This window comes from Streptococcus oralis (assembly GCF_019929345.1).
In the GTDB taxonomy this organism is placed as follows: Bacteria; Bacillota; Bacilli; order Lactobacillales; family Streptococcaceae; genus Streptococcus.
Genome location: NZ_JAHZPJ010000006.1, coordinates 1 through 97678, shown reverse-complemented (window position 1 = coordinate 97678; position 97678 = coordinate 1). Strand labels below are relative to the sequence as shown.

Below are 97678 nucleotides of genomic sequence, written 5' to 3'. Positions count from 1 at the left end.
CGCCCCCTAAAAGAGTCGTGCCTATAGCTAAGCTCGCAGGAGCTAAGAGACCACCTGAGGCAACCGTGCCGACGATCAAGGCAACTGTACCCACCACCTTGATACCAGTATCTACCCAGCCCAGCCACTGTTCATTGTCCTTAGACCAGGTAGACTTAAGGCGCTTATACTCACCCATTTCGGTCGGGTAGAAGGTTTCTACCAGCTCCCGTTCAGTCACATCCTTGATTTTATCATACGTTTCTTTGTCTGATTTTTCAAGCTCTTTTAAACGCTCCTTGGCAACTCTCAACTTTTCGCTGTATTTAGCTGCTGCAGCTGGAATCGGACTTTTATCACTATTTAAAATATCAGATAGGGTAAAATGTTTGGTTCGTGTTGTAGTAGTCTGTACCTGTCCTGCCATCCCATTATTTATATAAGTGGTCGTTTTTTCCTGATAGGTCAGGTGGTCTGACTTGTATTGATTCTTTCCTTCATTGACCTTATTGAGAGACTCCATAGCATCTTCAAGTCCGCTAATATATTTATTCTCAATATTTTGAACGACTTCGCGGTGAATATCCTTCAAAGCGTCCATAATTTTAAGAACCTTGTGTTCAGCCTCCGTAAAGTCATTTTCTGGCATATCTTTGCCTAGTGTAGCACCACCTTGGGCAATATAAAGGGCTGATAGATCATTTTCTTGGACAATGGTTGCGGCTTTAGAAATATCATTGAGCAAGTCAACAACTTGTTGAACATTGTTCTCCAAAAAGCCTAAATTCTTGCCATTTTCAAAGTCGCTTTTATTCGTGTAATACTCTGTCATCAAGCCCCTCCTTCATTGGTACGTCCACTGTATAGGATGGCATCTTCTGACTTTGGACCCTTGTAATCCGGTTTGGACTGAGTTTCCTTGATATTATCACGCGTCAACTCAAAAGCCTTTTGTGGATCTTGCTCCAGTGCTCTACGAGTCTCAGCATCAAGTTCTTTATTTACCAAGGCAGCATTAACAATATCAGCCGCTAGGAGTTTGTCCGTATCTATCGTAGCTCGATAAGTCGTCTGGATATGATTATAAAGGAGTTCTGTCAAGGATTGAAAGGTTTGGGCTTTTGCTGTAAATCGACTTAATTGTAATTCATCTAATCGTGACTGAAGAGAACCTTCTTTACAGACAGCAGGTATTTTTTCAATCACTCCCTGTAGCTGACTTGTCAAATTGCTAGTGCTCGTAACTAACTCACGCGCTGCTAACAAGAGTTCCTCTTGCTCTGTCAAGGAAATACTAATCTTTGGCATGGTTTTACCCTCACTTTCAACTGCTTGATGATTTCTTTTTTCATTTCTTCTGTATTTAAAGAACGAATTTGTTGCTTCATCATATCATATTGATAGATACCTGAAGGAGCTTCTAAATAGAGATAAGCCGTGGACCTTTTCCTAGCAGAATATGTTAGCACATTCAGCGCAGGTTTTTCTCTATAGTAAATCAACAATCGTTCATGTGAGTACGATTCCCAAGATGAAGCCAATGGATTGGTATCCCTTACGGGATGTTGACCACTCAAAAAATCATGAAGTTGAATCGTCATCCCAAGAAATTGTAAACTATGGATTCGCTTAAGTGTAAAAGCATTGTCATCGACTTTCTCAATGACAATATGATACCAAGAATTAGAGTCCACCAGCTGAGCGCAATAATAGCGTTGATCCACTTCACAATGGGATATAGCTTTTTGATATTGCTCAAGATACAGACCTCTTGCCATACAAGCTGTCGTCGGTTCATTACTCTCATCTATCAAGTCCATAGATTTAAGGTCCTCATACCCCTTCTCTAAAACTTGTTGTAACTGTTCTAGTTTTTCTTCTTCTGCTCTTTCAGGTAATGGTAACAGAAAAAGGTCTTCGCTATAGCCATCATTTGTAATCATATACAAGGCATATAATGCTTCCAATGAAAAAATCATATACTATCTATTTCCTTAATCTTGTTCGCATCTTTTATGTGATAAAAAAGAGTTTCTAAACCGTCGACCGCTTCATGCAACTCGCCTATTGCATTCGCAAAATCAACCTGATACTGCTGGATAAAATCCTTTAATCCTAGATACTTTTCCTTTGTTTCACCAGACCAGAGAGATTCTTTTTGGGACAAAGCTCTGACTTGTGCAGGGATAGTCGAGTTAATCAGATTGTGCAGACTCTTAAGTTGTGAAATTAAGTCATTTAGTTCACTATCATCATAGAGAATTGTATCATGGGTAAAACGGTCTGTAATGCTATTAATATTCGTATCCATTTATTAAAATAATCCTCCAAATACGTCCATCCAATTTTCTTCCAATCCCAATCTGTCAAATCCTATTTTGCCTTTATTATACTCAATCCTAACTGCATCCATCTGGGATTGAAGTGAGGTTATTTGACTATTCAACTCATCAAAAAGATCTATAAAAGAAGAGTTCGAATTTTGGACAAAATCAACATACTCTTGAAGGATATTTCGATTGGTCTTTAGTTTACTTGAAGCACTTTCTATATAGGAATAACCATTTTGCTCATCAATTTTTTTAGTAATACTATCGATATAGTCAATGTAATCATCCATTTCTGATGTCGAACGCTTATAATTCAACTGATTATCAAAAATTCCTTGGGCAACCTTCTTATAACGGTCACGCTTAGCTTTGAGACTTTCATATTGGCTTCTTAATACTGCGTCACTTGTCATCTTACACCTCACATCTTCTGTTGCTTCTAGTTTAGCATAATTATAGTTTCTTTAACACTTTTAACAGATTTTTTAGTAACAATATTTTTTATTGTTCACTCACTGAATGATTGAAGTACTCCCATATTTGCTTCTGTCACTTCTGGAAAGTGTGTTTATTCCTACTCCTGAGTCTCTGAGTTCAACTTTCTCTGCACAGCTTCTGCGACTGCCCTTGGCACACCAACTTCGACAATCTCATCCACACTGGCTTCCTTGATTTTAGTTAGAGACTTAAAATGCTTCATGAGATTTTGCTTGCGTTTAGGTCCCAGACCGTCAATCCCATCCAATTGAGATGAAAAGGAATTTTTTGAGCGCAGTTGTCGGTGGAAAGTGATAGCAAAGCGGTGCACCTCATCTTGGATGCGTTGGAGGAGGAAAAATTCCTGGGAATTGCGAGACAGCTCCACCACTTCCAGTGGATCTCCAAAGAGCAGTTCATGGGTTTGGTGCTTATCATTCTTTTGCAGACCTGCAATTGGGATATCCAAACCTAGCTCTTCTTGAATGACCTGCTTGGCAATATTGACTTGACCTTGTCCCCCATCAATGACAATCAAATCTGGCGGGGTCAAGCCCTCACGCTGAACTCGGCCATAGCGTCTGCGAATGACCTCTCTCATACTAGCATAATCGTCCGGGCCAACAACCGTTTTTATCTTGTACTTTCGGTAGTCTTTTTTACTTGGTTTGCCGTTGACAAAGACCACCATGGCCGAAACAGGACTGGTTCCCATGATATTAGAGTTATCGAAGGACTCGATGCGAACCGGAGTCGGGATTTGGAGCAAGCGTCCCAGATTTTCAATAGCCCCTTGGGTCTTTTCGACAGATTTTTCTAGCAGATTGAACTTCTGCTCCAGACTAACACGAGCATTTTTTATGGCCAGATTGACCAGTTGTTTTTTCTCTCCACGTCGAGGTTTGAGAATCTTGGTATCCACCAAGGCCTTGACAGCTTCTTCGTCAATATCCTGCGGAATCAATACCTCATTGGGAACTAGATGAGATTTTTCTTGATAGAATTGTCCCACATAGGTCAAAAAGTCCTCATCTGGATCATTGTAGTAGGGGAAGAGATTAACATCCCGCTCGATGAGTTTTCCCTGACGAACAAAGAAAACCTGAACACACATCCAGCCTTTATCCACATAGTAACCAAAGACGTCCCGATTTTGGAGATCCTTCGCCATAACCCGTTGCTTGGTCCGAAGCGTTCCAATGGCCTGAATCAGGTCACGGTATTCCGCTGCACGTTCAAACTCCATACTTTGAGCTGCCTTTGCCATCTTGCCCTTGAGGTCATCGATGATTTTGTCATCCTGTCCTTTTAGGAAATCAGAAACCTCCTGAGCCATGGAATGGAAATAAGCCTCATCTTTCTTACAGATGGTGTGGGCCATACATTGGCCGATATGGTAGTAAAAACAGACCTTAGAGGGCGGGTTGGTACACTTACGAAAAGGAAAAATCCTATCTAAAAGTCGCTTGATTTCATTGGCTGCCCCCACATCTGGATAGGGACCAAAGTAGAGACCACCGTCCTTTTTGACCTGACGGGTGATAATCAATCGAGGATAGCGCTCATTGGTGATTTTGATGAAGGGATAAGACTTGTCATCCTTGAGCATGATATTGTACTTAGGCTTATTTTCCTTGATGAGGTTGATTTCTAGGAGAAGCGCCTCAATATTAGACTCAGTGACGATAAATTCAAAATCCACAATCTCAGATACCAGAGCTTCCGTTTTGGTATCATGACTGCCACGGAAATAGGACCGCACGCGATTGCGCAGATTTTTAGCCTTTCCTACATAGATAATGGTGCCATTTTTATCCTTGTGAATGTAACAACCAGGGCTGGTCGGCAAGAGCTCCAGTTTTGATTTGATTAAGTTATTCATAGTTCCATTATAGCAAAAAGGCCGTAACAGGACGAACAAAAAGCCCCACCCACCGCTTGATGGAGGAGCTTTGATTTCATTTCGGATTGCACTGACTTCATCTAGTCGCTACTGGTATAGAGTTCTTGAACAGCTGTCACATCCCGAGGCTGAATTCCATAGTAGGAGCCTGCTGGCTGCATGACAGAAATCTCGTTGGTATGATCCAATCCGATGGCATGCCCCAGCTCGTGCTCCGCCGTGTGCACGATCCGTTCATAAGAATATCCATAGTTTGGATTGGATAGATAATAGTGATTCAGGCGAACTGTTACAGATATAAATTGATTGGTTAACAAATTGGTTTGACTCTCGGCTTGACCTGCTACAGCGGTCGAGCCATCATTCATCTCACTTGCCACAATATCTGCCTGACTAGGATCCGCAACCACCTCAAAGGTAAAGGCTCCCGTTTGATTCCAGTTTTTTATAGCTTCTGCATAGGCACCTTGGAAGGTCTCATCCATTTGAGGTTCAATATAGATGCGAGCTGAGGCCTGAGCCCACTTGCCTTCTGCATGTTGGTGACTGTCTGTTTGAGATAAGACTTCCAGCGTTCCCGTCTCCTGCCACTGATTCCAGCCATCTTGACCAATCTGGCTCATTTTTTCAACCTGATTGACCGCAGAATGAAAATCACCTGTCAGATACCAAACCACTCCAAAAGCAATGAGAAGTAGAATGACCACAGTCCAAACCAGACGCCAGAAGAAACGCCAAATTCCCAAAAGAAATCGGAAGAATAATCGAATAATCCAGAACATGACGTCCCACCTTTCATAAAAATAAGAATCTATCTTGAAATCGCATTTTCCTTGATCAAAATAGATTCTCTATTTTACTGAGAAAAGCTGAAAGAAACCTAAAACTAAGATAAGCGCTCTTCCAAGATAAAGTCAATTGGTAGTGTAGCCAAAAAACGCTCCAATTGTTTTTCCCAGTAGTACCACTCGTGCTTGCCTGGACTGTGACTATAGGTCACCTCAAAACCAAGTTTTTTGAGGTTTTTCACTGTGAGATTATTGGCAGAGTAGAGATAGTCTTGCTCCCCACACCAAGCCCATAGTTTGGTCTTTTGATCGGATTTTGCAGCCATACTTTCAAGCGAATGAGGACTAGCTGTCCAGTCTTTAATTTCTCCAAACACTCCTCGCCAGTAGGCAAGTGATCCCAGATCCTGGCTTTCAGGAGAGAATTCCTGAAAACTGAGCGCACCAGAAAAACTAGCCGCATGAGAAAAACGATTTGTCGATAGAGCGAGTTTGAAGGAGCCGTAACCACCCATGGAGAGACCTGCTATGAAGGTCTTTTCTCGCTTGCTGGTCATGTTGGGGAAGAAGCGTTTCATGACTTGGGGGAGTTCTTCTGCTAGAGTAGTATAGTAGTTAAAACCGTACTGGGTATCTGTGTACCAGCCATTGCTAGTATTGGGCATAATGACAATGAGATTGGTTCCACGCAACAAGCGTTCGACATTGGTACGTTTGAGCCAGCTATTTTGGTTTCCTGACATTCCGTGCAAAAGATAAAGAACAGGAATATCTGTGCAATCTGGTTCAGTTACCCGACTAGCATCTGGATAGAGTACGGTAACGCCCCACTCCATATCCAAAACTTTTGAGTAATACTCAATATTCATAACTGCCATGGTTGTCTCCTTTTACTATTCTATAAGAAAAAGCCGAATTTCGACTTTTTCTGTAGGTATTCTGCTTATTATTTTGCTTCCATCACGACTGGCAAGATTGCTGGGCGACGCTTGGTTTGATCAAAGAGGTACTTGGTCAGATTGTCACGAACCTTGCCTTTGAGATCTGCCCAGTCAAAGTCATCACCTTGAAGATACTCTTCTACCGTTTGGTTAATCAATTCTGAGCTTTCACGGAGAATATCGCGGCTCTTCTTGAGGTAAACAAATCCACGCGTATGAACACGAGCCTTAGCCACAATTTTCTTCTCACGACGGTTGACAGTGATCGCCACGATAAAGATTCCATCCTCTGACAAGACTTTACGGTCACGAAGGACGACATTTCCAACATCTCCGATAGCATTTCCGTCAATCAAGACATCCCCTGCAGAAACTGCTCCAGATGGAACAAAGTCTCCATTTTCATAAGACATGGTCGTTCCCTTTTTAGGGATGAAAATGCGTTCTGGCAACATTCCAACTGCCATGGCAGCCTTGGCATGCGCGTCCAACTCACGATACTCTCCTTGGATAGGGAAGAGGTAGTTTGGTTGCAAAAGATTGATCATCAACTGCAAATCACGCGCATTTCCGTGTCCGGATACTCGCAAGCTTTGGGTAATGAGTTTCACTACACCACCAGCTTGGTAGATCATGTTTTCAACACGCGCCATAACGGCTTCTTTGGCGATAGATGGAGTCGTTACGATATAGACCAAGTCCCCATCTTTGATTTCCACATAACGGTGGCGTCCAATGGACATCTTGCGAAGTCCATTAATAGGCTCACCCATACGGCCCGTCTCAAGGATAATCAACTCATGGTCTTCAAAACGAGACATTTCTTTTGGTTTGATCAAGAGACTTTCATTAGCCAAAGACAACTTTTTGAGACGAATCGCTGTTCGGACGATATTTTCAACATCAAAACCAGTCAGAACAACTCGGCGACCTGTATCTGCAGCGGCATCAAAAACCTGCTGGATACGAGAAAGGTTACTGGCAACTGCTGCAACGATGATCCGACCGTCCCAGTCTGCAATGGTCTGGGTAATTTCGTCTCCAACTTCACTCTCGCTCGCCACCTGGATATTGCTGTCTGCATTCGCAGAATCACTGAGAAGCGCCAAGACACCCTCACGACCAATCTCTGCTAAACGAGCAAAATCAGTCGCATAGGATTTACTAGCCGTTTGGTCAAACTTGAAGTCACCTGTATAAACGATACTACCTTCAGTTGTTTTCAAGACGACTCCCAAACTTTCTGGGATGGAGTGAGTTGTACGGAAGAAGGAGACCACAGTCCCTCCAAAATCAATCTCTGTATCTTCATCAATCACATGGAAGTCATTGAATTTCTTAACCGTATCATTTCCTTTGACAAAGAGTTTTGCCAACTCGATGGTCAACTCAGAGCCAAATACAGGCACCTTAGCCTCTGCCAAAAGGTAAGGCAGGGCACCAATGGCATCCGCATGTCCGTGAGTCAAAAAGACCCCTGCGATACGGTCGCTATTTTCAAAAAGGTAGTCCATATTCGGAATGACGACATCAACCCCTAGTTGTTCATTTTCAGGGTATTTAAGCCCTGCATCCAAAATAAAGATAGATCCATCGATTTCAGCAATGTACATATTTTTCCCGTTTTCACGTACACCACCTAGTGTTGTTAAACTGATATTACTCATTTTCCCTCCGAAACTTAATTCATCTTGATTATAGGGTAGGTTTACCCTCTTATTCTAAAAGTTCTAAAACTTTCAGCCGAATCTTTTCCTACCATTATACCATTTTTTTGATGATTTTCAAAATGAAGATTTGTTTCCAAAAAAAGAGCCGGTTGCCCAACTCTTTCCCATCTTCTAGTTTTCTTCCATCAAAAAATCATAAATCTCTTGCACGGTACCCAGCGCCATCATTTCTTGATCTTTGACGGTTTGTTTGAGATTTTGGTAAATCTGACTTTCAGCAATTTCCCTTTTCGGCGCTTCTTTATTGACTGTCATGACACCATCTTTGATAGTTACAAAGCCAAGTTCCTCAAATACTTGGATCATCTTGACCAGCAAGATTTGTTGGATATTGAGATAAGTCACCAAATCTTTGAGCTTGTAGCGAATATCAAACTCTGGGAACTGGTAAATGGTCTTGTACAATTTTGCAAACTGTTCTCTAGTCCCATAACCTGTTAGGTAGTAGGCCTTGTCGATGTCGTTTTTGAAATAGACAGCTGAGAAATTTTGTTCCTGAAAAACGGTCTTCAGCAGAGTAATATCCTCAGGAATGGTTTTCACAACAACCGCTTCACTGGCTGCTAGATCTGGCAACTCTCCAGAGAAATCCAAGACTGGAACCCCTTCTGGCAAGGCTGCATTCTTCCCACGAATGTTAAAGAGTTGAACACCCTCCACACGCGCATCCACCATCATCAACTGGAGGGCAGTTTGGCCATTCCATTGATTGACAGACAGGGTGACTGCCAACTCTAAGTTTTTTGTTTGAGCAAATTCTGTTGCCCATCTGCCCTGCCCGAAGGCCACTACTTCAAAACTCGCTTCACCCTTAGAGATTTTCAGCTTGAGATGAGCATTACCTGCCCCCATGGTACGGGCACTTTCAACCTGAAAATCCTTGATATAAAAGACAGGTTTCTGATTGTCCATTCCAAAGGGGGCCAAGCGCTCAAAACTCTTGACTGTTTCAAGACTCAAAGTCTCCAAATCCAGCTCTTCATCTAGATTTAACTTGTTCTTACCACTAGCATCTGCACCTTTTTCACGGACATAGTCTTCCAAAATTTGAGATAAATCTGAGAGTTTCTCAACTTCCAGCGTCATTCCTGCTGCACCAGCATGGCCGCCAAAGGCGATAAAGAGGTCGCGATGGGGATCCAGAGCTTCAAAAATATCGACCGCTTCCACACTACGAGCACTGCCCTTGGCACGACCATCTTCTATATTAAGAACGATGACTGTCTGCCCCAATTCCTCTAGCAAGCGCCCAGCTACGATACCCAGAACGCCAGGATTCCAGCCTTCCTTGGCCAAAACCTGGACCTTCTTCTCGGGATCCACCATGGTCTTAGCTTCTTCATAGATTGACTGAACGATTTCCTTGCGCTCTTCGTTTTTCTGGTGAATCATGAGGGCAATCTCATGAGCTTCCTCGTCGTCAAATCCAGTCAGCAAATCAATGGCAGGATTGGGATCATCCAATCGCCCTAAGGCATTTAAACGAGGGGCAATCTGGAAACCAACCGTTTCTTCCGTCACTTCATTCGCAGCAATCCCAGCCATGTCCAGCATTTCTTGCAGACCGATGCGCTGAGTATGCCCCAGCATTTCCAGACCATACTGAACCAAGATACGGTTTTCATCTGTCAAGCTCACCATATCTGCAATAGTTCCGATGGCGACCAAATCGAGTAGCTCCACTTGTACTTCCTCTAAAAGGGCACAAGCTAGCTTAAAGGCCACTCCGCAACCAGCCAGATATTTGAAAGGATAGTCCGCATCTGGATGTTCAGGGTGAACAATCGCATAGGCATCAGGAAGGGTTTCTGGCATGGAATGGTGGTCAGTCACAATGACATCCACTCCCATAGACTGGGCCAATTCAATGGCTTCATGGCCAGCAACTCCATTGTCCACTGTCACAATCAAGGAAATTCCCTCTTGCTCGATAAAGTATTTATAGACATTGGCATTTGGTCCATAGCCATCGGTAAAACGATTGGGCAAATAAACACGGCATTCAGCGCCAAGCTGTTCCAAACTTTCCTTAACAATAGAAGCTGAAGTCATGCCATCCGCATCGTAGTCTCCATAGATGAGAATATTTTCCCCTTCTTCAATGGCCTGACGAATCCGTTCCACTGCCTTGTCCATATCATGGAGCAGATAGGGGTCATATAAGTCCTCTAAAGAAGGTTCTAAAAACTTCTTTAGACTTTCTTTATCCTGAATCCCTCTTTCAAATAATAACCGAGCCACCTCAGGACCCAGTCCAGCCTTCTTGGCTATCTTTGTAAAATCCGCATCTTCAACCTGCGGGGCAAACTGCCATTCATAAGTAGGAGTTATCAAAAAAACATCCACTCTTTCTAAGAATTCTATCGTTTCATTATAACATGATTTAGGCATTTTCTCTATCCAGATTGCTTTTTTATAACATTTTAGTGAATTTTTTTCAGATATGATTTGACAAGGCGATTCTTTCGGTGTAAAATAATGTTATAAAATCTAACACAAAGGAGATCTCTCATGGCTTTAGTAGAATTTAAAAACGTCGAAAAATATTACGGAGACTACCACGCACTCCGCGACATCAATCTCCGTTTTGAAAAAGGGCAAGTCGTTGTCCTGCTTGGACCTTCAGGTTCTGGAAAGTCAACCCTTATCCGTACGATCAATGGTTTAGAGGCTGTTGACAAAGGAAGTCTTCTAGTCAATGGACACCAAGTAGCAGGTGCCAGTCAGAAAGATTTAGTGCCTCTTCGCAAGGAAGTCGGCATGGTTTTCCAGCATTTTAACCTTTATCCACACAAAACTGTGTTAGAAAATGTGACGCTTGCACCTGTAAAAGTTCTAGGAATTGATAAAAAAGAAGCTGAAAAAACAGCCAAAAAATATCTAGAATTTGTAAATATGTGGGACAAAAAAGATTCTTACCCAGCCATGCTATCTGGTGGACAAAAACAGAGAATCGCCATCGCACGTGGTCTTGCCATGCATCCGGAGCTCCTCCTCTTTGATGAGCCAACATCTGCCCTCGACCCTGAAACCATTGGAGATGTTCTGGCAGTTATGCAAAAATTGGCTCAAGACGGGATGAACATGATCATCGTTACCCACGAAATGGGCTTTGCCCGAGAGGTTGCTGACCGCATCATCTTTATGGCTGACGGAGAAGTTTTAGTAGATACGACAGATGTCGACGACTTTTTCGACAATCCAAGCGAACCTCGTGCCCAACAATTCCTCAGCAAAATTATCAACCACGAAAGTGACAAAGTCAAATAAGGAGGCGCCTATGAAAAAGAAATTCTTTTTATCAGCGTTATTGATTAGCCTTTTCAGCCTTTCTACTGCCAAACCAGTTCAGGCTGATACTAGTGTGGCAGACATTCAAAAAAGAGGCGAGCTGGTTGTCGGTGTGAAACAAGACGTTCCCAATTTTGGCTACAAGGATCCCAGGACTGGGACTTATTCTGGTATCGAAACTGACCTTGCCAAGATGATTGCGGACGAACTCAAGGTCAAGATTCGCTATGTGCCTGTCACCGCCCAAACCCGTGGTCCCCTTCTAGACAATGGGCAGGTCGACATGGATATCGCTACCTTCACCATCACAGACGAACGTAAAAAACTCTACAACTTCACCAGTCCCTACTATACGGATGCTTCTGGTTTTTTGGTCAATAAGTCTGCCAACATCAAAAGCATTGAGGACCTAAATGGTAAAACGATCGGAGTTGCCCAAGGTTCCATTACCCAACGTTTGATTACCGAACTAGGTAAAAAGAAAGGTCTGAAATTTAAGTTTGTAGAACTGGGTTCCTATCCAGAATTGATTACTTCCCTTCACGCTCACCGTATTGATGCCTTTTCCGTGGACCGCTCTATCCTGTCTGGCTACACCAGTAAACGAACAGAGCTGCTAGATGATAGTTTCAAGCCATCTGACTACGGTATCGTCACCAAGAAATCAAATACTGAGCTCAACGACTATCTTGATAGCTTGGTTACAAAATGGAGCAAAGATGGCAGTTTGCAAAAACTTTATGACCGTTACAAGCTCAAACCCTCTAGCCATACTGCAGATTAAGGAGGATACCCCATGACAGATTTATCATCTTGGACAGCCTATTTTCAGGATTTTGGACAATTTTTCAACGGTTTCCTCTTCACTCTTGCCCTAGCAATTGGATCCTTTATCCTAGCTATGGTCTTAGGAATCATCTTTGGAGTCCTATCAACTAGCAAACATCAAATTTTAAGAATTTTGGCTCGTATCTTTGTCGAATTTTACCAAAACACTCCCCTCTTGGTGCAGTTTGTCATCGTTTTCTATGGTTTGCCTCTTATCAGTGATCACACCATCATGATTCCGATTTATTGGACAGCTGTTCTCTGCGTGGGACTCTATCACGGCGCCTATATCGCTGAGGTGATTCGTTCAGGGATTCAGTCTATTCCTAGCGGTCAGATGGAAGCTGCTCTCTCACAAGGTTTCACCTATATCAGTGCCATGCGCTTGATTATCTTGCCTCAGGCTTTCCGCATCATTCTCCCACCTTTGACCAATCAAATCGTTAACCTCATCAAGAATACCTCGACAGTTGCCATCATCTCTGGAGTAGACTTGATGTTTGTGACCAAATCTTGGTCGGCTCTCAACGGAAACTACATTCCAGCCTTTTTAGGAGCTGCCCTGCTCTACTTTGCTCTATGCTTCCCTGTTGCCCAGTTTGGTCGCAAGATGGAGCAAGCCAACAAAAAAGCCTATTCACTTTAGGAGGTTACTATGGAATCTATTTTAGAAGTTTTGACCCCAGATAACCTAGTCTTTATCTTTAAAGGATTTGGCTTGACCCTCTACATTTCTCTAATTGCTATCGTCCTCTCGACCCTTATCGGAACAGTGCTAGCCGTCATGAGAAATGGAAAAAATCCCGTCTTACGAATCATCTCCAGCATTTATATCGAGTTTGTACGTAACGTTCCTAACCTCCTCTGGATTTTCACCATCTTTTTGGTGTTTAAGATGAAGTCCACACCAGCTGGTATTACAGCCTTTACCCTCTTTACCTCAGCAGCCCTGGCTGAGATTATCCGAGGCGGTCTCAATGCCGTGGACAAGGGCCAGTACGAAGCAGGAATGTCACAAGGATTCACCTCTACGCAAATCCTCTACTACATCATTCTCCCACAAGCGATCCGTAAAATGCTGCCAGCCATCATTTCTCAGTTTGTAACTGTGATTAAGGATACCAGTCTTCTCTACTCTGTTATCGCTCTACAAGAACTCTTTGGCGCCAGCCAAATTCTCATGGGCCGTTATTTCGAACCAGAGCAGGTCTTCAGTCTTTATATCCTGATTGCCTTGATTTACTTTATCTTTAACTTTGCTATTTCCAGCCTTTCTCATAAGCTAGCAAAACGTTGGCAACAAGCTGCGGAATAAAAACGAAATGTGAACTCAAAATAAGGGTTCACATCTTTTGCTAAAAATGAAAAAGAGTAACTTAATGCTATGCAAACGTTTTACTTTTTGGTAAAATGACTTTAAAACCCTAAAGCAAGGAGAAAAATCATGATCCACGAACTTTGCAAAGAATTCTCTCAACTGGAACAAGTAGAAGCTATTGCTCTTGGTGGTTCTCGTGCAGGACAAGCCTACGATCAAAATTCTGACTATGACGTTTATGTCTATCTAAACTCTTCTATTGATGAGGCGATTCGACGAGATATCTTGAGTAAGTATTGTTCTTATATGGAAATTGGAAACCAGTTTTGGGAATTAGAAGATGACTGCGTACTAAACAACGGTATCGAAATCGAGTTGATTTATCGTTCGCTGGAGTCGTTTGAACAGGAATTGAACTCAACCGTTTTTCAGCATCAAGTCCAAAATGCTTATACAACTTGCATGTGGCATAATCTACTCCACAGCAAGATTCTATACGACCCGAATGGACACTATGCTTCTCTCCAAAGAACTTACCAGATTCCCTATCCACAGGAACTCAAAAAGCATATCATCGAAAGGCAACTCCTTTTGCTAGAACAAGCCATGCCTGCCTTCTCTCACCAAATAGAAAAAGCTATCAAACGCCAAGATCTTCTCAGTATGAATCATCGTACGAGTGAGTTTTTTGCTTCCTACTTTGACTTGTTATTTGCGCTCAATGAGCAAACCCATCCTGGTGAAAAACGAATGTTGGAGTTCGCAAAGACCAATTGTACACTCCTCCCTAAGCAATTTGAAGAAACTATTCGCAAGTATTTCCAACTACTCTACCAACAACAAGGAGAACAAGCGATCGTAACCTTGCAAACTATCCTGAAGGAACTAAAAGCCATTTTGCCATAAGCAAAATCGGACAATAATAACTACATGAATTTTACAAAAAATCTCCTAACGGAGATTTTTTCACATATTACCATAAAATACCTCTATAAGAGAAAATCAGAGCTAAAATCAACAAAACATAGAAGGCGATAAAAATCCATTTTATCTTCACACATAGGGCAATATATTCTCTGATAAAGGCCGATGGAATATAGTAGGCGGCTGTCCGACAACCAAGGCCATCTCCCTTCATCCCAATACGACGGGCATAGGTGCTAGTACGAAAAACATGATAGTCATTAGTCACAAAGAGAAAACGTGGATTTGCTACCAGTTTCTCTCCCATTTCTTTTGAAAAGAGGAGATTCTCATAGGTCGTCGTTGAGTCTTCCTCTAGGAGAATGGCTTCTCTCGGAATATCCGTCTCTTCCAGTAAATAATTACAAATTGCCTGAGCTTCAGAAATCTTCTCGTCCCCACCTTGACCACCACTGGCGATGATTTTAACGTCTGGATTGGACGATTGACGGTAAGCCTCTACAGCTTTGTCAATGCGGCTCTTGAGCAAGGGAGTTACTTTTTCTCCATTCAACAAGCCTGCTCCGTGAATGATGATAAAATCATAATGTTTTTTCTTAGGAATAAAAAGATACAGAATAGAATAAAGCAGAAATCCTGCAAAGGCAAAGCCGAAAATCAAATACGAATAAATCAGAAAGAAAAAGAAAATATTCACTAGATGATTGGTGTAGAACAAGCCATTGGTATCGCTCATTCGGATTGCCATGATCACAAAAAAGAACAGAATCACGCACCCTAGCCCCAGAGACAAATAATTCGCCTTGGATTTCCCTTCTTTCTTCAACAATACAAATCCGTTATAAATCAGGAAAAAGCCACTTAGAAAAACTAAAAAAGGGAGCAAGAGAAAAATTACTGCAAAGAAAATCATGTGCACTTCTTCCTGCCCAGCTTCATAAAAAAGATTGGCAATAGACAGGTAAGAAAAGAGCAGAGATAAAAGCAAGAGAGCTGGATTCCAGAGACTGCGATTGTCCCTAAAAAATGAAATCAGAAAAAGTAGGACGAAAAATCCTGTAATAAAGTACATAGTCTCCTCCTTTGATGACTACATTGTACCATAATTATGGTAATAGAAAAAGAGGAGCTTAGTCCTCTTATTTTGCTATTCTTGCTTCTGCATCTGCCACAACCTGGGCCAGACTCGTCTGACGGAGTTGGTTTTCCATCGCTTCTTGGATATCTAGTAGTTTTTGATCTAAGACCGCATGGATATTCGATCCAATTGGACAACTTGAGTTCGGATTTTCATGGAAACTAAAGAGTTTACCAGATTTTCCTAAACATTCGACTGCCTGATAAACATCAAAAAGGCTAATATCTTGGAGGTCTTTGATAATCTCGGTGCCACCTGTTCCACGCGCAACCGATATCAGTTCAGCATTTTTGAGTTGGGACAAGATTTTACGAATAATGACCGGATTGACCCCAACACTAGCAGCCAAAAAATCACTGGTAACTTTTGTTTCCTTCCCTTCTAGAGCGATGATAATCAACATATGCGTTGCAATCGTAAATCGACTTGAAATTTGCATCTTCTTCTCCTTTCACATCCTATCTGATACTCATTATACCCTTTTACGTTGTAATGTCAATCATTACTACAAACTTTGTTTTTTTATCGCTTGAATTGTCAAATTAAGTGCACAATTTCTTCATAGAAAACTTCATAAGGTGTTTTCCAGTTGAGACACTTCCGTGGTCTATTATTAAGTTTGTTCTCTCACAGCTGAATGGTTTGATTATCAACCAATGTTAGATCACTTCCTTTTAGAAAATAGACCTCTACCTTTAATTTGTCCGTCAAGTCTTGATGATTCATGAATTCTTTTCCTTTATCTCGAGTGACGGTTTCTTTCGACAAGGGCTCCAACATTTGTACCATAACCTCTATGACAGATTTGCTTCTTCGGGTCTTTCAGGTATGGTATAAGAAATAGAAATTTTTCCTCTGTTTTCAACATAACCTTTCGTATGACGTATTTTCCCACGATGACGGAGCTTGCGAATCGCACCACGAGCACCATGTGAAAACTTGTCGTCAAAGTGCCCACGATAGATGGCTCTATAGATTGTTTGATAACTCATAACAGCTTTTCTATGTTACCGACCTTCTATTTCTTCAGGAAACTATTGGCAATCGAGAAAAAGGTGCTTGACAGTATTGCTTAAATGATGATCTATTTTCCACCCACAGTGTGATTTAGCTTTGCGGTAAGATTCCTGTGCATGACTCGGAGAATAGTTTCCTTCTCTTAGATGTCATTTCCACTCGCGACTAATACTAGACGGATGACAATGAAGTCACTTAGCTATTTGAGAAAAGCTTAGGCCTTGCATACGGCAAATGAGAATACCTTCGCTCTCATCTATGCTAAAATGATGGTGGCTCATCAGATTTCCTTTCGTAACTAGTTCGTTCAATTCTATTTTACTAGAAAATCTTATGAGTTTTTTTTGTGCACCTATATTGTATATTCAAGACAAAAAAGTCTTGCACCTCCCTAATAACTAGAACATTAGAAAGAGTGCAAAGACTTCTGTTTTTATGCAATTTTACGAGCAATCCCTTTTGTTTTATGGCTTGACCAAACTGAACTAACCGAAACCCAAGCACCAACCAGGGTGAATACAGCTAACATACCTAAATTATAAAAATAGTTATCTGGGAAATCACCGCTAAAGATTACTTCATTGACCAATCGAAGAGCAAAGGCAAACTCAATTCCTAGTTTGGCAACTACTTCCATGGCCAAATCAACTTGATTTACTAGAAAGACGGTGATTACCATCAAAATAGAGGAAATCACAATACCCTTTCTCGTTAACTTTTTCCCGAGTATTTCATATCCTTTGATGGTGCAAATTCCCAGAACAACACCCGCTAGCATAGCTACATAACCTAGACGGGCGATAAAAAGAGCAACTGCCCCACCAACCAAGGCTCCGAGTAACGCACCAACCGTTCCAAGAAGAACATTTTCCTTCTGATTTTGATAAGAATCCATCTCAATTTGAAGATTGCTCTTCAGCAATTGATAGCTTTCCTCGTTAATAAGGAAAATTGAATCACCTAGTTGATAGAGACCAACTGGCCCCTCATGGCCACTGTGGGCACACACTTGGACGAAATGGTGGGATTCAAGGAAAGCAACGAGATCTGTTATAAGCGTCTGTAACTTTTCAATTGTCTTTGATTTGCGCATTGCGCCTTTTACGACAAAAGAAACAAGGTACTGGTTAATAGACAAGGTTGATAAGTTCGGAAGAGATTCACTCTTAAACTCATCCCAGACCAATTCATTTTCTTCTGAATCCGCAGGATTGCCATTCAAACTCACACTGACACAAAGTCGAAACTGATTTTTTACGTCAGTTTCTTGTAGGAAAAGTAAATAGCCTGACTGCGTGCCATAAATACTACGTGAATCTTCGTCAAATTGCAAGCCCAACTCCGAGGCAATGGCGTGTAACTCTTCTGGTTTCATTACATATCTCCCTTTTATTTTGAATAGTAATTACTATGGTATTCAAATTATTTAACTTCCGTTATTCTAACATAAATTTTATACACCGTCAATTCATCTCCAGTTTAATTTTTCTAGAAACAGCAGTCACTAGACTATCTTATTTCTAGCTAGAAGTACTCTTAAAACCAATCCTTCTTTTCTCTTTCCATCCAGCACTCAATATCCTCATCATAACCTTCTTGTTCACTAATCTGACCTAACAATTCATGATTATGAGTGTGGTGAATCCCATTTACCAAACTTTCATAATAGACCTGAAAATAGGGGAGCTTTACATCCTTAGCCAGCTGCAATTCAGCCTCTACATCATAATCCACTCGACGAAAATCAACATCAGACAAACCTGTCTCATCAAACTCTAAAATCATATACTGGGCACGCAGGTCCTTACGCAACTGCGCATTTAAAAAGAAGGGTTGCCCAATCGATCCTGGATTAAGAATCAACTGTCCGTCACTTCCATAACGAAGCAACTGTTGGTGGATATGCCCATATACTGCTATAGAGGCATGCGGTTCCGTCACCAGTCTATCAAAATTTTCTTGTTTTCCCATATGAATCAACTCCCTACCCCAGTTTTTATCAGGAAGATGGTGAGTGATTCCCACCGTCAAATCACCAAACTGACGATGAACTTGCATGGGGTGATTGTGGAGGTTTTCGATTTCTTCAGGATCAATCTCTTCTAAGATATACTGGCATTGGCGCAGGAGATAGCGATGGCTCGCTTTTGTAAAATCTAGCTTACGATGCAAACCACGCCAGAGACTATTTTCCCAATTACCCAGAACTCTAGCAGTGATGGGCAAGCTAGCCAAGAGATCCAAAATCCCTCTACGTCCTGTTCCCGGCATAAGAATATCTCCCAAAAGCCAGTACTCATCCACCTTTGCTGCTCTTGCATCAGCCAGTACAGCTTCCAAGGCAGTCGTGTTTCCATGTATGTCTGAAAGAACTGCTATTTTCGTCATTCTTTCTCCTCAATTTTTCTTACTTCTTATGCTAGTATTATAACAAAAAAATTCAGAAAGCTTATTATTTCTGCCTATCATAGCACCTTGTAAGAGCTTCTAAATCGTGCTATAATATGCTATAATATAGGTAGAGAGTTCCCCTTCATTTAGAATCATGTGGTCTTCAACATCTCTCTATTTTTGCAGATTGGAGGACTATTGCCATGCGGAAATATCTTAAGTATATTCCATACTACCTTGTCATATTCTTCTTTTACTGGCCCCTCTATGAGTTGCTTTTGCTGCTGATATCTGACCCTTATACGCTGAAAGGGCTTTACATTTATAACATCATCCTCTTTTCACCTTTGGCAACCTTTATCGTATCCCTTCTTTATAGCTACCGTTTCCAATTCTCACTGTGGTGGCTGCTCGGTATTGCTCTTCTCTATTGCTTTACCATCATCACTTTCAATGAATTCATTCTCGTTTATTTCCTAGCTTATGAACTCTTTGCCCTACTTGGTATGGCTTCAGGTTCAGGTATCAAATACATGCTCCAGCAAGGAAAAAATAAAAAACTTTCACAAAATCCTTGAAAATTCTCGCAATCATGCTATAATAAAGCATAGAGACAAGTCACTTAGTCCCTTTCTACTAGAGAGTGCGTGGTTGCTGGAAACGCATAGAGAGTCTAAACTGATACTACTCTACTGACTTTTATGAAAACATAAAACGGTGGCTACGTTAGAGCCAATCAGAGGTGTAGGTCTTTTCGACTTGCATAAATGAAGGTGGAACCACGTTACGACGTCCTTTTAGGATGTCGTTTTTATTTTGTCAGAAGGAGGAAGAATGATGCTTTATATGATTGGCGGATCGCCTTGCAGTGGAAAGTCAACAATTGCCTCACTTCTTGCTAGACAGTATCAACTACTTCATATCAAACTGGATGATTTGGTAGAAGAGATGATGAGTCAAGCAAGTGCAGACTCACAGCCAATTTGCCTTCTTAGGCAGGATAGAAATCCAGAACAAATCTGGATGAGAAATCCAGAAGAGATGGCAGATGAAGAATGGCGCTTTTATGAAGAGATTTTTCCTTATGTAAAATCTTACTTGGTAAAAAATCAAGATAGACCTCTCTTGGTTGAAGGAGCAGGACTTTTGCCTCACTTGGTAAAGGAACTTGAATGCCCAGCGTCTTCCTATCTATGCTTGACTCCGACAGCTGATTTTCAGAAAAAGCACTATAAACAGAGAGAATGGGTTCCTTATGTCTTAGAGGGAACTACCAACCCTGAACAAGCTTTTAAAAACTGGATGCAACGAGACATTCTTTTTGCTCAAATGGTTCGTAAGGAAGCGGTGTTATTAGGCTATCCTAGCCTCATAACAGATGGCAGTCAATCAGAGAATCAGACTGCGGAAGAAGTTGCTCGGCTCTTAAAATTGTCCAACAAAAAAAGAATAAATATTTAAGGAGAAAACACATGATTAAGATTACTTTCCCAGATGGCGCTGTTCGTGAATTCGAATCAGGCGTTACTACTTTTGAAATTGCGCAAAGCATCAGCAATTCCCTAGCTAAAAAAGCCTTGGCTGGTAAATTCAACGGCAAACTCATCGACACGACTCGTGCTATCACTGAAGATGGAAGCATCGAAATTGTGACACCAGATCACGAAGATGCCCTTCCGATTTTGCGCCACTCAGCGGCTCACTTGTTCGCCCAAGCAGCTCGTCGCCTTTTCCCAGACATTCACTTGGGAGTTGGTCCAGCTATCGAAGATGGCTTCTACTACGATACCGACAATACTGCTGGTCAAATCTCTAACGAAGACCTGCCTCGTATTGAAGAAGAAATGCAAAAAATCGTTAAAGAAAACTTCCCTTCTATTCGTGAGGAAGTAACAAAAGACGAAGCGCGTGAAATCTTCAAGAACGACCCTTATAAATTGGAATTGATCGAAGAACACTCTGAAGATGAGGGTGGTTTGACCATCTACCGTCAGGGCGAATATGTGGATCTCTGCCGTGGCCCGCACGTCCCATCAACAGGTCGTATCCAAATCTTCCACCTTCTCCATGTGGCTGGTGCTTACTGGCGTGGAAATAGCGACAACGCTATGATGCAACGGATCTACGGTACAGCTTGGTTTGACAAGAAAGACTTGAAGAACTACCTTCAAATGCGTGAAGAAGCTAAAGAACGTGACCACCGTAAACTTGGTAAAGAGCTCGACCTCTTCATGATTTCTCAAGAAGTTGGACAAGGTTTGCCATTCTGGTTGCCAAATGGTGCGACTATCCGTCGTGAATTGGAACGCTACATTGTCGATAAGGAAATAGCTGCAGGCTACCAACACGTTTACACTCCACCACTTGCCTCTGTGGAACTTTACAAGACTTCTGGTCACTGGGATCACTACCGTGAAGATATGTTCCCAACCATGGACATGGGTGACGGGGAAGAATTCGTCCTTCGTCCAATGAACTGCCCACACCACATTCAAGTCTTCAAACACCATGTTCACTCTTACCGTGAGTTGCCAATCCGTATCGCCGAGATCGGAATGATGCACCGCTATGAAAAATCGGGTGCTCTGACTGGTCTTCAACGTGTGCGTGAGATGTCACTCAACGACGGTCACCTTTTCGTTACCCCAGAACAAATCCAAGAAGAATTCCAACGCGCCCTTCAGTTGATTATCGATGTTTATGAAGACTTCAACTTGACTGAGTACCGCTTCCGTCTCTCTCTTCGTGACCCTCAAGATACTCACAAGTACTTTGATAACGATGAGATGTGGGAAAATGCCCAAACCATGCTTCGTGCTGCCCTTGATGAAATGGGTGTGGACTACTTTGAAGCCGAAGGTGAAGCAGCCTTCTACGGACCAAAATTGGATATCCAAGTTAAAACTGCCCTTGGTAAAGAAGAAACACTTTCAACTATCCAGCTTGACTTCTTGCTTCCAGAGCGCTTTGACCTCAAGTATATTGGAGCTGATGGTGAAGAACATCGTCCAGTTATGATTCACCGTGGTGTTATCTCAACCATGGAACGCTTCACAGCTATCTTGATTGAAAACTACAAGGGTGCCTTCCCAACATGGTTGGCACCACACCAAGTAACCCTCATCCCAGTTTCTAACGAAAAACACGTGGACTACGCATGGGAAGTGGCTAAGAAACTCCGTGACCGCGGTGTCCGTGCTGATGTGGATGAACGCAATGAAAAAATGCAGTTCAAGATCCGTGCTTCACAAACAAGCAAAATTCCTTACCAATTGATCGTTGGTGACAAGGAAATGGAAGACGGAACAGTCAATGTTCGTCGCTACGGCCAAAAAGAAACACAAACTGTCTCAGTTGATGAATTTGTAGAATCTATCCTAGCTGATATTGCCAACAAATCACGTGTTGAGAAATAAAAACCTAGCACAAAAGCCTCCTACCCGTATCACGCCCAAAAGGTTAGATAAATAGAAATTAAAAAGGATTTAGTTCTGTATTGCACAGGACTAAATCCTTTTCTACTATTTGTCAAGTATATCAAGATATTTGATGAAAAATAGTTTGAGTTTGGCTTTAATTCATTTATTGTTGTAATAATCAATGACCATTTATCTTGACGACATGTCACTGCATAGAGTATAGATTCAGTAGAAGCAGAGAAGCTAATATCTATTAAAAACTTCCTTTTTGCATGAACTTCCCCATCTTTCAATAAATAGAATCCCCGCTAACAAAAGGATAATCAGGCAAGGAAGTAAGACCACCCCCATGCTCCAATTCAGATTGACATTATCAATTTGCTTAGGTAATCTTCCAGATAAAACCTCCACTGAACGCAAGTAAGTAAAGGGAATCAGATGTGCAATCTTTTGGAGAGGCTGAATTGTTTGAATACCAAACAATAAGCCAACAATCCCAATGAGGGAAAGAAAGAGGACAGGCATTTTTTGCTTGAAAAAGTAAGCAATCAAGTAGACGACTTCCACAATGACGATAAAGGCTAAGAAAGCTAAGAGCAAGCTAGGAAATAACACATCTTGTATCTTCCCAATAGTTACCTCTTGATTGGTTAAGCTATAGAATGGGTAGGGATAATCTAACTGTCCAAAACCACTTATCAGACTTCCCACTAGAAAAGAAAATCCACAGATTCCGATAAACAGCACGGTTATATAACTCACCCCAACTCCAAGAGAGGATGCTGCAAATGCCACTTTTGAAAAAGGATATAACTGAGCTGTATCGAGATTATTTTGATATCTTTCTGCGAACAGTTGTGTTAGCATAAAAATAATACCAATCACAAACAAGCTTGGGATGATAGCCTCTAAAATCCAGACAATCTGATCAATCCCGTGGGTCGGAAACTCCAAAGTATGTGCTTTTATATTCAAGGGATACAGGGCTTGGTAAATCTTTCGTTGGCGGTCAACCGCCATTTTTAATTCAGAGCTAGAAGTCGGTTGATTTGACATAACTTCATAATTCTTCTCTTCAGCTTGCCACTGCAAATAATAGGCTTCTTTCCAGCGCCCTTCTTTTAGTAAAGTTAGAATTTCTTTCTCTTGCGTTAAAAGATTTTTTTGCAATTCTAAATTTCTTTTAACAGTTTGGTATTCCTCCGAGCTGGTGTCAGACATTTGGGAAAGCTTCACTTCATTTTCATTGATGATTCTCTCATGTTTTACAAGACGGGTTTCCAACTCGCTCTCCAAGCTGTGTGAGTTTGCAGTCTGACTATTTAAATAAAAGGTGACACCGAGTACAGATGCAAATAAAGCTAAGATAATCCAGTTTAAACGACTTTTGAAAACTTTCTTTAACAAAAATAGGCTAATATCTTTCATAACGGAACCTCTTCTATCTACCCCTGACGAATGGTTACGATGCTATCGCAAATCTCCACTAACTCCTCTTTGTAGTGGGAACTCAAAAGAACCAGCTGTTCTTTTCTATCGATTTGTGCTAGCCTATCAAAAAACTTCTGTCGATAATACTCATCTAAGCCATTTGTTATCTCATCCATGAGCCAGCATTTCGCCTGACTGAGGAAATACATGGCAATCACCAAGCGTTGCTTCATCCCTAAGGAATACTTGTGGATGGGAAGGCTGATATAGTCAGACATTTCCCAGTAGGCGATTTCATCCCCCAAGTTTAGGTCTGACTTCCAAATATTTTTTATAAGGCGAAGATAGTCCATCCCACTTAAGTTTCCATCCAGCCATTCAACGCTCTCATAATAAAACAAAGAAGGAGAGGCTGCGATATGTCCACTACTGAGGGGAAGCAGCTTGCTAATAGCTCGGAACAGTGTCGTCTTTCCCGAGCCATTGATAGCAAGAAGGCCATAAATCCTACCTTTTTAAAGGTGAAATCCGCATCTTGCAAGATGACTTGTCGCGTTTTTAAGATAACATGAGTAAGAGTTATCATATCCAGTCCTCCTTTTTCTCACTCTTTAAGGATTAATAGCCTCCGCTGTAGTAGTTAATGACCTCATAACGAGCGTAGTTCCAGCCTCCGCCAACTTTATACTCAGAATAGCTGCGATAATAAGACCATTCCGGAATGACCTTATATCTATATGCATGGTAATTCATTTTAGACTCATAGAAGATATTCCAGTCATAGCGATAATTTTTAAGAACGGTCTTAGCAGATACACTAGACTGAAAAAGACCAATAGATAACAAACTAGCTAATAAAACAACTTTTGCTGATTTTTTCATGGTTTTCGTTGCATTTATATCATTACTATTGGAAACACTTTCATTATATCGTTTCCCTCAGTATTATGCAACAGATTTTTTGTTTATTTTACTAATATATAACATTGTTTCTTCCTAACGAACACTTTCGATTCGCCAACTCTTCCATCCTTTAAAGCGAGTGGCTCCTTGCTGATCGGTTCGGTAAATCTTACTCTTGATGGATTCCAGTCGTGTCAAGGTTTCCTGATGGGGGAGCTTCACACGATTGTTCTTTCCAACTGAGATGAGTGTAATTTCTGGTTTGAGTTTTTCTAAAAAGACCGAACTTGATGATGTTTTAGCACCATGCTGCCCAGCTTTCAAGACATCCACCTCTAAGTCAGGGTATTGCTTTAAAAGTTCTTTCTCTCCCTTCTCTTTCAAGTTTCCAGTAAAGAGAAAGTGCTTATCCAAAAGTTTTCCATGAAGAACCAAGGAATCATCGAGATTAGCTTCTCCATTTTCCCTTGTAGATAACACTTCTAACTGACTTCCAAAAATGGATAACTTGTCCCCAACTGTCACACTGCGTACCTTGGTTTGACTTGCTTCTAGTTCCGCTACAAATTCCTTCTGTGTCAAACTTCCTTTTGATACTAAAATCTCCCCGACATGGAAAGCCTTGGTCACCTCCAGCAAATCTCCAACATGTTCTTTGTCTGTGTTGGTCAAAATAAGCTGGTCAATTTTGGCCACTCCGCGACTTTTTAGATAGGGAATCAAGGTTCGCTGGGCATTGCTGGTCGTCGCCTTTTCTTGCCATTTTTCGATTTTCTTATCAGATTCTGCCTTGCCTCCCACATCTATGAGAATGGTTTTACCAGTTACATCCCGTAGGAAAATACTTTCTCCTTGCCCCACATCCAGCATGGTGATTTCATTTTCCAGTGGATGCTTGGTCAAGAAAAAGAGACCCACGATAAAGAGACTGAACCCTGCTACTCTTTTGACATTTTTCCTCATGTCATAGACCAAGGCCAATGAAACTAAGAGAAGAAGCAAAAGCCATGCGGTGGGTTGTCCAAAGACCAATGGCCTACTTGCCATCTGCGACACCAAGCGAATGATGCCCTCCAACCATTCAAAGACAAGGTTAAGCTGAGTGACCGGATAAACAAAAGACAGAATGAATAAGATAGACAAAAGCGGTAAGAAGACTAAGTCAAACAAAAATGAAAAGACAAATGTTAAAAGAATTGACCAAGGCTGAAATTCTGCAAAATAGAAGGATAGAATGGGCAATATTCCCAAGGAAATGACCAGACTTTCTCTGGCAACAGCCTTGAGCCCCTCCCCTTCTTTGCTTGTCATGGTCAAGATAAAAGCGTAAGCACAGGACAAGACACCTCCTGCCGTCAAGAAAAAGTTTGGCATGATGATAAAGAGGACAAGGAGCGTCAAGGCAAAATTATCCAAACCCTTAACACCATGTTGGGCCAGTAACTTTTGTAAGAGACTGCGAATGACTGAGGCTGAAAATCCTGTCAACCCTGCATAGACCAAAGAGAATGGATAAGCCAACCATTTCCACTTTTCTTGAGTTAAGCCCAATCGCAAGAGGAGTTTTTTAAAGGCGTCCATAAAGAAACCTACCTGCATACCCGACAATGCAAAAAGGTGGATAATCCCTAGACTGGAATAGAGCTCGTTCATCTCTTCAAAGTCGGTATCCAAATGTCCCAGCAGAAGACCCGTCATATAATTTCGCATAGGGTCTGGAAAGTGCGTCTTGATCCAAACTACGGCCTTTCGACGTAAACTGGACAGATTTTCTCCTATATCCCAACTGCTAACCTTTTTAAGTGACTGGATTTTTTTGATATTGAGAGTCTGGTAAATCCCCTGAGTCTTCAGATAGGCTTGGTAGTCAAATCCACCAAAATTTCTCTGGCCTTCTGGCTCGGACAGTTTTCCTTCTAGTTCTATCTCATAAATATCTGTCAAGGCTTGAAATTGCTCTTTCTCCTCCTCGGACTGGAGTTTATAATAGACTTGAAAAATGCGTCCATCAGACTTGCCACGAAAGGATAGACTATCTCCATTCACCTTAATGGTATCTGGCAAAATCCTCACCTTTTCAACATAGCCAACCAAGTTCTGACTAGCTTGTAACTGTTGCCAGTTTTGAAACAGAAACCAAAAGCCAAAGACTCCACAAATCGCTAAGGCTTTGATAGCCGATTTCCAAGGAAATTGGAAAAAGAGGCAGACGAGCAGAAAAACAAAGCCCAGCAAAGCAAGATAAGATGCTGAGAAAATGGCATAGTAAAGCCAAAGTAATAGAAAACCCAGATAGATTAAGGGGATAGGAAGACTCTTAATCCACTGTAACATAGTCTTTTAACTTTTCTATGGTCTTTGTGCCAATGCCAGATACTTTCTTGAGTTCATCTACTGACTTGAACTTGCCATTTGCCTCACGATGGTCAATAATATCCTGAGCTCTTTTTCCGCCCAATCCTTTGACCTGCTTGAGTTCTTCCAGACTGGCCTTATTGAGGTTGACCTTCTTATCTTTACTTGTCGAAGGAGTCGTTCCAGAGGCAGTCTGCTGACTAGCTGCTTCTTCTCCCTTAGTTGGAACATAGACAAGAGCCTCGTCACTGACTTTCTGAGCGAGATTGAGCGACTTACTATCTGCCTCCTCTGTCAATCCACCCGCCTTCTGAACGGCATCATGAACCCTACTGCCAACTGGCAAATCATAAATCCCTGGTGATTTGACAGCGCCTTTGACATCTACTGTGATCAGGTCTTGTTCAGGAGATTCTTCCTTTTCTTCCTTCTTCATTTCTTTTTCAGACGATGAATCCTTTGAAACAGCTGCAACTTCAGCCTGCAAATTCGTTTCTGTGACGGGTGTTTGTGAAGTTGGTTTTAGTAGGAAAAATCCGCCCAAGGCCAAACCTAAAATAGCACAGATGACAATGATTTTATACTCTTTGATTTTCTCGATAATTGCTTCCATATTTTCTCCTCTCTTAGATTATTCGTAAGAGGAAGAAAAAAACAGCTGAAAAATCTTTTTAACTGCTTATTTATTTGCAAAATAGTCTTCCTTGGTCAAGACATAATGGACTCTTGTAACGATTCGGCCTTCTTCATGCTGGTCCATACAAGCATATGGTTCTGCATGTGAAAAACGCATACCTGATTTCTCCATGACCTTTCCTGATGCGGGATTGTCTTTATCGTGAAGAGCAGTCAACTTGTTCATTCCAATTTTCTCAAAAGCGAGTTCAATCACGGCACGATTGGCTTCTGTCGTCAATCCTTGACTCCAATACTTTTGGTTGATAATGTAACCAATAGCTGCTTTTTTGAGAATGGGGTCAATCTTATGCAAGTCAATGGTTCCAATAAACTGGCCATTGTTTTTTAGTTCGATTCCCCACCGTCCCAAGGGATTAGCTAAATAGAACTGAGCAATGTTGTTCTTGGTTTCCTCTAAGCTTTGATTTATTGGAAAAGTGTAGCGTGTATTTTCTCTGTCTGAGGCATACTCAAACATAGCTTCCGCATCATCCAAGGTTACAGGTCGGAGCAATAAACGCTCCGTTTCTATTGATGGATACTGAGCAAATTTCACAAATATTGATTCCATACTTTTTCCTCCATTAGAGCTTGATTCTCACTAGAATAGCATAAATGAAATTAGATAACAAGTTTTTCTTGATTTTTGAAGCGGTTTCATATAAAATAAAATCATCGCATTTTTGATTTAAACAAACAATGTGACAACTAAAACAATACCGTCAATTGAAAGGTAGATTCTCTCTATGTTAATTGGAATTCCAAAAGAAATTAAAAATAATGAAAACCGTGTTGCCCTCACTCCTGCTGGCGTCCATAGTTTAGTCAGCCGTGGACATCGTGTTCTCATCGAAAAAAATGCTGGTCTCGGTTCAGGATTTACTGATGCGAACTATCAAAAGCAAGGAGCTGAGATTGTCGCTACTGCTAGTGAAGCCTGGGCTGCCGAGTTGGTCGTGAAAGTAAAAGAACCTTTAAGTTCTGAATATGGGTACTTGCGCGACGACCTGCTCCTCTTCACCTACTTGCACATGGCTGCTGCACCAGAGTTAGCAGATGCCATGCTAGCAGCAAAAACGACAGGAATTGCCTATGAGACTGTCCGTGACAGCCAAGGACATCTACCGCTCCTCGTTCCTATGAGTGAGGTTGCTGGTCGTATGGCCGTTCAAATCGGAGCTCATTTCCTTACTAAGCAAACTGGTGGTTCTGGTGTCCTACTTGGTGGTGTACCGGGTGTTCCAAAAGGAAAAGTAACCATCATCGGTGGCGGTGTCGTTGGTACACATGCTGCCCGCATCGCCTTGGGACTCGGTGCTCAAGTGACCATTCTTGATATCAGTGCCAAACGTCTCTCAGTCCTAGAAGAGGTCTTTGGTAACCAAATACAGACTCTTATGTCCAATTCATTTAACATCGAAGCAAGTGTGAAAGACGCTGATGTGGTGATTGGAGCCGTTCTCATCCCTGGTGCCAAGGCACCGAAATTGGTGACAGACGAGATGGTCAAACAAATGCGTCCAGGATCTGTCATCGTTGACGTTGCCGTTGACCAAGGTGGTGTTATCGCAACAGCTGATCGTGTGACAACGCACGATGAGCCCGTCTATGAAAAACACGGGGTGCTACACTATGCTGTCGCCAATATCCCTGGCGCGGTTGCTCGCACTTCGACCATTGCCCTAACCAATGTCACTCTCCCTTATATCGAAGCCTTAGCTGACAAGGGATTCCAAAAAGCAGTCACTGAAGACCAAGGCTTACGTGAAGGAGTTACAACTTACCAAGGTTACTTGACTAGTCTTCCAGTGGCTCAAGGCCTAGATAAGGATCACACTTCTATTGACGAACTAGTTTAATGATAATCATTAGTTAGATAAAGTAAAGAGCAGTTTCATCTCAACTGCTCTTTTGTAATTATATAATTTCTATTATTTATAGGTAAAGTAGTTTGAATAGTGCTACTGCTGCAATACCAGCTGCGATTGGTGCTACAACTGGAACCCATGCATACCACCATTTTGAATCACCCTTGTGTTGACCAAGAACTGATTTTGGAAGGAGTTCGTGAAGAAGACGTGGTCCGAAGTCACGAGCTGGGTTCAAACCAGGTCCAGTAGGTCCACCAAGTGAAGTTACCAAGGCCATTACTAGGAAACCAAGTGCCAAGTGTCCAATTCCAAGTCCCGGTGCTAAGAATGGAGCAGCCGAATTTTTTGCTTGCTCAAGTGCTGCTGTTACTTGTTCTTGAGGGATTGTTGTCCCTTGTGCAGCTGCTTGAGCTACTTGATCATTAATCACAGCTTGAGCTTTCGCAACCAATTCAGCACCAAAGAAGTTTTTAGTCAAACCAAGTGCTGCAAAGAAAAGAACAAATGAACCTACAAACTCATTTAGGAAACCGTTAACAGTAGCTGCAAAACGTGATTCTTTTGTACCGTGGTCGATGCTTGAAATCGTTGAGAAGGTACCCAAGATATTGTTAGGATTTTCTGTTTTCAAGTAGTAAGGACGGTGAGTCGCTACAACCAAAGCTTGACCAAAGATTGCTCCCAAAACTTGTGCTAGGATGTAAAATGGAACTTGATCCCAAGAGAAAAGACCACTAACTGCAAGTCCAAGAGTGAAAGCTGGGTTGATGTGGTTTCCTGATACATTACCAAACATCAAGGCTGGGATCATAACCCCCATACCGTAACCAACCGCGATAACGAGCCAGCCACTTTGGTGACCTTTCGTACCTTTAAGTTCAACGTTAGCAACTGCACCATTACCAAGAATGATCAAAATAGCAGTTCCCAAGAATTCTGTGGCATATTTAATAGCCCATGTAAAATCCATTTGATAGATTCTCCTTAAATTTTTTTAGACAATCCTTATTCTATCAATTTTTAGGCCTTTTAGCAATATCTTTTCTAAAAGAATCTATGGAAAACGCTTTATTTAACTTATCTTTAAGAAAAGGACAAAAGGAGTCAAACTCCTTTTGTCCTAATCGTTATTCTTGACGTTGACCAAAGTCTACAATCATCTGCTCCATCTCTTGGCGACTAGGAGTGGTCAACATATAAAGGTAATCCCCTTGTAGCTCTGCAAAGGCTGCTGGCATGATTTTTTTGACCTTGAATTGCTGGCTGTACTTAGCAAGAAGGTCCTCTTCTGAATAGACATAATTTGCATTGGCACGACGTGATGTAGCTAAACAGTATTGTGGTTCAAACTCTGATGCTGGGAACTCTTCACCTGCAACAATCGCCGCATAACCTCGGTAGAGATCCAAGGAGTGAGCGAAGTTATAAACATCAATGGTAAAGCCACCTGCAGGACGGTTATTGTACTCAATGGCAATGTAGTCGTCCCCGTCACGGAAAAACTCGATATGGAAAAAGCGCTCTTTCATACCAAATTCCTTGACAATGGCCTCGCCATACTTACGCAGTTTGGGATCCATATCCTTGAGCACATAGTAGGAATTGTCCATCTTATAAATCATCAAATCAAGTGGTGTATGGGCATAATCGAAAGTCGTTGAAAAGACGATGTTGCCATCCTTGTCCACAAGTCCGTCAAAAGTACAGATTTCGCTAGAAGTGACAAATTTCTCAAAGAAATACACGGTTGAATGGTCCCATTCAGCCTTAAAGTGATTTACATCATCTTCTGTCTCAAGCTTAAAGGTTGCTGCCGCTCCCACTCCATTATCAGGTTTGGCAATCATTGGTAGACCGATTTCGTTCACTGCTTTATCCACATCTGCTTCCGTATGGATAACAGCTCCAGGTACCACAGGGACGCCTGCTTTTTTGAAAAGTTTCTTCATTTCAGACTTAAACTTGGTCTTTTTGAGATCCTCTGGTTTGGCACCAAAGACATTGAATTGTTCTCTGAGTGTTGCGTCCAGCTCAAGCCAGTATTCATTGTGAGATTCGATGCGGTCGATTGGGCCATGCTTGTAGAAAAGAAAAGCTACTGCACGTTTGACTTCGTCTATATTCTCAAGATTATCTACACGGAAATACTCGGTTAGGCTATTGCGCAAAGGTTCATCTAGTTGTTCGTAAGGCTCCTGACCAATTCCCAAAACGGTGATGCCTTTATTGGCTAGCTCGATGGTAAACTGTTGGAAATTTTGCGGATAGTAGGGAGAAATAACAAGGTAATTCATAGGCAACTCCTTTTATAGATACAGGTGTCCAAGAAAATAAGGCATTTGTTTACGCCACCATTCCCAGTCGTGGGCGACATCGTGTCCCCATTCAGCAAACCAGGCTGGAATTTGTTTCTGGTCAAAGGCTTCTTTAAGTTTGTAGAAGGATGGTAGACCGTCTTGTTCCCAGGCACCAAGTCCCGTACAGACGACGATTTCTGCCTGACGGTAACGATCGATAAACCAGCCGTCGTTTTGATTCCAGATATAATCTACTGGCGAATTTTGGTAAATAGCATCATCATTGTAATAATCGCCGACAAAGAAACGTGCATCATAAACACCACTGAGAGCAATCACTTTGGTAAAGACATCTGGATGCTGGAGGAAGAAATTGAGTGCATGGTAGGCCCCCATCGAGCAACCTGTCGTCATCATGCCATCAAACCAACCTGTCTTATGCTTGATAAAAGGAATGGCTTCCTCAATCACATAGCGTTCGTAGGCGCGATGCATCTCCGCCTGGTCATGACTATTTTTCCAAGTAGCCAGCCAGCTCTCACTGTCCACACTGGATAGCGTAAAGAACTGGACGCGCCCTTCTTCGATAAAGGAAGCACAGGCATCAATCATGCCAAAATCATAGTATTCATTGTGACTGCCACCAGATGAAGCAAAAACCACAACTGGAATCCCAGCATGTCCATAACGGTTGAGGTACATTTCACGATTAAGATTGCCACTCCAGTGGCTGAGGTTTTCAATATGCATTGGCTTTCTCCTTTCCTAACTTACCATTTCTCTGCAAAAAATCTCAGACAGTCTGGTAAATTCTCCGACCATGGAATTTCACTATGGATAGCACCAGACTGAACTTTCAAGACCAGATTATCCAAGTGTACTCCACCTGCAATCAAATCACGGTAATAACGAAGCGACGAGTCGATATAGGCTTGCTTGATATTGCCAGCCATCAGGGTCTTGTCCGTATCGTCTGCTTCTTCTGTTCCTACATAGATGAAAATGCGCTGTTCAGGCGACAATTTCTTGCGCTCGATATAGCGGTTAAAGGCTTCTTGGTGGAGCCAGTTGGCAGATGAAAAGACACCTAGACAACCAATTTGGTCTTGGTACTCTAGTCCGATAAACTGGGTAATATTGCCTCCTAATGACGAGCCAATCATAGCCGTATGCTGGCGATCAACTTTGGTTCGGTAGGTTTCATCGATAAAAGGCTTGACCACCTCCATGACAAACTCAGCATACTCCACACCCTTACCGCCAAACTGTTGGCCTGGGATAGGAGATTCTTGAAACTTCCAAGCCGCATACTCATTCATCCGCCCCAAACCATCATTGTCAATAGCAACAACAATCATGCGACTGATGTCTGGATTTCGTTTAATAGCCGGAATGATCTTCCATGAGTGTCCAATATAAGACTCCTTGCTGTAAAAGACATTTTGCCCGTCATGAAAGTAAACTACAGGATAAAAACGGTCGGTGTCCTTCTCATAGTCCTTAGGCAGAAGAACACGCACACGACGCTCTTTTCCAGTATAAGGCACCTTGAGTTTGTGTTCTTTCATTTTTAAGTAAAAGTAGGAATGATTCATTGTCAGAAAACTCTCTATATTCAAAATTTTATCTCATTATACCATAAAAATAGAAAAAAAGTCAGTAAATGTCCATTTTAAGGATAAATAACTAACTTTTTTCATTTGTTTTTCTGAATTCTTCTGGATTTTCTGATTAGAGGAGATTGTCAATCAAGTTATCGACTTCATCTTTTTTAGCTTGAGGTGTAATCTCAGTAATCATAATCCCTGCCACTGCTCGCTCAACCAAGCCTTCAACATCCATGCGTGCTTCATACTGCTCAGCATTCTTAATCTTAGGATTAGTCTTAGGACGGTCAGGCGCAAAAATAGTACAGCAGTCCTCAAACGGTTGGATAGAAATATCAAAGGTATCGATTTCCTGAGCGATGTCAATGATTTCCAACTTGTCCATAGTAACCACAGGACGGATGATGGGAGTGTTGGTCACAGCGTTGATAGCCTGCATGCTTTCCAAGGTCTGGCTAGCTACTTGACCAAGACTTTCCCCATTGATGATAACCAAACCATTTCGTACCTCACGAATACGGTCGGTAATGCGCATCATAAAACGACGGGTCAAGGTCATGAGGTAGGCTTCTGGCGCCTTGGCTTTGATTTCCTCTTGAATCTCAGTGAAAGGCACTTCGATAAAGTGGATATTGCCACCAAACTTGGTCAATTTACGAGTCAAATCTTGGGCCTTCTTGAGAGCTCCAGGGCTAGTGTATGGTGGGCTGGCAAAGTGAACGGCCTCAATATCTACTCCACGTTTAAGTGCTAGATAACCTGCTACAGGCGAGTCAATCCCCCCTGACAACATGAGCATGCCCTTACCAGAAGTCCCCACAGGCAAGCCACCTGCTCCACGAATGGTTTCATAGGAAAGATAAGCCGCCTCTTCACGAATCTCCACCTGAAGATTGATATCGGGATTTTTCATTTGAGCTTGGACATTTGGAATAGCTTCGAATACAGCTCCGCCAAGCGTTTGATTGAGTTCACGACTGTCGAGTTCAAAGTTGTGGTCGCTACGCTTACTAGAGATTTTAAAGGTCATACCTTCCTTGTAGATTTCCTTCATAATCTCTTGGACAGCAGACTTCAGAACTTCTACAGACTTTTCAACCTTATATACTGGAGAAAAATTTTGAATCCCGAAGACTTGTTTGAGAGATTCTGCAACCGCTGTATAGTCGGCTCCATTGAGGTAAGCGTGAGCACGGTCGCGATCAGCGATTACCTTAACTTGGGGATAGATGGACAAGACGTCCGAAATGTTATTGCGAAGTTTATTGATGAAACGCATGCGGTTTTTGCCCTTGGTTGACAACTCTCCGTAGCGAATCATAATTTCTGAATACTGCATGAATGCTCCTATCTTACTTTTCTAGTTTGATTGTAAATTAATTTTAGCTTGGTCAAAAACTGCTCGACCTGACTCATATCATTTTCCAGGTCCAGACTTAGACGCACAGCTGACTGGGCCTTCTCCTTGTCCACTCCCATAGCAATCAAGGTCCCTGCAGGTTTCCCTGCCTTGGATGAACAAGCCGAGGTTGTGGAAATGAAAATATCATAGTCTTCAAAGGCGTGAACGATGACTTCTCCACGAACACCCTTAATCCCAAAAGTCAGGATATGAGGGGCAAAGTCTTCCTCGTCTGAAAAGACAAAAATATCCGGATAATCCAGAAGGGCTTGGCGAATGACTGCCTTCATCTGCCCTGTCTTACTAGCAAAGATATCTAACTTTTCCATAGCCAAACGGAGAGCCTTGGCTGTCGCTGCAATTCCTGCTACATTTTCAGTTGTCGAACGATAGTCTCCCTCTTGACCGCCACCTGTTAAAAGAGGCATGATCCTCTTACCAGACTTGATATAGACAAAGCCAACACCTCGGACACCATGAAACTTATGACTCGAAAAGGTTGCGAAATCCACTCGATCTGTCAGATAGTTTTCAGTCGGAATCTTAGCGAGTGCCTGAACCGCATCAACATGGAAGGAAATGGTCGGCTTATCTGCTAACAGTTTCGAAATAGCCTCAATAGGTTGGATAGAGCCAATTTCGTTGTTAACTGCCATGATGGAGACGAGAGTCGTATCAGGTCGTATCAAATTCGCTAGAGCCTCAACATCCACAAATCCTCTGCTATCAACTGGGGCAATATCCACCTCAAAACCTTGACTTTTAAGCCAAAGGGCTGATTCCTTGACTGCTGGATGTTCAATAGCTGACACAATAATGTGCTTGCCAAACTGGGCTTTTTCAAAGGCCACACCCTTGATGACCCAGTTATCTCCTTCTGTTCCACCTGAGGTAAAGAAGATTTCATCACTTTTCTTGCCAATCAAATCTGCAATTTGCTGCCGGGAAGCATCTAAAATTCGTGTTGCCTGATCTCCCAAACGATGGAGACTAGACGGATTTCCTACAATTTTTGAAGCGACCTGCATGTAAGTTTCAAGTGCTTCAGGATAAGGCTTAGTTGTCGCCGAATTATCAAAGTAGATCATGTTTTCTCACGCTTTCTAAAATCACTCCTTCTATTGTATCACGAAAAGAGACCTGCGACAAGAAAGGGAGGTTTCTCTTTTTTTAAGATTTTTTTAAAGAAATGAGGTATAATAAATCATAATCAAAGGAGAGTATCATGTCTAACTATCGTAGAACTTCTAATAAATCAAAAACAGAACACATCAAAAAGGGATTTACTGTCTTTCAAAAAACGATTGCTACCATCGGTAGTATCCTTGGCCTAATCACCGCTAGTATCACAATCATGAACGCCATAGATAATAACAAAAACAATAAAAAAGAGCCTACAACAACCCAAACAACTGTTGTCAAGGAAATCCAAAAGGAATCTCCTACGGATACAAATAGCCCTACGCAAAAGCAAACTCCAAACCAAGACACACCGCAAAAAGAGGAAACTCAGCCTTCTACTTCTAGTAGCAAAGAGGAGAAAATAAAGGAAGACAGCTCATCCAAAATTGAACAAAAAGATACTTCCTCACCAAATACCCCAACAAGTGAGACTGGGACAACTGCAAGTAATGGCAGCTCCTAAATTCGACATCAACCAGCGCCTAGTGCTGGTTTTTTCGTATCTATGAAAAATATGAAATTCACACACTATTTAAATATTACCATAAGATAAAAAATGACATTATTCTAGATCAAACTGCTCCCTGTCAAGTGGACAATGAAATAATAAAATATTAAGCAACGACCTTGTTCCTCATTTCAAAAGGGACAAGGTTGTTATTGCGCTCTTAAAAACGTTCATTATTATAAAAGTAGATATAATCATCACTATCAGTAACATGTTCCTCAAAAGTCTTGTACTTCTTCAAATCGTAACACTCCGTTTTAAAGCGTCCAAAGAAGCTCTCAATCGGCGCATTATCAATACATTTACTAACTCTTATACATAGAGCGTATCATCTGATATTGAATAGTGACCATGCGGTATTCTCGTGAGATATACTGTTCACCACGATCACTAGGAATCAGCGGGGCCTCCCCTGGATTAATCTCCATATCCTTCTTAAGTTTTCCATGACTATGGGAGTATCGTTATGTTTACTGATATGATAGTTAATCACAGAACCATCATAAAAATCCTTGATAGCGCTCAAATAAGCCTTACATCCTAAACTGTACTGTAAGATAATCTGTTACAGCCTTTTCCTTTGACTCTGAACTATATTTCTTCAAACTCTAACTTTCCTTGGGGCTTTCTACACCATCCTTTTGATACTTACGAATCCAATATATCTGATGGTGGAGTCATTCACTCCAAACGCTTTTGTTAAAGTAGCTATTGATTTTCTTTGTTCAAGAGAAAGATGAACAACTTCTAACTTTTCTTCCACTGATTTCGGACTTCTTTTTGACATATGAAAACTCTCCCTATAGTTTCCAGTGAATTTTTATTTTTTCACTGTCCGCTATAAGGAGAGTATATTATTTCCTCTGGATTTTTTTACATGTGTTTCAAGCGTTCGATTCGTTCTGAGATAGGCGGGTGGGTATAAAAGAGTTTTTGTAGTCCGCCACCTTTCTTAGGATCATTGATATAAAGAGCGCTGCTGGCATCGTCGACGTGGTGATGCATTGGCTCGCTATTGTCCAACTTGCGCAAGGCATTAATCATCCCTTGAGGATTGCGAGTCAGCTCCACACTGGATGCATCCGCCAGAAATTCCCTCTGACGGGAAATGGCTAGTTGCACCAAGGTTGCAGCGAGAGGGGCCAGAACAATGGCTAAGAGCGAGACAACAAGCATGATAATCTCCAAACCATTTCCATCACGATCGTCATCACTTCGTCTGCGACCTGCACCACCCCACCACATCATCCGTCCTGCCATACTAGATAGCAGTGTAATGGCACTGGCAAGAGCAACAGCGATCGTCGAAATGCGGATATCATAGTTCCGGATATGACTGACCTCATGTCCCATAGCAGCTTCTAGCTCCTCACGATTCATGATTGCTAGGAGACCCGACGTTGCCGCAACTGCCGCATTCTGCGGATTAGAACCTGTTGCAAAGGCATTTAAAGAAGAATCCTCAATGATGAAAACACGTGGCATGGGAATCTGAGCGACCATGGCCATATCTTCTACTACATGGTAGAGGTCTGGTGCTGTTTGCTCATCAACCTCACGCGCCCCATTCATAGACATGACAATCTCTGTCGATTGAAAGATCATGGTCAGAGCGTAGATAAGACCAATAATCAAGGCTATAATCATGCCGCCAAGACCTGAACGCATAAAGAGATAGCCAACAGCATAACCAACCAAGGCCAAGAGTAGGAAGAAAACCAGTAACAAAATCCAGGTTCTTCGCTTATTGCTTGCAATTTGATCAAACAGCATCTTAGTCACCTAAACCGCTAAAATCAACTTTAGGGACTTGTTTTTCTTCTTCAGGGGTTTGAAGGAAGTCTGCTGCTTTAAAACCAAATAGTCCTGCAATGATATTACTTGGGAAGGTTTGCAGCTTGAGATTATAGTTGCTAACAACACTATTGTAGAGTTGGCGTGAGTAAGAAATTTTATTTTCTGTATTGGTCAACTCCTCTTGCAACTTGATAAAGTTAGTACTAGCTTTCAAGTCAGGATAATTTTCAGCAACTGCAAAAATACCTGAGACTTGACGAGTAAGAGCATCACTGGCCTTCATAGCCTCTGCCGGAGAAGCTGCTGCTGCTACTTGATTACGAAGTTGAGTCACCTTTTCCAAGGTAGAACCTTCATACTTAGCATATCCTTTGACTGTTTCAATCAAGTTTGGCAAAAGATCATTTCGACGCTTCAACTGAACATCAATCTGGCTCCAAGCCTCCTTGGTTTGCATACGATTTTTAACCAGACCGTTATAGCTAACAATCACAAAAATAACAATCAGAGCCAAAACTCCAAGAATAATCCATGTCATAATCTTATTCCTTTCTACTTTTAGATTAGTACTAGTATATCAAATTTTCTATTATTTGTGGTAAAATAAGATTAGACTAAAGAAGGAAATTACTATGAAACCAGAAACATTTTACAGCTTGCTAGCTGAGCAAAATCTTCCACTTTCTGACCAGCAAAAAGAGCAATTTAAACGGTATTTTGAACTCTTGGTCGAGTGGAATGAAAAGATTAACTTAACAGCCATTACAGAAAAGGAAGAAGTTTACCTCAAACACTTTTACGATTCGATTGCGCCTATCTTGCAGGATTTGATTCCCAATGAAGATATCAAACTTCTTGATATCGGAGCGGGGGCAGGATTTCCTAGTCTACCCATGAAAATTCTCTATCCTCAGTTAGATGTGACCATCATTGATTCGCTAAATAAGCGCATCAACTTCCTTCAACTTTTGGCTCAAGAGTTGAATTTGGATGGTGTTCACTTCTACCATGGACGGGCAGAAGACTTTGCCCAAGACAAGAACTTCCGTGCCCAGTTTGATATGGTGACGGCTCGCGCGGTTGCCCGCATGCAGGTCTTGTCTGAACTGACCATTCCCTATCTTAAAGTCGGTGGAAAACTATTGGCACTCAAGGCCAGCAATGCGCCCGAGGAATTGCTAGAAGCCAAGAATGCCCTTAACCTCCTCTTTAGTAAGGTAGAGGACAACCTCAGCTATGCCCTACCAAATGGAGATCCACGCTATATCACAGTCGTCGAAAAGAAAAAAGAAACACCCAAGAAGTACCCAAGAAAGGCTGGCATGCCCAACAAACGCCCGCTTTAAACAATAGTGCCCCCTTGTTTAAAATTCAGAAAACATTTTACAAAATCAATCTCGCTTTCTTATTTCTAGGCTCGGGATAAAATGATTTACAAAATCTGCCTCGCTTTTTTGTTTCTCAGCTCGGGAAAAATTCGTTTACAAAACGAATTTTTTCTGCTATACTATCCTAAGCAAAGGTTTTTAATGTCATCCTGTGAGGTGACGAAGGCGCAGATTTATATAAATTTTTAAAAGATAGCTATTTTTTAAAAAGTCTTACTCTGAGGGCCTATTGCTGTAAAATAATGGGCTCTTTTTTGGTGCCCAAAAGTGAGGTTTTTATGAAACAGGAATCAACTGTTGACTTATTACTAGACGTTGATCAACGTCCTTCTGCTGGTAAAGGCATTCTTCTCAGCTTCCAGCACGTATTTGCCATGTTTGGTGCAACCATTCTCGTTCCCTTAATTTTGGGAATGCCCGTATCTGTTGCCCTTTTTGCATCAGGTGTTGGGACACTTATCTACATGATTTCTACTGGCTTTAAGGTTCCAGTTTATCTAGGTTCTTCATTCGCCTTTATCACGGCTATGTCTTTAGCCATGAAAGAAATGGGAGGCGATGTATCTGCTGCTCAAACTGGGGTTATCTTGACTGGTTTGGTCTATGTCCTTGTAGCAGCAAGTGTTCGTTTTGCAGGTACGAAATGGATTGATAAACTCTTGCCACCAATCATTATCGGACCTATGATTATCGTTATCGGTCTTGGTCTTGCTAGTTCTGCTGTAACGAATGCTGGACTGGTCGCTGATGGAAACTGGAAGAACGCCCTTGTAGCAGTTGTTACGTTCTTAATTGCTGCCTTTATCAATACAAAAGGAAAAGGCTTCCTTCGCATTATTCCTTTCCTCTTTGCCATCATCGGTGGGTACATCTTCGCTATGATGCTTGGTTTGGTTGACTTTACTCCAGTCTTAGAAGCCAACTGGTTTGAAATTCCTGGCTTCTACTTGCCATTTAACACGGGTGGTGCCTTTAAAGAGTACAACCTCTACTTTGGTCCTGAAACAATTGCCATCTTGCCTATCGCTATCGTAACAATTTCAGAACACATCGGTGACCACACAGTTTTGAGCCAAATCTGTGGCCGTCAATTCCTGAAAGAACCAGGACTTCACCGTACCCTTCTCGGTGACGGTATCGCGACATCTGTATCTGCTTTTCTCGGTGGACCAGCTAATACGACTTACGGTGAAAATACAGGGGTTATCGGGATGACCCGTATCGCTTCTGTCTCAGTTATCCGTAACGCAGCCTTTATCGCAATCGCGCTTAGCTTCCTAGGTAAATTTACTGCCTTGATTTCAACTATTCCAAATGCTGTGCTTGGTGGGATGTCCATCCTTCTCTACGGAGTTATCGCCAGCAACGGTTTGAAGGTCTTGATCAAGGAACGCGTTGACTTCAGTCAAATGCGCAACCTCATCATTGCTAGTGCTATGTTGGTACTCGGACTTGGTGGTGCCATCCTCAAAGTAGGACCAGTTACGCTTTCAGGTACCGCCCTATCAGCTATGACAGGTATCATCTTAAACTTGATCTTACCACATGAAAATAAAGACTAGTCATCTATACACACAAAATCCACTCAACTGAGTGGATTTTTCTGATTCTTACCTTCCCCAAGCAATCAAGAGATACATGAGACTAGAGCCAAACATGTCTGCCAGAGCATGCATGAGGAAGAATGGGAGCAGATTCTTGATTACATACTTGTACAAGAAATAATAAAATAAACCATAAATTACACCAATAATCAGCGCCCATACTAAGCCTTGATAGGTGTGAAAAGAAATCCGAACGAGGATAGAATAAAACAAGACCCACCACTTGTGCTTTTCTTTCACTGAGGTCAACAATCCTAGAAAGAAAAACTCTTCATAGAAGCCATTTAGCAAAGCATAGGCAATTGCCATCGGACTAAGCGCTAGGAACTTCCGTATAATTTCCATGGGATTTATGTGGGCAAAAAGGGCTGGATTAAAGTAATTGTATTCACCAGTTAGTGTCGTCACCAAGTCTCCAAACAATCCCACAATGGCAAATATAAAAGGAACCCAAAAGAGAAGGGACCAGGTCCAACGAATAGGAAGTTGTTTGAAATCATAATTCCGAATCAAAAGGTAAAGCAAGGCTAAAGCCAGAAGTATCACTTGCAAGGTGAAGTTGCTGGAATAGGCTGCTCCCTCTCCGACAGTATTACTTGCCGTATCCACAGCACTTGACAAGTCTGTCGGAAATATACTTGCTAAAAAGAGCTCCGTTGAACGAATGATAAACAGGCCAAACATTAGAACTGTAATAATCAGAATGTCAAACCATCTCAAATAGCGCAGGGGCTTAGTTGGGTGAATACTTTGTAAAATTTTCATATCTCCTCCTTCTAGCAGTTAAAGATTGGTTTATTGTAAGAAAAGAGCCTTAAAATTTTATAAAATTCCACTCCCATTCCTTAGCCGTAATCAATATTTCGATAGGATATTCAAATCAACCACTTTTTACGAGTAACTAGTTTCTCATTCAACCTTCCGTTTATTTTCTATCAACAAATCTTTCAAAGAAATGATGGCTACCGCAAGTAAAATCATGGCCATACCGACAAAATCAATCGCATAGAATTGCTCTTTCACAATCAGAAAGGCAAAGAAAACAGCAGATATAGGCTCTATGGAAGCCAATAAACTGGACTTAACAGGTCCTATCAGACTAGCTCCTTTTAGAAAAGCGGTGTAGGCGAAGACAGTTCCGATAATGATAATCCCAGCAAATGCAAAGAGAAAATCCAAGCTGGTCGGTATGCTGGCTTGCAAAACTCCTGTGAAGGGAATAGCCACTACACCAGAAATAACCATGCCCACACCAATCACCAAAATACTTCCCCACTTCTTAATCAAAACGATAGGAAGGATGATATAGAGGGCGTAGGTCAAGGCAGAAAAGAGGCCCCAGAAAAGACCAACAGGGGTGACAGACAACTGGTCGAGTTTCCCGTGCGTCGCGATAAGAAAAGTTCCTCCGATTGCTAAAACAATCGAAAGAATCTCAGCCAGAGTCGGTGCCACCCTATCCTTGATACAAGTATAAACCAAGATCCCAACGGGACATACATACTGGAGAACTGTCGCCGTTCCAGCATTGGTTTCCTGAATGGCAGAAAGATAGGCAAACTGGTTTAAGAAAAGTCCAAACAAGGCAAATAGCAGTAGAGAGAGTAAGCTTTTTCTGTCTTTTAAAAAATCTAGGAGTTTATCCCTTGCAGTTACATAGGATAAGAATACCAGTGCCAATCCTGCTATGATAAGTCGCAAATTGGTCAAGACTAGAGCGGAAATCCCGTGCGCCATAAGGTATTGGCCACTGGTTCCAGACAAGCCCCAAGCAATTCCTGCCACTACTGTAAATAGCGTTCCTTTTACGGTTTTTGACATGCTTTCTCCCTACTCTTCCCTACGAATCATATCCATGACTTGATTTCGATCGATTATCCACTGGGCACGCTCATCCTTCTCATACGTTCGATTTGATAAAAAGATAGCCGCTTCTTGTTTCTCTCAATTCCACATGATAAAGGTACCTGTATAACCCGTATGGTCGAGCCAAGCTCCTTCCAGATTCCATGATAGAGACCGCTCCTTATCATCTAAGGGAGAAAAATTTCGGCTCAATTCTGCAGCAAAATCATCTTTCAAGTAATGTTCCAGAAAGATCTGCAAATCCTTAACAGTCGAAAACAAACCAGCACTTCCAGCGTGTTTCCCTAATAGACGGGCTTTAGGATCGTGAATGATTCCGGCCTCTACTCCTCTCACTGTTGGTACAGCTTGCTCAACGGGGCCAAAATTGGTTTCCGTCATTCCCCATGGTTCCAAAACTTGCTTCTGTATGATTTGATCCAAATCTTGGTCAAAGATTTTTTCCAAAAGAAAGCCTAAGAGTAAAAAGTGAACATCTGAATATAGAAAAGCAGACTGATTTCGTCTGTTGAGGTGAAACATGGCTTCTTTTAATTCAGGGGCTGTCAAGAGATTCCGATTGGGAATAAAGGGGTCTAAGTCTGTAGCATGTGTCAGAAGTTGTCGTATAGTGATATCAGGATAATCACACTCAGGTAAAAAATCCGTCACCGGTCGATCAATATCTAACTTGCCCTGCTGCCACAAGAAGGTAAGAACCGTCCCCACTCCCACGACCTTACTCACACTAGCCAGGTCATAGACCAAACCGCTCTCTGTCTTTAAGCCCCGTTCTGGGTCACTCAAGCCCAGATAAGACTCTTTCCATTCACCATCCTTATAATACGCAAAAGAGGCCCCGGGATATACCCCTGCCTCAATTTGATCTTCTATTTTTCTTTGAATTTTTTCCAACTTCATGCTTCTTCAAACCACAATTCGATGTTATTGGTATCTTTCCCAAGGAAGAACTTTTCAGATTTGGGAACAAAATAGCCTGTCTTTTCAAATTTCTGACGAAGACTAGTCAAATCTAAATCCTTCACTAAAAATTTTATCATAGATAAATCCCAAGTGACGTTGTTTTCAACAGTCAAATCTGGACCTTCCCCTTTGGTAAAGCTAATTGTATTGGCTACTACTTCGGGATCAAGTAAACTCTCCGTTCCCTCAGGCAAACGCAACTCCATAGAAATCTCAAATTGACTCAAGTATTTCATACCTATATTTGCAGAAAATTCGGGAACAGTTTCCAGTGGAACCAAATCTTCCATATGATTTTCTGCATGAACAAAAATCACATCCTGTTCAGGAGAAACAATCTCAAAAGCATAACCACGTTTTCCTCTAAATAGGCGAGGAAGGGACTCCATCCGAGAAAGAAGAGCCTCAATTTCTGAAGGATTTTCTACTTTGACCAAGAGTCTAGCTAACTTCTTAAGCCCTTCAACTCTGCGAGTTCGCATACTTGGAGCTTCTTCAAGAATCATCTTCTCAACACCTGATTGATCACCGAGCGAGAGAAAGGCAGACTCTTCTAACAAGGGTTTCATCCCAAGAGTTTTAATGTAAAATGTTTCATTTAATCTTCGGTTATTGACCTTCAAAGTCGGAATAATTTGTATCATCTGATTTCCATTCATAGCTTCCTCCAACTCTTTTATTTTAAAGGATTTTAGAATTTTTTACAAGCTATTCCACTTAAATTCTAGAACTTTTTAAAAAATTCCGATACAAACAGACTCTATAATATTTGTAGTAGGTAAATCCCCTATAGTTCTTATGGATTATATTCCTATAGAAAAATATCATACAATCTATTAAGAACTTACTTATATTTTTAAAATCAATACTCACATGGAGAAACATGCAAACTTGATTATCCTGCTTCTTTATCCCCTTATCACAAAGGAAAAATTGGTTAAATACGGTATTCAAAAACTTTCCAAAATTCCTCCCCTTGAACAAGTTGAATAATCCACATCACTTCGTCCAAGAAATATCGTTTTCAGTGAAAGAACCGTCATAAGGTTCTTGTGTCTTGTCCCTCTATATTTCAAACCTTCTTCGACAAAAAGGGGGGCTTAATCCCTTACTGAAAATCTTTTCTTAATGGGTATTGCTAGAAAACTTTGTTTTCTAATATCTGGACTCAAACTAAAACAATCCTCCAGACTATTTCGTTCGCCAATACTAAAATCATCCCTATCCGTTTCTACATTACCTAGCACCTTGGAAAATTTCTCTAAGAACCCGATTTGATAAGGGGACTTCCTTTTATTTCATTTTCAAAAGAAGAATAAGAAATTATTCTTTAAACTGGCAGAAAAAAACTTAAAACTCTGTCAATTTTCAATTTCAAACTACATTAAAAACTTTATAAAACATAAGAAGAATATTAATATTTTACAATTCGAAGCAATTAACAAGCTTATTAAAGACCTGAAATAGTGTGGATTTGGATTTAGAATCTTTATAAACTTTCACATATTTTTATGGCTCTCACTATCAAAAAAAGGACAAGCATGCCCTTTTTTGATAGCTTTTCATCACCCACTACAGTTAATGAGAAGACTTGATATCTGTTTATTCTATTGTTGCAATACTTTTCGTGGTTTGGTTCCTTCAGCTGGACCGATGACACCCGCCATTTCGAGTTCTTCCATCAGGCGGGTCGCACGGTTAAATCCAACAGACAAACGACGCTGGATCATAGAAGCACTGGCTTTCTGTGTCTCGATAACCAGAGCCTTGGCTTCTTCAAAAAGCGGATCACCACCAGCTTCACCATCAGAGAAATCTCCTTCATTTTCAGAAACTTCTCCTGGGTCAAAGCTGTCATCGTAGTCCGCATCAGCCTGAGCCTTGATGAAGTTTACGATGCGTTCGACATCATCATCCGAGATAAAGGATCCTTGCAGACGGACTGGGTGATTTTCATCAATTGGTTTAAAGAGCATGTCTCCTCGACCAAGCAGTTTTTCAGCTCCATTTTCATCCAAGATGGTTCGTGAATCTGTGCCTGATGAAACTGCAAAAGCCACACGAGATGGGACATTGGCCTTGATAAGTCCAGAGATAACATCAACCGATGGACGTTGCGTTGCGAGAATCATGTGAATCCCTGCGGCACGCGCCTTCTGTCCAAGACGGATGATGGCATCTTCCACTTCCTTGCTAGCCACCATCATGAGGTCTGCCAACTCATCCACAATAACAACAATCAAAGGCAGCGGTACTTGTTTGTACTCAGATTGGCTATTAAATTCCTCGACCTTGGCATTATAGCCAGCGATATTTCGCACACCAACCTTAGCAAAGAGTTCATAACGGTTTTCCATCTCATCCACGACTTTTTGTAAGGCCTTGCTGGCCTTGCGTGGATTGGTCACAACTGGAATCAAAAGGTGAGGAATGTCGTTGTAAACGGATAACTCGACCATCTTTGGATCCACCATCATAAACTTGACCTGATCTGGTCTTGCTTTCATAAGAATGCTAGCGATAATACCATTAACTGCGACTGACTTCCCTGATCCCGTCGAACCTGCAACGAGTAGGTGGGGCATCTTGGAAAGGTCAAAGGTGCGAGCAGTTCCATTGACAGCCTTACCTAGAGGAATTTCGAGGAGATTTTCTGGTTTAGTTTGAGACTGTTCCCAGAGTTCACGGAAGGAAACGGTCGCAATCTCAGAGTTGGGTACTTCAATTCCGACTAAGGATTTACCAGGGATCGGAGCCTCAATCCGAACATCCTTGGCCGCCAGAGCCAGCGCTAAGTCGTCTGCCAGATTGGAAATGCGGTTAACCCGTACACCGACTGCAGGCTTGACTTCATACTTGGTTACTGAAGGTCCAATTTCAGCTCGTTCAACCGTCACCTTGATACCAAAGCTAGCAAAGGTTTCTTCTAGGATTTTGATATTTTCTCGAACAATCTTCTTTTCCTTGGACTGATCTTTGGGTTTATCTGGCGCAAAGAGTTGCAAGCTTGGCAGTTTGTATTCGAGGGCTTCCTTGGCAGAAAAATCAACCTGCACCTCTTCATCCTCAAAATCTTCTTCGTCAGGAACCTCAACGTCAGCTTGAGGCAGGATAATCTCCGGTTCACTCCATTCCTCTTCAGGAATTGGTGAAAGATTGTAGTCTGGTACTTCTGATAAGATTTCTCCAGTTTCAGGATCTACAGGAGGAAGCGGTAATGCATCCTGTTCTTCTTGTTCTCTCTGAATTCTGGCTACTTCTTCAGCCTCTTGTCGAGCCTTCTCTTCTTCTCTCTTGATGAAGCGTTCCTGTTTTCTCTGTTCCTGTTTTTCCATAAACAATCTGAACTGGACTCCAATAAAGGCTGCAACATCATAAATAGACCAAGGACTGACCAAAAGTGCCCCAACTAGAATCAAAAGAACTCCAATAAAGTAGGAGCCGATATTTGAGAAAAGAAAGGCAATGGGGATATAAAGTCCAACACCAAGCAGGCCTCCACCAGCGAAGCTAGTCACCCGCATACCAGTCAGGTCTGTCATAACTTGAGCCAAGGTCCCTTTTAGAACTGACTGCTCCAAGCCATATTTCCATACCAAGTAGGCCTCAAAAATCAAGAGCAAGCCAGCGAAGATACAGAGAAATCCTGACAGAACCCCCTCCTGCTTGCGGATCCATTTAAATAGAAAAAGATAAATGAGAAGGGCACCAATGGCCACATAGGCCAAACTTCCGACTAACAGTCGAATGAGATTGTAAAGAGTAACACCTGCCGCTCCGAGTTTGAGGGCTGCAATAATCAACAATAAGACAATTCCTAAGGAAATCAACATCCTCTGGATAGCCTGCTTTCTTTCAAGTTCTGCTTTAGACGGTCTCCGTCTTGTTTTCGTAGTATTCTTGTTTGCCATTCTTCTATTATAACATATTTCAGAAACTTCTAGAGAAATCAAAAAAGACTGCCCACTTTTGTGTTCAGTCATTTGAATGTGATAACTATTGCTTTTCTTCTGCTTCATCACTATATTTAATCTGCTTCTTTCTTAATCCATAAAGCTTTAATACAGAATTTTCATGTTTTGATTTATTAGAAATCAACTTCCTTTTCTTTAAGTAGTCAAGAAGTTTTTCGTTAAATTTAGAATACGACACTTTCGCTTCCTGATTACCATTTCCACCATTATCTTCATTTTGATTTAATTTGTCCAAGGCAACTTCCCATTCAGTATAGATGTCATAATCTATTTGTTCCTTCAAGATTTGCATAATATCCGGTAATTCTAATAAATCTAAATAATCACCTAGCAAAATAAGCTTATCTACTTCTATTTGACTTTCCGAATCAGAAATTAATTTTTCAAAAAGTTCTTTCTTATGTTCAAGTAAAACATCATTTGAATTTAGGATAGATTCATACAATGGAACGCTAATTTCATTTTCATCTAATGCTATAAATTGTCTTATATATTTTTTAACTATTTTTTGTATTTTATTTTGAAGCGTCACATCTAACGAATCATATCTGTTTTGATTTATTAAATCATCAAAGTCATACTCATTAAATTTATTATCTAAAAGCAATACTAATAATTCAACTACATATTTTTCGTCTATGTCAGGTTTCTTTAACAATTCTCTCATTTCCATATCGTTTCGAACAACATTAGTAGCATTTAAATAATCTTCTATATTTTTGAATATAAATTCTTCTAGGTGTACCATTGGTCTTTTACGAATAAACTCAAGATTTTCTTTATTGAATTCAATACGATTACTATTTATTAAATTCCATAAATCTTCTTCATCAATATCAGTATTATCAATTCTTTTGAAATAGAGTCCAAGCTGACTAAGTATTCTTTTTCGAATATTATCATTTAAATCCAAAGAACTAATAATATTTTCATTAAAATCATCTTGTAAATCATTACTCAATTTTGAATAAATTTCTTTATCCAACTCAAAATTAGGATTCAGATTAATAAAATCTACCAAAAAGTTATCAACTTCCTTATTTTGACCGAAATATTCTAAAATAATTTCAGTATTTACTTCTGCCTTTTTAGTTTGAACAAAATTTTGTACTAGTATTTCTCTATTTTCATTCGAAAGAGCATTGAACTTACCTTGTGTAAAAGTGATATAAAAATCTGGGACACTAGCAATAATTTTATCTGCTAATGTACTTTTTTTGATAATTTCATCATTATCTAGGTCATCAGATTCATCACTTCCTAACTTTTCTTGAGGTAATTGATAATTAAATACAACATTATTATTCAATAATTGTTCAATATACTCAGGTTTATCACGCATCTCTCCCTCTGATAAAGTAACATACATTAAAATATACTTCAGGAATTCTTCATCAGAAGATTGACAATAATCTAGTAAAGGTTTTAATCCATTTTGACTAGTCATGATTTCATAATTTTTATGTTTTACATCTGATAGCTCTGTGCCCATATCAGAATGCTGTTCCATGAAAAATAGTACATTAGACTCACAAATTTCATATAATCTATTCTGATAGATATAATTTAGCAGATTTTTCTCATATCCTTGATAAATGAATGTAAAATCCTTGATCTTTAAATTTATATTTGAAAGATTTGCATTAAATTGTCCATAATTGTAGTCATTAGTATTAAGTAGAATTTCTTGTCTCATCTCTAGGTATTTAGCTAGCTGTTCTTTTGTTTCTTTTGTACAATCACTCAAATCAACTAAATTCATTAATGATAATATTAGTTTTCTTTTATCAACATAAACATATCCACTAGATTCTTGTTTAACATATCTAATGAAAAGTTCTGAGTTGTAATACATCCATTTTTCAAAAAATAACCTAGGATCACTTTTTGTATAAAACGATGTATTTTTTTCATCCAAAATAAATAATTCGTTATAAAAATCCAGCAAAAATTCCAAAATATTATCTTGGTGAAAGATTAATTTCAACTTCTCATTATGTTCATTTGCATATAACAGAAATCTAAATAAATCATAATTTAACACATTACTACTTTTATAATTTTTTAATTCTAAATAATTAAAGATTTCATCAAAATTTTTTAGAGAAATATTATGTTTATTCTGTCTGCCAGAAATTACATTTCTTAAATATTCTTTTTCTTCTACCGTTATCGTATTCGCATAGAAATGAGTCAAATAATCTTGATAACTCTCATCAATATAAGCATTTCTAATTAGGAAAGAAATTATTGAGGATTGAGGATTCTTTCTTATTTCTTTGGTAAAATTACTTTTAAAATCATCAATATCTGTAGCATATTGGTAAACATCTGATAATCTATAACTATCTAGTTTCTCAAGCTCATCATTTATTTTCTTAATTTCTTCTTTTAATTTTTCTATTATTTTTTTATTTTTTGTATTGTTTAAACGCACCTGAAATTCTGGAGATTTTTTTTCAGGAAATATTGAATCAAGACTTACTTCTTGACCACCATTATTATAATAAGCAGAGTAAAAATTATCAAAAACAATAATTGTATTTTCTTCATTCAATAAGTCATTAATAAACTCTAAATATGATGGAAATTGTGATTGAGACTTCCCATTTACTTTAATTACTTCTTTTCCGTTTGGGATTTTTAAAATAGATCCATATAATTCAAGCTCATCGTTTAATTGTTCTTCCTCTGCCTTCTCTATCTTTTTCTCCAATTCTTTTATCTTACTATTTAATTCCTCCCTACGATTTTTTAATATTATTTCTTTTGAGTTCAACAATTCATATAAATATCCTTGATTTCTTTGCAAAAGTGAAAAATCTTTAGGGAAAATATTCTTATAGACTACCATTGAAAAAATTTTCTCACGCTCTAACGGTAACTTACTTAATGTTTCTTTATAAGTCAGATACTCATTACAAATATTATTGATTAATCTCATATCGTCAAGATATAAAGAAATATTAAATAAAAACGTCTTGTCTAAACTATCGTATTCCCACATTTCTGTCAGCATTTTTTTTAATATGTCATGAGAATTAGAAGCGGTTACGACAGGAACTATAGGAATAATAAAATCAAAAAATTTAGTTCTTTCTTGTGATTCAAACAAATCATCCTTTACAAGATAGAAAAATACTAGTTTACGTTTGTGATTTGCCTTTCGATTTCTATTGATAATTATATTTAATTCCTTCAATTTTTCAAAAATTCTAGAGTCATTAAAACGTTCAATATCTTCAAATACTATGACATTTGCTCCTGATTGCTTGAATAGATAAAGGACATCGTCTAAGTATCGATCAAAATAGGATACTTTAGAATTATCATTTGAAAAAATTTCGATATCAGTTTCAATTTTTTCTGCTTTTAAGGATAGTTTTTTGATAAAACCAAAATCTTTTTGTAGCTTCAGTAAAAAATAAAATCCATATACAATTAAAACAAATAAAATTACTAGTATAAGAAGGGAAATAATAGGTTTCGTAGTCCAAGATAACCAAGAAAAATCCTGAATCAATCCATTCCATGAAGAAATATTTAGTGAGTATAAGGATAATAATAATACTAAACCTACATAGACCGAAATATTAAAAGGTTTAATCTGCGATTCTGCATCAAGAGTTTTAAAAATTGATTTTCTTATTTGATTAGGATTAATTTGATGAAGTAATTGATTGATTATCTTTCCTTCTATGGTATTAATTTGACGATTATTTAGCCCATTTTTTTCACTACCTATTGTTTCATCATACTGCCCTAAAGATATATGGAGGAATGTTTTATCAGTATATTTACTCTCAAAGCTCTCAACAACACTACTTTTCCCCGCTCCATAATTCCCAGTAATAGCTACGTTGGTTACTTCCGAATTTTTGTCAATCGCAAACTGAAGTGCTTCTAGTGTTACTGGCTTTATTTCAACATCTTTATTTGAAGTAAGTGCTCGAAATTGATATTCTTTTTCCATTAACTTTTCTCTCCCCCTAGTAATTCTTTAACTATTATTATATCAATTATTTATTGAGATATAAAGCTTTTAGTTACTTCTCGTCTCCTACCTAAATCAGCTATAAAATTGGTTCATTTAGAATCGGGAAAAATCTCCTCCACCATGCTGACATGGGTCGCTTGTAACTCTTCATTTAGAATATTTTGACTACGGAACTTTTCATTCTCTAGTTTCTTTTCTAGAATCATTCAAGACACTTTTCACCTCCATGGTATTTATACAAACTTTTGCATTCTATCGTTTAAATGAAGAGTGAAAATCTCTACACTCTACTTCTATATCACTTCAAAGCCCATTCTCCCTAACTCCATTATCAAAAAAATGACTACCCACTTTCGTGTTTAGTCATTTTGGTATATGAATTCTTTTTTATGCTTGTGGTTTGCGTAGGTAACCATAAACCACACCACTTACGATTGCACCAATCAAAACAAAGACTAGGTAAAGAAGGGCATTTGAAGTAAGGGCGATGACGAAGATTCCTCCGTGTGGTGCCATGAGTTTGATACCTGCAAGACCAACGAGTCCCCCTGCTACTGCTGAACCAAGGATAAAGCTTGGAATCGCACGAGCTGGGTCTGCTGCACCAAATGGGATCGCTCCTTCAGTGATGAATGACAAGCCCATGATGATGTTTGTTAAACCAGAGTTGCGTTCTTCTTTGGTAAATTTATCTTTGAAAAGAAGGGTTGCGACAAAGATAGCAAGTGGTGGAACCATTCCTCCAGCCATAACTGCTGCCATAGCTACAGAACCACCTGAAGAAACAGTCGCTGCAAGCGTACCTGTACCAAAGACATAAGCAGCTTTGTTGACTGGTCCACCCATGTCAACAGCCATCATGCCTCCAAGAACGATACCAAGAAGAACAGCTGAACCTCCTCCAAGACCGCCTAGGAAATCATTCATAGCAGTGTTGATTGCTGCCATTGGAATGTTGACAGCCAACATAACAAATCCTGTCAAGATTGTTCCGAAAAGCGGTAGGATAAGGATAGATTTAGCACCTTCAAGTGAACGAGGAACTTTTACGTATTTCTTGATAGCAAGAACCAAGGCACCTGCGATAAATCCACCAACAAGGGCACCTAGGAAACCAGATGAGACACCTGCAAGAGTTGAAGTTGCTTCACCACCTGCGGCATAAGGAATTTTACCAAAGGCAAAACCTTCTTTGGCAATAGCACCAGCCACGAAACCAGCTACCAAACCTGGTTTTTCAGCGATAGAGTAGGCAACATATCCTGCAAAGACTGGAAGCATCAAGCCAAAGGCTGCTCCACCAATTTTCATGAACATTGAAGCTAGTTCATGGTAGGATCCGAGATTGCCAAGACTATCTTGTGGCACACCAAAAGCTCCGTCGATTAAGAAGGCAAGGGCAATCATGATACCACCACCGATAACGAATGGCAACATTTGAGATACACCACTCATCAAGTGTTTGTAGAAAGCACCACCGATACTTTGTTTTTCATTAGATGCTGTTGCAGCTTTTGCTCCATTAGCAGCACGATAAACTTCAGCATCTCCTGAAAGAGCCAAGTTGATCAATTCTTCAGTCTTACGGATACCGTCTGCAACTGGACGGTTAACCAATGGTTTGCCATCGAAACGATCCATCTCAACAGCCTTATCTGCTGCGATGATAACAGCTTTAGCCTTGCGAATGTCCTCTGCAGTCAATTGGTTCCCAACACCGCTGGCACCGTTGGTTTCGACCTTGATCCCAACACCCATTTCAGCAGCTACTTTTTGAAGGGCTTCTTGGGCCATGTAAGTGTGGGCAATACCTGTCGTACAAGCTGTAACAGCTACGATAAAGTCGCCAGAGTCATTGGCAGGTGCTTGAACAGGTTCCTCAGCTTTTTCTGAAGCTTGGTCAAAGAGTTCAATAACTTGATCTGCTGATGTTACTTGACGAAGTTTGTCTGCAAAACCGTCTTTCATCAAGTATTGAGATAATTCTGCCAAGGCAGCCAAGTGAGTATCATTTGCACCTTCTGGAGCAGCAATCATGAAGAAGAGGTCTGTTGGTTGCCCATCCAAGCTTTCGTAGTCAACCCCCTTGTTTGACTTAGCAAAGAGAACCGTTGCTTCTTTGACAGCAGAGTTTTTACTGTGGGGCATAGCAATTCCGTCACCCAAACCAGTGGAAGTTAGAGCTTCACGCGCTAGGATTCCTTCTTTAAAGGTTTCAAAATCCGTCACATAACCGTGATCTACCAAGTTATGAATCATTTCTTCGATAGCTGCTGTTTTTTCAGTCGCCTGCAAATCCAGCAACATGACATCTTTTCTCAATAGGTCTTGAATTTTCATCGTTTTTCTACCTCAACTTTTTCATATGTTTCTTTAATAAATTCCGCTGTTGCCAAGTCATCCGAGAAGGTAGTTGCTGTTCCACAAGCTACTCCCCATTTGAAGGCTTCTACTGCATCTTTGGATTTGACAAATTCACCTGTAAATCCAGCAACCATTGAGTCGCCAGCTCCCACTGAATTTTTGACTGTTCCCTTGATAGGTTTGGCGAAGTAAGCTCCCTCAGATGTGACAAGAAGTGCACCGTCACCAGCCATGGAGATAATGACGTTTTGGGCACCTTTAGCTAGTAACTGACGAGCATAGTTCTCGATTTCATCTAAACTTTCGAGTTTCACTCCAAAGATAGCTCCAAGCTCGTGATTGTTTGGTTTGACCAAAAGTGGCTGATAGTCCAAACTATCAATCAAGGTCTTTCCTTCAAAATCACAAACCACTTGCGCACCAGTCTGGCGCGTCAAGGCAATCAAATCCTTATAGATAACATTACCTAGGTTCTTAGCACTTGAACCTGCAAACACCACTGTATCTTCTGCTGTTAAACTAGATAAGATAGCTTTCAATTCTTCTAACTGAGCCGGTTCCACATTTGGACCCGTTCCATTGATTTCTGTTTCTTGGTCTGCTTTAATCTTGACATTGATGCGAGTATCTTCTGCTACTTGGACAAAACGCGTTTCGATTTCCTCTTCTGCCAAAGTATCTGTGATAAATTTACCAGTAAAACCTCCGATAAATCCAGTCGCTGTATTTGGAATACCCAAGCGTTTCAAAACTCGACTGACATTGATTCCTTTCCCTCCAGCAAACTTATCATCACTGTCCATACGATTGACACTACCGACTTGAACTTGGTCCAAGCGCACGATATAGTCAATAGATGGATTGAGTGTGACTGTATAAATCATACTTCTATTACCTCCGTTTTCTTCTTAATTGCCTGCAAGAGCTCATGCCCTTGACTTGTGATGACAATAGCGCGTTTAAGCGGTGCTACCTTGGCAAAGCAAGTTTGACCAATCTTTGACGAATCAACCAAGACATAGGTTTGTTTGGCATTCTCCAAAATAGCACGTTTAACGGCTCCCTCCTCCATATCAGGAGTCGTATAATAACCATCGTCCACACCATTCATCCCGATAAAGGCACGGTCAAAGTGCAATTGATTAATTTGGTTAAGAGCAACACCACCGATACATGCATCTGTTGCCATCTTGACACTCCCTCCAACCATGACAGTTGGAATCTGTTTTTCAACCAACTGAACCGCATGGTGAATGGAGTTGGTCACAACTGTGATATTCTTATTAACCAATTCCTTGATTAAAAAAGCAGTTGTCGTTCCAGCATCAATAAAGATAACATCTTGTTCCTTGATAAGAGAGGCTGCTTTTTGAGCCAGTAGCTTCTTCTCTTGAAGGTTTTTGACAGATTTTTCTTGGATAGTTTCTTCTTCCTGCAAGGAGTGTGGCAATTCTGCTCCTCCATGCACACGGCGAAGCTTGTTTTCCGCCTCCAACTCATCCAAATCTCTTCGTACCGTTGATTCTGATGTTTCTAATAGACTAACCAATTTTTCTAAGGAAACTACATGATGTTGATTTAACTCCTCTAAAATCAGTTGCTTCCGCTCAGTTTTTAACACCAAACCACCTCCTGTTATCGTTTACACTATTCATTCTAGCACATTCTCTACCAAAGTCAAGCATTTTTTATCATTTTCTTTCAAAATCTATCATTTTTCTTATTTCCAAAATTTTTATTGCAAGATAAGTGGCTTTATGGTAGACTATTTGAGTAAGTATTGGAAGATTACTCAAGAGGCTTAAGAGGCCGTGTTGGAAACGCGGTAGGCGTGTAACAGCGTGCGTGGGTTCGAATCCCATGTCTTCCGTAGAAAAACCAAAACGATTTCTAGGATACGACATCTGTTGTATCCTTTTTTGTATTCCTTTTTTAAAAACAGTGTTCAGAAGATTTTTACCAACTGCAAAAAGGACTCCTTTTATGACTCCTTTTTCCGCAGGAATACCAAAGACAAAAATAAAAAACGTTGATTTAACAACGTTTTTCCAAGGTTGGTGAAAGAATAATGGAGCCGGTGGGAGTCGAACCCACGTCCAAACACCTGCCAACATATTTGTCTACAACCATAGGTTATGTATTGTTTTAACAGTCCCTCGACACATAACTCAAGCCTAGGAACTGCGAGTCTATTAATCTCTTATCAAACCACTAGACAAGGCTTGATCGTATCTCGCTAATGATAAGACCTGTCATTGAACACGAGCAATCCAAATCAGGTCACGCCTGCTGGTTTTTAGGCAGCTAGAGCGTAAGATGTGTTATTTTTTGCAGTTATATTTAACTGAGCGTTTACGTCGCCACACGGGTTGCAAAATATGCCTCATAATGCCTGTCGAATCCGTAACGACCCCAAAAGACAATAAAACCATTATACCTCATCTAAATCAAAAATGCAAAATTAAGCCGATTCTTTAGAAAAGATATCCTTTTAAGGCTTTTGATAAGGCTTGATAGCCTGCCACACTTAGATGAAGCCCATCCGTTGTATAGGCTGATTGAAGTTGCCCTTCTGAATCTGTCAAACTATCATAAATCGGTATAAAATCTACCTGCATATAGGCGGATGCTAGAGCCTCATAGGCTTGATTCCATTCTCTAATCTTTTCATTGGTTCGGATATAAACAGTCTGCTTGTATTTCTCTCCCTCATTGACTGGCAAAATGGAAAGGAGCTTTATTTGTGACAGCGGATAATCTCGGTTAATCGATTGAACCACACGCTCAAGATTATCCAAGGATTCATTCATAGGAACATCTTTTCCGATATCATTTGTCCCAATTAAGAGAACAATTTGATCCACAGCATCACCATAAAGATGGGCATCAAGATTCTCTAGCAAAAGTCCCGTCTGGTAACCTCGGATGCCTCGATTGACAATCGTCTTTGCAGTCCCAAACAACTCTTGCAGAGGGTAATATTCCACTATCGAATCTCCGATAAAGATGATATCTGGCTCTAGAACAGAAACTTGATTCAATTCACGATACTTGGTTTGAATCTTTTCCTGCTCCTTTAGGAGCCAATTTTCTAATAACTGTACTGCCACCTTATCCCTCTTTCTCTAACCAATTTTCTAGGACCTGATAAACGCCCGCCTGGCTGTTGGCTGGTGCTAGGGCAGTCGCAACTGCCTTGGCTTCATCATCTGCATTTTCCATAGCATAGGCAATCCCAGCCAGTTCTAGCATTTCGACATCGTTTTCACTATCACCAAAAGCCATGATTTGTTCCGATTGCAAATTCCAGTGCTTGAGTAATTCTTCCAATCCCCAAGCCTTGTGAACACCAGCCTGTAGGATATCGATACAACCATAACCGCTAGAAACAGCTCTTACACGGCCATCAAAAAGGTCATTGATTTCCTTCAAAACAGAACTGGATCGCTCTTCACCGACGACCATGCTCATCTTTAGCACTCCACCAAAGAGGTCCGATTGCAAGTCTTCCACAAAATTCATTCGTTGATAGAGTCTTTCAATCATCTCTGGAGTCATAAATTTATCAAGTTCTGTAAAAACAGTTCCTTTCTTGACAAAACCACCCTTCATACCAGTTACGACGAACTGATCTCGGCACTCTCTCCCCTTAAAATGAACTAAAGCCTTGTCAACCATGGCATCATCCCAGGTCTGCGCTTGAATCAATTTATTGTTTTCAAAAATTCGCGCCCCATTGGCAACTACTAGGACTACGCGTTCAGCCAAGTGTCCCAATAGTTCTCTCATACGATGGATTTCATTCCCCGTCGCAATGACAAAACGGATATCCCTTTGATCCAGCTGATCTAAAATCTTTTCCAAGCGGGGCAGATCCAGCTGGCCTCTCGGATCCAGCAAAGTTCCATCCATATCTGTCGCAATAATCTTAATCGTCATTTTACTTCCTCTGGATTCAAGCTAGTCCCACTTCAATCCTACATGTTCATTCATTTCTTTATAGGCTGTGTCAATTCGTTCCTTGGTCGCTTCGTCCAACTTGTCACGGTGACTGCCTCCCTCGATGAAGTCCTCTAGGATATAGGTCTGATAGAGGAAAAGCGGATAGCCTTCTGGAGAGTATGTTCCTTTGGGTGTTCGATTGACCCAAGTCGGATGCGCTTTGGCAGTTTCAATCCTTGTCTTACCATCTTTTTTCTTAATGGTCACATCCATGAGAACACCGCGCTCCGTCCACTTGGCATTTTCCTCGTCTTGCATGGTTTCAATACGTTGATTTGAGAGGAAATTCCCCATGGAATAGATGATCAGTTTTTTGTCACCATCTTTTTCAACTGTTTCAGCAGGTTCAACGACGTGAGGATGCCCTCCAAAGATAATATCAGCTCCCCAGTCAATCATCTTATGGTACAGTGTTTTCTGTTCTTCCGTTGGTTCTAGCTGGTACTCGATTCCCATCTGAGGCATGATGACAGTAATATCTGCGTCCTTCTCTGCACGCTCGATTTCCGCCTTCATCTTGTCTTCATTCATATCAGAAAGATAGCGATTATAGTCCTCTTGAGAGATATACTGCTCAATGCCATTAAAACCGTAGGAATAGGCCAAGAGAGCTACCTTGATACCATTGACTTCCTTAATAACAAGGGGAGACTTGTCACGTGGTTCCTTTGTATAAACTCCGATTGGTGTCATTCCAGCCTTTTCAATAGCTTGAGCCGTCGAAACCACTCCCTCTATCTGAGAATCTAGGATGTGATTGTGAGCCAAGTCTAGAACTTGATAGCCTGCATCCTTGATCGCATCCATGACTTCTCCTGGTGCATTAAAGAGAGGATAACCTGCCAAGTAATGGTCTTTATTCACCGTTCCTTCAAAGTCACCAATCACCAAGTCCGCTTGTTTGAGCCAGGGTTTTACATACTCAAAATTTTCATGGAAATCATAGGTCCCATCTTCTTTTAGAGCTGTTCGGTAGATAGGGATATGGTAGAGGAGGTCACCATTTGCCATGATACGCGCCGTCGTTTCACCAGATTCATTTTCCTTGGATTGACTAGATGTCGTAGTCTGACTGTTAGAACTTGTCCCCTTGCTACCTTGTACTGCTCGAACTAATAAATTCCCCCCCATGGATAAGGCAACTGCAAGTAGCAATACCGTAATAAACTGGGCATTTGTCCAAGATTTATAATTCCTAAAGAAACCAATACTACTCTTCAACAATCCAAAAATAGGACCATGAGGCCGTCGATCTTGTCGCTTTTCCATCTTTATCCCCCTTACCTTTTGGTACAAGTCTTTTCTTTTATTATACCACAGACAAAAGGGGAATACCGTTTATTATATTATTTTTTAGGAACTTCTGCGACTTTCTTTCTCGCCTATTTTGTGTTATCATGTAGAGGTAATGAAAGGAGAGAAAATGTCTGCTATAGAACGTATTACAAAAGCTGCTCATTTAATTGATATGAATGATATTATCCGCGAGGGGAATCCAACTCTTCGTGCAGTTGCTGAGGAGGTCACTTTCCCACTGTCTGATCAGGAAATCATCCTTGGCGAAAAGATGATGCAATTCCTCAAACATTCCCAAGATCCTGTTATGGCTGAGAAGATGGGGCTTCGAGGTGGGGTTGGACTTGCTGCTCCCCAACTCGATATCTCAAAACGCATTATCGCTGTTTTAGTGCCAAATATTGTGGAAGAAGGTGAAACTCCACAGGAAGCCTACGACCTGCAAGCTGTTATGTACAATCCAAAAATCGTATCTCACTCTGTTCAAGATGCTGCTCTTGGCGAAGGAGAAGGTTGCCTTTCTGTTGACCGAAACGTACCTGGCTATGTAGTCCGCCATGCCCGAGTCACTGTTGACTACTTTGACAAGGACGGCGAAAAACACCGTATCAAGCTCAAAGGTTACAACTCTATCGTTGTCCAACATGAAATTGATCATCTAAACGGAATCATGTTTTATGATCGTATCAATGAAAAAGACCCATTTGCTGTCAAAGATGGACTCCTCATCCTCGAATAAAGAAAATCCCGTTGCAAGACGGGGTTTTGTGTTATAATAGAGGCATGAAAACAAATGATATTGTCTATGGCGTCCACGCCGTTACCGAAGCCCTCCTTGCAAACACAGGAAACAAACTCTACCTCCAAGAAGATCTCCGAGGTAAGAACGTTGAGAAAGTCAAGGAACTGGCTACAGAAAAGAAGGTGTCCATCTCTTGGACTTCAAAAAAATCCCTCTCTGAAATGACCGAAGGCGCTGTCCACCAAGGTTTTGTTCTACGAGTGTCCGAATTTGCCTATAGCGAGCTGGATCACATCCTTGCAAAAACACGCCAAGAAGAAAATCCACTTCTGGTGATTCTGGATGGTCTAACTGACCCTCACAACTTAGGCTCTATCTTAAGGACTGCTGATGCGACCAATGTTTCAGGCGTCATCATTCCCAAGCACCGTGCTGTCGGTGTTACTCCTGTCGTTGCCAAAACGGCCACAGGCGCCATTGAGCACGTACCGATTGCGCGAGTGACCAACCTCAGTCAAACCCTAGATAAACTCAAGGATGAAGGATTCTGGACCTTTGGAACGGATATGAACGGTACCCCTTGCTACAAGTGGAATACAAAAGGGAAAATCGCCCTCATCATCGGAAATGAAGGAAAAGGCATCTCTAGCAACATCAAAAAACAGGTTGATGAGATGATTACCATTCCCATGAATGGGCATGTTCAAAGCCTCAATGCCAGTGTTGCTGCAGCTATTCTCATGTACGAAGTTTTCCGAAACCGACTATAAAAAAGTTTCCAATCAGTTGATTGGAAACTTTTTTTATGATTATACTCAATGAAAATCAAAGAGCAAACTAGGAAGCTAGCTGTAGACAGTACTTGAGTACGGCAAGGCGAAGCTAACGTGGTTTGAAGAGATTTTCGAAGTGTATTAACTATGTTCTGTGATAAACTTGTAGGCTTCTTGACCAGCGATAGCCCCATCTCCAACTGCCGTTGTCACTTGGCGAAGGTCTTTCTGGCGAACATCCCCAACTGCAAAGATACCGTCAACGGCAGTTTTCATGTGATTGTCTGTCACAATCCAGCCAGCCTGGTCTTGGATATTCAAATCTTTGGCAAAATCACTAACAGGATCCAAACCAACATAGATAAAGACACCACCAAAGGCTTGCTCTGTTACTTGACCTGTTTTTACATTTTCAAAAACGACAGATTCTACTCGGTTTTCACCTTTGATTTCCTTGACGACAGAGTCCCAGATAAAGTTGACTTTCTCATTAGCAAAGGCACGGTCTTGCAAAACCTTTTGGGCACGAAGTTGGTCACGGCGGTGAACAATAGTGACAGTCTTAGCAAAGCGAGTCAAGAAGAGAGCTTCTTCTACCGCTGAATCTCCACCACCGACTACGAGCAAGTCTTGGTCACGGAAGAAAGCTCCATCACAAACTGCACAGTAAGAAACACCACGACTGTTCAGTTCTTCTTCTCCGGGAACTCCTAAGAGACGGTGTTTTGACCCAGTTGCCACGATGACAGTACGGGTTTCGTAAACTTGATCATCAGTGATTACCTTCTTATAGTCACCCTGGTCTTCAATATTTTCAACGTAGCCATAAAGATGCTCCACTCCAAGGTTTTCAAGTGGTTCAAACATCTTTTCAGCCAATTCAGGTCCACTAATGTTGGCATAACCTGGATAGTTTTCAATATCAGATGTGTTATTCATTTGCCCGCCTGGCAGACCACCTTCAATCAAAGCCACTTTCAGATTGCTTCGAGCAGCATATAAGGCAGCGGTCATTCCCGCGGGTCCAGCACCGACAATAATCGTATCGTACATTTCGATTCCTTCTTTCTTGTTGTAACTATCTTTATTCTAACTCAATCTTGCTAGTCACGCAAGGATTATGCCTTGAAAACCAAGAGCAAACTCATGACGGCAAAGGATAACACCGGAACGACCAAAACTCCAATCATAATCATATCATAGAGATGAGCTTGGCGAGCTTTGGCTGTCTTGTCCACACCAGACATGGCTCTCAATCCGATCCAAATCCCCAGAAAAATCACGACAAAGATGGTCGTTAAGATCAAACTCTCGAAATATAAAGAAAATAAATGCAGTAGCATGATCTCTCTCGTTTCTATCTTTTTTAAAGAGTAAACTCAGCTAGTCCAACTAACTGAGTTTTCCTTTTTCTATTATATCAAATATAAGTCCGTTTGTAACTAGCAAAGAATTCTTTTGTCCGTTCTTCTTTCGGGTGATTGATGATTTCATCCGGTGTGCCAGACTCGATGATTTTCCCTTTATCTAGGAATAGAACCTTGTCTGCCACTTGGGCTACAAAAGACATATCGTGACTGACCAAAATCATGGTCTGACCTGACTTGGCAGCGTCTGCAATAGACTTCTCTACTTCGCCGACCAGTTCTGGGTCAAGGGCTGAAGTAGGCTCGTCCAAGAGCAAGACATCTGGTTTCATAGCAAGCGCACGCGCGAGAGCAACCCGTTGCTTTTGTCCACCTGATAAGTGGCGAGGATAATGGTTTTCACGGTCAGAAAGTCCAACCTTAGCCAACTCTTCCTTGGCGATTTTTGTTGCTTCCTCGTCCGATAATTTTTTAACGACAACCAAACCTTCCTTGACATTGTCAAGGGCTGTTCGGCGTTCAAACAAATTGAACTGTTGGAAAACCATGGACAACTTGCGACGAAGGGTTAGGATTTCTTCTTGGCTAATCTGAGAAAAATCAACTTTAAAATTGTCAATCTGAATCGTTCCACTATCTGGAGTTTCAAGGTAGTTCAAACTACGAAGAAAGGTTGATTTCCCAGCTCCAGATGAACCAATCAAAGCCACTACCTCCCCCTTTTGGATATCTAGGTTCAGATGATCCAAGACAGCTTGTCCTGAAAAGGATTTGCTTAAATTCGAAATCTTAATCATTAACGAAGGTCTCCTTTCACATCTGTAGACACTGTATCAGGTGCAGAAATAGCCATTTTTCTCTCGATGAAACGGCCGAGGCTTTCAATTCCGATATTGACTACCCAATAGACAAGGGCAACGGAGATGAAACGTTCAAAATAGCGGTAATCAGCTCCACCCAAAATCTGAGCTTGGGCAAAGACCTCCACAACACCTGCGCTAAAGGCTAGAGAAGTTCCCTTGGTCAAACCGATAAGGGAGTTAATCAAAGTTGGCGTCGCTACCACCGCTGCATTTGGAATAATCACGCGACGGTAAACTTGCGCACGAGTCATACCCAAACTACGCGCCGCCTCAATTTCACCTGGATTAACAGAAAGGATGGCTGCACGAATCGTTTCACTTGCATAAGCCGCCTCATTAAAAGCAAAGGCCACAATCGCAAAAAGTGCTGCTGGAATCGCATTGATATTGAAACCAGTTCCCCATTGTTGGTTGATAGCTTTCAGTGCCAAAGGAATTCCGTAGTAGGTCAACATAAGTTGAACTAGGATTGGGGTACCTTTTAAGAAGCTGACGAAAAAGGCCTGCAAGGGATATAAAATCTTAACACGATTGATCTTAACAATGGCAAAAATCAAGGCAAGTAGCAAACCAAAGAGTGCACCTCCAAGCGTCAACATCAAGGTTGTAGGCAGTTGTTGGACAATCCTTGGAATTCCATCAAAGACCGAACGCAAACTAAAGAGCTTACCATCCGGAATGAGTTGCATCAAACTTTGGTACCAATCTGATGCTAAAAATGTTGTAACAGTCATAAAAACATCCTCTCCTGATAATGATTCATTCTATCATACTTCTGCTCACAAGCAAATTATTTGCTACGGGCTGATCAGACTTTGTCTATCTTCTAGTTTATCACACTTTAAAACAGGGAGGCTATATATTTTACCTATCAAGGAGATAGATAAAAACTATCTCAAAACTAAGTCCTTATAGCTTTTTCTATAGCCAATTTGTTTAACAGCACCATTCTCCACCAAAATTGGACGTTTCAATAACATGCCATCACTCGCTAGAAGCTTGGCTGCTTCTTGTTTTGACAAACTTCCCACCTTATCTTTTAGGCCAAGTTCACGGTATTTGATCCCGCTGGTATTGAAAAATTGTTTCACTTCAAAACCGGATGTTTCTAACCAGTTCAAAATCACGTCTTCACTTGGTGTTTCTTCTACGATGTGGACATCTTGGTATTCCAGTCCAAGTTGATCCAATTCATTTTTTGCTTTCTTACAAGTTGAACATTTTGGGTATTCGATAAATTCTAACATCTTCTTTTCTTTCTATTTTTTATTTTCTTGAAATGCTGCACCTTCATGTTGCAAGAGCCAAGCTTTCTTTTCGACTCCAGATGCATAGCCTGTCAAGCGATTACCTGACCCCAGCACACGATGACAGGGTACGAGGATGGACCAAGGATTACGTCCCACTGCTCCCCCAATCGCTTGGGCAGAAGCTACATGCAAGTCTTTCGCTATTTGTCCGTAAGTTACTGTTTGTCCATAAGGAATGGCCTGTAAGTAATCCCAAACCCGCTTTTCAAAATCTGTTCCAATGGGAGCCAGAGGCAAGGAAGACAAATCTTGAGCACATCCATCAAAGTAAGTATCTAAATAGGAAATAGCCTGGTCTAGGACAGGATGTTTCTTAACTACTTCTATACTATCTCCAGCGATTCCCCTCTCAAAATGAGTTTGGTCCTGTACCCAAATTCCATACAGATATTGCTCGTCAGCAACTAAGGATAAGGTTCCAATTGGAGACGGGTAGAGCATTTTTGCGTACTTATTCTGATTCATTTTTTTAATTTCTGATAGGCCAAACGTTCCCCATCAACTGGAACCTTACCAACCTGTTGGAAGCCTAGCTTTTCAAAGATATGCTGCATGGCCTTGTTTTGTGCATGCGTATCTGAACGAAAATCTAGATAATCAAAACCTTCAATCAAGCCTTCTAGGAAAGTCTGAGCAACACCTTGTCCTTGGACATCTGCTGCCACAGCGATACGGTGAAAGACCAAATATTCTGATTCTTCCCCCTGCCAACTTCCTTCATAAATAGCTTCATAGGGTTCCTCTGGGCTCTTGGTCACAGCAGCATAGGCTAGCAGTTCTCCTTCTTCTAAGGCCACATAGGCTTGACCAGAGATGATATCATCAATAATGATGTCGGCATTTGGATAGCCATTTTGCCACTGGTCGCTACCAGACTTGGCTAAGCACTTTTTAGCATCCTCCATCACCTGCATAATCGCATCTACTTCGTTTGGAAAAGCTAAACGAATCTCCATCTTTTCCCCTCATTTCTAACTATTTTCTCTCATCATAGCATAATTTAAAGCTTTCTACAAGCAGTTGAAACTTGACTTTTGTTTTTTATTATTTTATAATCTAGTTATTAAAACTAGATAAAAAGGAGTTGGAAATGAATTCTAACTTTTCCTACCCAAAATGGGAAGACATTCCAAACATTGACCTCTATCTGGATCAGGTTTTGCTTTATGTCAATCAAGTTTGCGCCCCTGTCTCTCCAGATAAAGACAAGGGGTTAACAGCATCCATGGTCAATAACTATGTCAAACATGGTTACCTGACGAAACCTGACAAGAAGAAATACCAACGAAAACAGATTGCCCGTTTGATTGCCATTACCACTCTCAAGTCTGTCTTTTCAATCCAAGAAATCGCTCACACACTCAATACTCTACAAAGTCAGGCAAGTTCAGACCAGCTCTACGATGCTTTTGTGGACTATATGAACCATGGGATTGATCCAGGAAATCCTATTATCCAAACCAGCTGTCAAACGGTTAAACTCTATCATCAAACTCTAGACTTAATCCTTATCAAAGAAGAGGAGGAAATCCAATGAATACCAGTCTAAAACTCAGTAAAAAACTCAGTTTTGGAGAGGAGATTGCTAATAGCGTAACCCATGCTGTGGGTGCCGTTATCATGCTCATCTTACTCCCCATTTCATCCACCTATAGTTATGAAGCACACGGATTTTTATCATCTTTTGGCGTTTCTATCTTTGTTATCAGTCTCTTTCTCATGTTCCTCTCGTCAACCATTTACCACTCTATGGCCTATGGTTCAACCCACAAATACGTCTTGCGAATCATCGACCATTCTATGATTTATGTGGCTATCGCAGGATCTTATACACCGGTCGTCTTGACTTTGATGAATAACTGGTTTGGCTATCTAATTATTGCCATTCAGTGGGGAACGACCATCTTTGGCATCCTCTATAAAATCTTTGCTAAAAAGGTCAATGAGAAATTCAGCCTTGCCCTTTACCTGATTATGGGCTGGTTGGTTCTGGCTATCATTCCTGCCATCATTAGTCAAACAACACCAATTTTCTGGAGTCTCATGGTAACTGGTGGACTCTGTTATACAGTTGGAGCTGGATTTTACGCTAAGAAAAAACCTTATTTCCACATGATCTGGCATCTCTTTATCCTAGCAGCATCTGCACTTCAATATATCGCGATTGTTTATTACATGTAAAAAAGTTGAGAATCTTTTCTCAACTTTTTTCTTTACACATATTGATAAAATACTGGTGCAAGCCAACATCATCTGTCAATTCTGGATGAAAAGAGGTTACCAGCATATTTTTTTCTTGCGCAGCAACGATTTGATCATCAACTGTTGCTAGAATTTCTACACCCTCTCCAACACTACTGATAATCGGTCCACGGATAAAGGTCATGGGAATCTGACCGACTCCCTTACATTCTGCCTCTGTATAGAAGCTTCCTAGTTGACGTCCATAAGCATTGCGCTCAACCACTATATCCATGGTTCCAAGATGACTTTCTTCCTGAGAAGTGATTTCCTTAGCCAGCAAAATCAAGCCCGCACAGGTTCCAAAGACTGGTAATCCAGATAGAATGGCTTCTCGGATGGGAAGCAGCATGTTCTGGTCGCGCAAGAGCTTGCCCATGGTTGTAGACTCACCGCCAGGTAATATCAAACCAGCCAAATCTCTCTGATGGTGTTGAAAATCCTCTAAATTTCTGATTTCGACACTAACAACACCTAACTTTTCTAGCACTTTTGCATGTTCTGCAAAGGCACCCTGCAAGGCTAATATTCCAATTTTCATCTATTTTCCTCGCTCAGCCATGAGAATTTGGATTTCATTCTCATTGATACCAACCATGGCTTCCCCTAGGTCTTCAGAGATTTGAGCCAGAATTTGAGGATTTTGGTAGTTGGTTACGGCTTTGACAATGGCACTTGCTCGTTTAACTGGGTCGCCTGACTTGAAAATACCTGAACCTACAAAGACGCCCTCTGCCCCCAATTGCATCATCAGCGCAGCATCTGCTGGTGTTGCCACACCTCCAGCTGCGAAGTTAACAACTGGCAATTTTCCATGTTCATGAACGTATTGGACTAATTCTACAGGTACTTGCAAGTCCTTGGCAGCAACATAGAGTTCATCCTCACGGAGATTTTGAATGCGACGGATTTCTTGATTCATCATGCGCATATGACGAACGGCTTGAACGATGTCACCTGTCCCCGGTTCTCCTTTTGTCCGAATCATGGAAGCTCCTTCAGCGATACGACGCAAGGCTTCACCCAAGTCCTTAGCTCCACAGACAAAAGGAACTTGGAATTCTTTCTTGTCCACATGGAAACGGTCATCAGCTGGAGAAAGCACTTCACTCTCATCGATATAGTCAATCTCAATAGCCTCTAAAATCTGAGCTTCAACAAAATGCCCAATTCTGACCTTGGCCATCACTGGAATGCTGACCGCTTCTTGGATTTCTTTAATCATCTTTGGATCACTCATACGGGAAACCCCACCAGCTGCACGAATATCAGCTGGAATCCGCTCCAAGGCCATAACAGCTGCCGCACCAGCAGCCTCTGCGATACGAGCCTGTTCAGGGTTCTGAACGTCCATGATAACCCCACCTTTGAGCATCTGTGCCAAGTTTTTATTTAGTTCATAACGATTTTCAGTCATTTCTTCTCCCTCATCACTTGTATTAGTAGCTACCATTTCATTTTAAGCCAGATTAGAATGAAGTACAAGATAGAAAAACATTAATTGTCCGGGTACAGCAACATAAAAAACTATCTGACCTTAACTTAAGGCCAGATAGCTCGTCAATTTTTATTTTTCAGCTGTAAGTGCAGCCATAGTGATGTAGTTGTATGGTTTATTGAAGTGTGGCAGGAAGAAGAGGTCTGTCAAGGCCAATTTATCAATTGTTACATGCTCTTGGATAGCAAGTGAGAACATGTGGATTCCCATGCTGATTGCAGAGTCACGAGACACCATTTGCGCACCAAGGATTTCGCGGCTATCTTTGTCAAAGACAATCTTGATGGCAACTTCGTGGTTGTCATGTTTGATAAATTCTGGTTTTTGAAGGTCGTTAAAGCCAGTTTCAGTAGCGTTGTAGCCAGCTGCTTTTGCTTTTTCAAGAGTCAAACCAGTTGAAACCATGTGAAGACCATAGATAGAAATACCGTTTGATCCTTGAACACCGATTCCTTCCAACTCATGACCACAAGCGTTGTAAGCACCCACAATACCAGTACGTACAGCGTTAGATGCAAGAGCGATGTAGCTAGTGTCTTTACGTGCATTGTCATAAACAGTCGCACAGTCACCAACAGCGTAGACACCTGGAATAGAAGTTTCTTGTTTCTTGTCTACAAGGAAGGCACCGTTGCGGAAGAGTTCAATCTTACCATCCGCAAGAGCTGTGTTTGGACGGAAACCAACTGCAAGAACAACCATATCCACATCAAATGTTTCTTTGTCTGTTACCAAGCGTTCCACTTTACCATCACCTTGGATTGCTTTAACTGTTTGACCAAGCGCCAAGCGGATGTTGTGGTCTTCCAAGTTCTTCGCCATCATTTGAGTGAAGTCTTTGTCATAGTAGCCGTTCAAAACAGTGTCCACGATATCCACAAGCACCACTTCTTTTCCAAGACGCTCAAAGGCTTCAGCAAGTTCTACACCGATGTAACCACCACCAACAACGGCAATGCGCTCAAGGTGTTTGCTCTTATCTTCAAGTTTTTCAATAACTTCTTCAGCGTTTTGGTACAATTTAACAAATTGTACATTTTCAAGAGTTGCTTTGAATTCGCGATTTCCCTTAACGATTTCAACACCTTCGATTGGAGGCAAGATTGGAGTTGAACCAGTAGCAAAGATCAATTTATCATAAGACTCTTTGTGCTCTTTTCCTTCAACTTCTGCAGTCACAACTTTGTTATCGTAGTCAATTGAAAGAACTGGTGAGTTCATGTAAACTTTAGCACCTTTTGCTTCCAATTTTTCTTTATCAGAGTAGAAGAGACCTTCTGGGCCGTCAATTTGTTCCCCGATCCAAAGCGCCATTCCACAACCAAGGAATGAAATATTTGAGTTTTGGTCAAACACTACGATTTCGTTCTCATGTCCGAAGTTGTCCAACATGGTATTAATACAAGCTGTACCAGCGTGGTTAGCACCAACTACAACGATTTTACTCATAGAAAAATTCCTACCTTTAATTTTTGATTTACCTTTCTAGTATATCATTTACTGTTAGCGTTTACAAGGCATTTGCTCAGAATTCTCTTTTTTTCAGAAAAAAATACACTTAACATTGATAAATCTAATTTTTCTATCGTTTTCATATTAATTTTGAGCATATTTCTTGACTTTTTGTCAAAATTCATTTGTGAAAACGCTGACTTTATGGTATGCTAGATACATGGAAAGAAAATGTAAGGGGTTTAATTTCTCTAACTATCTTATGTTGAATGATTTCCTATAAGAAGAAAGGAGTTGGTAGCGTGCCTCTTCGTTCGCACTCTGAACGGCTAATGGGAACAACTATCACGATTTCATTAGTAGATGAACAGGCAGAAACCCTGCTTCAAGGAGCATTTGATTTGCTCAAGGAGCTCGAATACCGCTTCAACGCCAATAGTCAAGAATCCGAACTGATGGAAATCAACTACCAGGCTGGAATCGCACCTGTTAAGGTTCATCCTGACCTGTTTGAACTGATTACCCTTGGACTCGAGCATAGTCTAGCTCCATCTAGCCATCTCAATATCAGTATTGGTCCCTTGATTCAAACCTGGCGAATCGGTTTTGCAGATGCACGGCTTCCAAAGCCAAATGAAATAGAAGCTGTCTTGCCTCTAGTTGACCCGCATTTTATCAAGTTGGATTCGACTAGCTCTACTGTCTTTTTAGAGAAGAAAGGAATGAAGCTTGATTTAGGTTGCTTAGCCAAGGGCTATAGTGCCGATAAGGTTGCCCAGTATTTGAAAGTTCACGGTGTCACCTCTGCCTTGATCAATCTCGGAGGGAATATCCTCACCATCGGGAATAACCAAGCCAAAGAAGGGAAAGCCTGGCAGATTGGGATTCAAGATCCGCGAAATCCTCGTGGCAATCATCTCCTAACTATCCCTGCTTCTAACAAATCCGTTGTCACTTCAGGTATCTATGAACGCCACCTGACAGTAGATGGCAAAGACTATCACCATATCTTTGATAGTGAGACAGGATTTCCTGTCGAAACCGATCTTGCTAGCCTAACGATTGTCTCTGATAAATCCGTTGATGGTGAGATTTGGACAACCCGCCTTTTTGGAGAACGAAGCGCTTCTATCCTCTGGCAAGTCGAAAGTATAGATGGCATTGAAGCCATCCTCATCGACAAAGAGGGACGCCTTGCATGTTCTTCAGGCCTTCAAAATTGTATTATGTAAAAAGAGAAAGGAAATCTCATGCTAAAACTTATTGCCATTGTTGGAACGAACTCTAAACGTTCTACAAACCGCCAATTGCTCCAATACATGCAAAAACACTTTGCTGATAAAGCTGAAATTGAACTCGTTGAAATCAAGGACATCCCTGTTTTCAACAAACCAGCAGATAAACTTCTTCCCGCTGAAATTCTTGAAATTGCAGCTAAAATTGAAGCATCTGATGGTGTTATTATCGGTACTCCTGAGTACGACCACTCTATCCCTGCAGTTTTGATGAGCGCTCTTGCTTGGCTATCTTACGGTATCTACCCACTTTTGAACAAACCAATCATGATTACTGGTGCTTCATACGGCACACTTGGTTCATCTCGTGCCCAATTGCAACTTCGTCAAATCTTGAACGCTCCTGAAATCAAGGCAAATGTTCTTCCAGATGAATTCTTGCTCTCACACTCTCTTCAAGCATTTAACCCAAGTGGTGACTTGGTTGACCTTGACGTCATCAAGAAATTGGATGCCATTTTTGATGACTTCCGTATCTTTGTGAAGATTACTGAAAAATTGCGCAATGTACAAGAATTGCTTCGTAAAGATGCAGAAGAATTTGACTGGGAAAATTTGTAAGATAGGAGACCGAAAGAATGAAATTTGTTGGACTTGTTGGATCAAACTACGATCAATCATATAACCGCAAACTCTTGGAATTTATCCGTCGCAATTTTAAATTCAAATTTGAATTAGAAGTTCTTGAAATCGACGAAGTTCCAATGTTTAACCAAGACGAAAAATGGGACGAAAGCTTCCAATTGCGTTTCTTGTATAACAAGATTACGCGTGCTGATGGTGTTATTATCGCTACTCCTGAGCACAACCACACTATCTCAGCTTCACTCAAATCTGTACTCGAATGGCTTTCATACGAAGTTCATCCATTTGAAAACAAACCTGTTATGATTGTGGGAGCATCATACTATGACCAAGGAACTTCTCGTGCCCAAGTTCACCTTCGTAAGATCCTTGACGCTCCAGGTGTTAATGCCTACACGCTTCCAGGTAACGAATTCCTTCTTGGTAAAGCTAAGGAAGCTTTTGATAACAACGGAAATATCACCAACGAAGGAACTGTTAAATTCCTTGAGACTTGCTTAGATAACTTTGTAAAATACGTAGGAGTCGTTTCGAAATTGAAAAAACCAAAACCAATCGAACCAGAAGACTTGGATTGTGGAAAACCAATTGCTACAACCATTACGGAAGTTGATCCTGACGATCCAGAATGGGTAGAAAAAGTTGCTGCAATCACTGGAGCTGTTTCTGGTGATACCTATGTCAAATTGGACCACGGTATCTTGACAGTTAACCAAATCGATATGTTCTTGAAAGCTATGCCATTTGAATTGACATATGCTGACGACAACAACCAATTCCTCTACTACAACAACGCTCACCAAGATCCAGACACCATGTTTGCCAAACGTGTGCCACCTCAATCAGGTAACCGTATGTCGACTGTTCATAATTCTCTTCCACCAGCACGTATGAAGAATGTAGAGTGGGTTATCGGAACACTTCGTAACGGAAACCAAGAATACGTCCGTACTATCGTTCCAGGTTCTCCTGCAGGTGTTATCAACACTCACAACTACCAAGCTATGTACTATCCTGATGGATCATACGCTGGAATCAATGAAATCGTCTTTAACTTCCAACCATGGCTTGACTGGTACCTAAAAGAAACTGGTCAACGTTTGGTAGGTGGTAGCGGACCATTTGCTCCTGCTGCTGGAGGTCATGGAGATGCCGATGCTACTTCTGGCGCTTCTGATTCAGGGGACGCTGGAGGCCACGGTGGTGACGCAGACGCTACTTCTGGCGCAAGCAACTAAAAAACCAAAAAGGAGCCATTTGGCTCCTTCTTTTTTTATTATTACCAAAAAAGGGTTTTGTAGATGATCTACAAAACCCTTGAATTTTATGAATTTGGATCATCTAAACTACGGCCATGCAAACCTTTTTCACGTTGTACCTGACGTAGTTTTTCTGGTGTGACGTCATTTCCTTCCTCGTCCACAATTTTGATTCCCTCGACGTGGTGACGAACAGAACGACGATAGCCTTCGATATATTCCTCGCGAAGTTTAGCTTGTTCCACTTTTTCAGCAGAAGTCAAGCCTTCTGTTTTTTTCTTTTTGGCAAGCTCGTTGATACGAGCGATTTTTTTCGGATCCATTTTTTCTCCTTTGTGATAAGATACAGTCCGTTTGACTGAGTTTATTTAGTATTGATTTGGTTAAAACGAGCGAGCTTAGCTGCTTTCTTGGTTAGTTGTGACAAGATGGCCAAACGATTTTGACGGACAGCCTGATCTTCGGCCATTACCATGGTATTTTCAAAGAAAGCATCAATAACTGGACTAAGCGCAAAGAGTTGTTCTAATTGCTGGCTTGCAGTTCCTGATAAAACTAATGATTCTACTGTCTCCGCCAAAGCTTTCTCTTCTTCATTCTCAAAGAGAGCAGAATCAAACGCATCAGAGCCTTCTGCCTTCTCAGCCAAATTGAAGGCACGTGAGAGGGATTCGACAGATGATTTGAAGTCTTCTTTCTTGCTTGCTTCTACAAGAGCACTTGCTGCTTCTAGCATATCCGCCACAACAAAGTTTGAACCTGCGAGAACTGCTTCCTTGATATCTTTTGGAGTAGAGCCCATCATCTTATCAACACGAGCCTTGATAAAGTCCATAACCTCTGCTTTATTTTCATAAGTCAAACTGTCAAATTTCAAAGCATAAAGGCTATCAATCAGCTCATCCATAGCAAAATGCCAACCAAAGGCATCCAAGATACGAACCACACCTTGCGTCGCACGACGAAGGGCATAAGGGTCATTAGAACCTGATGGAATCAAGCCTACTGAGAAGAAACTCAAAATCGTATCCAATTTGTCTGCAATGGCTAGAATGGCTCCCACCTTGCTCTCTGGAAGTTCGCCTTCAGCAGCTGTCGGCATGTAGTGTTCACGAATGGCTGCTGCAACTGCTGGAGTTTCACCAGCAAGAAGGGCATATTTCTCACCCATAATACCTTGGAGTTCATCAAACTCACCAACCATACCCGTCAACAAGTCAAACTTGTAAATGGCTGCTGCACGAGCTAGGTCAACTGTTTCATCCACTGATAGGCCCGCTTTCTCTGCTAAGAGAATGGCAATCTGACCTGTACGAATCATGTGTTCACGAAGGGAACCAATCTTCTCATGGAAAGTCACATTGTTTAATTTTTCAACAAGATCTGAAATCACCAATTTTTGGTCTTCACGCCAGAAAAATTCACCGTCTTCCAAGCGAGCTACCAAGACTTTTTCATTTCCTTTAATAACATTTTCCAAATGCTCTGCGTTTCCGTTACGAACAGAAATAAAGTTTGGCAAGAGCTTGCCATCTTGATCTCGGACAACGAAGTAACGTTGATGCTCCTTCATCGAAGTCACTAAGACTTCTTCTGGAACTTCAAGGTATTTGGCATCAAAACTTCCCATAAAGGCAGTTGGGTATTCAACCAAGTTCAAGACTTCGTTCAGCAAGTCAGCATCAATTTCGATACGTACCCCATGTTCAGCTTCGATTGCCTTGATTTGGTCAACAATCATTTGCTCACGTTCACGAGGATCTGCGATTACAAACTGCTTACGAAGGTATTCTTCATAGCTCAATGCTGACTGAATCTTAGTTTCTTGTCCCAAGAAACGATGACCGCGACTCACACGACCGCCCTTGATATCAAGGAAATCCAAATCAAACTCTTGCTCGTCCAAGAGAACTGTCAAAGTGTGTACAGGGCGGATATATTCAAAAGTGTTGTTAGCCCAGTGCATACTGACAGGGAAAGTTAGTGACTTCAGGACGTCTACAACGCCAGGAACAATGGCTTCAACTGGTTGCCCCACTTCTTCCTTGGTAACATAGACATATTCTTCACCCTTGATTTCACGGAATTCAATATCTTCAACCGTTAAGCCTTTCCCACGGACAAATCCTTGAGCTGCTTTGGTGAAGTTTCCATCACTATCCAAGGCAATCTTCTTTGCTGGACCCTTGAAATCTTCTGTCAAATCAGACTGTTTGTCTGCAAGACCAGTGACACGAACAGCCAAACGACGTGGTGTTGAGAAGGTTTGAATGGCTTCAAAAGACAGGCGATTTTCCTTGAGGAAGGCTGCCATTTTTTCACCTAGTTGTTTTTCACTAGGAGTTACTACGTAGGCTGGTAACTCTTCAAGACCGAGTTCTACTAATAAGTTTTTTGTCATATTTTTTCCTTTACATCTTCTTCAATCTTTTCTTTTGATATGCACCTTAGGTACTGGGGACGTTGCTAACTAACTTTTGTGAGTCTGTAAGGAAATCTTATACCAAATAAACTAAGATTTCCAACACTCTCATCAAAGTGGATTTAGCTGACTGATTTTTGAACCCAAGGTTTCAAAAATCCCCACATAACAGTACGGCGGTGCATATCCCTTTAGCAAGTCTTCGACTTGCCTTTAACGATTTTAGAGCACAGTATTACTTACTATTCTGCATCTTCTGCTAGGAGTTTAGCTCGTGTTGCTTCATCTAAAAGTGGGTAGCCTAGGCGTTTGCGTTCTGCGACAAAAGTTTTAGCTACGACACGGGCCAAGTTACGAATACGAGCGATATAGCCTGCACGCTCGGTTACAGATACGGCACCACGCGCGTCAAGCAAGTTAAAGGTGTGTGAACATTTGAGAACATAGTCATAGGCAGGGTGAACCAGGCCTTCTTCTAATGCACGGCCAGCTTCTTTTTCAAACTTATCAAAGTTTTCAAGCAACATCTCTTGGTCAGAAATTTCAAACGAATATTTTGAATGCTCATACTCAGGCTGGATAAAAATTTCTCCGTATTTTACACCATCGGCCCACTCGATATCATAGACAGAGTCCACTTCTTGGATGTAAGAAGCCAAGCGTTCCAAACCGTAGGTAACTTCCGCAGTCACAGGACCAGTTGCCAATCCACCAACTTGTTGGAAGTAAGTGAACTGAGTGATTTCCATCCCGTCAAGCCAAACTTCCCAACCAAGACCAGCTGATCCAGTTGATGGGTTTTCCCAGTTATCTTCAACGAAACGAATATCGTGTTCCAAAGGATTGATACCCAATTTTTCCAAAGACTCAAGGTAAAGTTCCTGGATATTTGATGGAGAAGGCTTCATAACCACTTGGAATTGGTGGTGTTGGTATAGACGGTTAGGGTTTTCCCCGTAACGACCGTCAGCAGGACGACGTGATGGCTCCACATAAGCCGCATTCCATGGCTCAGGTCCGATAGCGCGAAGGAAAGTGTAAGGACTCATCGTCCCTGCACCTTTTTCATTGTCGTAAGCCTGCATGAGCATACAACCTTGGTCATTCCAAAATTGCTGCAAAGTCAAAATAATTTCTTGAAATGTTAATTTCTTAGACATTGTTTACTCCTTAATAAAAAATGTTTTCTTGCGACACGAGTCTGCCTCATCGATTATACGAGGCAAGACGAGTTAATACTGCGTCTAGCTCAGCACCCTAGTGCTGAGCGTGGGGCAGTCCGACCGTAAGGAGTTCTCTTCCACTGACGCAGTGGAAAGTCAATTTTTTAAACATTGTTTACTCCTTTAGTTTATATTATCTTTTTAAATTTATTTATCAAGCAACCAAGAAAAAGCTGGGTCCTGAAAAATATGACGTTTGGGAACAGTTTGTAAATTTTGATTGCATTCATCTACTGTACCCAATTTCAAAGCACAAACTTCTGGTACATCTTCTTGAATAGTGAAAATTTGACTGTGACAGTTCTGGCAGTAATAGCGTTGTTTCCCTGGAGATGAACTGTAGGTAATCAAATTCTCTTCTCCATACAATACTAGATTTTTGCTGCTAACTTTGGCATTAACTGTATAAGCAGACGCAGTTGCTTTCCGACAGAATGAGCAATGACAAAAAACTAATTCCGACAATTCCTCATCTAAAGTGTAGGTCACTGCTTTGCATAAACAAGATCCTTTAAGCATTATGCTCCTTTCTACTTAGGTATTAGACGAAATTCAAAAAGAACCGAATTTCAACACCCAAGCCTTGCGACTAGGGGCGTCAGAAACGCGGTTCCACCCTAATTTATTACTTCATTGTTTTTTAAAATACAACAGAAAGCGCCAGTTCCTTACCTTGTCCTACTTGGCTCCCACTATCCCAAGCTCGCTTGAAGAACGCCATAAGACTTTCTTTCTTGTTGATTATTATATCAGAAAGAGAGAAAATTTACAATTCTTTTTCTTACTTTCTAAAAATCCATCTCATCCACACGAGGTGCGCCAGAAGTCACTGAAATCGTCTTTAAGATCTCTCGCTCTTCTTTGCTAAGTTCAATCCCAAAACAGTCAAGATTGCTCTGGATGCGAGAGGCTGTTACTGACTTAGGTAACGGTAAAAACTCTTCTGCCAAACTCCAAGCCAAGGCAATTTGAGCCACTGATTTCCCATGCTTAGTAGCAATTTCTTGGACTTCCTTCTGTTCAAACAACTCCCCTTGCCCAAATGGTCCCCATGCCTCTAAGAGAATTCCTTTCTCTTTACAGTAGTCAACCACTTCCTCTTGATAAACTCCTGGTGCCAAGCGTACCTGATTAACCGCTGGAATGACTCTTGCTGTCTCAAGCAAGGCATCCAAATGCTTAGGAAGAAAATTACTAACACCAATAGCACGAATCTTGCCTTCTTTGTAAAGATCCTCCATCGCTCTCCAGACTTCAGCATTGCGAGTTTTCCATTCGTCGTTTTCTCTTAGTGGTTTTGGATTTGGCCAATGGATAAGGTACAAGTCTAGATAATCCAATCCCAGTTTTTCCATTGATTCCTCAAAAGCATGGCGAGCTTCTTCATAGCTGTGATTGGTATTCCAAAGTTTGGTCGTTACAAAGATTTCTTGACGTGGAATACCGCTATCTCGTATAGCACGACCAACGCTCTCCTCATTTTGATAGATAGCCGCAGTATCGATATGACGATATCCAGCCTTTAAAGCTTCTAAAACGGCTTGGTAGGCCACCTCTCCATTTTCAGCTTTCCATGTTCCAAATCCTAGAACAGGAATTGAAACTCCATTATTTAGCGTATAAGATTTCATATTTTTTCCTTTCTATGTGAAGAAAATCTAAAGAAACAAAGTCCTGATTATCAGCACATTTGCTCCTTTAGATTTTAAAATCATTGATCACGATCGTAATACATTTCGTGAGCTTTCAAGCGAGAATTAAGCATTTCCGGAACAGTCACAAATGTATAACCTTCCTCTTTCAGATATTCTATAATCTTTGGAAGAGCATTAACTGTAGCGCCATGAATATCATGCATAAGAACAATCGATCCATTACGAACTTGATGCTGAATCTCTGTCAAAATAGCAGATTCATTCTTGCTCTTCCAGTCCAAACTATCTACATTCCACATGATAAAACTCAAATCCAGACTATTACGAATATCATCTGTAATCGCTCCGTAAGGAGGTCGCATAAGTTTAGAACTCGAACCTAAAACCTTGGTCAAGGAATCTTCTGTATCCGTGATTTGTTTTTTAGCATCTTCAAGAGACAATTTAGAAAGAACGGGATGATCCCAGCTATGGTTTCCCACAACATGGCCTTCAGATTTCATTCGTTTCAGAAGATTTTCATTGCCAGCAATGTTTTTACCAAGTACAAAGAAAGTCGCCTTTACATTGTACTTAGCCAAGGTATCCAAAGCCTGGGTAGTTGTAGATGGATTTGGGCCATCATCAAAGGTCAAGGCTACAACTTTTTTATTTTTCTGAGCAAAGTAAGCTTGGTAAAGTTCAGCATCCTTTTCTAATAGATAAGAGAACTCCAACACATCAAAGAAACTGGATATTGGTAAAGCAATTTCCTCCAGAGCCTCCCCTAGGTCAGCAGGATAAAGGATGATTTGACTATCTTTATAATCAAAGCTCCATAACGACAAATCTTGGTCTGTAAAGGTTTTTAGCACCTGATCAATTTTTGTCTGGTCAAGTTTCTTATCTTCTAGAGTTGACTTGATTTGACTCAGCAGGAGTTCCTTAGCCTTGCTAGCATCCTTGAAAAGTTTACTAAGAGTGAAAAGTTGACCATCTTCTGTCAAGAAAATTTTTCCTAAAGAAGTCTTTTCTTTTTCCTCCACTTTTGAAGCAGACAGGTCATAGACCTGCTTACTGATATTACGAGCAACAACTCCCTTTAAGACGGGATCCAACTGCTCCGTATAATAAAATACCAGATCCTCTTTATCTTCTAGCTTTTCTTTGATATCCTGATTGATCTTTTCTCTAACAGACGCAATGATTTCCTCTCCTTGAAGAGGGTAGTAGACAATCACTTCGGCTTGACCTTTTCGGAAATGGTCTTTCTGACTACCTGCGTTGAATTGCTGGTCCTTTTCGCTTTTTAGCGCTTCAATTTTTTGTTCATAAGATTGCTTTTGTAGAATCTTGTAACCAATGACGCCACCTAGGCAGATTATAGCAAGACCTAAGATTCCAACAAAGGAAAGTAATCTACTTCTCTTTTTATCATGAGAAACACGTTTCGCTCTATTTTTTTTCATATTATAATCATATCAAATCAAGGCTATAATTTCAATGATAAACAGATGTTCTACTATTTAAAAAATGATAACAAAAAAGCCTAGACAATCTAAGCTTTTTGAATTTTAGAAGCGAATCGCTTCACGTGTTTTTTCATAAGAAGAAACAAATCGATTTGTAACTCCTGGCTCTGCAACTTCCAAGGCTTGAGAAATTTTCTCAAATGAAGTTTGATAATCAAAGTCTCTTTCAAAAATTTCAAGTGCCTCATTGAAGGCTTCTTGAATACGCTCATCAAACGAACGGTAGCGATTTGAGTATTGAAGAAGCTGCTCTGTCAAAGTTGCATATTGAACGATATTGTAGGTTTCTGTTTCCAGAGCCTCCATATCATTTGTAGCAATCTCAAGAATGCGATTGACAGATTCAATATTAACTTTTGCCTGTTCCAATTCAGCCATCAAATCTTCTACGTTGTTACTTGTCGCAAAGAAAAGTTTCAAGAAGCTTTGAGGAATACCTGGTAAGTTTCTCTTTTCCATGTATCGTTTGATAGTATGTAAACGATTGACATAGACATTAGCCTTTTGACGAGCATTCATATCATCCTTCTCAATTTGTGCTAAATGCTCACTAACAGAGATTTGTTCATCTTCAATATCTTTTAAATTGTTTTGAAGATCTTGTAACTGCTCCTCTAAGATAGAGTATGCTTCCTTAGGCTCTGCTTGTTCTTCAATCACTTCTGTGATTAGCGTATCAAACTCTGACAATTCAGCATAAAGACGGCGAACATGATTTCCATAGCTCTCTGGGAGAAGATAAGTTTTATTAAGACGCTCTATATCTTGAGCAAGAACTTGGTTATTATCTTTCAAATGATTAAGGTAGGTCGGTAGCGTTTCGAGTAAACCTTCCACTACTTTTTGAGACGCCACCTCACGTGAGAAGATAGCATAGAGAGCATTGATTTCTTCTTGGATTTGCGTGTTTTCGTACTCTGCATTATCCAACTCCAAGTGTTTGATATTTTCCTGATTTTTCTTTAGAGCTTCACGCAAAAGTTGGAAACGAGCTTCAATATCTGTTTCGATAAAATGATAATTAAGCCCCAATAACTTACGGTAACCTTCTTCAAGATCTTCCAATTGCTCTGGGAGCTCCGTTGATAAGGTTGTCACAAGGCTTGGAACACGCTCAACCATATGTGTCAATGCAAGAATATGATTTTCTGTCTCATCTAAGATACTCGCAGCTTCAACTGGATCTCCTGATGAATTTAAAGTTACAAACTGAGAAAATTCCGATTGAATTTTTTCCAATTGCTTCTCAATTTCAGGAAGCGCCTCACCATACTGTTCTGAATTTTCTGCTACTGTATGTTGTAGACTTTCAAACAAATCCAAGGCATGTGAAACACGTCCACTATTTCTAGACTCCTGTTTTTCAAGCTCTGAGAGGGCATTGCGAATCGCCGCAATATCTTCTTCAATCAAATCAATCTGGCTTTCAATTTGATCAATCTTGTGAGCGGCTTTGAAGAAACGGAAAGAATTGTTATAGTTTTCAGCCTCGAAAAGGTGGTTTTCAATATCAGCAAATGAATTAAGCGATAAATCAACCCATTTTTGATTCCATTCCCGGAAAGTGACCTGACTTTGACCAATCAAGTGCATGTTTTTAACGGCTTCAACCTCATCATTTACTGGAAGGTTGTAGAGTTTTTCTTTTCTTTCTTCGAGGGCCGCTAATCTGCCTTCATTTCGCTTGCGAAGAAACATAGCTACTCCATAAGCCAGAACCAAAATGATTGCAATTGCAACCATTAGATAAATTAGTTGTCCATTAGACATATCAAACTCCTTTTATACTAGAAACAATCGTAATGATTATATCATATTTTTTAAACCAAGGGAACTATTTCACGCATTTTTAGACGTCAAGCGTACTGTAAACGGCATTTTCTTCGATAAATTCGCGGCGAGGTTCAACACGGTCACCCATCAACATATCAAAGATTTTATCAGCTTCGGCAGCATCATCTACCGAAACACGCGCCATCAAGCGATGTTCTGGATCCATGGTGGTTTCCCACAATTGGTGGTCATCCATTTCTCCCAGACCTTTATAACGTTGGATGGTTGGTTTTGAACGCCCTTCACTATGACGTGCTAAGGCTTCTTGGAGTTTAATTTCTTGATCTGCACCAGGTTGAATGTATTCTTTGATCTCACTTCCAACTTTAACCCCATAAATCGGTGGTTGAGCAATGTAGACATATCCAGCTTCTAGAATTGGTTTCATGTAGCGGTAAATCAAGGTTAGCAGGAGTGTTCGAATGTGGGCACCATCAACATCGGCATCGGTCATCAAAACGAGTTTTTGGTAACGAGCCTTAGTGACATCAAATTCTGCACCAAATCCTGTCCCCATGGCTGTGAAGAGACTCCGAATTTCTTCGTTAGCAAGGATTTTATCCATGCTAGCTTTTTCAACGTTCAAGATCTTACCACGAATTGGCAGGATAGCCTGGAATTCACGGTTACGACCAGATTTAGCTGATCCACCAGCTGAGTCTCCTTCGACGATGAAAAGCTCTGTCTCAGCAGGATTGTTAGAAGAACAGTCTGCTAGTTTTCCTGGGAGATTAGAAATTTCCAATCCAGATTTTTTACGAGTGACTTCACGCGCACGCTTGGCAGCCACACGAGCCTTGGCAGCCAAAATCCCTTTTTCCACGATGCGCTTGGCAATCTGCGGATTTTCCATAAGAAAATCAGAGAAGGCATCACTGAAGAGGCGATTGGTAATCTTGACTACTTCACTGTTCCCCAGTTTGGTCTTGGTTTGTCCTTCAAACTGCGGGTTTGGATGTTTCACAGAGATAACAGCAGTCAAGCCTTCGCGGACATCTTCCCCTGTTAGGTTGTCTTCATTGTCTTTTAGCAGCTTATTTTTGCGGGCATAATCATTGATAACACGCGTCAGCGCTGTACGGAAACCTTGCTCATGCGTACCACCTTCATGGGTGTGAATGTTATTGGCGAAACTCATGACGTTTTCGTGGTAACCAGTTGTGTACTGCATGGCTACTTCAACTGTGATATCATCCATCTCACCGTCTGTGTAGATTGGCGTATCAAAGATCACATCCTTGTTCTCGTTGATATACTCAACGTAGCTAGCAATCCCACCCTCATAGTGGTAATGTTTGCTTTGTTCTAGACCTTCACGCTTATCTGTGATGGAGATTCGAAGACCTCGGTTCAAAAAGGCTAGTTCTTGAATACGTTTATTTAATTTATCAAAGTCAAAAGTTGTTGTTTCTGTAAAAATCTCTGGATCCGGTGTGAAGTGAACTGTTGTTCCAGTTTTATCCGTATCTCCAACCACTTCAAGATCAGCAACGACATGACCACGACGGTATTCTTGATAATGAATCTTACCGTTTTTGTGGACATGAACATCTAATTGTGTTGAAAGAGCGTTTACTACCGATGAACCTACTCCATGGAGTCCACCTGAGACCTTGTATCCGCCACCGCCGAATTTTCCTCCAGCATGAAGAACTGTAAAAACGGTCTCAACAGCGGGACGTCCTGTCTTTTCCTGAATATCAACAGGAATTCCACGACCATCATCCACAACAGTGATGGAGTTATCTGGCTCAATAAAGACTTGGATATGACTTGCAAATCCAGCTAATGCTTCGTCAATTGAGTTATCAACGATTTCCCATACTAGGTGGTGAAGGCCTTCTTTTGAGGTCGATCCAATATACATACCTGGACGCATACGAACGGCTTCCAGCCCCTCCAAAACTTGAATTTGACTGGCATCGTAATCCTGTGCCTGTTGATTTTTGATTTCTTCTGTCATTTTTTCCCTTTTCTTACATGTCTATTGCTTGTCTCAATGTAGCAACGTTTTTAAAAAGATAGGCATCTAAGCCAGCAGCTTCACCTGCTTCTACATCAATATTTCTGTCACCAATGACCAAACCAGATGTAATATGATATTTATCACGTAAATAAATCATGGACTCAGGATCTGGTTTTCGTTTGAAACCAGAACTGGCAATCACGACTTCTGTGAAGTAGTCATCTATCTGGGTCTTGGCAAGAAGTTCTAGCACTTGGTCATTTCGATGAGAAACCAAAAAATGACGACCACCCTTGTCAGAGATGTCTTTGAGTAACTCAGGAATTCCCTCAAACAAGACTGGGTGCTCTAGCTCACGCGCTTCATTTTCTTTGTAGTTTTCTAAAAAATCCTCGATGTTTGGGGCAAACTTCTCGATGGCAAAAGCTGTCGAAACCTTCAAGGCTTCGTAAACACGGTCGTGTTCTTGCTCTATTCCGTATTGGGCTAAGGTTTCTACAAAGGCTGCTGTAGAAGTCTCATAATTATCCAATAGGGTACCACCTAAATCCCATATGTAGTCGTGATATTTCATACCCTTCATTATACCATTTTTTTATGAAAAAAGCGATGATTTCCTAGATTTTTCCAAGCAAAAACGAGAGTTTAACTCTCGTTTTACTGTTGATTTTCAAAGACATCCCGATAGAGCATGCCGACTCGTAAACTTTCAGCATCTCCTCCCAACTGCTCTGCCAACTCATAGGCAAAGGCAAGAGCCGTTGACGGTCCTCGGCTGGTTGTTAGATTGCCATCCACAACTACTGTTTCCTTTCGGTAAATTCCATCACTGATGTTCTCCTGAACACCGTCATAACAGGTGAAGTACTTGTCTTTCAGGACACCTGCTTGTTGAAGAGCGATTGGGGCTGCACAGATGGCTGCAATTTTCTTTCCTGCTTGGTCAAAGGATTTAATCTGTGAAATGAGGGCTTGATTATCCCGTAGGTGAGCTGAGCCTGGCATGCCACCTGGAAGAACTACCAAGTCATAGTCGGACAAATCGCCATCAAAAACACGATCAGCTTTCACCTGAATGCCATGCGATCCTGTCACCTGCTCTTCAAATCCTACCATATCACAGGAAATGTTTGCTCGACGCAAGACATCGACTACTGTCAAGGCTTCGATTTCTTCAAAACCCTGGGCTAAAATAACTGCTACTTTTGCCATAGTGGCCTCCTTATTTGATTTGTTTTAGGACGACTTTCTTTCGTTTGAATGGAACTTTTCCACTTTTCTCTTCTGCTAGGTTGGTCTGGTAACTCATAGACAAGAGGAGACCGACACCGATGAGGTTACTAATAATTGCGGAGCCCCCTTGAGAAATGAAAGGCAGAGGAATTCCTGTCAAAGGAAGTAAGCCTGTCACGGCACCGATATTTTCAAAGATATGGAAGAGTAACATCATGATAAAACCAGTCGAAATGTAGGTGTAGAACTGGTTATTTGATCTGAGCGTAATCTTCAACATTCGATAGATGAGAAGTAAGTATAAAGCGATGACAAAGACCGAACCAATAAAGCCAAAGTCTTCAGCAATTACGGTGAAAATCATATCACTTTCACGTACTGGAATAAGGAGATTGGACACATTAAAACCTTGTCCAAACAAGCCACCACTTCCAATAGCAATTTGCCCCTGCGCCTGCTGGTAAGTCGTTGTTTGCGCAAAATCAAAGGGATTGAGCCAGGCCAAAATACGGTTAATCTGGTAAGTTGGCATCCCAATCTGATGCAAAAAGGCACGTCCATCCTTACTTATAAAGATGGCCATGAAGCCCGCAACTGCAGTCACTCCTGTTACAAAAACTGGAATGATAATCTTCCACGAAACACCTGAAAGGAGAACCATGCCTGCAAAAATAGCTACAAAAACCAAGGCAGTCCCCAAGTCACTTTGTAGGGCTAGAAGGATCAAGACTGGGATGGTAAAGGCAATCATCCAACCAATCAATAGGAAATCCAAGGGGATGGTTCGGCGCCACTCCTTGTGCTTTTGAGTGAATTGTACAATAACTCGAGCCAATATCAAGATATAGGAAATCTTCATGAATTCCGATGGCTGGAAAAGTGTCGTTCCACCAATCGATACCCAGTTCTTGGCACCTGTTGACGCTACAAGATTTGGATTGTAGAAAACAAGAGGGAGGACCATCAAGGCTAAACCTAAGCCATAAAGGTAGGGAGTCACCTTCCATAAAAACTCGGTATTAAAGAACATGACCACAAATCCAATGACAAGACCCAAGGCAATCCAAGCGATTTGCTGACCTAGTATTGGAAGTACATTATTGGGATAGTCATGACTAACTGCTATATAAATGGCCACTACTCCAATCACCAGTAAACAAAACACTGGTAGGAAGAGGCTATAATCGACTCGAGAGTCGAAGGAACGTTTCATATTTTTTACCTTTTCTCTTTCTTGGATTTTTCTTTCATTCTATTGCGACGAGATTGGAGAAAATCAGCTACAGCAGACTCTAGCTGGTCTCTAGAAAGGATCCGAACGGTCCTTTCTTTTGACAAGGCCTGAGCGATTTGTTTGCCGTAACACTTGCTAACGACACGACTGTCTAAGATTAGAGCAACCGAACCCTGGTCAGATCGTCTAACAGTACGGCCCAGAGCTTGTTTTAGCCGAATGATCGCCATCGGCAACTGATAATCATAGAAAGGATTTTTCCCTTCTTGACGCAGTTCTTGGTTTAATTTTTTGGTTAAAGGTTCTTGGGGATTTTGGAAAGGCAATCTCGGAATCACTTGGATCACGCAAGGATGGGTTGAAAAATCAACCCCTTCCCAGAAACTACCTGTTCCAAGCAAGATTTGGCGCTCGCCTTTTTCAAAACGTTTTTTCAGTTGACTTGGTTCCCCATTTTTATACTGAGCCAGATGCGGTTGGTCAAGCAGGTCTGAAACTGCCAGCAACATCTCTTTTGAAGTAAACAAAACCAATAAGGGTTCTTGAAAGGCCTGTAAGCTTCGAATGACAGAAACCACTTCACTAGCATAGTCAAAAGGCGGAACTTCTGTCACAAGAGGAAAGTCATCGACTAGAAAGACTTCTTGTTGCTCCTGTTTTGCTACATCAAGCCTAACAAGTGGAGAATCCGGAAATCCCAATAAATCTGCTAAGGAAACCCGATTGCTGATTTCAAGAGTGGCCGATACTCCTAGGAGCCTACAATCTTCTGGCAATAAGTCTGCTAGTATAAAGCGGCCTTTTTTACTTGAACAAATCAAGACATCCTTGCTCGATTTCTCTGCTGTAGCAAGCCAAAATTCACGGTCCGAGGTGAAAAAGTTTGCAATCTCTCTATACTCTGGGAGAGCTAACTCCGAAAAATGCTGGCGCAAGTGTTCGAGAGAATCCAACCACTTTCCATTCTTAAGACCTGATTGATACTGCTCCATCAAGTAACGACATTCAAAGCCAATACTTTCAAGCAAGCGTTTCTGAATCAAATCTTCTTCTGACTCTATGGACTTATCAAGCTGGGTTACAAGTTCCTCAAGGCGATAAGCCTGCTGGGCCAGATTTTCAAGAGCTAGCAACATTTTTTGAGCTTCATCCAAAATTACCAAACGGTTGTCGACAAACTCTGGATTGTCTTCCAAACGAGTGACCAGATAGGCATGATTGGTTAAGAGAACGCGACTGGTCTCGGCCTTTTCCTGCCCTCGTTTCCAAAAATCCTCTGTAGCAAATAAACTTTTCTTTGAAAGCTTGCCATCGTGGACTAGTTCTGGCAGAAAGTGTTGATAGCGATAAAGCTGCCCGATTTCGTCCAAGTCACCTCTCTCTGTCTCTGTTAGCCAGATGAGCAGTTGCATTTTAAAGCGTGTGAAGAGGCGATTGGACTCTGATCGATGGAGAACTCGGTGAAAAGCATCCAATTTCAAGTAATTTTGAGGCCCCTTGAGACTATGAATTTCCAGATGGAAGACCTCTTTTAATCGCTGACCTTCTTCTTGCATGATTTGATTTTGAAGAATTTTGGTCGGAACGCTCACTAGGATACCTGCTTGACTCTTCAAGTTCAAAGCTGGGAGGAGATAACCATAAGTCTTGCCCAGTCCCGTTTGAGCTTGGATAAAGGAAGTCTGATGTTCTTCCAGTAATTGCTCAATCTTCTCCGCAAATTCCAACTGTTGCGGACGTTCCTCCAGCCCCAATAAAGAAATGTTTTTAGCAAAGTCTTTGGATAACTTTCGTGGGACTAAGGATTTGCTTTCCTTTCTGAGGAAAAGCCCATGAAGTTCCATCAAGTCTGGCGAAGACAAGAGAGATTGTTGCTGATAGACCTCCTCAATCACCAGATAACTTTCATAGAGAAGGTTGTCTGCAAGGTTTAATAAGCTTTCTAAGAGCCCTTTAGGTAGCTCAAAAAGTTTTTGACGCATGTAAAGCAAAAGTTCAGCTGTTGCCTGAGCATCTGACAGGGCAGTATGGGCATGTTCCAGCTCAATGCCCAACTCTTGACAAAGGATACCTAAGTTATACTTTTCAAACTGAGGATACAGAACCTGGGCTAGCTCAACAGTATCCACCCGCGGTGTACGCAATTCATATCCTTCAAAAAAGAGAAATTCCGCAAGAAGGTTGGCATCAAACTGTACATTGTGCGCAACAAAAATACCGTCCTTAACCAATTCAAAAATTTTTCCAGCCACCTGAGAAAACTCTGGTGCTGCAGCCAAGCGTTGATCGGTCAGACCTGTTAATTCTTTGATATGAGAATCCAAGGGTTCGTGAGGATTGACATCGGTCGCATACTGATCGATGATGTCACCATTCTCAATCACCACAATGCCTACTTGAATAATTTTTGCCTTGCTTCCGGTGCTGGTCGCCTCTAAATCAACGACTACATACCGATCATTTCTCGCATTCATCATTAAAAATTATATCAAAAAAAGCATGATTTGACACCCCTCAACTTTGATAACAATCTCACTTTCCTTGTGAGTTTGAGTAAAAACCCAGACCTTAAAAGTGAGAATTTCTCGTAAGTTCAGCAGTTGTTTGCTGGTTCTGAGGTATTTGAAAATCTTATCAACAAAGCTACATCAACATAAAAAGACAACCAAGGTATTAGCTGCCTTTTTGAGATATTTTTTTCATTGCTTTTGGAAGTGCCTTGCTAATTTCTGTTGGCAAGACAAGGTAGTTTTCTTGAGCAAGTTCTTGCGCAATAGCTGAATGAAGGTGAGTCGCTACCACCACTCTTTCATAGAGGCTGACTTGGTCAAACTGACCTGCAAAACCTGCAATCATCCCAGCCAGAGTATCTCCCATCCCACCTGTTGCTTGATAGGGGCCTCCAACCTGTAACTGATAATATTCAGACTGACCAGCTTGCCAGATACGAGTCGCTGGACCTTTCTCAACTAAAATCGTTCCTTGAGGAAAAGCCGAAAGAGCCATAGCAGTCGCCTCTGTATTTTGATGGTCAAGAACTATACCAGACAGTCTTTCCCATTCCTTTTGGTGGGGAGTTAGGATAAGCTGACTAGATGGGAATGGTAACTGGCCTTTTGCTAAAATGCCCAAAGCACCACCATCTGCAATCAAAATCTGGTCTCTTCCAAGACTATCAAAGACCCGTTTTACGAGTTCTTCTCCGAAGGTATCCTCTCGCAAACCCGGACCAAGCAAGACAACTTCTGCCTTTTCCAACTGTTCTTCTAACAATTGCTGGTCTTGAAGAGAAAATGCCATGGCCTCAGGTAAATGACTGTGCAGAGCCGGAATATTCTCCTTATCCGTACCAACAGTCACCAACCCTGCTCCACTTTTGACAGTTGCAATGGCTGACATGATGATAGCTCCCCCATAAGGATAGGTCCCTCCCAGCAAGAGCAGACGCCCGTAATCTCCCTTATGGCTGTGACGAGAGCGTTCAATAATGACTTTTTCTAATAAAGCTTGATCAATCACTTTCATCGTTTTTTCCCTCTCACTCCATTATACTACAAAAGGAGGTTCAGTCCTCCTTCTACACTATTTTCCCTTAAATTCCGCAAAAGTCTGTAAGATTTTAGCAGCAACTGCTGGAGAAGGAGCTCCTTTAAGCTCTAACGTGTCATCTGCATATGGAGTAAGGCCAGCAAAATCTCCTATCTGAACTGAATAAAGAGATGTCTTAAACAGTTCAATATCGTTTTGGTCATTTCCAAAAGCGATGAAGTTCTCCCCGCATAACTTTTCAACAGTTGTCGCCTTATGAGTATCCAAGGGGTTGACATAAAGGCACTTTTCATGCGCATGATAAGACAGATGAGCTTGTCCTAGTCTTTCTAACTGACCAAGCAGATCATCAAGCAACTCCTCGTGGTCGCCCATATAAACGACTATCTTAATCGGAGTCCCTAAGTCCTCGAGTTTCTGATGACGAGCCACCTTTAGGGGATCCACACTGGAGAAAAATGGAATCTTCTCTACAATCTGACCGCTATAGTCAAAGCAATCATCTGCAAAAAAAGGGAGATTATAAGTCTGGCAATAATCCACTAGCGCCTGATAAACTCCAGCATCGAGATTCCTTTCGAAGATAGCCTTCCCCAGATAATAGGCTACGCCACCATTCAAACCTATAACCAAACGCTGACTGAGTTCAGAACCTAATAAACCCAAACAATCCCGATAAGAGCGAGCTGAAGCAAACACAATCTCATGCCCATAATCTTCAGCCTTTAAAAGAACCTGCTTAATCTCCTCATCAATGGTCATATAGTCAAAAGACAGCGTCCCATCCAGATCAAATACGAATTTCATCTTCCTAATCCTTGTTCAGTGTTCGAAGCGCTGCCTGATAGGTTTGCTCCATTAGCATGGTAATCGTCATAGGACCAACTCCACCCGGTACAGGTGTGATGTGGCTAGCAAGTGGTGCAACAGCATCATAATCAACATCTCCACAAAGCTTGCCATTTTCATCTCGGTTCATCCCAACGTCAATAACAACTGCACCTGGTTTGACGAAGTCAGCAGTCACAAACTTGGCGCGACCGATAGCTACGACAAGGATATCCGCCTTAGCAGCCACCTTGGCAAGATGATGGGTGCGTGAGTGGGTCAAGGTCACTGTTGCATTTTTAGCCAAAAGAAGCTGAGCCATCGGTTTTCCAACAATATTTGAACGACCGATAACAACCGCATTTTTACCTTCTAGATCAATCCCATATTCATGAAATATCTCCATAATTCCTGCAGGTGTTGAAGGAATCATAACTGGATGACCAGACCAGAGACGCCCCATGTTTAGGGGATGGAAACCATCCACATCTTTTTCGGGGTCAATAGCTAATAAAACTGCCTCTTCGTCAATATGTTTTGGCAAAGGTAATTGAACCAAAATCCCATGCCAAGCTGGATCTTGATTGTATTTGGCAATCAAGTCTAACAATTCCGCTTGGGTAATGGTCTCTGGAACTCGCACTACTTCACTACGGAAGCCAGCAGCGAGAGCTGACCGTTCCTTGTTGCGAACGTAGACTTGGCTGGCAGAATTGTCCCCCACCAAAATCACTACCAATCCTGGAACTAGACCTGTTTCTTCTTTTAGCTTAGCCGTCTTCTCAGCCAACTGTCCTTGTAACTTAGCTGCAAGAGCCTTCCCATCAATAATCTGTGCCATATCTCTTCTCTTTTCTATCAAATATCCTCTATTATATCAAAAAATACCTTGCCATTCTAACACTTCTTGCCTAATGGACCTTATAGTCTGAAACTATAAGAAAAAGCCCTTATCGAGCTTTTATGCCTATTTATACTAGGTAAGTCTATCATGCTTTCTTTTTGACCTTGGGAGCCGGTAAGACTTCATACATCTCCTTGATTAATCTGATTAGACATGACTTATCTTCAATGTCTTTTATCAAAATCATCTCCTTAGCTCCTTCATAAGGACGTTCAAGCCTAGTCTGTCCCAGTTGATCCATGACCACCTTCACAGGCTTCAGTAACAAACGATTATCATAGATTCCCCCAATAATCCTCCCACGATAATAAAGGATATACTCTCCCATCATTGGACGATAACTCATCTCCTCTAGCTCTGATAGCTGTTCGATAATAAAATCTAAATATTCTTTACTGGAAGCCATGATGCCTACTCCATTTCTTCTAAAAATGAGGTGTTACAAAACCTTACTCAAAAATTCCTTGGTCCGTTGTTCTTTTGTTTGATCGAAAATCTCCTCTGGTGTACCATCTTCGACAACAACTCCATCCGCCATAAAGATGACACGGTCTGCTACCTCACGCGCAAAGCCCATTTCATGAGTCACAATCACCATAGTCATCCCTGATTTAGCGAGGTCTTGCATAACAGCTAGAACTTCTCCAACCATCTCAGGGTCTAGAGCTGAAGTCGGCTCATCAAAAAGCAAAACATCTGGTTCCATAGCAAGTCCACGTGCAATGGCAATCCGTTGTTGCTGACCACCTGACAAACTCTGAGGATAAGCTGTCGCCTTATCTGGTAAGCCAACTTTTTCTAACAGTTCCTGTGCTCTTTTCTCCGCAACCTCCTTGCTTTCACCTTTGGTTTTAATTGGTGACAAAGTGATATTTTCCATCACTGTCATATTGGGAAAGAGGTTGAATTGTTGGAATACCATACCCATCTTTTCACGCATGGCAAAAAGGTCATTTTTCTTATCTGTGATATCAACTCCTTCAAAGATAACCTTGCCTTTACTTGCTTCTTCAAGGAGATTCATCGAACGAAGGAGAGTTGACTTCCCGCTCCCTGACGGACCGATAATAACCACAACTTCTCCTCGTTTAATCTCAAGGTTGATGCCTTTTAAAACTTCATTTTTCCCAAAAGACTTATGTAGTTCTTCAATTTTAATCAAGGTTTCTGTCATTATTTCTTGTCTCCTTGTCCAATATGTTTTTCAAATGCTTTCAACGCCACTGTCAAAACAGAGGTCATAATCAAGTAGTAAAAGGCTGCAAATAAAAGGGGAGTCAACGGTAAATAAGTTGTTGTTGCTACTGTCGTTGCACCATTCCACAACTCCATCACCCCAATCGCAGACAAGAGGGAACTATCCTTGATAATGGTGATAAATTCATTTCCTAGAGCTGGAAGAATATTCTTGATAGCTTGTGGCAAAATGACATAACGCATGGCATTTTTCGGACGAATACCAAGAGAGTAAGCAGCCTCTAACTGCCCTTTAGGAACCGCATTGATCCCCGCACGAACAGTTTCTGAAACGTAAGCACCACTGTTCATAGAAATAATCAGAATACCAGGAATCAAACGAGAAAGATCAACTCCTAAAATTCCCACTTGAATAGTCGGAGCATTGATATGCATAAGAGCAAAGGCAATCATAATCTGAACCATCATTGGAGTACCACGGAAGATCCAAACATACACATTTGCAAACCAAACGAGCGGTTTAAAGCGTGAACGTTGGGCAAAGGCCAGTAACACACCTATAATGGTCCCTAAGCAGACAACAAAGATGGAAATCAATACGGTAATCAGAGCACCATAGTTAAAATATGGTAAATACTTTGGTAAAAAAGAAAAATTCATATTTAATCAACTTTCTATGCATTGGATTGTATGATTATAACATGAATTGAATTAAAATGCAATCTTTTTTCTCTAATTTTAACAATTAACTTGATATAATGGAGAAATAGAGAGAAATCACAGTTTTTTTCTAGTCAACTACCTCTTGTTTATGGTAAAATAGAAACGATAAGAAATGGAGGAGAATCAAAATGGAATCACATTTGGTTAGAATCATTAACCGCCTAGAAGCAATGACAAAAGATGGTGGAAATCTAAAACGTAATTTTGAACGTGAAGGTGTTGTTGTCGCAGAAGTTGCATACAGCCATGACGAAGAAAACGGATCACTCTTCACCCTTCGCGATGTAGAAGCTCGTGAAACCTATACCTTTGATAGCATTGATTTGATTGCAATGGAGATTTACGAACTCCTTTACTAATATAAAAACAACGGGCAGTAAGTCCCGATGAATGAGAATCCTTTTTGTCACCGCAAATGGGATTTTTTCTTACCTTCAAGTCGCTTAATTCTCCATAAATCCCTCTTTTAAAAACGACCACTTCCCAATCTTTTTACTTGCTTTACACCTTAATCATGCTATAATGAGAGTATAAAACTTTGACTATTCTTGACCTTTTTTCTTAGGTCAAGAATAAGAATGAAATGAGGTAGATGTATGCTCTGTCAAAACTGTAAAATAAACGACTCAACAATTCATCTGTATACCAATATCAATGGACAGCAAAAGCAAATTGATCTCTGTCAAAATTGCTATAAAATTATCAAAACAGATCCAAATAATACCCTCTTTAAAGGAATGACTGACTTAAATAATCATGACTTTGATCCTTTCGGCGACTTTTTCAATGATTTGAACAATTTCAAACCTTCTTCTAATGACGTCCCTCCAACTCAATCTGGTGGGGGATATGGAGGAAACGGTGGTTATGGGCCTCAAAATCGAGGCCCACTTCAAACACCTCCTAGCCAAGAAAGAGGACTCCTAGAGGAATATGGTATCAATATTACTGAGATTGCTCGTCGGGGAGATATTGACCCTGTTATAGGTCGAGATGAGGAGATTATCCGCGTTATCGAAATCCTCAACCGTCGAACCAAGAACAATCCTGTCCTTATCGGAGAACCAGGTGTCGGTAAAACAGCCGTTGTCGAAGGTCTAGCTCAGAAGATTGTCGATGGCGATGTCCCCCATAAACTCCAAGGCAAGCAGGTCATCCGTCTGGATGTGGTCAGTCTAGTCCAGGGAACAGGGATTCGAGGCCAATTTGAAGAACGTATGCAAAAGCTCATGGAAGAAATCCGCAAACGTGAGGACATCATCCTCTTTATCGACGAAATCCATGAAATTGTTGGTGCAGGATCTGCTGGCGATGGCAATATGGATGCAGGAAATATTCTCAAACCTGCCCTTGCCCGTGGTGAATTGCAACTGGTCGGTGCCACTACTCTCAATGAATACCGTATCATTGAAAAAGATGCTGCCCTCGAACGCCGTATGCAACCTGTCAAGGTAGATGAACCAACTGTCGAAGAAACCATTACCATCCTCAAAGGGGTTCAAAAGAAATACGAAGACTACCATCACGTCAAGTATACTGATGCTGCCATCGAAGCAGCTGCTACTCTTTCCAATCGTTACATCCAAGATCGCTTCTTGCCAGACAAGGCTATTGACCTGTTGGATGAAGCTGGTTCTAAGATGAATCTGACACTGAACTTTGTTGATCCTAAAGTGATTGATCAGCGCTTGATTGAGGCTGAAAATCTCAAGGCTCAGGCTACACGAGAGGAAGACTTTGAAAAGGCTGCCTATTTCCGCGATCAGATTGCCAAGTACAAGGAAATGCAGAAAAACAAGGTGACGGACCAAGATACTCCTATCATTAGCGAGAAAACCATTGAACATATCATTGAGCAGAAAACCAATATTCCTGTCGGAGAACTCAAAGAAAAAGAACAGTCTCAGCTTATCCATCTAGCAGACGACCTCAAAGCTCATGTCATTGGTCAAGATGAAGCTGTCGATAAGATTGCCAAGGCCATCCGTCGTAATCGTGTTGGACTTGGAACTCCTAACCGCCCAATCGGAAGCTTCCTCTTTGTCGGAGCAACTGGTGTCGGTAAGACAGAACTTTCCAAACAACTAGCCATTGAACTCTTTGGTTCTGCTGACAGCATGATTCGCTTTGACATGAGCGAATACATGGAAAAACACAGTGTGGCTAAATTAGTCGGAGCCCCTCCAGGTTATGTCGGCTATGATGAAGCTGGTCAGTTAACGGAAAAAGTTCGTCGCAATCCTTACTCACTTATCCTTCTCGATGAGGTTGAGAAAGCCCATCCAGATGTGATGCACATGTTCCTTCAAGTCTTAGACGATGGTCGTTTGACAGATGGGCAGGGACGAACAGTTAGCTTTAAGGATGCTATCATTATTATGACCTCAAATGCAGGTACTGGTAAGGCCGAAGCCAGCGTTGGTTTTGGGGCTGCTCGTGAAGGTCGAACCAACTCTGTTCTCGGTGAACTCGGCAACTTCTTTAGCCCAGAGTTTATGAACCGTTTTGACGGCATTATCGAATTTAAACCTCTCAGCAAGGACAACCTCCTCCAAATCGTCGAACTAATGCTAGCGGATGTCAACAAACGCCTCTCTAGCAACAGCATCCACCTTGATGTAACAGACAAGGTCAAGGAAAAGTTAGTTGACCTAGGTTATGATCCAAAAATGGGGGCACGTCCACTCCGCCGCACCATTCAAGACCATATCGAGGATGCCATAACAGACTTCTACCTTGAAAATCCAAGTGAGAAAGCCCTCAAGGCAGTTATGACAAGCAATGGCAATATTCAAATCAAATCTGCCAAAAAAACTGAGAAAACAGAAGAGATTGCTTCTGAAATAGAAGAATAAATCTCATAAAAAGAACAGGAAACAAGATTTCCTGTTCTTTTTTTAATTCTCTTCTTGAACTTGATAGCGAAGAATTGTTTTCAATTTGCTTGGCTCCGTTCGATGAAGATTACTGAGATAGATTTCTCGGTGGATTTCCGAAGTTCTTTTTAGCTTATGAAGTTGACAAAAACGCTCCATCTCTGCAAAAGTCTCATTTTCAGTATCAAAAGGTCCTATATGAAGCATAGCAAGACTTTGGCCTTCTTCTATCATTTCAAAACGAATAGCTTCATAAAGAAGATTTGGCTTCTTGATTTTGACCTCTTCCAAAGCTTTTTCAAATAGTTCTCTCGTAATAAAATCGGGTTGCCCAATCATAATACTATAAGAAAGCTCACTTTTTACCAGCTCTCCCTCCTTCTCCTTTTTCCAGATACCTTCTAAAGGAAAGACCGTAAAATCAGTGTAAACCTCATCCAGAGGAGCTTTTTTATACTTTATCTTTATCGCATAGGCTAAGGCATATAAGGCTCCTACTCGTTCTGAAAAATCTTCTTGATTTGGATCGCCTTTACCATCAATCACGATATAGGATTGACCAGATACCTGCAATATAGTGGGCTTAGCCTTCACTTGATAAAGAGCTTTAGCTTCTTTTCTCCATTCGTATTTCATTTGGTTCTTCTCCTTTCTATCTCTAGTATAGCACCAAAACCCTGACATCTTTTGTCAAGGTTTGTAAAGTTTTTGGATTTTTTCTAATCTAGAAAGCAATTCCTTCTTCAGATGATTTGGGGCGAGTATTTCCACCCCATCTAGATAAGACAGGAGGTAAGTATACAGACTATCATGCTCTGGTAGGACTGTCTTGACATAATAACATCCATCTTTCCCCAAGCTAATCTCATCTTCTGAAAAATCTTCATAAACCCGGAAAGCAAGCTTGGGACTAAACTTCAAGGAAACTTCGATTTGATGTGCCACTTGATCTGAACTATCAACGGAATCCAGCACATTTTTCTGCTTCACAGTTTCAGTTGTTAGGTGATAATTCCTAATTCTAGACAATTTGAAAAAACGCCACTCTTCCTTCAAACAACAGTAAGCATGAAGGTACCTGTACTGACCCCAAAAAGTTGGACAAATAATTATTGAAAGGATTTAGTTCTGTACTGCACAGGACTAAGTCCTTTTAGTTTGACTTTGATTCGTTTGTTAT

90 protein-coding genes, 1 tRNA gene, 1 other RNA gene and 5 pseudogenes are annotated in these 97678 nt (G+C 41.1%); 22 read left to right on the top strand and 75 right to left on the bottom strand.

What is annotated here, in order from left to right; all coding sequences use genetic code 11:
• The 10 genes and pseudogenes from K1I97_RS05730 to recJ all read right to left on the bottom strand — a co-directional run.
• Positions 1-811: pseudogene (locus tag K1I97_RS05730) on the bottom strand (hypothetical protein); the annotation flags it as partial.
• Positions 811-1287, bottom strand: a complete 477-nt coding sequence (locus K1I97_RS05725) for a hypothetical protein (protein ID WP_129326266.1) — start codon at positions 1285-1287, stop codon at positions 811-813. The gene K1I97_RS05725 and the pseudogene K1I97_RS05730, both read right to left, overlap by 1 nt.
• Entirely contained in the window at positions 1263-1958 is a 696-nt protein-coding gene (locus K1I97_RS05720; protein ID WP_223331772.1) for a hypothetical protein, read from the bottom strand. Before K1I97_RS05720 ends, K1I97_RS05725 begins: the two co-directional genes overlap by 25 nt.
• A complete protein-coding gene (locus K1I97_RS05715; RefSeq protein ID WP_129326264.1) occupies positions 1955-2290 on the bottom strand; it encodes a hypothetical protein in 336 nt (111 codons plus the stop codon). The genes K1I97_RS05720 and K1I97_RS05715 overlap by 4 nt, the downstream gene beginning before the upstream one ends.
• A gap of 3 nt (positions 2291-2293) precedes the next feature.
• A complete protein-coding gene (locus K1I97_RS05710) occupies positions 2294-2722 on the bottom strand; it encodes a hypothetical protein (RefSeq protein ID WP_223331771.1) in 429 nt (142 codons plus the stop codon).
• Between the two features lie 161 nt (positions 2723-2883).
• Positions 2884-4668, bottom strand: a complete 1785-nt coding sequence (gene uvrC / locus K1I97_RS05705; RefSeq protein WP_223331770.1) for an excinuclease ABC subunit UvrC — start codon at positions 4666-4668, stop codon at positions 2884-2886.
• Positions 4669-4769: 101 nt separating this feature from the next.
• Positions 4770-5471, bottom strand: coding sequence for a M57 family metalloprotease (locus K1I97_RS05700; RefSeq protein WP_223331769.1), 702 nt, complete (start codon positions 5469-5471; stop codon positions 4770-4772).
• 104 nt (positions 5472-5575) lie between these two features.
• Positions 5576-6355 (bottom strand): alpha/beta hydrolase, encoded by a 780-nt coding sequence (locus K1I97_RS05695; RefSeq protein WP_223331768.1) that lies wholly within the window; start codon positions 6353-6355, stop codon positions 5576-5578.
• Between the two features lie 68 nt (positions 6356-6423).
• Positions 6424-8085, bottom strand: coding sequence for a ribonuclease J (locus K1I97_RS05690; RefSeq protein WP_223331767.1), 1662 nt, complete (start codon positions 8083-8085; stop codon positions 6424-6426).
• Positions 8086-8259: 174 nt separating this feature from the next.
• The gene (recJ, locus tag K1I97_RS05685) at positions 8260-10482 is read right to left on the bottom strand and encodes a single-stranded-DNA-specific exonuclease RecJ (protein ID WP_223331776.1); all 2223 of its coding nucleotides are present in this window, start codon (positions 10480-10482) and stop codon (positions 8260-8262) included.
• A gap of 177 nt (positions 10483-10659) precedes the next feature.
• Between recJ and K1I97_RS05680 the strand changes: the two genes are divergently transcribed.
• The 5 genes from K1I97_RS05680 (at position 10660) to K1I97_RS05660 (ending at position 14491) form a co-directional block, all read left to right on the top strand.
• Entirely contained in the window at positions 10660-11418 is a 759-nt protein-coding gene (locus tag K1I97_RS05680) for an amino acid ABC transporter ATP-binding protein (protein WP_223331766.1), read from the top strand.
• A gap of 10 nt (positions 11419-11428) precedes the next feature.
• Entirely contained in the window at positions 11429-12223 is a 795-nt protein-coding gene (locus tag K1I97_RS05675) for a transporter substrate-binding domain-containing protein (RefSeq protein WP_084971519.1), read from the top strand.
• Between the two features lie 12 nt (positions 12224-12235).
• The gene (locus tag K1I97_RS05670; protein ID WP_000131150.1) at positions 12236-12913 is read left to right on the top strand and encodes an amino acid ABC transporter permease; all 678 of its coding nucleotides are present in this window, start codon (positions 12236-12238) and stop codon (positions 12911-12913) included.
• Positions 12914-12922: 9 nt separating this feature from the next.
• A complete protein-coding gene (locus K1I97_RS05665) occupies positions 12923-13582 on the top strand; it encodes an amino acid ABC transporter permease (protein WP_049518904.1) in 660 nt (219 codons plus the stop codon).
• 129 nt (positions 13583-13711) lie between these two features.
• Entirely contained in the window at positions 13712-14491 is a 780-nt protein-coding gene (locus K1I97_RS05660; protein ID WP_223331765.1) for a DUF4037 domain-containing protein, read from the top strand.
• A gap of 67 nt (positions 14492-14558) precedes the next feature.
• On the opposite strand, the gene K1I97_RS05655 is transcribed toward K1I97_RS05660, so the two are convergent.
• From K1I97_RS05655 to K1I97_RS05630, 5 genes and pseudogenes are all read right to left on the bottom strand, one after another.
• Positions 14559-15581, bottom strand: coding sequence for a YdcF family protein (locus K1I97_RS05655; protein ID WP_223331764.1), 1023 nt, complete (start codon positions 15579-15581; stop codon positions 14559-14561).
• A gap of 67 nt (positions 15582-15648) precedes the next feature.
• Positions 15649-16086, bottom strand: a complete 438-nt coding sequence (locus tag K1I97_RS05650) for an Rrf2 family transcriptional regulator (RefSeq protein ID WP_223331763.1) — start codon at positions 16084-16086, stop codon at positions 15649-15651.
• A 98-nt stretch (positions 16087-16184) separates the two neighbouring features.
• Positions 16185-16945 (bottom strand): annotated as a pseudogene (locus K1I97_RS10295) (transposase).
• Between the two features lie 152 nt (positions 16946-17097).
• Complete coding sequence (locus tag K1I97_RS05635; RefSeq protein ID WP_223331761.1) at positions 17098-18039, bottom strand: hypothetical protein; 942 nt, start codon at positions 18037-18039, stop codon at positions 17098-17100.
• A 161-nt stretch (positions 18040-18200) separates the two neighbouring features.
• A complete protein-coding gene (locus K1I97_RS05630) occupies positions 18201-19052 on the bottom strand; it encodes a metallophosphoesterase family protein (RefSeq protein ID WP_223331760.1) in 852 nt (283 codons plus the stop codon).
• A 206-nt stretch (positions 19053-19258) separates the two neighbouring features.
• On the opposite strand from K1I97_RS05630, the gene K1I97_RS05625 reads away from it, so the two are divergent.
• The 3 genes from K1I97_RS05625 (at position 19259) to thrS (ending at position 22471) form a co-directional block, all read left to right on the top strand.
• Positions 19259-19633 (top strand): hypothetical protein, encoded by a 375-nt coding sequence (locus tag K1I97_RS05625; protein ID WP_223326176.1) that lies wholly within the window; start codon positions 19259-19261, stop codon positions 19631-19633.
• Between the two features lie 256 nt (positions 19634-19889).
• Positions 19890-20516: an AAA family ATPase gene (locus tag K1I97_RS05615; RefSeq protein ID WP_223331759.1), complete on the top strand. Its 627-nt coding sequence runs from the start codon at positions 19890-19892 to the stop codon at positions 20514-20516.
• Positions 20517-20527: 11 nt separating this feature from the next.
• Positions 20528-22471: a threonine--tRNA ligase gene (gene thrS, locus K1I97_RS05610; RefSeq protein WP_223331758.1), complete on the top strand. Its 1944-nt coding sequence runs from the start codon at positions 20528-20530 to the stop codon at positions 22469-22471.
• A gap of 246 nt (positions 22472-22717) precedes the next feature.
• On the opposite strand, the gene K1I97_RS05605 is transcribed toward thrS, so the two are convergent.
• From K1I97_RS05605 to K1I97_RS05580, 6 genes and pseudogenes are all read right to left on the bottom strand, one after another.
• The gene (locus K1I97_RS05605; protein WP_223331757.1) at positions 22718-23902 is read right to left on the bottom strand and encodes a hypothetical protein; all 1185 of its coding nucleotides are present in this window, start codon (positions 23900-23902) and stop codon (positions 22718-22720) included.
• Between the two features lie 17 nt (positions 23903-23919).
• Positions 23920-24491, bottom strand: a pseudogene (locus tag K1I97_RS05600) (ATP-binding cassette domain-containing protein).
• 32 nt (positions 24492-24523) lie between these two features.
• Complete coding sequence (locus K1I97_RS05595; protein WP_223331756.1) at positions 24524-24787, bottom strand: hypothetical protein; 264 nt, start codon at positions 24785-24787, stop codon at positions 24524-24526.
• Between the two features lie 114 nt (positions 24788-24901).
• Positions 24902-27142: a DNA internalization-related competence protein ComEC/Rec2 gene (locus tag K1I97_RS05590; protein ID WP_223331755.1), complete on the bottom strand. Its 2241-nt coding sequence runs from the start codon at positions 27140-27142 to the stop codon at positions 24902-24904.
• On the bottom strand, positions 27126-27776 hold the full coding sequence (locus tag K1I97_RS05585; RefSeq protein WP_223331754.1) for a helix-hairpin-helix domain-containing protein: 651 nt from the start codon (positions 27774-27776) through the stop codon (positions 27126-27128). The genes K1I97_RS05590 and K1I97_RS05585 overlap by 17 nt, the downstream gene beginning before the upstream one ends.
• 66 nt (positions 27777-27842) lie before the next feature.
• Positions 27843-28412 carry a GNAT family N-acetyltransferase gene (locus K1I97_RS05580; protein ID WP_223331753.1) on the bottom strand — a complete coding sequence of 190 codons (570 nt, stop codon included), beginning with the start codon at positions 28410-28412 and terminating at the stop codon, positions 27843-27845.
• 175 nt (positions 28413-28587) lie between these two features.
• Between K1I97_RS05580 and ald the strand changes: the two genes are divergently transcribed.
• Positions 28588-29700 carry an alanine dehydrogenase gene (ald, locus tag K1I97_RS05575; RefSeq protein WP_223331752.1) on the top strand — a complete coding sequence of 371 codons (1113 nt, stop codon included), beginning with the start codon at positions 28588-28590 and terminating at the stop codon, positions 29698-29700.
• A gap of 76 nt (positions 29701-29776) precedes the next feature.
• Here the strand turns inward: ald and gla are convergent, their stop codons facing one another.
• The 6 genes from gla to K1I97_RS05545 form a co-directional block, all read right to left on the bottom strand.
• Positions 29777-30682: an aquaglyceroporin Gla gene (gla, locus tag K1I97_RS05570; protein ID WP_223331751.1), complete on the bottom strand. Its 906-nt coding sequence runs from the start codon at positions 30680-30682 to the stop codon at positions 29777-29779.
• A gap of 157 nt (positions 30683-30839) precedes the next feature.
• Complete coding sequence (locus K1I97_RS05565; protein ID WP_223331750.1) at positions 30840-32006, bottom strand: ATP-grasp domain-containing protein; 1167 nt, start codon at positions 32004-32006, stop codon at positions 30840-30842.
• Positions 32007-32018: 12 nt separating this feature from the next.
• Positions 32019-32759, bottom strand: coding sequence for an esterase family protein (locus K1I97_RS05560; RefSeq protein WP_000546818.1), 741 nt, complete (start codon positions 32757-32759; stop codon positions 32019-32021).
• Between the two features lie 20 nt (positions 32760-32779).
• Positions 32780-33604 (bottom strand): alpha/beta hydrolase, encoded by an 825-nt coding sequence (locus K1I97_RS05555; RefSeq protein WP_223331749.1) that lies wholly within the window; start codon positions 33602-33604, stop codon positions 32780-32782.
• A 136-nt stretch (positions 33605-33740) separates the two neighbouring features.
• Positions 33741-34955, bottom strand: coding sequence for a tRNA uracil 4-sulfurtransferase ThiI (thiI, locus tag K1I97_RS05550; protein ID WP_223331748.1), 1215 nt, complete (start codon positions 34953-34955; stop codon positions 33741-33743).
• 8 nt (positions 34956-34963) lie between these two features.
• Positions 34964-36106, bottom strand: a complete 1143-nt coding sequence (locus K1I97_RS05545) for a cysteine desulfurase family protein (protein WP_223331747.1) — start codon at positions 36104-36106, stop codon at positions 34964-34966.
• A 137-nt stretch (positions 36107-36243) separates the two neighbouring features.
• On the opposite strand from K1I97_RS05545, the gene K1I97_RS05540 reads away from it, so the two are divergent.
• The gene (locus K1I97_RS05540) at positions 36244-36663 is read left to right on the top strand and encodes a DUF6556 family protein (RefSeq protein WP_223331746.1); all 420 of its coding nucleotides are present in this window, start codon (positions 36244-36246) and stop codon (positions 36661-36663) included.
• 205 nt (positions 36664-36868) lie between these two features.
• On the opposite strand, the pseudogene K1I97_RS05535 reads toward K1I97_RS05540, so the two are convergent.
• From K1I97_RS05535 to K1I97_RS05520, 4 genes and pseudogenes are all read right to left on the bottom strand, one after another.
• Positions 36869-37264 (bottom strand): annotated as a pseudogene (locus K1I97_RS05535) (transposase); the annotation flags it as partial.
• Between the two features lie 72 nt (positions 37265-37336).
• On the bottom strand, positions 37337-37495 hold the full coding sequence (locus K1I97_RS05530; protein ID WP_223331745.1) for a transposase: 159 nt from the start codon (positions 37493-37495) through the stop codon (positions 37337-37339).
• Between the two features lie 86 nt (positions 37496-37581).
• Complete coding sequence (gene htpX, locus K1I97_RS05525) at positions 37582-38481, bottom strand: zinc metalloprotease HtpX (RefSeq protein ID WP_223331744.1); 900 nt, start codon at positions 38479-38481, stop codon at positions 37582-37584.
• Position 38482: 1 nt separating this feature from the next.
• Entirely contained in the window at positions 38483-39043 is a 561-nt protein-coding gene (locus tag K1I97_RS05520) for a LemA family protein (RefSeq protein WP_223331743.1), read from the bottom strand.
• A 94-nt stretch (positions 39044-39137) separates the two neighbouring features.
• Here K1I97_RS05520 and rsmG point away from each other — a divergent pair, with 94 nt between their 5' ends.
• Complete coding sequence (gene rsmG, locus K1I97_RS05515; protein ID WP_223331742.1) at positions 39138-39851, top strand: 16S rRNA (guanine(527)-N(7))-methyltransferase RsmG; 714 nt, start codon at positions 39138-39140, stop codon at positions 39849-39851.
• Positions 39852-40171: 320 nt separating this feature from the next.
• A complete protein-coding gene (locus tag K1I97_RS05510) occupies positions 40172-41455 on the top strand; it encodes a uracil-xanthine permease family protein (protein ID WP_223331741.1) in 1284 nt (427 codons plus the stop codon).
• A 48-nt stretch (positions 41456-41503) separates the two neighbouring features.
• Here K1I97_RS05510 and K1I97_RS05505 read toward each other — a convergent pair whose 3' ends face one another.
• The 9 genes and pseudogenes from K1I97_RS05505 to K1I97_RS05465 all read right to left on the bottom strand — a co-directional run bounded on the left by K1I97_RS05505 (position 41504) and on the right by K1I97_RS05465 (position 56282).
• The gene (locus tag K1I97_RS05505; protein WP_223331740.1) at positions 41504-42262 is read right to left on the bottom strand and encodes a CPBP family glutamic-type intramembrane protease; all 759 of its coding nucleotides are present in this window, start codon (positions 42260-42262) and stop codon (positions 41504-41506) included.
• Between the two features lie 144 nt (positions 42263-42406).
• Positions 42407-43318 (bottom strand): DMT family transporter, encoded by a 912-nt coding sequence (locus K1I97_RS05500; protein ID WP_223331739.1) that lies wholly within the window; start codon positions 43316-43318, stop codon positions 42407-42409.
• 9 nt (positions 43319-43327) lie between these two features.
• Positions 43328-44263, bottom strand: a pseudogene (locus K1I97_RS05495) (serine hydrolase domain-containing protein).
• A complete protein-coding gene (locus tag K1I97_RS05490; protein WP_223331738.1) occupies positions 44260-44985 on the bottom strand; it encodes a CppA family protein in 726 nt (241 codons plus the stop codon). The pseudogene K1I97_RS05495 and the gene K1I97_RS05490 overlap by 4 nt, the downstream one beginning before the upstream one ends.
• A gap of 948 nt (positions 44986-45933) precedes the next feature.
• Positions 45934-48237 (bottom strand): DNA translocase FtsK, encoded by a 2304-nt coding sequence (locus K1I97_RS05485; protein WP_317628037.1) that lies wholly within the window; start codon positions 48235-48237, stop codon positions 45934-45936.
• An 85-nt stretch (positions 48238-48322) separates the two neighbouring features.
• A complete protein-coding gene (locus tag K1I97_RS05480) occupies positions 48323-52273 on the bottom strand; it encodes a YobI family P-loop NTPase (protein WP_223331737.1) in 3951 nt (1316 codons plus the stop codon).
• A gap of 411 nt (positions 52274-52684) precedes the next feature.
• Positions 52685-54637, bottom strand: a complete 1953-nt coding sequence (locus tag K1I97_RS05475; RefSeq protein WP_223331736.1) for a fructose-specific PTS transporter subunit EIIC — start codon at positions 54635-54637, stop codon at positions 52685-52687.
• Complete coding sequence (gene pfkB, locus K1I97_RS05470; protein ID WP_223331735.1) at positions 54634-55545, bottom strand: 1-phosphofructokinase; 912 nt, start codon at positions 55543-55545, stop codon at positions 54634-54636. Before pfkB ends, K1I97_RS05475 begins: the two co-directional genes overlap by 4 nt.
• Complete coding sequence (locus K1I97_RS05465; protein ID WP_000920660.1) at positions 55542-56282, bottom strand: DeoR/GlpR family DNA-binding transcription regulator; 741 nt, start codon at positions 56280-56282, stop codon at positions 55542-55544. The genes pfkB and K1I97_RS05465 overlap by 4 nt, the downstream gene beginning before the upstream one ends.
• Positions 56283-56443: 161 nt before the next feature.
• On the opposite strand from K1I97_RS05465, the gene K1I97_RS05460 reads away from it, so the two are divergent.
• Positions 56444-56531: transfer RNA gene (locus K1I97_RS05460), tRNA-Ser, on the top strand.
• A 196-nt stretch (positions 56532-56727) separates the two neighbouring features.
• On the opposite strand, the gene ssrA is transcribed toward K1I97_RS05460, so the two are convergent.
• The 4 genes from ssrA to K1I97_RS05440 all read right to left on the bottom strand — a co-directional run bounded on the left by ssrA (position 56728) and on the right by K1I97_RS05440 (position 59932).
• Positions 56728-57075, bottom strand: a transfer-messenger RNA (tmRNA) gene (ssrA, locus tag K1I97_RS05455).
• Between the two features lie 60 nt (positions 57076-57135).
• Positions 57136-57771, bottom strand: a complete 636-nt coding sequence (locus K1I97_RS05450) for an SGNH/GDSL hydrolase family protein (RefSeq protein ID WP_223331734.1) — start codon at positions 57769-57771, stop codon at positions 57136-57138.
• A 1-nt stretch (position 57772) separates the two neighbouring features.
• Positions 57773-58600, bottom strand: a complete 828-nt coding sequence (locus tag K1I97_RS05445; protein ID WP_223331733.1) for a Cof-type HAD-IIB family hydrolase — start codon at positions 58598-58600, stop codon at positions 57773-57775.
• 21 nt (positions 58601-58621) lie between these two features.
• Entirely contained in the window at positions 58622-59932 is a 1311-nt protein-coding gene (locus K1I97_RS05440; protein WP_223331732.1) for a CapA family protein, read from the bottom strand.
• A 154-nt stretch (positions 59933-60086) separates the two neighbouring features.
• On the opposite strand from K1I97_RS05440, the gene def reads away from it, so the two are divergent.
• Positions 60087-60698, top strand: a complete 612-nt coding sequence (gene def / locus K1I97_RS05435; protein WP_001272959.1) for a peptide deformylase — start codon at positions 60087-60089, stop codon at positions 60696-60698.
• 44 nt (positions 60699-60742) lie between these two features.
• Entirely contained in the window at positions 60743-61471 is a 729-nt protein-coding gene (gene rlmB, locus K1I97_RS05430; RefSeq protein ID WP_223331731.1) for a 23S rRNA (guanosine(2251)-2'-O)-methyltransferase RlmB, read from the top strand.
• 144 nt (positions 61472-61615) lie between these two features.
• Here rlmB and trxB read toward each other — a convergent pair whose 3' ends face one another.
• The 7 genes from trxB to K1I97_RS05395 all read right to left on the bottom strand — a co-directional run bounded on the left by trxB (position 61616) and on the right by K1I97_RS05395 (position 65970).
• Positions 61616-62527 (bottom strand): thioredoxin-disulfide reductase, encoded by a 912-nt coding sequence (gene trxB, locus K1I97_RS05425; RefSeq protein ID WP_223331730.1) that lies wholly within the window; start codon positions 62525-62527, stop codon positions 61616-61618.
• Between the two features lie 65 nt (positions 62528-62592).
• Positions 62593-62817, bottom strand: a complete 225-nt coding sequence (locus K1I97_RS05420) for a DUF4059 family protein (RefSeq protein WP_223331729.1) — start codon at positions 62815-62817, stop codon at positions 62593-62595.
• A gap of 77 nt (positions 62818-62894) precedes the next feature.
• Positions 62895-63638: an amino acid ABC transporter ATP-binding protein gene (locus K1I97_RS05415; protein WP_223331728.1), complete on the bottom strand. Its 744-nt coding sequence runs from the start codon at positions 63636-63638 to the stop codon at positions 62895-62897.
• Positions 63638-64438: an amino acid ABC transporter permease gene (locus tag K1I97_RS05410; RefSeq protein ID WP_000219162.1), complete on the bottom strand. Its 801-nt coding sequence runs from the start codon at positions 64436-64438 to the stop codon at positions 63638-63640. The genes K1I97_RS05415 and K1I97_RS05410 overlap by 1 nt, the downstream gene beginning before the upstream one ends.
• Positions 64439-64594: 156 nt before the next feature.
• Positions 64595-64951, bottom strand: a complete 357-nt coding sequence (locus tag K1I97_RS05405) for an arsenate reductase family protein (protein ID WP_223331727.1) — start codon at positions 64949-64951, stop codon at positions 64595-64597.
• 12 nt (positions 64952-64963) lie between these two features.
• Positions 64964-65479: a methylated-DNA--[protein]-cysteine S-methyltransferase gene (locus tag K1I97_RS05400; RefSeq protein WP_223331726.1), complete on the bottom strand. Its 516-nt coding sequence runs from the start codon at positions 65477-65479 to the stop codon at positions 64964-64966.
• Positions 65476-65970 (bottom strand): GNAT family N-acetyltransferase, encoded by a 495-nt coding sequence (locus K1I97_RS05395; RefSeq protein ID WP_223331725.1) that lies wholly within the window; start codon positions 65968-65970, stop codon positions 65476-65478. The genes K1I97_RS05400 and K1I97_RS05395 overlap by 4 nt, the downstream gene beginning before the upstream one ends.
• A gap of 134 nt (positions 65971-66104) precedes the next feature.
• Here K1I97_RS05395 and K1I97_RS05390 point away from each other — a divergent pair, with 134 nt between their 5' ends.
• Entirely contained in the window at positions 66105-66551 is a 447-nt protein-coding gene (locus tag K1I97_RS05390; RefSeq protein ID WP_223331724.1) for a DUF1836 domain-containing protein, read from the top strand.
• On the top strand, positions 66548-67195 hold the full coding sequence (gene trhA / locus K1I97_RS05385; protein ID WP_001097972.1) for a PAQR family membrane homeostasis protein TrhA: 648 nt from the start codon (positions 66548-66550) through the stop codon (positions 67193-67195). Before K1I97_RS05390 ends, trhA begins: the two co-directional genes overlap by 4 nt.
• 19 nt (positions 67196-67214) lie before the next feature.
• Here trhA and pdxT read toward each other — a convergent pair whose 3' ends face one another.
• The 3 genes from pdxT to nox all read right to left on the bottom strand — a co-directional run bounded on the left by pdxT (position 67215) and on the right by nox (position 70202).
• On the bottom strand, positions 67215-67796 hold the full coding sequence (pdxT, locus tag K1I97_RS05380; RefSeq protein WP_223331723.1) for a pyridoxal 5'-phosphate synthase glutaminase subunit PdxT: 582 nt from the start codon (positions 67794-67796) through the stop codon (positions 67215-67217).
• Positions 67797-68672 (bottom strand): pyridoxal 5'-phosphate synthase lyase subunit PdxS, encoded by an 876-nt coding sequence (gene pdxS / locus K1I97_RS05375; protein ID WP_000138520.1) that lies wholly within the window; start codon positions 68670-68672, stop codon positions 67797-67799. It abuts the gene before it with no gap.
• A 150-nt stretch (positions 68673-68822) separates the two neighbouring features.
• Positions 68823-70202: a H2O-forming NADH oxidase gene (nox, locus tag K1I97_RS05370; RefSeq protein ID WP_000036764.1), complete on the bottom strand. Its 1380-nt coding sequence runs from the start codon at positions 70200-70202 to the stop codon at positions 68823-68825.
• 305 nt (positions 70203-70507) lie between these two features.
• Here nox and K1I97_RS05365 point away from each other — a divergent pair, with 305 nt between their 5' ends.
• Genes K1I97_RS05365 through K1I97_RS05355 form a run of 3 tightly spaced genes read left to right on the top strand, consistent with a single transcriptional unit; the run spans position 70508 to position 73323 of the window.
• Positions 70508-71437, top strand: coding sequence for an FAD:protein FMN transferase (locus K1I97_RS05365; protein ID WP_223331774.1), 930 nt, complete (start codon positions 70508-70510; stop codon positions 71435-71437).
• Positions 71438-71455: 18 nt separating this feature from the next.
• Complete coding sequence (locus tag K1I97_RS05360; RefSeq protein WP_223331722.1) at positions 71456-72061, top strand: NADPH-dependent FMN reductase; 606 nt, start codon at positions 71456-71458, stop codon at positions 72059-72061.
• A 17-nt stretch (positions 72062-72078) separates the two neighbouring features.
• The gene (locus K1I97_RS05355) at positions 72079-73323 is read left to right on the top strand and encodes an NAD(P)H-dependent oxidoreductase (RefSeq protein WP_223331721.1); all 1245 of its coding nucleotides are present in this window, start codon (positions 72079-72081) and stop codon (positions 73321-73323) included.
• A gap of 86 nt (positions 73324-73409) precedes the next feature.
• Here the strand turns inward: K1I97_RS05355 and K1I97_RS05350 are convergent, their stop codons facing one another.
• The 18 genes from K1I97_RS05350 to K1I97_RS05265 all read right to left on the bottom strand — a co-directional run bounded on the left by K1I97_RS05350 (position 73410) and on the right by K1I97_RS05265 (position 93559).
• Entirely contained in the window at positions 73410-73667 is a 258-nt protein-coding gene (locus tag K1I97_RS05350; protein WP_000371292.1) for a DUF896 family protein, read from the bottom strand.
• A gap of 41 nt (positions 73668-73708) precedes the next feature.
• Positions 73709-75745 (bottom strand): glycine--tRNA ligase subunit beta, encoded by a 2037-nt coding sequence (gene glyS, locus K1I97_RS05345; RefSeq protein ID WP_223351606.1) that lies wholly within the window; start codon positions 75743-75745, stop codon positions 73709-73711.
• A gap of 263 nt (positions 75746-76008) precedes the next feature.
• Positions 76009-76926 (bottom strand): glycine--tRNA ligase subunit alpha, encoded by a 918-nt coding sequence (glyQ, locus tag K1I97_RS05340; protein WP_000038733.1) that lies wholly within the window; start codon positions 76924-76926, stop codon positions 76009-76011.
• A gap of 210 nt (positions 76927-77136) precedes the next feature.
• The gene (locus K1I97_RS05335; RefSeq protein WP_223331719.1) at positions 77137-77508 is read right to left on the bottom strand and encodes a GFA family protein; all 372 of its coding nucleotides are present in this window, start codon (positions 77506-77508) and stop codon (positions 77137-77139) included.
• Between the two features lie 269 nt (positions 77509-77777).
• Positions 77778-78620: an aldo/keto reductase gene (locus K1I97_RS05330; RefSeq protein ID WP_223331718.1), complete on the bottom strand. Its 843-nt coding sequence runs from the start codon at positions 78618-78620 to the stop codon at positions 77778-77780.
• A gap of 80 nt (positions 78621-78700) precedes the next feature.
• On the bottom strand, positions 78701-80092 hold the full coding sequence (gene pgdA, locus K1I97_RS05325) for a peptidoglycan-N-acetylglucosamine deacetylase PgdA (RefSeq protein ID WP_223331717.1): 1392 nt from the start codon (positions 80090-80092) through the stop codon (positions 78701-78703).
• A 105-nt stretch (positions 80093-80197) separates the two neighbouring features.
• A complete protein-coding gene (gene ezrA / locus K1I97_RS05320; RefSeq protein WP_223331716.1) occupies positions 80198-81925 on the bottom strand; it encodes a septation ring formation regulator EzrA in 1728 nt (575 codons plus the stop codon).
• Between the two features lie 79 nt (positions 81926-82004).
• Positions 82005-83951, bottom strand: a complete 1947-nt coding sequence (gene gyrB / locus K1I97_RS05315; protein ID WP_000134069.1) for a DNA topoisomerase (ATP-hydrolyzing) subunit B — start codon at positions 83949-83951, stop codon at positions 82005-82007.
• A 13-nt stretch (positions 83952-83964) separates the two neighbouring features.
• The gene (locus K1I97_RS05310; protein ID WP_317628036.1) at positions 83965-84528 is read right to left on the bottom strand and encodes an HAD-IA family hydrolase; all 564 of its coding nucleotides are present in this window, start codon (positions 84526-84528) and stop codon (positions 83965-83967) included.
• An 83-nt stretch (positions 84529-84611) separates the two neighbouring features.
• Entirely contained in the window at positions 84612-85166 is a 555-nt protein-coding gene (locus K1I97_RS05305) for a DJ-1 family glyoxalase III (protein WP_223331714.1), read from the bottom strand.
• 10 nt (positions 85167-85176) lie between these two features.
• Positions 85177-86400: an FtsW/RodA/SpoVE family cell cycle protein gene (locus K1I97_RS05300; protein ID WP_223331713.1), complete on the bottom strand. Its 1224-nt coding sequence runs from the start codon at positions 86398-86400 to the stop codon at positions 85177-85179.
• 5 nt (positions 86401-86405) lie between these two features.
• Entirely contained in the window at positions 86406-88895 is a 2490-nt protein-coding gene (locus K1I97_RS05295; protein WP_411575268.1) for a bifunctional DnaQ family exonuclease/ATP-dependent helicase, read from the bottom strand.
• Positions 88896-89094: 199 nt separating this feature from the next.
• Positions 89095-89946, bottom strand: coding sequence for an NAD(P)H-hydrate dehydratase (locus tag K1I97_RS05290; RefSeq protein WP_223331711.1), 852 nt, complete (start codon positions 89944-89946; stop codon positions 89095-89097).
• A 57-nt stretch (positions 89947-90003) separates the two neighbouring features.
• Positions 90004-90777, bottom strand: coding sequence for an HAD hydrolase family protein (locus K1I97_RS05285; RefSeq protein WP_223331710.1), 774 nt, complete (start codon positions 90775-90777; stop codon positions 90004-90006).
• 4 nt (positions 90778-90781) lie between these two features.
• Positions 90782-91639: a bifunctional methylenetetrahydrofolate dehydrogenase/methenyltetrahydrofolate cyclohydrolase gene (locus tag K1I97_RS05280; RefSeq protein ID WP_223331709.1), complete on the bottom strand. Its 858-nt coding sequence runs from the start codon at positions 91637-91639 to the stop codon at positions 90782-90784.
• A 148-nt stretch (positions 91640-91787) separates the two neighbouring features.
• Entirely contained in the window at positions 91788-92108 is a 321-nt protein-coding gene (locus tag K1I97_RS05275; RefSeq protein ID WP_223331708.1) for a TfoX/Sxy family protein, read from the bottom strand.
• A gap of 33 nt (positions 92109-92141) precedes the next feature.
• The gene (locus K1I97_RS05270; RefSeq protein ID WP_000140925.1) at positions 92142-92876 is read right to left on the bottom strand and encodes an amino acid ABC transporter ATP-binding protein; all 735 of its coding nucleotides are present in this window, start codon (positions 92874-92876) and stop codon (positions 92142-92144) included.
• Positions 92876-93559, bottom strand: coding sequence for an amino acid ABC transporter permease (locus K1I97_RS05265; protein ID WP_002875953.1), 684 nt, complete (start codon positions 93557-93559; stop codon positions 92876-92878). The genes K1I97_RS05270 and K1I97_RS05265 overlap by 1 nt, the downstream gene beginning before the upstream one ends.
• A gap of 191 nt (positions 93560-93750) precedes the next feature.
• Between K1I97_RS05265 and K1I97_RS05260 the strand changes: the two genes are divergently transcribed.
• Both K1I97_RS05260 and K1I97_RS05255 read left to right on the top strand, forming a co-directional pair.
• Positions 93751-93981: a DUF1797 family protein gene (locus tag K1I97_RS05260; protein WP_000443577.1), complete on the top strand. Its 231-nt coding sequence runs from the start codon at positions 93751-93753 to the stop codon at positions 93979-93981.
• Between the two features lie 237 nt (positions 93982-94218).
• Positions 94219-96477, top strand: a complete 2259-nt coding sequence (locus K1I97_RS05255) for an ATP-dependent Clp protease ATP-binding subunit (RefSeq protein WP_223331707.1) — start codon at positions 94219-94221, stop codon at positions 96475-96477.
• A 42-nt stretch (positions 96478-96519) separates the two neighbouring features.
• Here the strand turns inward: K1I97_RS05255 and K1I97_RS05250 are convergent, their stop codons facing one another.
• The 3 genes from K1I97_RS05250 to K1I97_RS10240 form a co-directional block, all read right to left on the bottom strand.
• Positions 96520-97134: a GyrI-like domain-containing protein gene (locus tag K1I97_RS05250; RefSeq protein ID WP_223331706.1), complete on the bottom strand. Its 615-nt coding sequence runs from the start codon at positions 97132-97134 to the stop codon at positions 96520-96522.
• 54 nt (positions 97135-97188) lie between these two features.
• Complete coding sequence (locus K1I97_RS05245; RefSeq protein ID WP_223331773.1) at positions 97189-97605, bottom strand: helix-turn-helix transcriptional regulator; 417 nt, start codon at positions 97603-97605, stop codon at positions 97189-97191.
• Between the two features lie 2 nt (positions 97606-97607).
• Positions 97608-97678: IS3 family transposase (locus K1I97_RS10240; protein ID WP_142390880.1), on the bottom strand; the 71-nt coding region annotated here is incomplete at its 5' end.

What these genes read in the sequence shown, in the direction of transcription:
- K1I97_RS05725 (WP_129326266.1), bottom strand. Translation starts at nt 1,287, where the DNA reads ATGCCAAAGATTAGTATTTCCTTGACAGAGCAAGAGGAACTCTTGTTA.
- K1I97_RS05720 (WP_223331772.1), bottom strand. Translation starts at nt 1,958, where the DNA reads ATGATTTTTTCATTGGAAGCATTATATGCCTTGTATATGATTACAAAT.
- K1I97_RS05715 (WP_129326264.1), bottom strand. Translation starts at nt 2,290, where the DNA reads ATGGATACGAATATTAATAGCATTACAGACCGTTTTACCCATGATACA.
- K1I97_RS05710 (WP_223331771.1), bottom strand. Translation starts at nt 2,722, where the DNA reads ATGACAAGTGACGCAGTATTAAGAAGCCAATATGAAAGTCTCAAAGCT.
- uvrC (WP_223331770.1), bottom strand. Translation starts at nt 4,668, where the DNA reads ATGAATAACTTAATCAAATCAAAACTGGAGCTCTTGCCGACCAGCCCT.
- K1I97_RS05700 (WP_223331769.1), bottom strand. Translation starts at nt 5,471, where the DNA reads ATGTTCTGGATTATTCGATTATTCTTCCGATTTCTTTTGGGAATTTGG.
- K1I97_RS05695 (WP_223331768.1), bottom strand. Translation starts at nt 6,355, where the DNA reads ATGGCAGTTATGAATATTGAGTATTACTCAAAAGTTTTGGATATGGAG.
- K1I97_RS05690 (WP_223331767.1), bottom strand. Translation starts at nt 8,085, where the DNA reads ATGAGTAATATCAGTTTAACAACACTAGGTGGTGTACGTGAAAACGGG.
- K1I97_RS05680 (WP_223331766.1), top strand. Translation starts at nt 10,660, where the DNA reads ATGGCTTTAGTAGAATTTAAAAACGTCGAAAAATATTACGGAGACTAC.
- K1I97_RS05675 (WP_084971519.1), top strand. Translation starts at nt 11,429, where the DNA reads ATGAAAAAGAAATTCTTTTTATCAGCGTTATTGATTAGCCTTTTCAGC.
- K1I97_RS05670 (WP_000131150.1), top strand. Translation starts at nt 12,236, where the DNA reads ATGACAGATTTATCATCTTGGACAGCCTATTTTCAGGATTTTGGACAA.
- K1I97_RS05665 (WP_049518904.1), top strand. Translation starts at nt 12,923, where the DNA reads ATGGAATCTATTTTAGAAGTTTTGACCCCAGATAACCTAGTCTTTATC.
- K1I97_RS05660 (WP_223331765.1), top strand. Translation starts at nt 13,712, where the DNA reads ATGATCCACGAACTTTGCAAAGAATTCTCTCAACTGGAACAAGTAGAA.
- K1I97_RS05655 (WP_223331764.1), bottom strand. Translation starts at nt 15,581, where the DNA reads ATGTACTTTATTACAGGATTTTTCGTCCTACTTTTTCTGATTTCATTT.
- K1I97_RS05650 (WP_223331763.1), bottom strand. Translation starts at nt 16,086, where the DNA reads ATGCAAATTTCAAGTCGATTTACGATTGCAACGCATATGTTGATTATC.
- K1I97_RS05635 (WP_223331761.1), bottom strand. Translation starts at nt 18,039, where the DNA reads ATGAAACCAGAAGAGTTACACGCCATTGCCTCGGAGTTGGGCTTGCAA.
- K1I97_RS05630 (WP_223331760.1), bottom strand. Translation starts at nt 19,052, where the DNA reads ATGACGAAAATAGCAGTTCTTTCAGACATACATGGAAACACGACTGCC.
- K1I97_RS05625 (WP_223326176.1), top strand. Translation starts at nt 19,259, where the DNA reads ATGCGGAAATATCTTAAGTATATTCCATACTACCTTGTCATATTCTTC.
- K1I97_RS05615 (WP_223331759.1), top strand. Translation starts at nt 19,890, where the DNA reads ATGATGCTTTATATGATTGGCGGATCGCCTTGCAGTGGAAAGTCAACA.
- thrS (WP_223331758.1), top strand. Translation starts at nt 20,528, where the DNA reads ATGATTAAGATTACTTTCCCAGATGGCGCTGTTCGTGAATTCGAATCA.
- K1I97_RS05605 (WP_223331757.1), bottom strand. Translation starts at nt 23,902, where the DNA reads ATGAAAGATATTAGCCTATTTTTGTTAAAGAAAGTTTTCAAAAGTCGT.
- K1I97_RS05595 (WP_223331756.1), bottom strand. Translation starts at nt 24,787, where the DNA reads ATGAAAAAATCAGCAAAAGTTGTTTTATTAGCTAGTTTGTTATCTATT.
- K1I97_RS05590 (WP_223331755.1), bottom strand. Translation starts at nt 27,142, where the DNA reads ATGTTACAGTGGATTAAGAGTCTTCCTATCCCCTTAATCTATCTGGGT.
- K1I97_RS05585 (WP_223331754.1), bottom strand. Translation starts at nt 27,776, where the DNA reads ATGGAAGCAATTATCGAGAAAATCAAAGAGTATAAAATCATTGTCATC.
- K1I97_RS05580 (WP_223331753.1), bottom strand. Translation starts at nt 28,412, where the DNA reads ATGGAATCAATATTTGTGAAATTTGCTCAGTATCCATCAATAGAAACG.
- ald (WP_223331752.1), top strand. Translation starts at nt 28,588, where the DNA reads ATGTTAATTGGAATTCCAAAAGAAATTAAAAATAATGAAAACCGTGTT.
- gla (WP_223331751.1), bottom strand. Translation starts at nt 30,682, where the DNA reads ATGGATTTTACATGGGCTATTAAATATGCCACAGAATTCTTGGGAACT.
- K1I97_RS05565 (WP_223331750.1), bottom strand. Translation starts at nt 32,006, where the DNA reads ATGAATTACCTTGTTATTTCTCCCTACTATCCGCAAAATTTCCAACAG.
- K1I97_RS05560 (WP_000546818.1), bottom strand. Translation starts at nt 32,759, where the DNA reads ATGCATATTGAAAACCTCAGCCACTGGAGTGGCAATCTTAATCGTGAA.
- K1I97_RS05555 (WP_223331749.1), bottom strand. Translation starts at nt 33,604, where the DNA reads ATGAATCATTCCTACTTTTACTTAAAAATGAAAGAACACAAACTCAAG.
- thiI (WP_223331748.1), bottom strand. Translation starts at nt 34,955, where the DNA reads ATGCAGTATTCAGAAATTATGATTCGCTACGGAGAGTTGTCAACCAAG.
- K1I97_RS05545 (WP_223331747.1), bottom strand. Translation starts at nt 36,106, where the DNA reads ATGATCTACTTTGATAATTCGGCGACAACTAAGCCTTATCCTGAAGCA.
- K1I97_RS05540 (WP_223331746.1), top strand. Translation starts at nt 36,244, where the DNA reads ATGTCTAACTATCGTAGAACTTCTAATAAATCAAAAACAGAACACATC.
- K1I97_RS05530 (WP_223331745.1), bottom strand. Translation starts at nt 37,495, where the DNA reads ATGTCAAAAAGAAGTCCGAAATCAGTGGAAGAAAAGTTAGAAGTTGTT.
- htpX (WP_223331744.1), bottom strand. Translation starts at nt 38,481, where the DNA reads ATGCTGTTTGATCAAATTGCAAGCAATAAGCGAAGAACCTGGATTTTG.
- K1I97_RS05520 (WP_223331743.1), bottom strand. Translation starts at nt 39,043, where the DNA reads ATGACATGGATTATTCTTGGAGTTTTGGCTCTGATTGTTATTTTTGTG.
- rsmG (WP_223331742.1), top strand. Translation starts at nt 39,138, where the DNA reads ATGAAACCAGAAACATTTTACAGCTTGCTAGCTGAGCAAAATCTTCCA.
- K1I97_RS05510 (WP_223331741.1), top strand. Translation starts at nt 40,172, where the DNA reads ATGAAACAGGAATCAACTGTTGACTTATTACTAGACGTTGATCAACGT.
- K1I97_RS05505 (WP_223331740.1), bottom strand. Translation starts at nt 42,262, where the DNA reads ATGAAAATTTTACAAAGTATTCACCCAACTAAGCCCCTGCGCTATTTG.
- K1I97_RS05500 (WP_223331739.1), bottom strand. Translation starts at nt 43,318, where the DNA reads ATGTCAAAAACCGTAAAAGGAACGCTATTTACAGTAGTGGCAGGAATT.
- K1I97_RS05490 (WP_223331738.1), bottom strand. Translation starts at nt 44,985, where the DNA reads ATGAATGGAAATCAGATGATACAAATTATTCCGACTTTGAAGGTCAAT.
- K1I97_RS05485 (WP_317628037.1), bottom strand. Translation starts at nt 48,237, where the DNA reads ATGGCAAACAAGAATACTACGAAAACAAGACGGAGACCGTCTAAAGCA.
- K1I97_RS05480 (WP_223331737.1), bottom strand. Translation starts at nt 52,273, where the DNA reads ATGGAAAAAGAATATCAATTTCGAGCACTTACTTCAAATAAAGATGTT.
- K1I97_RS05475 (WP_223331736.1), bottom strand. Translation starts at nt 54,637, where the DNA reads ATGAAAATTCAAGACCTATTGAGAAAAGATGTCATGTTGCTGGATTTG.
- pfkB (WP_223331735.1), bottom strand. Translation starts at nt 55,545, where the DNA reads ATGATTTATACAGTCACACTCAATCCATCTATTGACTATATCGTGCGC.
- K1I97_RS05445 (WP_223331733.1), bottom strand. Translation starts at nt 58,600, where the DNA reads ATGACGATTAAGATTATTGCGACAGATATGGATGGAACTTTGCTGGAT.
- K1I97_RS05440 (WP_223331732.1), bottom strand. Translation starts at nt 59,932, where the DNA reads ATGGAAAAGCGACAAGATCGACGGCCTCATGGTCCTATTTTTGGATTG.
- def (WP_001272959.1), top strand. Translation starts at nt 60,087, where the DNA reads ATGTCTGCTATAGAACGTATTACAAAAGCTGCTCATTTAATTGATATG.
- rlmB (WP_223331731.1), top strand. Translation starts at nt 60,743, where the DNA reads ATGAAAACAAATGATATTGTCTATGGCGTCCACGCCGTTACCGAAGCC.
- trxB (WP_223331730.1), bottom strand. Translation starts at nt 62,527, where the DNA reads ATGTACGATACGATTATTGTCGGTGCTGGACCCGCGGGAATGACCGCT.
- K1I97_RS05420 (WP_223331729.1), bottom strand. Translation starts at nt 62,817, where the DNA reads ATGCTACTGCATTTATTTTCTTTATATTTCGAGAGTTTGATCTTAACG.
- K1I97_RS05415 (WP_223331728.1), bottom strand. Translation starts at nt 63,638, where the DNA reads ATGATTAAGATTTCGAATTTAAGCAAATCCTTTTCAGGACAAGCTGTC.
- K1I97_RS05410 (WP_000219162.1), bottom strand. Translation starts at nt 64,438, where the DNA reads ATGACTGTTACAACATTTTTAGCATCAGATTGGTACCAAAGTTTGATG.
- K1I97_RS05405 (WP_223331727.1), bottom strand. Translation starts at nt 64,951, where the DNA reads ATGTTAGAATTTATCGAATACCCAAAATGTTCAACTTGTAAGAAAGCA.
- K1I97_RS05400 (WP_223331726.1), bottom strand. Translation starts at nt 65,479, where the DNA reads ATGAATCAGAATAAGTACGCAAAAATGCTCTACCCGTCTCCAATTGGA.
- K1I97_RS05395 (WP_223331725.1), bottom strand. Translation starts at nt 65,970, where the DNA reads ATGGAGATTCGTTTAGCTTTTCCAAACGAAGTAGATGCGATTATGCAG.
- K1I97_RS05390 (WP_223331724.1), top strand. Translation starts at nt 66,105, where the DNA reads ATGAATTCTAACTTTTCCTACCCAAAATGGGAAGACATTCCAAACATT.
- trhA (WP_001097972.1), top strand. Translation starts at nt 66,548, where the DNA reads ATGAATACCAGTCTAAAACTCAGTAAAAAACTCAGTTTTGGAGAGGAG.
- pdxT (WP_223331723.1), bottom strand. Translation starts at nt 67,796, where the DNA reads ATGAAAATTGGAATATTAGCCTTGCAGGGTGCCTTTGCAGAACATGCA.
- pdxS (WP_000138520.1), bottom strand. Translation starts at nt 68,672, where the DNA reads ATGACTGAAAATCGTTATGAACTAAATAAAAACTTGGCACAGATGCTC.
- nox (WP_000036764.1), bottom strand. Translation starts at nt 70,202, where the DNA reads ATGAGTAAAATCGTTGTAGTTGGTGCTAACCACGCTGGTACAGCTTGT.
- K1I97_RS05360 (WP_223331722.1), top strand. Translation starts at nt 71,456, where the DNA reads ATGCTAAAACTTATTGCCATTGTTGGAACGAACTCTAAACGTTCTACA.
- K1I97_RS05355 (WP_223331721.1), top strand. Translation starts at nt 72,079, where the DNA reads ATGAAATTTGTTGGACTTGTTGGATCAAACTACGATCAATCATATAAC.
- K1I97_RS05350 (WP_000371292.1), bottom strand. Translation starts at nt 73,667, where the DNA reads ATGGATCCGAAAAAAATCGCTCGTATCAACGAGCTTGCCAAAAAGAAA.
- glyS (WP_223351606.1), bottom strand. Translation starts at nt 75,745, where the DNA reads ATGACAAAAAACTTATTAGTAGAACTCGGTCTTGAAGAGTTACCAGCC.
- glyQ (WP_000038733.1), bottom strand. Translation starts at nt 76,926, where the DNA reads ATGTCTAAGAAATTAACATTTCAAGAAATTATTTTGACTTTGCAGCAA.
- K1I97_RS05335 (WP_223331719.1), bottom strand. Translation starts at nt 77,508, where the DNA reads ATGCTTAAAGGATCTTGTTTATGCAAAGCAGTGACCTACACTTTAGAT.
- K1I97_RS05330 (WP_223331718.1), bottom strand. Translation starts at nt 78,620, where the DNA reads ATGAAATCTTATACGCTAAATAATGGAGTTTCAATTCCTGTTCTAGGA.
- pgdA (WP_223331717.1), bottom strand. Translation starts at nt 80,092, where the DNA reads ATGAAAAAAAATAGAGCGAAACGTGTTTCTCATGATAAAAAGAGAAGT.
- ezrA (WP_223331716.1), bottom strand. Translation starts at nt 81,925, where the DNA reads ATGTCTAATGGACAACTAATTTATCTAATGGTTGCAATTGCAATCATT.
- gyrB (WP_000134069.1), bottom strand. Translation starts at nt 83,951, where the DNA reads ATGACAGAAGAAATCAAAAATCAACAGGCACAGGATTACGATGCCAGT.
- K1I97_RS05310 (WP_317628036.1), bottom strand. Translation starts at nt 84,528, where the DNA reads ATGAAATATCACGACTACATATGGGATTTAGGTGGTACCCTATTGGAT.
- K1I97_RS05305 (WP_223331714.1), bottom strand. Translation starts at nt 85,166, where the DNA reads ATGGCAAAAGTAGCAGTTATTTTAGCCCAGGGTTTTGAAGAAATCGAA.
- K1I97_RS05300 (WP_223331713.1), bottom strand. Translation starts at nt 86,400, where the DNA reads ATGAAACGTTCCTTCGACTCTCGAGTCGATTATAGCCTCTTCCTACCA.
- K1I97_RS05295 (WP_411575268.1), bottom strand. Translation starts at nt 88,895, where the DNA reads ATGAATGCGAGAAATGATCGGTATGTAGTCGTTGATTTAGAGGCGACC.
- K1I97_RS05290 (WP_223331711.1), bottom strand. Translation starts at nt 89,946, where the DNA reads ATGAAAGTGATTGATCAAGCTTTATTAGAAAAAGTCATTATTGAACGC.
- K1I97_RS05285 (WP_223331710.1), bottom strand. Translation starts at nt 90,777, where the DNA reads ATGAAATTCGTATTTGATCTGGATGGGACGCTGTCTTTTGACTATATG.
- K1I97_RS05280 (WP_223331709.1), bottom strand. Translation starts at nt 91,639, where the DNA reads ATGGCACAGATTATTGATGGGAAGGCTCTTGCAGCTAAGTTACAAGGA.
- K1I97_RS05275 (WP_223331708.1), bottom strand. Translation starts at nt 92,108, where the DNA reads ATGGCTTCCAGTAAAGAATATTTAGATTTTATTATCGAACAGCTATCA.
- K1I97_RS05270 (WP_000140925.1), bottom strand. Translation starts at nt 92,876, where the DNA reads ATGACAGAAACCTTGATTAAAATTGAAGAACTACATAAGTCTTTTGGG.
- K1I97_RS05265 (WP_002875953.1), bottom strand. Translation starts at nt 93,559, where the DNA reads ATGAATTTTTCTTTTTTACCAAAGTATTTACCATATTTTAACTATGGT.
- K1I97_RS05260 (WP_000443577.1), top strand. Translation starts at nt 93,751, where the DNA reads ATGGAATCACATTTGGTTAGAATCATTAACCGCCTAGAAGCAATGACA.
- K1I97_RS05255 (WP_223331707.1), top strand. Translation starts at nt 94,219, where the DNA reads ATGCTCTGTCAAAACTGTAAAATAAACGACTCAACAATTCATCTGTAT.
- K1I97_RS05250 (WP_223331706.1), bottom strand. Translation starts at nt 97,134, where the DNA reads ATGAAATACGAATGGAGAAAAGAAGCTAAAGCTCTTTATCAAGTGAAG.